Source organism: Streptomyces sp. NPDC102270, from assembly GCF_044766405.1.
Taxonomy (GTDB): Bacteria; Actinomycetota; Actinomycetes; order Streptomycetales; family Streptomycetaceae; genus Streptomyces.
On the sequence record NZ_JBIWLX010000012.1, the window covers coordinates 238,084 to 353,426 of the forward strand.

The 115,343-nt window shown below is 70.5% G+C and carries 100 protein-coding genes, 2 pseudogenes and 1 riboswitch (2 of these 103 only partly in view); of the genes and pseudogenes, 76 read left to right on the plus strand and 26 right to left on the minus strand.

The window, feature by feature from the left end:
* The 10 genes from lepB (ACIRP7_RS26110) to ACIRP7_RS26155 all read left to right on the plus strand — a co-directional run.
* Positions 1 to 555: the 3' portion of a signal peptidase I gene (gene lepB, locus ACIRP7_RS26110; RefSeq protein WP_403664089.1), read on the plus strand. Its footprint begins 540 nt before the window's first position; only the last 555 of its 1,095 coding nucleotides appear in the window; the start codon falls outside the window, past its left edge; the stop codon is at positions 553 to 555.
* On the plus strand, positions 443 to 1,426 hold the full coding sequence (gene lepB / locus ACIRP7_RS26115) for a signal peptidase I (RefSeq protein ID WP_403664092.1): 984 nt from the start codon (positions 443 to 445) through the stop codon (positions 1,424 to 1,426). Before lepB (ACIRP7_RS26110) ends, lepB (ACIRP7_RS26115) begins: the two co-directional genes overlap by 113 nt.
* 114 nt (positions 1,427 to 1,540) lie before the next feature.
* On the plus strand, positions 1,541 to 2,314 hold the full coding sequence (gene lepB / locus ACIRP7_RS26120; protein ID WP_403664096.1) for a signal peptidase I: 774 nt from the start codon (positions 1,541 to 1,543) through the stop codon (positions 2,312 to 2,314).
* Positions 2,304 to 2,828: an NUDIX hydrolase gene (locus ACIRP7_RS26125; RefSeq protein ID WP_352389432.1), complete on the plus strand. Its 525-nt coding sequence runs from the start codon at positions 2,304 to 2,306 to the stop codon at positions 2,826 to 2,828. The genes lepB (ACIRP7_RS26120) and ACIRP7_RS26125 overlap by 11 nt, the downstream gene beginning before the upstream one ends.
* A 56-nt stretch (positions 2,829 to 2,884) precedes the next feature.
* Positions 2,885 to 3,193, plus strand: coding sequence for a DUF2469 domain-containing protein (locus tag ACIRP7_RS26130; protein WP_003965949.1), 309 nt, complete (start codon positions 2,885 to 2,887; stop codon positions 3,191 to 3,193).
* Between the two features lie 115 nt (positions 3,194 to 3,308).
* Entirely contained in the window at positions 3,309 to 3,671 is a 363-nt protein-coding gene (locus ACIRP7_RS26135) for a YraN family protein (protein ID WP_352389433.1), read from the plus strand.
* Between the two features lies 1 nt (position 3,672).
* On the plus strand, positions 3,673 to 5,298 hold the full coding sequence (locus ACIRP7_RS26140) for a YifB family Mg chelatase-like AAA ATPase (RefSeq protein ID WP_403664101.1): 1,626 nt from the start codon (positions 3,673 to 3,675) through the stop codon (positions 5,296 to 5,298).
* Positions 5,295 to 6,452: a DNA-processing protein DprA gene (dprA, locus tag ACIRP7_RS26145; RefSeq protein ID WP_403664104.1), complete on the plus strand. Its 1,158-nt coding sequence runs from the start codon at positions 5,295 to 5,297 to the stop codon at positions 6,450 to 6,452. Before ACIRP7_RS26140 ends, dprA begins: the two co-directional genes overlap by 4 nt.
* A 243-nt stretch (positions 6,453 to 6,695) precedes the next feature.
* The gene (whiG, locus tag ACIRP7_RS26150) at positions 6,696 to 7,538 is read left to right on the plus strand and encodes an RNA polymerase sigma factor WhiG (RefSeq protein ID WP_403664107.1); all 843 of its coding nucleotides are present in this window, start codon (positions 6,696 to 6,698) and stop codon (positions 7,536 to 7,538) included.
* Positions 7,539 to 7,643: 105 nt separating this feature from the next.
* Positions 7,644 to 8,201 carry a helix-turn-helix domain-containing protein gene (locus ACIRP7_RS26155; RefSeq protein WP_352389565.1) on the plus strand — a complete coding sequence of 186 codons (558 nt, stop codon included), beginning with the start codon at positions 7,644 to 7,646 and terminating at the stop codon, positions 8,199 to 8,201.
* Positions 8,202 to 8,234: 33 nt separating this feature from the next.
* On the opposite strand, the gene ACIRP7_RS26160 is transcribed toward ACIRP7_RS26155, so the two are convergent.
* Positions 8,235 to 8,822 (minus strand): M23 family metallopeptidase, encoded by a 588-nt coding sequence (locus ACIRP7_RS26160; protein ID WP_403664110.1) that lies wholly within the window; start codon positions 8,820 to 8,822, stop codon positions 8,235 to 8,237.
* A 272-nt stretch (positions 8,823 to 9,094) separates the two neighbouring features.
* On the opposite strand from ACIRP7_RS26160, the gene rpsB reads away from it, so the two are divergent.
* From rpsB to ACIRP7_RS26225, 13 genes are all read left to right on the plus strand, one after another.
* Positions 9,095 to 10,045, plus strand: a complete 951-nt coding sequence (gene rpsB / locus ACIRP7_RS26165) for a 30S ribosomal protein S2 (RefSeq protein WP_403664113.1) — start codon at positions 9,095 to 9,097, stop codon at positions 10,043 to 10,045.
* A 182-nt stretch (positions 10,046 to 10,227) separates the two neighbouring features.
* Positions 10,228 to 11,064 (plus strand): translation elongation factor Ts, encoded by an 837-nt coding sequence (tsf, locus tag ACIRP7_RS26170; RefSeq protein ID WP_352389439.1) that lies wholly within the window; start codon positions 10,228 to 10,230, stop codon positions 11,062 to 11,064.
* 187 nt (positions 11,065 to 11,251) lie between these two features.
* Entirely contained in the window at positions 11,252 to 12,010 is a 759-nt protein-coding gene (pyrH, locus tag ACIRP7_RS26175) for a UMP kinase (protein ID WP_403664116.1), read from the plus strand.
* A 147-nt stretch (positions 12,011 to 12,157) separates the two neighbouring features.
* On the plus strand, positions 12,158 to 12,715 hold the full coding sequence (gene frr / locus ACIRP7_RS26180; RefSeq protein ID WP_352389441.1) for a ribosome recycling factor: 558 nt from the start codon (positions 12,158 to 12,160) through the stop codon (positions 12,713 to 12,715).
* Entirely contained in the window at positions 12,715 to 13,899 is a 1,185-nt protein-coding gene (locus tag ACIRP7_RS26185; protein ID WP_403664119.1) for a phosphatidate cytidylyltransferase, read from the plus strand. The genes frr and ACIRP7_RS26185 overlap by 1 nt, the downstream gene beginning before the upstream one ends.
* A gap of 191 nt (positions 13,900 to 14,090) precedes the next feature.
* Positions 14,091 to 14,420 carry a WXG100 family type VII secretion target gene (locus tag ACIRP7_RS26190; RefSeq protein WP_403664122.1) on the plus strand — a complete coding sequence of 110 codons (330 nt, stop codon included), beginning with the start codon at positions 14,091 to 14,093 and terminating at the stop codon, positions 14,418 to 14,420.
* The gene (locus tag ACIRP7_RS26195; protein WP_403664124.1) at positions 14,417 to 15,553 is read left to right on the plus strand and encodes a WXG100 family type VII secretion target; all 1,137 of its coding nucleotides are present in this window, start codon (positions 14,417 to 14,419) and stop codon (positions 15,551 to 15,553) included. Before ACIRP7_RS26190 ends, ACIRP7_RS26195 begins: the two co-directional genes overlap by 4 nt.
* Positions 15,550 to 15,813: a hypothetical protein gene (locus ACIRP7_RS26200; RefSeq protein WP_403664127.1), complete on the plus strand. Its 264-nt coding sequence runs from the start codon at positions 15,550 to 15,552 to the stop codon at positions 15,811 to 15,813. The genes ACIRP7_RS26195 and ACIRP7_RS26200 overlap by 4 nt, the downstream gene beginning before the upstream one ends.
* Before the next feature lie 37 nt (positions 15,814 to 15,850).
* Positions 15,851 to 16,957, plus strand: coding sequence for a 23S rRNA (adenine(2503)-C(2))-methyltransferase RlmN (gene rlmN / locus ACIRP7_RS26205; RefSeq protein ID WP_403664130.1), 1,107 nt, complete (start codon positions 15,851 to 15,853; stop codon positions 16,955 to 16,957).
* Positions 16,958 to 16,984: 27 nt separating this feature from the next.
* Positions 16,985 to 17,092, plus strand: a riboswitch (TPP riboswitch).
* Positions 17,083 to 18,156 carry a thiamine ABC transporter substrate binding subunit gene (locus ACIRP7_RS26210; RefSeq protein WP_403664418.1) on the plus strand — a complete coding sequence of 358 codons (1,074 nt, stop codon included), beginning with the start codon at positions 17,083 to 17,085 and terminating at the stop codon, positions 18,154 to 18,156. It overlaps the preceding riboswitch by 10 nt.
* Positions 18,132 to 19,802: an ABC transporter permease gene (locus ACIRP7_RS26215; protein WP_403664133.1), complete on the plus strand. Its 1,671-nt coding sequence runs from the start codon at positions 18,132 to 18,134 to the stop codon at positions 19,800 to 19,802. Before ACIRP7_RS26210 ends, ACIRP7_RS26215 begins: the two co-directional genes overlap by 25 nt.
* The gene (locus ACIRP7_RS26220; protein ID WP_403664136.1) at positions 19,802 to 20,827 is read left to right on the plus strand and encodes an ABC transporter ATP-binding protein; all 1,026 of its coding nucleotides are present in this window, start codon (positions 19,802 to 19,804) and stop codon (positions 20,825 to 20,827) included. Before ACIRP7_RS26215 ends, ACIRP7_RS26220 begins: the two co-directional genes overlap by 1 nt.
* 25 nt (positions 20,828 to 20,852) lie before the next feature.
* Entirely contained in the window at positions 20,853 to 21,641 is a 789-nt protein-coding gene (locus tag ACIRP7_RS26225; RefSeq protein WP_403664139.1) for a maleylpyruvate isomerase family mycothiol-dependent enzyme, read from the plus strand.
* Between the two features lie 55 nt (positions 21,642 to 21,696).
* Here the strand turns inward: ACIRP7_RS26225 and ACIRP7_RS26230 are convergent, their stop codons facing one another.
* From ACIRP7_RS26230 to ACIRP7_RS26260, 7 genes are all read right to left on the minus strand, one after another.
* Complete coding sequence (locus ACIRP7_RS26230) at positions 21,697 to 22,389, minus strand: LAETG motif-containing sortase-dependent surface protein (protein WP_403664142.1); 693 nt, start codon at positions 22,387 to 22,389, stop codon at positions 21,697 to 21,699.
* A 147-nt stretch (positions 22,390 to 22,536) separates the two neighbouring features.
* Positions 22,537 to 23,658: an LOG family protein gene (locus tag ACIRP7_RS26235; protein WP_403664145.1), complete on the minus strand. Its 1,122-nt coding sequence runs from the start codon at positions 23,656 to 23,658 to the stop codon at positions 22,537 to 22,539.
* A gap of 36 nt (positions 23,659 to 23,694) precedes the next feature.
* Complete coding sequence (locus tag ACIRP7_RS26240) at positions 23,695 to 24,114, minus strand: VOC family protein (protein WP_403664148.1); 420 nt, start codon at positions 24,112 to 24,114, stop codon at positions 23,695 to 23,697.
* Positions 24,115 to 24,222: 108 nt separating this feature from the next.
* Complete coding sequence (locus tag ACIRP7_RS26245; RefSeq protein WP_403664151.1) at positions 24,223 to 25,560, minus strand: hypothetical protein; 1,338 nt, start codon at positions 25,558 to 25,560, stop codon at positions 24,223 to 24,225.
* On the minus strand, positions 25,542 to 26,282 hold the full coding sequence (locus tag ACIRP7_RS26250) for an ABC transporter ATP-binding protein (RefSeq protein WP_403664153.1): 741 nt from the start codon (positions 26,280 to 26,282) through the stop codon (positions 25,542 to 25,544). Before ACIRP7_RS26250 ends, ACIRP7_RS26245 begins: the two co-directional genes overlap by 19 nt.
* 203 nt (positions 26,283 to 26,485) lie before the next feature.
* On the minus strand, positions 26,486 to 27,850 hold the full coding sequence (locus ACIRP7_RS26255; RefSeq protein WP_403664156.1) for an aspartate aminotransferase family protein: 1,365 nt from the start codon (positions 27,848 to 27,850) through the stop codon (positions 26,486 to 26,488).
* 19 nt (positions 27,851 to 27,869) lie between these two features.
* Positions 27,870 to 28,412, minus strand: a complete 543-nt coding sequence (locus tag ACIRP7_RS26260) for an Lrp/AsnC family transcriptional regulator (protein ID WP_390001786.1) — start codon at positions 28,410 to 28,412, stop codon at positions 27,870 to 27,872.
* 170 nt (positions 28,413 to 28,582) lie between these two features.
* Between ACIRP7_RS26260 and ACIRP7_RS26265 the strand changes: the two genes are divergently transcribed.
* From ACIRP7_RS26265 to ACIRP7_RS26290, 6 genes and pseudogenes are all read left to right on the plus strand, one after another.
* Complete coding sequence (locus ACIRP7_RS26265) at positions 28,583 to 30,022, plus strand: gamma-aminobutyraldehyde dehydrogenase (protein ID WP_266390398.1); 1,440 nt, start codon at positions 28,583 to 28,585, stop codon at positions 30,020 to 30,022.
* A gap of 246 nt (positions 30,023 to 30,268) precedes the next feature.
* Positions 30,269 to 31,459 (plus strand): spermidine/putrescine ABC transporter substrate-binding protein, encoded by a 1,191-nt coding sequence (locus ACIRP7_RS26270; protein WP_403664160.1) that lies wholly within the window; start codon positions 30,269 to 30,271, stop codon positions 31,457 to 31,459.
* A gap of 94 nt (positions 31,460 to 31,553) precedes the next feature.
* Positions 31,554 to 31,943, plus strand: coding sequence for a hypothetical protein (locus tag ACIRP7_RS26275; protein ID WP_403664163.1), 390 nt, complete (start codon positions 31,554 to 31,556; stop codon positions 31,941 to 31,943).
* Positions 31,876 to 32,067: pseudogene (locus ACIRP7_RS26280) on the plus strand (RHS repeat domain-containing protein); the annotation flags it as partial. The gene ACIRP7_RS26275 and the pseudogene ACIRP7_RS26280, both read left to right, overlap by 68 nt.
* Positions 32,068 to 32,220: 153 nt before the next feature.
* The gene (locus ACIRP7_RS26285; protein ID WP_403664420.1) at positions 32,221 to 32,643 is read left to right on the plus strand and encodes an SRPBCC family protein; all 423 of its coding nucleotides are present in this window, start codon (positions 32,221 to 32,223) and stop codon (positions 32,641 to 32,643) included.
* A 43-nt stretch (positions 32,644 to 32,686) separates the two neighbouring features.
* On the plus strand, positions 32,687 to 33,214 hold the full coding sequence (locus tag ACIRP7_RS26290) for a hypothetical protein (RefSeq protein WP_403664166.1): 528 nt from the start codon (positions 32,687 to 32,689) through the stop codon (positions 33,212 to 33,214).
* Here ACIRP7_RS26290 and ACIRP7_RS26295 read toward each other — a convergent pair.
* Positions 33,207 to 34,339 (minus strand): annotated as a pseudogene (locus ACIRP7_RS26295) (serine hydrolase domain-containing protein). The gene ACIRP7_RS26290 and the pseudogene ACIRP7_RS26295 sit on opposite strands and share 8 nt — an antisense overlap.
* A gap of 222 nt (positions 34,340 to 34,561) precedes the next feature.
* On the opposite strand from ACIRP7_RS26295, the gene ACIRP7_RS26300 reads away from it, so the two are divergent.
* On the plus strand, positions 34,562 to 36,241 hold the full coding sequence (locus ACIRP7_RS26300) for an RNA polymerase sigma factor (RefSeq protein ID WP_403664169.1): 1,680 nt from the start codon (positions 34,562 to 34,564) through the stop codon (positions 36,239 to 36,241).
* On the opposite strand, the gene ACIRP7_RS26305 is transcribed toward ACIRP7_RS26300, so the two are convergent.
* Positions 36,186 to 36,602 (minus strand): winged helix-turn-helix transcriptional regulator, encoded by a 417-nt coding sequence (locus ACIRP7_RS26305; RefSeq protein WP_403664172.1) that lies wholly within the window; start codon positions 36,600 to 36,602, stop codon positions 36,186 to 36,188. The genes ACIRP7_RS26300 and ACIRP7_RS26305 overlap by 56 nt on opposite strands.
* 82 nt (positions 36,603 to 36,684) lie before the next feature.
* Between ACIRP7_RS26305 and ACIRP7_RS26310 the strand changes: the two genes are divergently transcribed.
* A complete protein-coding gene (locus ACIRP7_RS26310) occupies positions 36,685 to 37,278 on the plus strand; it encodes an NADPH-dependent F420 reductase (RefSeq protein ID WP_403664175.1) in 594 nt (197 codons plus the stop codon).
* Here ACIRP7_RS26310 and ACIRP7_RS26315 read toward each other — a convergent pair.
* Complete coding sequence (locus ACIRP7_RS26315; protein ID WP_403664178.1) at positions 37,275 to 37,988, minus strand: glycerophosphodiester phosphodiesterase; 714 nt, start codon at positions 37,986 to 37,988, stop codon at positions 37,275 to 37,277. The two genes, ACIRP7_RS26310 and ACIRP7_RS26315, sit on opposite strands and share 4 nt — an antisense overlap.
* The gene (locus ACIRP7_RS26320) at positions 37,985 to 39,031 is read right to left on the minus strand and encodes an adenosine deaminase (RefSeq protein ID WP_403664181.1); all 1,047 of its coding nucleotides are present in this window, start codon (positions 39,029 to 39,031) and stop codon (positions 37,985 to 37,987) included. Before ACIRP7_RS26320 ends, ACIRP7_RS26315 begins: the two co-directional genes overlap by 4 nt.
* Positions 39,032 to 39,458: 427 nt before the next feature.
* On the opposite strand from ACIRP7_RS26320, the gene ACIRP7_RS26325 reads away from it, so the two are divergent.
* Positions 39,459 to 40,112: a DUF4190 domain-containing protein gene (locus ACIRP7_RS26325; protein WP_403664184.1), complete on the plus strand. Its 654-nt coding sequence runs from the start codon at positions 39,459 to 39,461 to the stop codon at positions 40,110 to 40,112.
* 54 nt (positions 40,113 to 40,166) lie between these two features.
* Here ACIRP7_RS26325 and ACIRP7_RS26330 read toward each other — a convergent pair whose 3' ends face one another.
* Complete coding sequence (locus ACIRP7_RS26330) at positions 40,167 to 40,736, minus strand: NADAR family protein (protein ID WP_403664187.1); 570 nt, start codon at positions 40,734 to 40,736, stop codon at positions 40,167 to 40,169.
* 211 nt (positions 40,737 to 40,947) lie between these two features.
* Here ACIRP7_RS26330 and ACIRP7_RS26335 point away from each other — a divergent pair, with 211 nt between their 5' ends.
* From ACIRP7_RS26335 to ACIRP7_RS26365, 7 genes are all read left to right on the plus strand, one after another.
* Positions 40,948 to 42,483, plus strand: a complete 1,536-nt coding sequence (locus ACIRP7_RS26335) for a gamma-aminobutyraldehyde dehydrogenase (RefSeq protein ID WP_403664190.1) — start codon at positions 40,948 to 40,950, stop codon at positions 42,481 to 42,483.
* Between the two features lie 56 nt (positions 42,484 to 42,539).
* Positions 42,540 to 43,787, plus strand: coding sequence for a PotD/PotF family extracellular solute-binding protein (locus ACIRP7_RS26340; RefSeq protein WP_403664193.1), 1,248 nt, complete (start codon positions 42,540 to 42,542; stop codon positions 43,785 to 43,787).
* A 5-nt stretch (positions 43,788 to 43,792) separates the two neighbouring features.
* The gene (locus ACIRP7_RS26345; protein WP_403664196.1) at positions 43,793 to 44,950 is read left to right on the plus strand and encodes an ABC transporter ATP-binding protein; all 1,158 of its coding nucleotides are present in this window, start codon (positions 43,793 to 43,795) and stop codon (positions 44,948 to 44,950) included.
* On the plus strand, positions 44,950 to 45,879 hold the full coding sequence (locus ACIRP7_RS26350; RefSeq protein WP_403664199.1) for an ABC transporter permease: 930 nt from the start codon (positions 44,950 to 44,952) through the stop codon (positions 45,877 to 45,879). The genes ACIRP7_RS26345 and ACIRP7_RS26350 overlap by 1 nt, the downstream gene beginning before the upstream one ends.
* Entirely contained in the window at positions 45,880 to 46,680 is an 801-nt protein-coding gene (locus tag ACIRP7_RS26355; RefSeq protein ID WP_403664202.1) for an ABC transporter permease, read from the plus strand.
* 2 nt (positions 46,681 to 46,682) lie between these two features.
* The gene (locus ACIRP7_RS26360) at positions 46,683 to 48,086 is read left to right on the plus strand and encodes an NAD(P)/FAD-dependent oxidoreductase (protein WP_403664205.1); all 1,404 of its coding nucleotides are present in this window, start codon (positions 46,683 to 46,685) and stop codon (positions 48,084 to 48,086) included.
* A 120-nt stretch (positions 48,087 to 48,206) separates the two neighbouring features.
* Complete coding sequence (locus tag ACIRP7_RS26365) at positions 48,207 to 48,662, plus strand: hypothetical protein (protein WP_403664208.1); 456 nt, start codon at positions 48,207 to 48,209, stop codon at positions 48,660 to 48,662.
* Positions 48,663 to 48,795: 133 nt separating this feature from the next.
* On the opposite strand, the gene ACIRP7_RS26370 is transcribed toward ACIRP7_RS26365, so the two are convergent.
* The gene (locus tag ACIRP7_RS26370) at positions 48,796 to 49,617 is read right to left on the minus strand and encodes a phosphatase PAP2 family protein (protein WP_403664211.1); all 822 of its coding nucleotides are present in this window, start codon (positions 49,615 to 49,617) and stop codon (positions 48,796 to 48,798) included.
* A 124-nt stretch (positions 49,618 to 49,741) separates the two neighbouring features.
* The gene (gabT, locus tag ACIRP7_RS26375; RefSeq protein WP_403664214.1) at positions 49,742 to 51,076 is read right to left on the minus strand and encodes a 4-aminobutyrate--2-oxoglutarate transaminase; all 1,335 of its coding nucleotides are present in this window, start codon (positions 51,074 to 51,076) and stop codon (positions 49,742 to 49,744) included.
* 225 nt (positions 51,077 to 51,301) lie between these two features.
* On the opposite strand from gabT, the gene ACIRP7_RS26380 reads away from it, so the two are divergent.
* From ACIRP7_RS26380 to ACIRP7_RS26390, 3 genes are all read left to right on the plus strand, one after another.
* Positions 51,302 to 53,434, plus strand: a complete 2,133-nt coding sequence (locus ACIRP7_RS26380; RefSeq protein ID WP_403664218.1) for an ATP-binding protein — start codon at positions 51,302 to 51,304, stop codon at positions 53,432 to 53,434.
* Between the two features lie 128 nt (positions 53,435 to 53,562).
* Positions 53,563 to 55,221, plus strand: coding sequence for a PucR family transcriptional regulator (locus ACIRP7_RS26385; protein ID WP_352389489.1), 1,659 nt, complete (start codon positions 53,563 to 53,565; stop codon positions 55,219 to 55,221).
* 109 nt (positions 55,222 to 55,330) lie between these two features.
* Positions 55,331 to 56,776, plus strand: a complete 1,446-nt coding sequence (locus ACIRP7_RS26390) for an aldehyde dehydrogenase family protein (RefSeq protein WP_403664221.1) — start codon at positions 55,331 to 55,333, stop codon at positions 56,774 to 56,776.
* A 79-nt stretch (positions 56,777 to 56,855) separates the two neighbouring features.
* Here the strand turns inward: ACIRP7_RS26390 and ACIRP7_RS26395 are convergent, their stop codons facing one another.
* Entirely contained in the window at positions 56,856 to 59,711 is a 2,856-nt protein-coding gene (locus ACIRP7_RS26395; protein WP_403664224.1) for a glycoside hydrolase family 3 C-terminal domain-containing protein, read from the minus strand.
* A gap of 328 nt (positions 59,712 to 60,039) precedes the next feature.
* Here ACIRP7_RS26395 and ACIRP7_RS26400 point away from each other — a divergent pair, with 328 nt between their 5' ends.
* The 8 genes from ACIRP7_RS26400 to ACIRP7_RS26435 all read left to right on the plus strand — a co-directional run bounded on the left by ACIRP7_RS26400 (position 60,040) and on the right by ACIRP7_RS26435 (position 71,633).
* Positions 60,040 to 61,728 carry an extracellular solute-binding protein gene (locus ACIRP7_RS26400; RefSeq protein WP_403664227.1) on the plus strand — a complete coding sequence of 563 codons (1,689 nt, stop codon included), beginning with the start codon at positions 60,040 to 60,042 and terminating at the stop codon, positions 61,726 to 61,728.
* On the plus strand, positions 61,728 to 62,780 hold the full coding sequence (locus ACIRP7_RS26405; protein WP_403664230.1) for an ABC transporter permease: 1,053 nt from the start codon (positions 61,728 to 61,730) through the stop codon (positions 62,778 to 62,780). The genes ACIRP7_RS26400 and ACIRP7_RS26405 overlap by 1 nt, the downstream gene beginning before the upstream one ends.
* On the plus strand, positions 62,777 to 63,703 hold the full coding sequence (locus ACIRP7_RS26410; RefSeq protein ID WP_403664233.1) for a carbohydrate ABC transporter permease: 927 nt from the start codon (positions 62,777 to 62,779) through the stop codon (positions 63,701 to 63,703). Before ACIRP7_RS26405 ends, ACIRP7_RS26410 begins: the two co-directional genes overlap by 4 nt.
* Positions 63,704 to 63,830: 127 nt before the next feature.
* Positions 63,831 to 66,038 (plus strand): WD40/YVTN/BNR-like repeat-containing protein, encoded by a 2,208-nt coding sequence (locus ACIRP7_RS26415; RefSeq protein ID WP_403664236.1) that lies wholly within the window; start codon positions 63,831 to 63,833, stop codon positions 66,036 to 66,038.
* Positions 66,038 to 68,017, plus strand: coding sequence for a beta-galactosidase (locus ACIRP7_RS26420; protein ID WP_403664239.1), 1,980 nt, complete (start codon positions 66,038 to 66,040; stop codon positions 68,015 to 68,017). The genes ACIRP7_RS26415 and ACIRP7_RS26420 overlap by 1 nt, the downstream gene beginning before the upstream one ends.
* Entirely contained in the window at positions 68,014 to 70,227 is a 2,214-nt protein-coding gene (locus tag ACIRP7_RS26425) for a glycosyl hydrolase family 95 catalytic domain-containing protein (protein ID WP_403664242.1), read from the plus strand. The genes ACIRP7_RS26420 and ACIRP7_RS26425 overlap by 4 nt, the downstream gene beginning before the upstream one ends.
* Before the next feature lie 38 nt (positions 70,228 to 70,265).
* Positions 70,266 to 70,976: a hypothetical protein gene (locus ACIRP7_RS26430; RefSeq protein WP_403664245.1), complete on the plus strand. Its 711-nt coding sequence runs from the start codon at positions 70,266 to 70,268 to the stop codon at positions 70,974 to 70,976.
* A gap of 36 nt (positions 70,977 to 71,012) precedes the next feature.
* Positions 71,013 to 71,633 carry a chorismate mutase gene (locus ACIRP7_RS26435; RefSeq protein ID WP_403664248.1) on the plus strand — a complete coding sequence of 207 codons (621 nt, stop codon included), beginning with the start codon at positions 71,013 to 71,015 and terminating at the stop codon, positions 71,631 to 71,633.
* 73 nt (positions 71,634 to 71,706) lie between these two features.
* Here the strand turns inward: ACIRP7_RS26435 and ACIRP7_RS26440 are convergent, their stop codons facing one another.
* Both ACIRP7_RS26440 and ACIRP7_RS26445 read right to left on the minus strand, forming a co-directional pair.
* A complete protein-coding gene (locus ACIRP7_RS26440) occupies positions 71,707 to 73,746 on the minus strand; it encodes a TIM-barrel domain-containing protein (protein ID WP_403664251.1) in 2,040 nt (679 codons plus the stop codon).
* 84 nt (positions 73,747 to 73,830) lie between these two features.
* Positions 73,831 to 74,844: a LacI family DNA-binding transcriptional regulator gene (locus ACIRP7_RS26445; protein WP_393604396.1), complete on the minus strand. Its 1,014-nt coding sequence runs from the start codon at positions 74,842 to 74,844 to the stop codon at positions 73,831 to 73,833.
* Positions 74,845 to 75,531: 687 nt separating this feature from the next.
* Between ACIRP7_RS26445 and ACIRP7_RS26450 the strand changes: the two genes are divergently transcribed.
* The 7 genes from ACIRP7_RS26450 to ACIRP7_RS26480 all read left to right on the plus strand — a co-directional run bounded on the left by ACIRP7_RS26450 (position 75,532) and on the right by ACIRP7_RS26480 (position 85,180).
* The gene (locus ACIRP7_RS26450; protein WP_403664422.1) at positions 75,532 to 77,463 is read left to right on the plus strand and encodes an acyl-CoA dehydrogenase family protein; all 1,932 of its coding nucleotides are present in this window, start codon (positions 75,532 to 75,534) and stop codon (positions 77,461 to 77,463) included.
* Between the two features lie 75 nt (positions 77,464 to 77,538).
* Positions 77,539 to 78,996, plus strand: coding sequence for a 1-deoxy-D-xylulose-5-phosphate reductoisomerase (gene dxr / locus ACIRP7_RS26455; protein ID WP_403664255.1), 1,458 nt, complete (start codon positions 77,539 to 77,541; stop codon positions 78,994 to 78,996).
* An 8-nt stretch (positions 78,997 to 79,004) separates the two neighbouring features.
* Entirely contained in the window at positions 79,005 to 80,297 is a 1,293-nt protein-coding gene (locus tag ACIRP7_RS26460; protein WP_403664424.1) for a M50 family metallopeptidase, read from the plus strand.
* A 170-nt stretch (positions 80,298 to 80,467) separates the two neighbouring features.
* A complete protein-coding gene (ispG, locus tag ACIRP7_RS26465; RefSeq protein WP_403664258.1) occupies positions 80,468 to 81,625 on the plus strand; it encodes a flavodoxin-dependent (E)-4-hydroxy-3-methylbut-2-enyl-diphosphate synthase in 1,158 nt (385 codons plus the stop codon).
* 144 nt (positions 81,626 to 81,769) lie between these two features.
* On the plus strand, positions 81,770 to 82,618 hold the full coding sequence (locus ACIRP7_RS26470; RefSeq protein ID WP_403664261.1) for a GNAT family N-acetyltransferase: 849 nt from the start codon (positions 81,770 to 81,772) through the stop codon (positions 82,616 to 82,618).
* 77 nt (positions 82,619 to 82,695) lie between these two features.
* Positions 82,696 to 83,226 (plus strand): GNAT family N-acetyltransferase, encoded by a 531-nt coding sequence (locus ACIRP7_RS26475; RefSeq protein ID WP_352389506.1) that lies wholly within the window; start codon positions 82,696 to 82,698, stop codon positions 83,224 to 83,226.
* A 250-nt stretch (positions 83,227 to 83,476) separates the two neighbouring features.
* Entirely contained in the window at positions 83,477 to 85,180 is a 1,704-nt protein-coding gene (locus tag ACIRP7_RS26480; RefSeq protein WP_403664264.1) for a proline--tRNA ligase, read from the plus strand.
* Positions 85,181 to 85,228: 48 nt separating this feature from the next.
* On the opposite strand, the gene ACIRP7_RS26485 is transcribed toward ACIRP7_RS26480, so the two are convergent.
* From ACIRP7_RS26485 to ACIRP7_RS26495, 3 genes are read right to left on the minus strand one after another with little or no spacing between them, the layout of a single operon-like run.
* Positions 85,229 to 86,119 (minus strand): aminoglycoside phosphotransferase family protein, encoded by an 891-nt coding sequence (locus tag ACIRP7_RS26485; RefSeq protein ID WP_403664267.1) that lies wholly within the window; start codon positions 86,117 to 86,119, stop codon positions 85,229 to 85,231.
* Positions 86,120 to 86,137: 18 nt separating this feature from the next.
* Complete coding sequence (locus ACIRP7_RS26490; RefSeq protein ID WP_403664269.1) at positions 86,138 to 86,599, minus strand: ferritin-like domain-containing protein; 462 nt, start codon at positions 86,597 to 86,599, stop codon at positions 86,138 to 86,140.
* Entirely contained in the window at positions 86,596 to 87,132 is a 537-nt protein-coding gene (locus tag ACIRP7_RS26495) for a hypothetical protein (RefSeq protein ID WP_403664272.1), read from the minus strand. The genes ACIRP7_RS26490 and ACIRP7_RS26495 overlap by 4 nt, the downstream gene beginning before the upstream one ends.
* A 175-nt stretch (positions 87,133 to 87,307) precedes the next feature.
* Here ACIRP7_RS26495 and rimP point away from each other — a divergent pair, with 175 nt between their 5' ends.
* From rimP to ACIRP7_RS26540, 9 genes are all read left to right on the plus strand, one after another.
* Positions 87,308 to 87,823, plus strand: a complete 516-nt coding sequence (gene rimP / locus ACIRP7_RS26500; protein ID WP_403664275.1) for a ribosome maturation factor RimP — start codon at positions 87,308 to 87,310, stop codon at positions 87,821 to 87,823.
* Between the two features lie 2 nt (positions 87,824 to 87,825).
* A complete protein-coding gene (nusA, locus tag ACIRP7_RS26505; RefSeq protein WP_031053429.1) occupies positions 87,826 to 88,812 on the plus strand; it encodes a transcription termination factor NusA in 987 nt (328 codons plus the stop codon).
* 115 nt (positions 88,813 to 88,927) lie between these two features.
* A complete protein-coding gene (locus tag ACIRP7_RS26510) occupies positions 88,928 to 89,209 on the plus strand; it encodes a YlxR family protein (RefSeq protein ID WP_403664278.1) in 282 nt (93 codons plus the stop codon).
* A gap of 163 nt (positions 89,210 to 89,372) precedes the next feature.
* Complete coding sequence (infB, locus tag ACIRP7_RS26515) at positions 89,373 to 92,528, plus strand: translation initiation factor IF-2 (RefSeq protein WP_403664281.1); 3,156 nt, start codon at positions 89,373 to 89,375, stop codon at positions 92,526 to 92,528.
* Between the two features lie 136 nt (positions 92,529 to 92,664).
* Positions 92,665 to 92,958 carry a DUF503 domain-containing protein gene (locus ACIRP7_RS26520; RefSeq protein ID WP_352389515.1) on the plus strand — a complete coding sequence of 98 codons (294 nt, stop codon included), beginning with the start codon at positions 92,665 to 92,667 and terminating at the stop codon, positions 92,956 to 92,958.
* Positions 92,959 to 92,990: 32 nt separating this feature from the next.
* A complete protein-coding gene (rbfA, locus tag ACIRP7_RS26525) occupies positions 92,991 to 93,443 on the plus strand; it encodes a 30S ribosome-binding factor RbfA (protein WP_352389516.1) in 453 nt (150 codons plus the stop codon).
* Entirely contained in the window at positions 93,440 to 94,345 is a 906-nt protein-coding gene (gene truB, locus ACIRP7_RS26530) for a tRNA pseudouridine(55) synthase TruB (protein ID WP_403664286.1), read from the plus strand. Before rbfA ends, truB begins: the two co-directional genes overlap by 4 nt.
* A 257-nt stretch (positions 94,346 to 94,602) precedes the next feature.
* Positions 94,603 to 97,983, plus strand: coding sequence for a trypsin-like peptidase domain-containing protein (locus tag ACIRP7_RS26535; protein ID WP_403664289.1), 3,381 nt, complete (start codon positions 94,603 to 94,605; stop codon positions 97,981 to 97,983).
* A gap of 158 nt (positions 97,984 to 98,141) precedes the next feature.
* Positions 98,142 to 99,092, plus strand: a complete 951-nt coding sequence (locus ACIRP7_RS26540) for a bifunctional riboflavin kinase/FAD synthetase (protein ID WP_403664292.1) — start codon at positions 98,142 to 98,144, stop codon at positions 99,090 to 99,092.
* Between the two features lie 70 nt (positions 99,093 to 99,162).
* Here the strand turns inward: ACIRP7_RS26540 and ACIRP7_RS26545 are convergent, their stop codons facing one another.
* From ACIRP7_RS26545 to eccE, 4 genes are all read right to left on the minus strand, one after another.
* Complete coding sequence (locus ACIRP7_RS26545; protein ID WP_403664295.1) at positions 99,163 to 102,132, minus strand: SCO5717 family growth-regulating ATPase; 2,970 nt, start codon at positions 102,130 to 102,132, stop codon at positions 99,163 to 99,165.
* Between the two features lie 288 nt (positions 102,133 to 102,420).
* Positions 102,421 to 102,747: a DUF397 domain-containing protein gene (locus ACIRP7_RS26550; RefSeq protein ID WP_403664297.1), complete on the minus strand. Its 327-nt coding sequence runs from the start codon at positions 102,745 to 102,747 to the stop codon at positions 102,421 to 102,423.
* Positions 102,748 to 102,884: 137 nt separating this feature from the next.
* Entirely contained in the window at positions 102,885 to 103,715 is an 831-nt protein-coding gene (locus tag ACIRP7_RS26555; protein WP_403664300.1) for a hypothetical protein, read from the minus strand.
* Positions 103,715 to 105,046, minus strand: coding sequence for a type VII secretion protein EccE (gene eccE / locus ACIRP7_RS26560; protein WP_403664303.1), 1,332 nt, complete (start codon positions 105,044 to 105,046; stop codon positions 103,715 to 103,717). The genes ACIRP7_RS26555 and eccE overlap by 1 nt, the downstream gene beginning before the upstream one ends.
* Before the next feature lie 195 nt (positions 105,047 to 105,241).
* On the opposite strand from eccE, the gene eccB reads away from it, so the two are divergent.
* The 8 genes from eccB to ACIRP7_RS26600 all read left to right on the plus strand — a co-directional run bounded on the left by eccB (position 105,242) and on the right by ACIRP7_RS26600 (position 113,240).
* Positions 105,242 to 106,822, plus strand: coding sequence for a type VII secretion protein EccB (gene eccB, locus ACIRP7_RS26565; RefSeq protein ID WP_403664306.1), 1,581 nt, complete (start codon positions 105,242 to 105,244; stop codon positions 106,820 to 106,822).
* Positions 106,823 to 107,045: 223 nt separating this feature from the next.
* Positions 107,046 to 107,366: a WXG100 family type VII secretion target gene (locus tag ACIRP7_RS26570; protein WP_007385064.1), complete on the plus strand. Its 321-nt coding sequence runs from the start codon at positions 107,046 to 107,048 to the stop codon at positions 107,364 to 107,366.
* Between the two features lie 67 nt (positions 107,367 to 107,433).
* Positions 107,434 to 107,727 carry a WXG100 family type VII secretion target gene (locus ACIRP7_RS26575; protein WP_057616722.1) on the plus strand — a complete coding sequence of 98 codons (294 nt, stop codon included), beginning with the start codon at positions 107,434 to 107,436 and terminating at the stop codon, positions 107,725 to 107,727.
* A gap of 133 nt (positions 107,728 to 107,860) precedes the next feature.
* Positions 107,861 to 109,156, plus strand: coding sequence for a type VII secretion-associated serine protease mycosin (gene mycP / locus ACIRP7_RS26580; RefSeq protein WP_403664309.1), 1,296 nt, complete (start codon positions 107,861 to 107,863; stop codon positions 109,154 to 109,156).
* A gap of 5 nt (positions 109,157 to 109,161) precedes the next feature.
* Entirely contained in the window at positions 109,162 to 109,476 is a 315-nt protein-coding gene (locus ACIRP7_RS26585) for a WXG100 family type VII secretion target (RefSeq protein WP_141207224.1), read from the plus strand.
* Positions 109,477 to 109,515: 39 nt separating this feature from the next.
* Positions 109,516 to 110,973 carry a WXG100 family type VII secretion target gene (locus ACIRP7_RS26590; protein WP_403664312.1) on the plus strand — a complete coding sequence of 486 codons (1,458 nt, stop codon included), beginning with the start codon at positions 109,516 to 109,518 and terminating at the stop codon, positions 110,971 to 110,973.
* Positions 110,974 to 111,061: 88 nt separating this feature from the next.
* Positions 111,062 to 112,402 (plus strand): type VII secretion-associated serine protease mycosin, encoded by a 1,341-nt coding sequence (gene mycP, locus ACIRP7_RS26595; protein WP_403664315.1) that lies wholly within the window; start codon positions 111,062 to 111,064, stop codon positions 112,400 to 112,402.
* Between the two features lie 328 nt (positions 112,403 to 112,730).
* Positions 112,731 to 113,240 carry a hypothetical protein gene (locus ACIRP7_RS26600; protein WP_403664318.1) on the plus strand — a complete coding sequence of 170 codons (510 nt, stop codon included), beginning with the start codon at positions 112,731 to 112,733 and terminating at the stop codon, positions 113,238 to 113,240.
* Positions 113,241 to 113,341: 101 nt separating this feature from the next.
* Here ACIRP7_RS26600 and ACIRP7_RS26605 read toward each other — a convergent pair whose 3' ends face one another.
* Positions 113,342 to 113,854 (minus strand): hypothetical protein, encoded by a 513-nt coding sequence (locus ACIRP7_RS26605; RefSeq protein ID WP_403664321.1) that lies wholly within the window; start codon positions 113,852 to 113,854, stop codon positions 113,342 to 113,344.
* Between the two features lie 353 nt (positions 113,855 to 114,207).
* Between ACIRP7_RS26605 and ACIRP7_RS26610 the strand changes: the two genes are divergently transcribed.
* Together ACIRP7_RS26610 and ACIRP7_RS26615 are read left to right on the plus strand one after the other, a co-directional pair.
* Positions 114,208 to 114,972, plus strand: a complete 765-nt coding sequence (locus tag ACIRP7_RS26610; protein WP_403664324.1) for a hypothetical protein — start codon at positions 114,208 to 114,210, stop codon at positions 114,970 to 114,972.
* 333 nt (positions 114,973 to 115,305) lie between these two features.
* A protein-coding gene (locus ACIRP7_RS26615) for a hypothetical protein (RefSeq protein ID WP_403664327.1) crosses the window boundary here: on the plus strand, positions 115,306 to 115,343 show its beginning. The gene runs 337 nt beyond the window's last position; only the first 38 of its 375 coding nucleotides appear in the window; it begins with the start codon at positions 115,306 to 115,308; the stop codon falls past the right edge of the window.

A 115,343-nucleotide genomic window follows, 5' to 3' on the forward strand; every position in this document is an offset into this window, starting at 1 on the left:
GTGACCGTCAACGGCGTTCCTCTGAGCGAGACGGACTACCTGTATCCCGGCAACGCCCCGTCCACCCAGCAGTTCGACATCACCGTCCCCCAGGGGCGGCTGTGGGTGATGGGTGACCACCGCGCCAACTCCGCGGACTCCCGCTCGCACCAGGACACCGACTACGGCGGCACCGTGTCCCTGGACTCGGTGGTGGGACGTGCCAGGATCATCGCGTGGCCGTTCGGCCACTGGACCACGCTGGACGAACCGAAAACTTACTCTTCCATTGCCGACTCGGTGTCCGGGGCGACCGCAGCCTCCCAGCCGTCGCTTAGGGTTGCTCCCGACGATCCGAACGAAGCGATCCAACTCCCGAGCCCTGCGGAACTCCCGCTCGTTATGGGAGTGGTGGGCCTGCGCCGTACTTGGCGCCGGCGGCGGCACAGAGTAAGGAGTTGGCGTGGGGGATGTTGCGGTTGGCGCACGATCCGGGCACGACGGCGAGGAGCACCGCGGACGCCCCGTGGAAGCAGCCGACCCGGCCGCGGAGGGCGCCGTACCCTTCGGGAATGACCCGGCCGCGGGCGGCGAGGGGCCGCCGGTGGACGAGCCCCCCGGGACCGGCGGTGGTGGGACGGGCGGTTCCACGCCCGGGGCGAAGAAGCAGCGCTCCTTCTGGAAGGAACTGCCCATCCTGATCGGCATCGCGCTCGTGCTGGCGCTGCTGATCAAGACGTTCCTGGTGCAGGCCTTCTCGATCCCGTCCGACTCGATGCAGAACACCCTCCAGCAGGGCGACCGGGTGCTGGTCGACAAGCTCACCCCGTGGTTCGGCTCCGAGCCCGAGCGAGGCGAGGTCGTCGTCTTCCACGACCCCGACAACTGGCTGGCGGGCGAGCCCACGGCGAACCCGAACGCCGTACAGACGTTCCTGTCCTGGATCGGCCTGATGCCCTCCGCGACGGAGAAGGACCTCATCAAGCGCGTCATCGGCGTGGGCGGTGACACGGTCTCCTGCCAGGGCACCGGCCCGCTCAAGGTCAACGGCAAGGCGCTGAACGAGGCGTCGTACGTCTACGCCGGCAACACGCCGTGCAGCCAGGACGACCAGGGCGGCCAGTTCACCGTGAAGGTCCCCAAGGGCTACATCTGGGTGATGGGCGACCACCGGCAGAACTCCCGTGACTCGCGCTACAACCAGTCGGACAAGCATCACGGCATGGTCCCGGTCGACGACGTCGTGGGCCGCGCCATCGTGAAGGCCTGGCCGATCAACCGCTGGGGCACGCTGCCCAAGCCGGACACCTTCGACCAGGCGGGCATCAACGACCGGTCGTCCGCTTCGGCCGCCCTCAGTGTGGCTCCCCAGGGGATCGCTCTCGTCGGTGTGGTGCCGGTGGCGCTGTGGCGTCGCAGGAAGGCCGCCGTCGAGCGGACCCACTGAGCGCTGCCCGGCCGACCGATGCCACGGGCCTGGTGAAAGCTTTGCGGAGCTTGTCGCTCCGTCCGGGCAGGAGGGGCTGACCCGCTCAGGTACCGCCGGGTAGGGTGCGGATCCATGGGTGGCGAGAGCACTACACGTACGGCCCCGCACAGCGGGGGCACCAGCACGGGCCCGGTGGGCAGCCGGACCGGACAGCGACTGTCCGGACTGGCCGTCGCGCTGGGCCTGGTGCTGTTCCTCGGGGGATTCGCCTGGGGAGCGGTGGTCTACCTGCCGTACACCGTGCCCACAAGTTCGATGACGCCCACGATCGACGCCGGCGACCGGGTGCTGGCGCAGCGCGTCGACGGCGACGAGATACGCCGGGGTGACGTCGTCGTCTTCACCGACGAGACCTGGGTGAGCAACGCGCCCGTGGTCAAGCGGGTCGTCGCGGTCGGCGGCGACACGGTCTCCTGCTGCACGGACGGGAAGCTGACCGTCAACGGCAAGCAGATCGACGAGACCTACCTCAAGGGCGGCCCGGTCGAGGACAAGACCATCCCGACCGTGAAGGTGCCCCAGGGCCGGCTGTTCCTTCTCGGCGACGAGCGCCAGGGCTCGCTGGACTCCTCCGCCCACCTCACCGACGCCGCCCAGGGCACCGTCGCCCGCTCGGCCGTCACCGCCCGCGTGGACGCCGTCGTCTGGCCCATGAAGGGCATGCTGGAGCGCCCCACCGGGTTCGAGCCCCTGGGCGCGCTCTCCTCGCCCGGCCCGCTGCGTACGATCTTCATCCTGATCGTCGCCGGCGGGGCGCTGGTGCTGGGCGGCGGGGCGTACGGGCCCGTGGCGAAGCTGTTCGGCAGGCGCTCCCGGGTCCGGACGGAGCCCGTCGGTGCCCGCTGAGGCGCCGGCCGCGTCCGGGGACTCGCCCGAAGGCGCGCTGCGCAAGGTGGCCCGGGTGGTGTTGCTCGATCCCGAGGACCGCATCCTGCTGCTGCACGGGCACGAGCCGGACGATCCGGCCGACGACTGGTGGTTCACGCCCGGCGGCGGACTGGAGGGCGACGAGACCCGTGAAGAGGCCGCTCTGCGGGAACTCGCCGAGGAGACCGGCATCACCGAGGTGGAACTCGGGCCGGTGCTCTGGCGGCGGATGTGCTCGTTCCCGTTCGCGGGCCGTCGCTGGGACCAGGACGAGTGGTACTACCTGGCCCGTACGACGGTGACGGCCACCCGGGCCACGGCCCTGACCGAGCTGGAGCGACGCAGTGTCGCCGGAGCGCGCTGGTGGACGTGTCAGGAACTGAGCCAGGCACATGAGACGGTGTATCCGACCAGACTCGCCGAGCTGCTGCGCAGGCTGCTCGACGAAGGTCCCCCGGCCGGGCCCGTGACCCTCGACACCGAAATCGTCTAGGTGCTGACGGGACTGGCGCACAATGGTGGGATCGCACGGCTGAAGGGGAACATGCCATGAGCGCCGAGGACCTCGAGAAGTACGAGACCGAGATGGAGCTCAAGCTCTACCGGGAGTACCGCGATGTCGTCGGTCTGTTCAAATACGTGATCGAGACCGAGCGGCGCTTCTACCTGACCAACGACTACGAGATGCAGGTGCACTCGGTCCAGGGTGAGGTGTTTTTCGAGGTGTCCATGGCGGATGCGTGGGTGTGGGACATGTATCGGCCGGCTCGCTTCGTGAAACAGGTCCGGGTGCTGACGTTCAAGGACGTGAACATCGAGGAGCTGAACAAGAGCGATCTGGAGCTGCCGGGCGGGTGACGGGTGCTTTTTCACCCGTGCGGGTGACGGGGTTTTCCACAACCGCCGAGTAGTCCACCAAGATCAACTCGGTGGGCGCGGTTGCGTGATCGTTGGCGCCGGAGGTGGTGCCGACATGAACGCACGCAGTGCACTCGGCAAGTACGGCGAGAGTCTGGCCGCGCGGCGGCTGACCGAGGCCGGGATGACCGTCCTGGAGCGCAACTGGCGCTGTGGCAGGACGGGCGAGATCGACATCGTGGCGCGGGACGGCGAGGTCCTGGTCGTCTGCGAGGTCAAGACACGGCGGGTGGGTGCCTTCGAGCACCCCATGGCCGCGGTGACTCCCGAGAAGGCGGAGCGCCTGCGGGGCCTCGCCGCCTGCTGGATCCATGCCCACGGAGGGGCGCCACCGGGAGGCGTCCGCATCGACCTGGTGGGCGTCGTCCTGCCCCGCCGCGGCGCGCCCGTGGTCGAGCATGCGCGGGGGGTGGCCTGAGATGGGTTTCGCTCGTACGTGCTCGGTGGCGCTGGTGGGCGTCGAGGGGGTCGTGGTCGAGGTCCAGGCCGATCTGGAGCCCGGGGTCGCGGCCTTCACGCTGGTGGGGCTGCCGGACAAGAGCCTGACGGAGAGCCGGGACCGGGTGCGGGCGGCCGTCGTGAACTCGGGGGGTGAGTGGCCCCAGAAGAAGCTCACGGTGGGACTCAGCCCGGCCTCGGTGCCGAAGGCGGGCTCGGGGTTCGACCTCGCCGTCGCGTGCGCGGTGCTCGGGGCCTCCGAGCGGATCGACCCGCGCGTGCTCGCCGACATCGTGATGATCGGAGAGCTGGGCCTGGACGGCCGGGTGCGTCCGGTCCGGGGCATCCTGCCCGCGGTGCTGGCCGCCGCGGACGCCGGCTACGTACAGGTCGTCGTGCCGGAGTGCGCCGCGGCCGAGGCTTCGCTGGTGCCCGGGGTCTCCGTGCTGGGCGTCCGCAGTCTGCGGCAGCTCATCGCGGTCCTCGCGGACGAACCGGTGCCCGACGAGGAGCCGCACGAGCCGGGGCGCCCCGATCCGCTGCTGGCGGGCCTGCGGGTGCCGGGCACCGGGGCCGCCACCGGCATGCACAGCGCCGGGGCGGCTCAGCAGGACCACGGACACGACCTGGCCGACGTGGTGGGGCAGACCTCGGCGCGGACGGCCGTGGAGGTCGCGGCGGCCGGGGGCCACCATCTGTTCCTGGAGGGTCCGCCCGGCGCGGGCAAGACGATGCTCGCCGAGCGGCTGCCCGCGGTCCTGCCCCCGCTGGCCCGGGAGGAGTCGCTGGAGGTGACGGCGGTGCACTCGGTGGCCGGACTGCTGCCACCGGGCAAGCCCCTGATCGACGTCGCCCCCTACTGCGCCCCCCACCACTCGGCCACCATGCAGGCGCTGGTGGGCGGCGGCAACGGCATCGCCCGTCCCGGCGCGGTCTCGCTCTCACACCGAGGGGTGCTCTTTCTCGACGAGACTCCCGAGTTCAACACCCAGGCCCTCGACGCGCTGAGGCAGCCGCTGGAGGCTGGGCACGTGGTGATCGCGCGCAGCGCGGGTGTCGTACGGTTCCCGGCGAAGTTCCTGATGGTGCTCGCGGCCAACCCGTGTCCCTGCGGTCGCTTCTCGCAGACCGACGACTTCTGCGAGTGCCCGCCCTCGGCGATCCGGCGCTACCAGGCCCGGCTCTCCGGTCCGCTGCTCGACCGGGTCGACCTGCGGGTGCAGGTGGACCGTGTCACGCGTGACCAGCTTGCCGGACGCGGTGCCCGGGGCGAGTCGACCGCCGTGGTCGCGGGCCGCGTGAGGGCCGCCAGGGAACGCGCGGCGACGCGCTTCGCCGGCACCCCGTGGCGGACCAACAGCGAGGTGCCCGGACGCGAACTGCGCAACCGCTGGCACGCCGTGTCCGGGGCGATGGACGAGGCCGAGCGCAATCTGGAGCGCGGCGTCCTGACCGCCCGGGGACTCGACCGCGTCCTGCGCGTCGCCTGGACCGTCGCGGACCTCGTCGGGCACGACCGCCCGGACGCGACGGACGTCGCCCTGGCGCTGCAACTGCGCACCGGAGTGCCCCGGGGCGTGCCCATGGCCATCGGGGCGCTGAGATGACCCGCGACGAACCCGACGACGAGCTGCTCGACCGCGTCTTTCTCGCTCGGGTCGTCGAGCCCGGTGACGAGGCCGCGGGGCGGTGGGTCCGGGAATGGGGCGTGGAGGAGGTGGCCTCGCGGTTGCGCGGGTGCGGGGAGCCGTTGCCCGGGGTGAGCGAGAAGAGATGGAGCGGCATGCGGGCCCGGGCTCGAGTGGCCGAACCGCTCCGGGATCTCGCCGTCGCGTTCCAGGCCGGTGCGCGGTTCGTCGTTCCCGGGGCAGCCGAGTGGCCGGGACAGCTCGACGACCTCGGGGACGCGCGGCCGCTCGGACTGTGGGTACGGGGGCGGCCCAGCCTGCGGATGTGGGCGCTCAGGTCCGTCGCCCTCGTCGGGGCCCGTGCCTGTACCGAGTACGGGGCCCACATGGCGGCCACCCTCGCCACCGGGCTCGCCGAACTCGGGTGGGTCGTCGTGTCCGGCGGGGCCTACGGGGTCGACGGTGCCGCCCACCGCGGTGCCCTCGGCGCAGGCGGTGCCACCGTCGCCGTCCTGGCCTGCGGGGTCGACCGGCCCTATCCGCGCGGACACACCCAGTTGATCACCAGGATCGTGGAACAGGGCCTGGTGATCGGGGAGTTGCCGCCCGGCGATCACCCGACGCCCAGCAGATTCGTGCTGCGCAACAGGGTGATCGCCGCCCTCACCCGGGGCACCGTGGTCGTCGAGGCCGCCCACCGCAGCGGCTCACTGGTCACCGCCCGCGCGGCACAGCGACTGGGCCGTCACACGATGGGGATCCCCGGGCCGGCCACCAGCAGTCTGTCCGCCGGGGTGCACGAGCTGCTGCGCGGCGACGCCACGCTGGTCACGGACGCCGCCGAAGTGGTGGAACTGGTCGGCGACATGGGGGAGCTGGCCCCCGACCGGCGCGGACCCGTGCTGCCGCGCGACCTGCTGGACCCGGAGGTGCGCAGGGTCCTGTCCGCGCTGCCCGGGCGACGGGAGGCCGGCGTGGACGAGATCGCGCGCGGGGCACAGACGACCCGGGACGACGCCATCGCGAGACTGTACGAACTCCGTGCACTTGGTTACGTCGAACGACACGGCGACGGCTGGAAGTTGACACGCCAGGCGATGATCTCCGTGCGGGGTGACCGCGGCCCGTGTTGACCGAGCGTGTTCGGCCGTCCGGGGGAACCCCGAAGTCCTTGGGAATTCCGGCAGTTGAGGCGTTCCGTTGATCACACAGTGCGACGGCCGTGCCCCGCGGGTGCGGCCCGCGGCACGCGTCCGTGCAGGAACCCGGGCGCACTGTTTGCACACTGCGACTCCTCAGTCACGCTACGCTCACGGGGATTCCGACGCACTTCACGTACATCGCGTACTTCACGGCAGAACGGCACAAGGCGACGAATGCCCCAGCACACTTCCGGGTCCGACCGGGCGGCGATCCCCCCAGCCGCCCGTGACGGTGGCAGCGTGCGGCCGCCCGCTCCCTCGACCCTCGACGAGCTGTGGCGGTCGTACAAGGCGACGGGAGACGAGCGGCTGCGAGAGCAGCTGATCCTGCACTACTCACCGCTCGTGAAGTACGTCGCCGGACGGGTGAGCGTCGGGCTGCCGCCCAACGTCGAGCAGGCCGACTTCGTCTCCTCGGGGGTCTTCGGGCTCATCGACGCGATCGAGAAGTTCGACATCGACCGGGAGATCAAGTTCGAGACGTACGCGATCACCCGGATCCGGGGCGCGATGATCGACGAACTGCGGGCGCTGGACTGGATCCCGCGCTCCGTGCGGCAGAAGGCGCGCAACGTCGAGCGGGCGTACGCGACGCTGGAGGCGCGGCTCAGACGGACGCCCACGGAGGGGGAGGTCGCCGGCGAGCTGGGGATCGCCGTGGACGATCTGCACGCGGTCTTCAGCCAGTTGTCGCTGGCCAACGTGGTGGCCTTGGAGGAGCTGCTGCATGTCGGCGGCGAGGGCGGCGACGGGCTGAGCTTCATGGACACGCTGGAGGACCCAGCCGCGGACAACCCCGTGGAGGTCGCCGAGGACCGGGAGCTCCGGCGGTTCCTGGCGCGGGCCATCAACACCCTGCCCGAGCGGGAGAAGACCGTGGTGACCCTCTACTACTACGAGGGGCTCACGCTCGCCGAGATCGGGAACGTGCTCGGAGTGACCGAGAGCCGGGTCAGCCAGATCCACACCAAATCCGTGCTGCAACTGCGGGCGAAGCTGGCCAGTTTCGGCCGCTGACCTGGCAGGACGGCCTTTTGGCCATGGCCGGTCGGACGGAGTGACTCCCGTCGGCGGTGGTGCGTCCGTACAGTGGTTGACGTGCCAAGGATTCGAGCGGCCTCCGTGGCCGAGCACCGGTCGATGCAGCGAGCCGCCCTGCTGGACGCGGCTCGCTCTTTGCTGTCCGAGGGTGGGACGGAGGCGCTGACCTTCCCGGCTCTCGCCGAGCGGACGGGGCTCGCGCGCTCGTCCGTGTACGAGTACTTCCGGTCGAGGGCCGCCGTGGTCGAGGAGCTGTGCGAGGTCGACTTCCCGGTGTGGGCCGCGGAGGTCTCGGCGGCGATGGCCGCGGCGCAGGGGGCGGAGGCCAAGGTCGAGGCGTATGTCCGGCGGCAGCTGACGCTGGTGGGGGACCGGCGGCATCGGGCCGTCGTCGCCATCTCCGCGAGCGAGCTGGACGCGGGAGCCCGGGAGAAGATCCGGGCGGCGCACGGCGGACTGGTCGCGATGATCGTCGAGGTGCTCGGCGATCTGGGGCATGAGCAGCCTCGGCTGGCGGCGATGCTGGTGCAGGGCGTGGTGGACGCGGCGGTGCGGCGGATCGAGCTGGGGGCCGCGGAGGAGCCTTCGGTGATTACCGAGGCCGCGGTTTCCATGGCGCTGCGGGGCGTGCGGGGCTGAGGCTCGTCCGGGCTGCTGGGCGGTCAGGGGCGGTCAGGGCAAGGGGGCGTCGAGTACGGGGAGCAGTCTCGACGGGCCCCTGCGCAGGAGCCACGGCGGGAGCAGGGACAGGGGATCGAGGTAGGTCTCGCCTCTGCGCAGGCCCCAGTGCACGCAGGTCGTCGTGCAGTGGGAGCCCGTTGGTTCCACCGTGCCCACCACCTCGCCCGCCTCCACCTCGTCGCCCTTCTCCACCGACGCCGTCACCGGCTCGTAGGTCGTTCGAAGATCCGTGCCCGTCAGCTCCACCGAGACGACCCCCTTGCCCGCCACCCGGCCCGCGAAGGACACCCGCCCCGGTGCCACCGCCCGTACCGGGGTGCCGGCGGGTGCTGCCAGATCGACACCCCGGTGGCCGCGGCCGTACACCGTCGCCGGTGGTTCCCAGCCGCGCAGGACCGTCGGGCGGGTGCCCAGGGGCCAGGTGCGCCCGATCGCCGGTACCGAGACGTCCGTGGTCGTGGCCGTCGGGGTGAGGGGGGCCTGCTCCGGCGTGGGTGCCGGTGCCGTCAGGAACAGCAGAAACCCCAGCACCAGCCACGTACCGCACCGCCCGAATCGACCGCATCGCTTCGCTCGCATGCGGAAACCGTCCCGCATCCGCCCCGGTCGAGGCCGGGACCTGTGGACTACTCCCGGGTTGTGGACAGCGGCGTCACCCGGTACCTCGCCGGTCCCGTACACTTCTTCTGGCGATCCGGGTCACCGGGTCGACTTCGCACGCCCCGACATCTCGCCGTCACACGGTCGGTGTCAGCGCCTCTCGGTCCTTTGCGGCAAGGCGCGTCGCGGGCGTCAGGCGCGGGTGCCCTCCGGTACCCGCGGTACAACCGAGAACACCAAGGAGAACGGCCATGGCCGTCGTCACGATGCGGGAGCTGCTGGAAAGCGGCGTCCACTTCGGTCACCAGACCCGTCGTTGGAACCCGAAGATGAAGCGCTTCATCTTCACGGAGCGCAACGGCATCTACATCATCGACCTGCTCCAGTCGCTGTCGTACATCGACCGCGCCTACGAGTTCGTCAAGGAGACCGTCGCCCACGGCGGCACGGTCATGTTCGTCGGCACGAAGAAGCAGGCGCAGGAGGCCATCGCCGAGCAGGCCACCCGCGTCGGCATGCCCTACGTCAACCAGCGCTGGCTGGGCGGCATGCTCACCAACTTCTCGACCGTCTACAAGCGTCTGCAGCGCCTCAAGGAGCTCGAGCAGATCGACTTCGAGGACGTCGCCGCTTCCGGTCTGACCAAGAAGGAGCTTCTCGTGCTCTCGCGCGAGAAGGCCAAGCTGGAGAAGACCCTCGGTGGTATCCGCGAGATGTCCAAGGTGCCCAGCGCCGTCTGGATCGTGGACACCAAGAAGGAGCACATCGCGGTCGGTGAGGCCCGGAAGCTCAACATCCCGGTCGTCGCGATCCTCGACACCAACTGCGACCCCGACGAGGTCGACTACAAGATCCCGGGCAACGACGACGCGATCCGCTCCGTCACCCTGCTCACCCGCGTGATCGCCGACGCCGTCGCCGAGGGGCTCATCTCCCGCTCGCGCGTCGCCACCGGTGACAAGGGCGAGAAGGCCGCGGGCGAGCCGCTCGCCGAGTGGGAGCGCGACCTGCTCGAGGGTGGCGAGAAGAAGGCCGAGGAGGCTCCCGCCGAGGCCGCTCCGGCCGCGGAGGCCACCGAGGCTCCTGCCGCCGAGGCCCCCGCTGCCGAGGCCGAGGCCGAGGCCCCGGCTGAGGCTCCCGCTGCCGAGGCTCCTGCCGCCGAGGCCGAGGCCGCTCCGGCCGCGGACGCCGAGCAGGCCTGATCCGTCAGCGTCAGGGGTGACGGCGGGAGTGGTACTGCATTCATCAGCGCCTCCGGCGCGGTGAACTCCGCTCCCGCCGTTCACCCGTAGGTCATCGGAGAGTCGGCGGCCCCCGGCCACATGGGGGCCGCAGACCCCGTAGATCTTCGATCTTCCAGACTTCGAGAAAGATTCACAGACTCATGGCGAACTACACCGCCGCCGACGTCAAGAAGCTCCGTGAGCTCACGGGCGCCGGCATGATGGACTGCAAGAAGGCGCTGGACGAGGCCGAGGGCGACGTCGAGAAGGCCGTCGAGGCGCTCCGGATCAAGGGCCAGAAGGGCGTCGCCAAGCGCGAGGGCCGCTCCGCCGAGAACGGCGCGGTGGTCTCCATCATCGCCGACGACAACTCCTCCGGCGTCCTCGTCGAGCTGAAGTGCGAGACGGACTTCGTCGCCAAGGGCGAGAAGTTCCAGGCCGTCGCCAACGCGATCGCCGAGCACGTCGCCAAGACCTCCCCGGCCGACCTGGAGGCCCTGCTCGCCTCCGAGATCGAGGCCGGCAAGACCGTCCAGGCGTACGTGGACGAGGCCAACGCCAACCTCGGCGAGAAGATCGTCCTGGACCGCTTCGCGCAGTTCACCGACGGCTTCGTGACCGCGTACATGCACCGCACGATGCCCGACCTGCCCCCGCAGATCGGTGTCCTCATCGAGCTGGACAAGCCGAACGCCGAGATCGCCAAGGGCGTCGCCCAGCACATCGCCGCCTTCGCGCCGAAGTACCTCTCCAAGGAGGACGTGCCGGCCGAGGTCGTCGAGTCCGAGCGTCGTATCGCCGAGGAGACCACCCGCGCCGAGGGCAAGCCCGAGGCCGCGATCGCCAAGATCGTCGAGGGTCGCCTGAACGGCTTCTTCAAGGACGCCACGCTGCTCGGTCAGCCGTACGCGCTCGACAACAAGAAGTCGGTCCAGAAGGTTCTGGACGAGGCCGGTGTCACCCTGAAGCGCTTCACGCGTATCAAGGTCGGCATCTGAGTCCGTACCGCGAGCGACGCGCGGGCCCTATAGGGTCGTCAGCAGTCGTCCGGTACGCCGCCACGCACGCGCGTGGCGGACGACAGCAGATCTGACGAGGAGGCCATTGCCGCGCATGGGATGCGAACCAGTTCCCACCGGCAGTGGCCTTCTTCGTATGTGCAACAGGTGAAAGAGGCGGGATCCCATGACCACCAAGGCCCAGAAGAGCGACGACGGCAATGTGCGCGGCCGGTTTCTGCTGAAGCTGTCCGGAGAGGCGTTCGCCGGTGGCGGGGGCCTGGGTGTGGACCCCGACGTGGTGCACAAGATCGCCCGTGAGATCGCCGCCGTCGTCCGGGACGGTGCCGAGATCGCCGTCGTCATCGGTGGCGGCAACTTCTTCCGCGGTGCCGAACTCCAGCAGCGCGGCATGGACCGCGCCCGCTCGGACTACATGGGCATGCTCGGCACCGTGATGAACTGCCTCGCCCTCCAGGACTTCCTGGAGAAGGAGGGCATCGACAGCCGGGTGCAGACCGCCATCACCATGGGCCAGGTGGCCGAGCCGTACATCCCGCTGCGTGCCGTGCGCCACCTGGAGAAGGGCCGCGTGGTCATCTTCGGCGCCGGCATGGGCATGCCGTACTTCTCCACCGACACCACCGCCGCCCAGCGCGCCCTGGAGATCGACGCCGAGGCGCTGCTCATGGGCAAGAACGGCGTGGACGGGGTCTACGACTCCGACCCGAAGACCAACCCCGACGCGGTCAAGTTCGACTCCCTCGGATACGGCGAGGTCATCACCCGTGACCTGAAGGTCGCCGACGCCACGGCCGTCACGCTGTGCCGCGACAACAAGCTCCCGATCCTGGTCTTCGAGCTCCTGGCCGAGGGCAATATCGCCCGAGCCGTCAAGGGTGAGAAGATCGGCACGCTTGTGGGTGAGCAGGACAGCCGGGACTGACCCGGGATACACCCGGTCCCTGACCGGGGGATGGACAATGTCCTGCCGGTCGGGAACCGTGCAGGAAGAAGACGCGACGCAGCCGGCCGCCGCCCCACGCATACGGAACAGCAGCCGGGCCTACTTCAAGACACGCAGGAGCAAGTGGTGATCGAAGAGACCCTCCTCGAGGCCGAGGAGAAGATGGAGAAGGCCGTCGTGGTCGCCAAGGAGGACTTCGCCGCGATCCGCACCGGGCGTGCGCACCCGGCGATGTTCAACAAGATCGTGGCCGACTACTACGGCGCGCCGACGCCGATCAACCAGCTGGCTTCGTTCTCCGTGCCGGAGCCGCGCATGGCCGTGGTGACCCCGTTCGACAAGAGCGCGCTGCGCAACATCGAGCAGGCGATCCGCGACTCCGACCTGGGCGTCAACCCGAGCAACGACGGCAACATCATCCGAGTGGTGTTCCCCGAGCTCACCGAGGAGCGCCGCCGCGACTACATCAAGGTGGCCAGGAGCAAGGCCGAGGACTCGCGCGTGTCCATCCGCTCGGTCCGCCGCAAGGCCAAGGACGCGATCGACAAGCTCGTCAAGGACGGCGAGGTCGGCGAGGACGAGGGCCGCCGTGCGGAGAAGGAGCTCGACGACGCGACGCACAAGTACGTCGCCCAGGTGGATGAGCTCCTCAAGCACAAGGAAGCGGAGCTTCTCGAGGTCTGATGAACGACTCTTCCTGGGCGACGCCGCCACACGCCGGGTACTGGGGGCCGTCCGACCAGGGGCCTGCCCAGGGGGCCGCCCCGGCGGGTCCCGCGTACGATGCGCATGACGCGCAGCACACTCGCCCCATGCCCATCGTGCCCGACGGACCGGCCGTACCCCGATCCGGCGACGACCAGGATGACGACCGGGGGACCGCTCGGCTGAGCGGTCCCTTGTTCCGGGACGGTACGTCCCGGGGCGGGACGTACCGCGACGACACGTTCCGTGCAGAGACCGCATCGGCGCAGCCCTACGCGGCGGCACCGCAGAAGCAGAATCCGGAGCCCATGCCCGACGCCTCGCAGCCGGCGCCCGCGCCGCAGAAGAAGAGCGCGGGGCGGGACCTGGGTGCGGCCATAGGGGTCGGGGTCGGGCTCGGCGTGGTGATCATCGCGTCGCTGTTCTTCGTCAAGGCCGCGTTCGTCGGCGTGATAGCGGTCGCCGTCGTGGTCGGGCTGTGGGAGCTGACGAAGCGGCTGGAGGAGCGCAAGGACATCAAGGCGCCGCTCGTTCCGTTGGCGCTCGGCGGGGCCGCGATGGTCGTCTCCGGGTACGTCCGGGGCGCGGAGGGTGCCTGGGTCGCCATGGCGCTCACGGCACTAGCGGTCCTCGTCTGGCGGATGACGGAACCGCCGGAGGGATACCTCAGGGACGTCACGGCGGGTGTCTTCGCGGCGTTCTACGTCCCGTTCCTGGCCACGTTCGTCGCCATGATGCTGGCGGCCGAGGACGGGGCGGCACGCGTGCTGACCTTCCTACTGCTGACCGTCGTCAGCGACACCGGCGCCTACGCGGTCGGCTGGCGCTTCGGCACCCACAAGCTCGCGCCGCGCATCAGCCCCGGCAAGACCCGGGAGGGCCTGGTCGGAGCGGTCACCTTCGCGATGGCGGCGGGTGCGCTGTGCATGGAGTTCCTGATCGACGACGGCGCGTGGTGGCAGGGCCTGCTGCTCGGGTTCGCGGTCGCGGCCAGCGCGACGCTGGGTGACCTCGGCGAGTCGATGATCAAGCGGGACCTCGGCATCAAGGACATGGGCACGCTCCTGCCGGGCCACGGCGGCATCATGGACCGCCTGGACTCCCTGCTGCCGACGGCGCCGGTGGTGTGGCTGTTGCTGGTGCTGTTCGTGGGCAGCGGCTGACGCACGAGGATGGGCGAGGGGCGGCAGCGACGGCTGCCGCCCCTTTGCGTTGCGCCGAGGTCGGCATAGCTCAGACCAGGTCGGCGCAAATTGTGGGTCAGACCTTGCTTCGCCTACGTAAAAGGAGCCGTTTCCGCGGGATCTCGTCCGGGATGCTGACCGTCGCGTCGGTTTTCGAACGGGGGAGCGGGATGAGTGAGCAGTTCGGGGTTGACCCCGAGACGTTGACGGATCTGGCGGGAAGGTTCGACCGGGAGGCGACGGGCCTCGCCGGGCCGATCGGGGCGTTCTCAGGAAGCGCGGCGGAGATCGGGCAGGCGTTCGGGCTGCTGGGCATCTGCGACGGGGCGTCGGAGAAGTACCGGCAGCTGTTGGAGAACACCGTCAAGGCGCTCGGACATCTTCCGGACGTGCTCAGGAGCGACGGCGACCGGCTGCGGCTGAACGCCACCCACTACGCGGACTCGGACCGGACGGCCCTCGGTTATCTGCACTCCGCGGCCTTGGGCGGCCGCCCGTGAGCGTCAACGACTGGATCGACGGCAAGGTCCTGGAGATCCTCCAGGCCGCCGGTGTGGAACTCCCCGGCGGCGACGGCGACACCCTCCGGGCCGTCGCCCGTTCCTGGGACGCCACGGGCACCGAACTGACGGATGTCGTACGGGCCGTGGACGCGGCGATCGCCGGGGTCGACAAGCAGGGCTGGCACGGTGCCGCCCGGGACGCCTTCGAGAAGCACTGGGAGGAGCAGAAGAAGGTCGTCCAGGACGTCGCCGCCAACTTCCACCATGTCGCCGGCGGCCTGCGGTCCTACGCGGACGAGATCGACGGGATCAACAAGGAGATCATCGACATCTGCGTCGAGATCGCCGAGATGGAGATCGCCGGGGTCGCGCTGTCGTTCTTCACCGGTTTCGTCTCCGACCTCGTCGCGAACACGGCGGTGGCGGCGCGGGTGGCCAGGATCGTGGACCTGGTCCGGCTGTTCACGGCGGCGGCGGAGCGGGTTGCGGGCCTCCTGGAACGGTTCTCCGGCCTGAGCGCGGAGACCGTCGCCACGCTCGAGCGGATGCTGACGGCCGTGGCCCGGGTCACCGCGACCTTCGCCAAGACAGGGCTGGAGAGCTTCGCGACGAACTTCGTGGCGGACTCGGGAAGCCTCATGGTGACCCAGGCCGTCAACGGGCAGCCGGTGACCGTGGGCGCCGACCTCAGGAACGGCGCGCTGCTCGCGGGCGGTACAGCGGGGTTCACGGCGGGAGCCGGCGCGGTCGGGGCCCGTCTCACCGGGGTGACCGGAGACCTCCTGCGGGGGGAGGGACTGCTCGGCACCGCGGTCAACGGCGCGTTCGGCAACGTCACGGGCGGTCTGACAGCCGACTACGCGAACGGCCAGGACGCGTCGACCATGGGCCAGGACGCGCTGACCAACGCGGTCGCCGGTGCCGCCGGAAATGCCCAGAACCACGGCGTCAACCACGCGCTGGAGGAGCACGGCAGCCTCGGTGGGGAACATCTCAGCGAGCAGGGCAGGCTCGCGGACGGAGCGTTCAGGAACACCGTGGGCACCACCCTCAACACCGGCGTCTACGCCGCCGCGTCCGGTATCGAGGCCGACATCCAGAACCTGACGAAGGACGAGAACGACAAGTGAGCCCCCACGGCGGAACGGCCCTCGCGGCCGTGTTCACCCCCAACCCGGACCACCACTCCACCTGGTCCGGCTTCTTCGCCCTCGTCGCCTTCGTCATCGGCTGTGCGATCGCTCTCATCGGGGTGTACGCGGCGGTCAGCACCTGGCGCGGCCTGGAGCCGTCGCGGCGCCCTGGACAGGCGCTGCCGGTGGCCCTGACCGGGGGTTTCTTCGTGGTCGTGGGCCTGGCGGTCACGGCCTTCGGGGTGTGGCTCTTCTGAACGCGGCCCCTCAAGGATCTGCGACACTGGTACAGCCATGCCTAAGCCCGGAGAACTCACTTTCATCGCCCCCCGCGGAGCCAAGAAGCCGCCGCGGCATCTCGCCGACCTCACGCCCGCCGAGCGCAAGGAGGTCGTGGCCGGGATCGGGGAGAAGCCGTTTCGTGCGAAGCAGCTCTCGCAGCACTACTTCGCCCGGTACGCGCACGACCCGGCGCAGTGGACGGACATCCCGGCAGGCTCGCGCGGCAAGCTCCAGGAGGCGTTGCTTCCCGAGCTCATGACTGTCGTACGGCACCTGTCGACCGACCAGGGGACCACGCGCAAGACGCTGTGGCGGCTGTTCGACGGGACGCTCGTGGAGTCGGTGCTGATGCGGTACCCGGACCGGGTGACCATGTGCATCAGCTCGCAGGCGGGCTGTGGCATGAACTGCCCCTTCTGTGCCACCGGGCAGGCGGGACTGGACCGCAATCTGTCCACCGCCGAGATCGTGCATCAGATCGTGGACGGGATGCGGGCACTGCGGGACGGGGAGGTTCCGGGCGGGCCCGCTCGGCTGTCCAACATCGTCTTCATGGGCATGGGTGAGCCGCTCGCCAACTACAAGCGGGTCGTCGGCTCCATTCGCGCGCTCACCGATCCCGCCCCCGACGGGCTCGGGCTCTCGCAGCGCGGTATCACCGTGTCGACCGTCGGGCTGGTGCCCGCGATCCAGCGGTTCTCCGACGAGGGCTTCAAGTGCCGGCTCGCGATCTCCCTGCACGCCCCCGACGACGAACTGCGCGACACCCTCGTCCCCGTGAACACGCGGTGGAAGGTACGCGAGGTCCTCGACGCCGGGTTCGAGTACGTCGAGAAGAGCGGGCGTCGGCTGTCCATCGAGTACGCGCTGATCCGGGACATCAACGACCAGGCATGGCGCGGTGACCGGCTGGGACGGCTGCTCAAGGGCAAGCCGGTGCACGTCAACCTCATCCCGCTGAACCCGACTCCGGGGTCCAAGTGGACCGCCTCCCGGCCCGAGGACGAGAAGGCGTTCGTGGAGGCCATCGCCGCCCATGGGGTGCCGGTGACGGTCCGGGACACCCGTGGGCAGGAGATCGACGGGGCCTGTGGCCAGCTCGCGGCCACCGAGCGGTAGTCTGACGACCGTACGCACGTACATCTTCATATCCGACAGGGGAGCGCCACAGCGCTGAGAGTGCGGCAATCGGGCCGCAGACCCTCTGAACCTCGCCCAGGTCATTCTGGGTAGGAAGTTCGGTCATCACCGTGAACAAGAAGTTCTGTGCTGTCGTCGTCGGCCTGGGCCTGGTCACGCTGTCCGCGTGCGGCTCGTCGTCCGACGGCTCCGGAAGCTCCGGCTCCAAGACCGTCACGCTCGTCAGCCACGACTCGTGGGCCGTCTCCAAGAGCGTCCTCGCCGACTTCGAGAAGAAGTCCGGCTACCGGGTCAAGGTCCTGGAGGACGGCGACGCCGGGCAGGCCGTCAACAAGGCGATCCTCACCAAGGACAACCCGCAGGGCGACGTCTTCTTCGGTGTCGACAACACGCTGCTGTCCCGCGCGCTCGACAACGGCCTCTTCCAGCCCTACCAGGCCAAGGGCGCCGATCGGATCAAGGCCGGGTACCGGGTCGACGGGGACAAGGTCACGCCCATCGACACCGGCGACATCTGCGTCAACTACGACAAGGCCTACTTCACCGCGCACAAGCTCCAGCCGCCGACGTCGTACGACGACCTGATCAAGCCCGCCTACAAGAACCTCCTCGTCACCGAGAACGCCTCCACCTCCTCGCCGGGCCTCGGCTTCCTCCTCGGGAGCGCCGCGAAGTACGGCGACGACAGCTGGCAGGGCTACTGGAAGAAGCTCAAGGCCAACGGCGTCAAGGTCGTCGACGGCTGGGAGCAGGCCTACAACGAGGAGTTCTCCGGTTCCGCCGGGGGCAAGAAGGCGAAGGCCGACCGGCCGCTCGTCGTGTCGTACGCCTCCTCGCCGCCCGCCGAGGTGATCTACGCCGACCCCAAGCCGAAGACCGCCCCCACCGGGGTCGCGCAGGGCACCTGCTTCCGGCAGATCGAGTACGCCGGACTGCTGAGCAACGCGAAGAACACCAAGGGCGGCAAGGCGCTCCTGGACTTCCTGCTCACCAAGGAGTTCCAGCAGGACATGCCGCTCAACATGTTCGTCTACCCGGTCATGGACGGCGCCCAGGTGCCGGCCGAGTTCACCGCCTACGGTCCGCAGGCCAAGGATCCCGAGACCATGGACCCGGCGAAGATCGCCGACAACCGTGACGACTGGGTCAAGTCATGGACCTCGCTCGTACTGAAGTAAGGCCACGCAAGGGCGTCAAGAACGCGGCGGCCCGGCTCGGGCTCGTGGCCGTGCCCGTCGCGTTCTTCGCCGTCTTCTTCGCCTATCCCGTCGCTGCGATCGTCACGCGCGGACTCAAGGCGGGCGGGACCTGGCACTTCGGCCGAATCGCCGATGTCCTCGCCCAGCCGGACATCCGGCACGTCCTGTGGTTCACCACCTGGCAGGCGCTCGCCTCCACCACGCTCACGCTCCTGATCGCGCTCCCCGGCGCGTACGTCTTCGCGCGCTTCGACTTCCCCGGCAAGCAGATCCTGCGGGCTGTGGTCACCGTCCCCTTCGTGCTGCCGACGGTCGTCGTCGGTACGGCCTTCCTGGCGCTGGTGGGACGCGGCGGACTGCTGGACGACCTGTGGGGCGTTCGGCTGGACACCACCGTGTGGGCGATCCTGCTCGCGCACGTCTTCTTCAACTACGCGGTCGTGGTACGGACGGTCGGCGGCCTGTGGGCCCAGCTGGATCCGCGTCAGGAGGAGGCCGCGCGGATGCTCGGCGCGTCCCGGCTCCGGGCCTGGCGGACGGTCACGCTCCCCGCGCTCGGGCCCGCAGTGGCCGCCGCCGCGCTGATGGTCTTCCTGTTCACGTTCACCTCTTTCGGTGTCGTGCAGATCCTCGGCGGGCCGACCTTCTCGACCCTCGAAGTGGAGATCTACCGGCAGACCTCCGAGATCTTCGACCTGTCCACGGCCGCCGTGCTGACGCTGATCCAGTTCGTCGCGGTGGGCGCGGTCCTCGCCCTGCACGCGTGGACCGTACGGCGCCGGGAGACCGCGCTGCGGCTCGTGGACGCGTCCGTGACCGCCCGGCGGCCGCGCGGCGCGGGGCAGTGGGGGTTGCTGGCCGGGGTCGTGGGCTGTGTCGCCGTACTCCTCGTGCTGCCGCTCGCCGTGCTCGTCCAGCGGTCGCTGGACGCCCCCGGCTTCGGCTACTACCGGGCGCTGACCCGCAGCGACGGCGGGATCTTCCTCGTCGCGCCGATCGAGGCGGTCGGGAACTCGCTGGAGTACGCCCTGGCCGCGACCGCCATCGCGGTGGCGGTCGGGGGTCTGGCGGCGGCCGCGCTGACGCGGCGGGACGCGGGGCGGTTCGTACGGGGCTTCGACGCGCTGCTGATGCTGCCGCTCGGGGTGTCCGCGGTGACGGTGGGCTTCGGGTTCCTGATCTCCCTCGACGAGCCGCCGCTGGACCTCAGGCAGTCCTGGATCCTGGTGCCGCTCGCCCAGGCGCTGGTCGGGGTGCCCTTCGTCGTGCGGACCATGCTGCCGGTGCTGCGGGCCGTGGACCACCGGCTGCGGGAGGCCGCGGCCGTGCTCGGGGCCTCCCCGTGGCGGGTGTGGCGGGAGGTCGATCTGCCCATGGTGCGGCGGGCGTTGCTGATCGCGGCGGGCTTCGCCTTCGCCGTGTCGCTGGGCGAGTTCGGGGCGACCGTGTTCATCGCACGGCCCGACAATCCGACCCTGCCGGTCGCCGTGGCCCGGCTGCTCGGGCGGGCCGGGGACCTCAACTACGGCCAGGCGATGGCCCTTTCGACGATCCTGATGGTGGTGTGCGCGGTGGCGCTGCTGGTGCTCGAACGGCTGCGGACCGACCGGACCGGGGAGTTCTGATGCTGCTGAGCCTTGAGGACGCGACGGTTCGGTTCGGAGGGCGGGCCGTCCTCGACGGAGTCGGTCTCGATGTCGCCGAGCACGAGCTCGTGTGCGTGCTCGGGCCCAGTGGCAGCGGGAAGTCGACACTGCTGCGGGCGGTCGCCGGGCTGCAACCGCTCGACGAGGGACGGGTCCTGCTCGACGGGCGTGACCAGGGCGGGGTGCCCGCGCACAAGCGCGGGGTCGGGCTGATGTTCCAGGACCATCAGCTGTTCCCGCAGCGGGACGCGGGCGCCAACGTGGCCTTCGGGCTGCGGATGCAGGGGGTTTCCAGGGCTCGACAAGACGAGCGGGTGCGGGAGTTGCTCGACCTCGTCGGGCTGCCGGGGGCCGGTCGGCGGGCCGTCGCGGGACTCTCCGGGGGTGAGCAGCAGCGGGTCGCGCTGGCCCGGGCGCTCGCTCCCCGGCCCCGGCTGCTGATGCTGGACGAGCCGCTCGGGCAGCTGGACCGTTCCCTGCGGGAGCGGCTGGTCGTCGAACTGCGGCAGCTGTTCGGGCGGTTGGGCACCACCGTGCTCGCGGTGACCCACGATCAGGGGGAGGCCTTCGCGCTCGCCGACCGGGTCGTGGTGATGCGGGAGGGGCGGATCGCCCAGTCCGGTACGCCGCTTGAGGTGTGGCAGCGGCCGGCGGACGAGTTCGTGGCCCGCTTCCTCGGCTTCGAGAACGTGGTCGAGGGGACGGTGACGGGCGAGGCCGCGGACACGGTGTGGGGCAAGGTGCCGGTGCCCTCGGGAGCCGCCCAGGGGGCTCGGAGCGTGCTGGTGCGGCCCGCGGGGGTGCGGCTCGTGGCGGCCGACGAGGGGCTGCGCTGCACGGTCGGCGCGCGGACCTTCAAGGGCACGCATGTCGCCGTACACCTGCATCCCTCGGAAGGCGACGGGCCGCGGCTGGAGGCCGCGTGTGCGCTGCGCGAGGCGCCGGAGATGGGGGACGTGGTCGGGGTCGAGTTCGACGCCGCCGAAATTGTGGTGCTGGGCTGACGGGGGCGGACCTACAGTGCGGGGCATGAGCCCGCTGTCACACGATCGCTACTGCGACGAGATCACCCATCAAGTCGGCCTGCTGAGGGCCGTGGTGACCTCCGGGGCCGATCTGTCCGGGACGGTGCCGACCTGCCCGGACTGGTCGTTGCAGCGGCTGGTGCGGCACACCGGGGGCGCCCTGCGCTGGGCGGAGTCGATGGTGCGGACCCGGGCGCGGGAGGCAGTTGCCGACGACAAGGTGCCGCTGGGGGAGGGGCCCGAGAACGCCGCTGACCTGGACGCGTGGCTCGCCGAGACCGGCGAGACGCTTGTCGCCACGCTCCGGGAGGCCGGGCCGGACGCCGCCGTGTGGTCCTGGGCCAAGATCCCCACCTCGGGGTTCTGGGCCCGGCGGATGGCCCACGAACTCACGATCCACCGTGCCGACGCCGCGCTCGCCGCCGGGCTGCCCTACGAGGTCGCCGCGGACATCGCCGCCGACGCGATCGACGAGTGGCTCCAGATCGTGGAGTTCGTGCAGCGGACCGTGGCGCACGACGGGGCGAGGGAACTGCGCGGCCCCGGGCGCAGTATCCATCTGCACGCCACCGACGCGGTCGCCGAGCTGCACGCCGAGTGGCTGGTCGAGCTCACCGAGGACGGCATCGTCTGGCGGCGCGGGCACGAGAAGGCGACCGTCGAGCTGCGGGGGCCGCTGACCGCAGTCATGCTCGCCTTCTACCGGCGACTGCCGCTGGACCAATCGGAGTTGGAAGTCCTCGGGGAGCGGGAGCTGCTGGAGTTCTGGCTGGAGCGAACGACCTTCGGGTGAACAGGGCGGTGGCCCGCCCCCGTTGAGGGGACGGGCCACCGAACTGCTGTGGGTGTCAGCGGCTGCCGGCGCCACGGCGGCGCAGGCCGAAGAACACGGCGCCGCCACCGAGGGCGACCAGGGCGATCGCGATCCCGGCGATCAGGCCGGTGTTGGAGTTCGCACCGGTCTCGGCGAGGTTGGAGTCGCCGGCCGCGGGCGACGGGGCGTTGCTCTCGACGGTCGCCGGGGCGGTGGTGCCCTCGGAGGCCGACGGGGTCGGGGTCGGGGACTCCTCGGCCGGGGTGCTGGCGGAGTCCGACGGGGTGGGCGTGGGCGTCGGGGTCGGCGTGTCCTCGGTCTTGCAGGCGGTCGCCGGGGTGGTCAGGTTGGGCTTGATGTCCTCGCCCTTGATGTAGGGCAGGGCTTCGACGTGGATGCGGTACTCCGCGTTGGGCGCCCAGTCCTCCTCGAAGGTGATGGTGGTGCCGGCCTTGGAGCCCTTCACCGTCTGCTCGCCGACCTTCTTCGCGTCGGCGCCGTTGTTCTGCAGGTACACCGAGACGGTGGCCTCGACGCCGGCCTTGTCCACGTCGGTGACGGTGATGACGCCCTTGCCGCCGTCGCACTTGGCTTCGGCGGAGAACTCACTGATGTTGCAGGCAAGGGCGTTGCCGGAGGCGCCGAGCACGATCGCGGTCGAGGCGGCGGCGACGCCGAGGAAGCGCGCGGCGCGGGAGGTGCGGCGGGATATGGGCGTGAATGCCACGTTCATCCTTCACGGGGTGCGCAAATGCGGGGGGTTGAAAGGTTGGTGATACGACATCACCAACCCCACGAGTCTCACAGGTCTATAAGCGCTGCATAAGAAGTGTCAACGTGCAGGGGCCTTACAATCGTTGACTTTGCTTTCTTATTACACAGTGAGGCGTTTCAGCGCCGCCGGAGCGTCCTCGATCCGGTCGACCAGGGCGATGCGGGACTCCATCGACCGCTCCCGCGCGAGCGCCTGCAGCAGCGGCCAGGTGGGCAGCTTCTTCGTCCAGTGGACGCGGTCGACGAGGACCATCGGTGTGGGTTCGCCGCGCGACTCGTAGTAGTTGGGCGTCGCGTTGTCGAAGATCTCCTGCACGGTGCCGGCGGCACCCGGCAGGAAGACCACACCGGCGTTCGAGCGGGCCAGCAGGCCGTCCTCGCGGGTGGCGTTGGCGAAGTACTTGGCGATGTGCGAGGCGAAGGCGTTCGGCGGCTCGTGCCCGTAGAACCAGGTCGGGATGCCGACGGAGTGGCCGCCCCGGGGCCAGCGGGCCCGGATCCGGAACGCGGCGCGCGCCCAGTCGGTGATCGACGGGGTGAAGGACGGCGCCGCGGCGAGGAGTTCGCACGCCTCGTCGAGCATGGCGTCCTCGAAGGGGGCCGCGTAGGCGCCGAGATTGGCCGCCTCCATCGCGCCCGGGCCGCCACCGGTGGCCACGGTGAACCCGGCGCGGGTCAGTTCGCGGCCGAGGCGGGCGGCGCCGGCGTATTCGCGTGTGCCGCGGGCCATCGCGTGACCGCCCATCACGCCCACGACCTGGGTGCCGCGCAGGAGTTCGTCGAGGGCGTCGGAGACGGCGTCGTCGTGCAGGGAGCGGAGCATCGACGCGTATATGTCGCCGTCGGCCCTGGTGCGCTGGAACCAGGCGTAGGCGAGGGCGTCGGGAGTCTGCTCGTACCCCTTCTCCAGTCCGTCGAACAACTCGTCGGAGGAGTAGAGCAGTCCGCGGTACGGGTCGAAGGGCAGGTGCGGGACGGGCGGGAAGACCAGGGCGCCGTCCGCGCGGAGCTTGGCCGCGGCGTTCTCCCGCATCGGGCAGCCCAGGAAGACGGCTCCCGAGGTGTCGGTGGCGAGCAACTCCCGTGTGCGGTCGGTCAGATCGACGGACTGGACCCGGAAACCGGTGAGGGTGCCGCGGGCCGGTACGACCGCGTCGAACTCCTCCAGCGTCTCGATCTCACGGTCGTCGTGGTGTGCCGCATGGGCGGGGCTCGTCTGCACCCGCCCATGCTCGCACGCCGGGTTGCGGCCCGTGGGTCAGCCCTGGATCGCCGCCGGGTCCATCCAGATGACCTCCCAGGTGTGGCCGTCGAGGTCGTCGAAGGAGCGGCCGTACATGAAGCCGTGGTCCTGGGTCTCGCCGGCCGGGGTGCCGCCCGCCGCGAGCGCCTTGTCGACCAGCTCGTCGACCTCCGCGCGGCTCTGAGCGCTCAGCGCGATCAGGACCTCGCTGGTCGTCGTCGCGTCCGCGATCTCCTTCTTGGTGAAGGTCGAGTAGAACGGCTTCTTCAGCAGCATCGCGACGATGGTGTCGCTGATCACGACGGACGCGGCGTTGTCGTCGCTGAACTGCGGGTTGATCGAGTAACCGAGCTCCGTGAAGAACTTCTTCGAGGCGTCGAGGTCGTTCACGGCCAGGTTCACGAAGATCATCTGCTGGTACGTCGGCGAAGTCATCTGAGTCTCTCCCATCGGGGTGCGTGCTGTTCGGTGGGTTAGACAGGTGGGACCGGCGGAAGTCATCGGCGACCCGAGATTTTTTTCGTACGAGTTTCCGTGCCCGGTTCAGGAGGACAGGGGCAGGGCCGCCAGCTCGGCCACGATCAGGGTCAGCGGGCCGAAGAGTGCCAGCAGGGCACCGGCACGGAGGGCTGCCGCGCTGCGGAGCATCGTCGCGGGGGCACCGAGGCGGACGAGCGCGGCCGTGGTGTCCGACCGCGCGTGCTTCGCCTCCACGGCGGCGGTCAGAAGCGTGGCGAGCGTGCAGCTCGTCACGAGGAGCAGACCGAGGGTGGTGAGGGGCCCCACTTCGGGTCCTGCCGTGTCGTACAGGCTGGCCATGGCGTAGGCACCGGAGGCCACCGCGCAGACGATGCCCAAGGGGCGGCCGATACGGGTGGCTTCCGCCATGAGGACTCGTCCGGCGAGGAGGCGGAGGGCGCCGGGCCGGGTGGACTGGAGGAGACGGCCGCAGAGGTGGGTCAGGCCGGGCCCGGCGACGGCCAGGCCCACGGCGGTGAGCAGCCAGCCGATGAGGACGGAGGGGGCGCCCGCGAGGCCGCCGGGGAGAGGTGCCGCCGGGGTGGTGCCCTGACGGTTGGCGTAGGCCTCCACGGCCAGGCCCGCGGCGAGGACCGCGACGCCCCAGGGGAGGCCTGTGGGGGCTTCCCGGGGGAGTGGGGGCAGAGCGCTGTCCTGGCCGGGGCCCGGGGCCGGGTTCTCGTCGGTGGGGGTGGCTGCGGGGGTGTCGCCGCCCGGGACGCCGGGCTCACCGGCGGTCCGGCGCGCGCGGAATCGGCCGTACGCCCCGAAGGGCTCCCTGGCCGTCGTCCTGCCGTACGCCCCGAAGCGGCTGTACGACCGGGCCTCCCTCTTCGCCGCCGCCGGCCTGTCGTCCCGTGGCCGCAGGACGAGTGCCACCGTCACCGACGCGATCGCCGGGACCAGGCCCAGCAGGGTCAGGGCCGCCGGCAACGGGAGGGGGGCGCCCGCTGCCAGGAAGTCCGCCGCCGCTCCGTCGAAGGGCATACCCGTCAGGTCGCCGCGCAGATGCAGGAAGAACAGCAGCGCCAGCATCGAGCCAAGGGTGCAGGACAGGGCCGTCGTCGTGGCCGTGACGGCCATCAAGCGGGCCGGGCCGAGGCCGACCGCGGCGAGACCGGGGCGGGGGCGGGTGCCCGGGTCGGTGCGGGCGACCGCCAGCGCGAAGTGGACCGTCGCCGCCACGGGCGTCAGGCACCACGCCAGGCGCAGGGCGGCGCCGGACGGGTCCTCGGGATGGCTGATCGCGTGGCCGAGGGTGCACAGGAGGAGGAAGCCCGTGCCCGCCGAGGCGAGCGCCACCAGGAGGCGGCGCAGCTGTACGGCGGGACGGGCGCCCCAGGTCAGACGGAGAGCGAGCACGCGGTACGGCCTTCCGAGTCGGCCATCGGGGGCAGGTGCACGGTGTTCACCCGGCGTCCGTCCAGGAGGGTGACCGTGCGGTCCGCCAGGGCTGCGGTGTCGGCGTCGTGCGTCGCCAGGACCACGGTGATGCCGTGGGAGCGTGCGGCTGTCGTGAGCGTGCGCAGGACGTGCGCGCGCTCCGCCCGGTGCAGCGGAGCCGTCGGTTCGTCCGCGAACAGGACCGACGGGGCGGGGGCGAGGGCGCGGGCGACGCAGACGCGCTGGCGTTCCGACTGGGTCAGCTCGTGCGGGCGGCAGCGGGTCCGATCGCCGACGTCGAGGCGCTCCAGCCACTCCACGGCGGCCGTCCTGGCGCGCCGGCGGCCGGTGCCGCGCAGCATGAGGGGGAGGGCGGCGTTCTCCCAGGCGTTGAGCTCGGGAACGAGCACCGGGGACGGGTCGATCCAGCCGAAGCGGTCGCGGCGCAGGCGCTCACGGGTCATCGGGCCCATGGTGTGCACGGGCACGCTGTTGAACCAGACCTCGCCGCGCTGGGCCGGGGTGAGTCCCGACAGGCATCTGAGCAGTGCGGTCTTGCCGCTGCCGCGCGGCCCGCTGACGGCGAGGATCTCGCCCTCGCGCACTCCCAGGGAGACACCCTGCAGCGCCGGCGAGCCGTCGCGGTGGGTGAAGTGCAGGGAGCGTGCCCAGAGCACGTCGTTGTCCGGCGGGGCCTCCATGGGCGTACACCTCGTTCTGGTCCGTTGTGCCTTGCAATCCCCCGAGCGGGGGAACGAAAGCAGGGCCGATCGGTTACCAGGCACGCTAAGGAGGCGGGGGCAGGACGCCGTACAGCACACGGCCCGGGGTGCGTGCCTGTCACTCGGACGGGTGCACTCCGGGCCGTACAAGCCGCTCGGTCGCCGGGGGCTGGAGCCGGGGGCTAGAGCTTCGTCCAGGCCTCGGTGAGGGTCGCGCGCAGGATCTGCTCGATCTCGTCGAAGGTCCCCTGGTCGGAGATCAGCGGCGGGGCGAGCTGGACGACCGGGTCGCCGCGGTCGTCGGCACGGCAGTACAGGCCGTTGTCGTACAGGGCCTTGGAGAGGAAGCCGTACAGGACGCGCTCGGTCTCCTCGTCGTTGAAGGACTCCTTCGTCGTCTTGTCCTTGACCAGCTCGATGCCGTAGAAGAAGCCGTTGCCGCGGACGTCGCCGACGATCGGCAGGTCGTGCAGCTTCTCCAGGGTGGCGCGGAAGGCGCCCTCGTTGTCGAGGACGTGCTGGTTGAGGTTCTCGCGCTCGAACAGGTCGAGGTTGGCGAGGCCCACCGCGGCCGACACCGGGTGGCCGCCGAAGGTGTAGCCGTGCAGGAAGACGTTGTCCTCCTTGTAGAACGGCTCGGCCAGGCGGTCGGAGATGAGGCAGGCGCCGATCGGGGAGTAGCCCGAGGTCATGCCCTTGGCGCAGGTGATCATGTCCGGGACGTAGTCGAACTTGTCGCAGGCGAACATGGTGCCCAGGCGGCCGAAGGCGCAGATGACCTCGTCGGAGACGAGGAGCACGTCGTACTGGTCGCAGATCTCGCGGACCCGCTGGAAGTAACCCGGCGGGGGCGGGAAGCAGCCGCCCGCGTTCTGCACGGGCTCCAGGAAGACCGCGGCGACCGTCTCCGGGCCCTCGAAGAGGATCTGCTGCTCGATCTGGTCGGCGGCCCAGCGGCCGTACGCCTCGGGGTCGTCGCCGTGGATCGGGGCGCGGTAGATGTTGGTGTTCGGGACCTTGTGGGCGCCCGGGACCAGCGGCTCGAAGGGGGCCTTCAGGGCCGGCAGACCGGTGATGGACAGGGCGCCCTGCGGGGTGCCGTGGTAGGCGACCGCGCGGGAGATGACCTTGTACTTCGTGGGCTTGCCGGTGAGCTTGAAGTACTGCTTGGCGAGCTTCCAGGCGGTCTCGACCGCCTCGCCGCCACCGGTGGTGAAGAAGACCTTGTTGAGGTCGCCGGGAGCGTGCTGCGCGAGGCGCTCCGCGAGTTCGACGGCCTTCGGGTGGGCGTAGGACCACACCGGGAAGAACGCCAGTTCCTGCGCCTGCTTGAACGCCGCCTCGGCGAGCTCGACGCGCCCGTGGCCGGCCTGGACCACGAACAGGCCCGCGAGACCGTCCAGGTAGCGCTTGCCCTTGTCGTCGTAGATGTAGGTGCCCTCGCCCCGGACGATGGTCGGGACCGGGGAGTTCTCGTACGAGGACATGCGGGTGAAGTGCATCCACAGGTGGTCGTACGCGGTGCGGCTGAGGTCCTTGGAGCTCACGGTTATCGGGTCCTCACGGTTATCGGGTTCCCCACATGTAGGTCTGCTTCTTGAGCTTCAGATAGACGAAGCTCTCGGTGGAGCGCACTCCGGGGATGGCCCGGATGCGGCGGTTGATGACCTCCAGCAGGTGGTCGTCGTCCTCGCAGACGATCTCCACCATCAGGTCGAAGGAGCCGGCCGTCATCACCACGTACTCGCATTCGGACATGGCGGTCAGCGCGTCGGCCACGGACTCGACATCACCCTCGACATGAATGCCGACCATCGCCTGGCGCCGGAAGCCCACGGTGAGCGGGTCCGTGACGGCGACGATCTGCATCACGCCCTGGTCGAGCAGCTTCTGGACGCGCTGGCGCACGGCCGCCTCGGACAGGCCCACGGCCTTGCCGATCGCGGCGTACGGACGGCGGCCGTCCTCCTGGAGCTGCTCGATGATGGCGAGGGAGACGGCGTCCAGATTCGGGCTGCTGCCGTTCCTGGACTCGTGCCGGGCCTCGCTCCTGGACTCGCGGGAGTCCCTGGGGTCTGCGCTTCGACTGGCCACGAGCTCACTGTGCACGACGTCTCGTCGGTTTCGCAAGGTTGGGGCGATGAAATTCGTTGTTCACGTGACTGATACCTGCGGATTTCGCAGCCTTGACGCGATCGGGGGTGTTGAAAACGTGGGCCTGGCGATTAGGGTGGGTGTCTCAGTCAGTGGACAGTTTCAACCCCTCCAGGAGGCCGGCAGTGAGCACCGAGCTGCGTCGTCTGCGCAACTACATCGACGGTGAGTTCCGGGACGCCGCCGACGGGCGGACCACCGAGGTGGTCAACCCCGTCACCGGTGAGGCGTACGCGACCGCGCCGCTGTCCGGACAGGCGGACGTCGACGCGGCGATGGCCGCCGCTGCCGCCGCCTTCCCGGGCTGGCGCGACGTCACCCCCGCCGAGCGGCAGAAGGCCCTCCTGAAGATCGCGGACGCGTTCGAGGAGCGGGCCGAGGAGCTCATCGCGGCCGAGGTGGAGAACACCGGCAAGCCGATCGGGCTCACGCGGTCCGAGGAGATCCCGCCGATGGTCGACCAGATCCGCTTCTTCGCCGGCGCGGCGCGGATGCTGGAGGGGCGGTCGGCCGGTGAGTACATGGAGGGTCTGACCTCCATCGTGCGGCGCGAGCCGGTCGGGGTCTGCGCGCAGGTGGCGCCGTGGAACTACCCGATGATGATGGCCGTGTGGAAGTTCGCGCCGGCGATCGCGGCGGGCAACACCGTGGTGCTGAAGCCGTCGGACACGACGCCCGCGTCGACCGTGCTGATCGCGGAGATCATCGGGTCGATCCTGCCCAAGGGCGTCTTCAACGTCATCACCGGTGACCGGGACACCGGGCGCCTGATGGTCGAGCACCCGACGCCGGCGATGGCGTCCATCACGGGATCGGTGCGGGCGGGCATGTCCGTCGCCGAGTCCGCGTCCAGGGACCTGAAGCGGGTGCACCTGGAGCTGGGCGGCAAGGCCCCGGTCGTTGTCTTCGAGGACACCGACATCCCGAAGGCCGTCGAGGACATCTCCGTGGCGGGCTTCTTCAACGCCGGGCAGGACTGTACGGCGGCCACACGCGTGCTGGTGCAGTCCTCGATCCACGACGAGTTCGTGGCGGCGCTGGCGAAGGCCGCCGCCGACACCAAGACCGGGCAGCCGGACGACGAGGACGTGCTGTACGGCCCGCTCAACAACCCGAACCAGCTCAAGCAGGTCTCCGGGTTCATCGAGCGGCTGCCCGCGCACGCCAAGGTCGAGGCCGGCGGTCACCAGGTCGGTGAGAAGGGGTACTTCTACGCGCCGACCGTCGTGTCCGGTCTGAAGCAGGACGACGAGATCATCCAGAAGGAGGTCTTCGGTCCGGTCATCACCGTCCAGTCCTTCACGGACGAGGAACAGGCCGTGTCGTGGGCCAACGGTGTCGAGTACGCGCTCGCGTCCTCGGTGTGGACCAAGGACCACGGCCGCGCGATGCGGATGTCCAAGAAGCTGGACTTCGGGTGCGTGTGGATCAACACGCACATTCCGCTGGTCGCGGAGATGCCGCACGGCGGCTTCAAGAAGTCGGGGTACGGCAAGGATCTGTCGGGCTACGGCTTCGACGACTACACGCGGATCAAGCACGTGATGACGTCGTTGGACGCGTAGGTTCTCCGCCGCGGAGGCGTGGTTCTGCGGGTGGGTTTTCCGCTGCGGGTGCGTAGGGCCGGTCGCGTCCGCCCGGCGGTAGCCCGCATCGATACAGCCCCGCGCCTCTGCGGCGCTTTTGGGGCGCCGACCAGGTGACGGCTACGGGTCGCCGTGGCACCTGCTCGACAGGGTGTCCGCCGCAGCCCGTTCCGCTCGACGCCGCGTCGATTGTCGGCCCCTTGGCCGGGGCGGCATGCTGCGGCCATGCCACTCACACCGAGGACATCCCCGCTCTCCCGCAGGGCCCTGCTGCGCGCGTTCGGAGGGGCGGCGGTGCTGGGCCCTCTCGCCGGGTGCGGGGTGCCCGCCGCATACGTGGCCGCGAGCGACCGGGCCGTCACCGACCGCTCCGCCACCGACAAGCGGCTGAGCTGGGCGAACTGGCCGCTCTACATCGACACGGACGACGACGACTCGACGAGGCGGCCGACGCTGGACGCCTTCCGGAAGCGGACCGGCGTCGCCGTCGACTACGTCGAGGAGATCAACGACAACGACGAGTTCTTCGGCAAGATCAGCCCGGCGCTGATGAACCACCAGCAGACCGGCCGGGACCTGGTCGTCATCAGCGACTGGATGTGCGCACGGTTCGTACGGCTCGGCTGGGTCCAGGAGATGGACCGGGCCAACCAGCCGAACGTGACGAAGTACCTGGACCCGCTGCTGCGTTCACCGGCCTTCGACCCGGGCCGCGTGTACACCGTGCCGTGGCAGTCGGGGATCACCGGTATCGCGTACAACCGCAGGAAGCTGGGCCGCGAGATCCGGCAGGTGAAGGACCTCTGGGCGAGCGACCTCAAGGGCCGGGTCACCCTGCTCTCCGGTCTCGACGAGGCCTTCGCGCTGCTGATGCAGGGCAACGGCGTCGACATCACCCGGTGGACGGCGGACGACTTCGACGCGGTCTGCGACCAGGTCGAGACGTATGCCAGGAACGGCCAGATCCGCCGCTTCACCGGCAACGACTACACCAAGGACCTGGTCACCGGTGATGTCCTGGCCTGCCAGGCGTACTCCGGAGACGTGATCCAGCTCCAGGCCGACAACCCCGACATCCGTTTCGTCGTCCCCGAGGAGGGTGCGGAGCTCTGGTCGGACTCCCTGATGATCCCCGACCGCGCCCTGCACAAGGCCAACGCGGAGCGCCTCATCGACTACTACTACGCCCCCGAGGTCGCCGCGGAACTCGCCGCCTGGGTCAACTACGTCTGCCCCGTCCCCGCCGCCCGGGACGTCCTGGCCGCGTCGAAGGACGAGGACACCGCCGCCCTCGCCGAGAACCCCCTGATCTTTCCGGACGCGCGGACGCGTGAGCGGCTGGTGATCGCGCGGGACATCACGTCGAAGGAGCGGGAGGAGTACGCGAAGCGGTGGAACGTGATCGTGGGGTTGTGAGCGCGGTCAGGTGCAGGCGGTCAGGTGTAGTACGTGTCGAACGACCCGATCCACCAAGCGGCCAGTGGCAGGACGCACACCTGTTACTCCTGCCGTGATCCAGCAGCGGGCGAGGGCCGCCGCGCCGAAGGTCCACCACGCTGAAGTGGACCTACACCTACAACCCGAAGAGCGGTGCCATGGACTGCGGCGGTCTGCCCGGTCAGCGCTGCACCGCCACCGACCCCCGCGGCAAGAAGACCACGACCTGGGGCAGAAGACCGTCACCGACGGCCGCTCCACCACGACCGCCTTCGGCTACGACGACCGGGATCGCCTCAAGAGCCGGACGGCGCGTGGTTCCACGGCCACGTTCACCTATGACGACGACAACCTGGGGATCCGCACCACAGACGCGGGCACCTCGACCTTCACCTATGACGAGCAGAACCCGCGAACGAGTCCGCAATCTGCCCGGCACCGGCACCACGTCGATCACCTATGACGCGGCGGGCGACGTCGCCACCGCCACCGACTCCGCGGGCACCGTGACCTACGGGTACGACGACGCCGACCAGCTGACCTCGGTCACCGAACCGAGCGGCGCGAAGACGCAGTTCGAACTCAACGGCGACGGACAGGGCACGAAGACGCGGCCGGGACCCGTGTGGTGCGGCGTCCCGGCCGCCGGCCGAATCGTGTGTGCCGGCCCGACGGGGGTATCCGCTTCGCACCGCACCCGTCGGGCCCGGCCCCCGACCCAGCAGAAGGAGAGGTACCACATGTCCGCGTCCCTCGTGGAAACGGTCGATATCGAGGCTCCCGTCGCTGTCGCGTGGGCCCTGTGGAGCGATGTGACCCGGTGGCCGGCCTTTCTGAGCCACGTACGCATGGTGGAGCCGCTGGACGAGCGGCGGTTCGCCTGGCAGCTTCAACTGCCCGGCGCCGACAAGAACTTCGTCGCCGAGCTGACCGAGGTGATCCCCGAGGAGCGCATCGCCTGGCACACCGTGGAGGGGGTGCACCACGCCGGCGTGGTCACCTTCCACCGGCTCGGTGACACCGCGAGCCGGGTGACGCTGCAGATCGAGTACGACCCCAAGGGGTTCATCGAGCACCTCGGCGCGCTCACGAACCTCGACTCCGCACTCGCCAACTACGACCTCGGCGAGTTCCAGAAGCTGGCGGAGACCGCCGCCTCCTGACCAGCCTTTTGAACATGTTCAATTCCAGGCGTACGCTGCTGCCATGAGCGACAGAGCCGCCCAACTCAGGGGCATCCGCGTATGGCTGGCCTTCTTCATCGTCTGCCTGGTGCTCAGTGGGGCCACGGCCTTCCCCCTGGTCCACGAACTGCGCTGGACCGAGGACGTGTTGCGGCACCTTCCCGCGCCGGACGCGCTGACGGAGTGGATCGCGCGTGTCCGGCGCGGGCTCGACACCGCCGACTCCGACTACCCCTTCCTCCTCTACGGCACGGACTGGCTGGCCTTCGCCCACCTGGTCATCGCGGTCGCCTTCTACGGCCCCTACCGCGACCCGGTCCGCAACATCTGGGTCGTCGAGTTCGGCATGATCGCCTGCGCCGGGATCATCCCGCTCGCCCTGATCTGCGGACCGATCCGGGGCATCCCGTTGTGGTGGAGCGTGATCGACATGGCGTTCGGTGTGTTCGGAGTGCTTCCGCTGTACGTCGTACGGCGGAAGATCAAGCGGCTGGAGGCGCTCACCGCGCACACCGTCCCGCACCCCGCCCCCGCCGTGCCCGCTACCTGAGCGCGGCCGTGATGATCCGGCCGACGACCGGGTTCGCGCCCTCGCTCTTCGCGTCGGTGGAGTTGACCGAGTACACGAGGGTGCGGCCCAGGTCACAGGTGGTGGCGATCGCCGAGTTGTAGCCGTACCGGCCGCCGGACTTGACCCAGTAGACCGTCCCGCCGGACTCGAAGCGCTGGAGGCCGCCCGCGCTGTAGCTCGCGCCGATGATGCCCGACGGGACAGCGAACACCTCCTTCAGCTGCGGCCGCTCGACGATCCGGCCCCGGAAGAGGCCGGTGAGCAGCCGCTCCAGGTCCGCGGTCGTGGAGATCATGTCCCCGGCCGCGAACCGGTCCGCCTGGTTCCACTCCGTGACGTCCAGGAACTCCGTCGTCCCGTCGGCCTTCTTCACCGCCTGGTACCCCCGGTTGTGCGGGCCGAGGATGCGCGGGTCGGTGCCGGGGAAGTACGTGTCCCGCGTCCCGGCCGGAGCCGGCACCAGCCGGCCGGCCTCGGAGGCGTACGGCCGCCCGGTCACCCGCTCGATCAGCAGGCCGAGGAACGTGTAGTTGATGTTGAGGTAGTGCTGCTGCTTCCCCGGGCAGAACTCCGGTTCTTCGCACCCGCGGACGCGGCGACCCGCTCGGGGCTGAGCGTCTCGAAGCGGTGGGCGTAGACCTCCTCGAAGGTGTCGCCGAGACCGTCGGCGGCCGGGATGCCGCTGGTGTGGTCGAGCAGCTGCCGCACGGTGACCGGCCGGAACTTCGGGCCCAGGAGGCCGGGCAGGTGGTGCTGGACGGGCGTGGCCAGGTCGATCCGGCCCTCGGCCACCAGGCGCAGTACGGCCGCCGCCGTGACCACCTTCGTCGTCGAACCGGCCCGGAACCGCGCGTGCGGATCGGCGGGCCGCCCGCTCTCCAGATCGTGCACGCCCGAGCTGCCGTGCCGGTCGCCGTCCCTGCCGCCGACCCGGACCAGGGTTGCGGTGGCGTTCGCGTCGGGCAGCCCCGCGATCGCGGCGCGTTACGCCCTCGCGTCGGGGGCGGAGGCGGTGCGTGCGGTCGCCGGCGAGACCGGCAGGCCGGCGGTCAGGGGGACGGCGAGGGCGCCGGCGAGAAGGCTTCTGCGACGGAGGTCACGCATGGGTCGGCTCCAGGGGGTGTGGGATGTGTGTGATCATCCTGCGAGGCCGACGAGACGGCGGGATCGTCGGCGAGTAGGGCCCAGACCCTGATGGAGTCCCGAGCAACTTCCGCTGTGCGTAGGGGAGTTGCCGAGGGAAGCCCCCTAAGGGCGGAAAAGTGTTATCGCGGAGCCCTTCACTCCGTCTCCACGCGGGAAGGGGAACCGGCCGGAAAGGACGACGTGGACACGCGGCAGTGGCGCGACACCATCGCGGCGGCGCAGGACGGCGACCGGCGGGCGCTGGACGAGCTCGTCGAGGGCTGGCTGCCGCTGGTGTACAACATCGTGGGCCGCGCCCTGAACGGCCACGCCGACGTCGACGACGTCGTCCAGGAGACCATGCTGCGGGCCGTCGGCAACCTCGGCAGTCTCCGCGACCCGGACAGCTTCCGGTCATGGCTGGTCGCCATCGCCATGCGCCAGATCCGCGACCGGGCCCGCCGCAGGACCTCCGCCCCGCTGGACGAGTCGGCCGCGCGCGAAGCCGCCGACTTCGCCGAACTCACCGTGCTGCGACTCCAGTTGGAGGGACAGCGGCGCGAGGTCGCGGAGGCCGTGCGCTGGCTCGACGACGAGGACCGGCAACTGCTGTCGCTGTGGTGGCTGGAGGTCGCGGGCGAACTCACCCGGCGCGAACTGGCCGCCGCCGTCGGCATCAGCCGGCAGCACGCCGCCGTGCGCGTCCAGCGGATGAAGGAGCGCCTGGAGACCTCCCGCGGCATCGTCCGCGCCCTCGACGGCGCCTGCCCCGACCTGCGCGAACTCACCGCACGCTGGAACGGCCGCCCCGACTCGGTCTGGCGCAAGCGGCTGGCCCGGCACATCCGCGGCTGCGGCTACTGCGGGGACACCCACGAGGCCGTCGTACCCGCGGAGCGGCTGCTGGTCGGGATCGCGCTGGTGCCCGTCCCGGTCGGGTTCGCCCTCTCGCTGGCCCTCGGCGGCAAGACGGCCGCGGCCGCCACCGCCACGGTCGCCTCCGTGAGCTGGTCCGCCAAGGTGCTGGGCGCGCTCACCCAGCCCCTTGTCGCGGTCACCGCGGGGGCGACGATCGTCGCGGGCGGCACGTACGTCGTCACACGGACCCCGGACGTGCCGGCGCCGCGGGTGGCGGTCTCCCCCACTGCGGCGAGCACGTACCGGCCGCCCCCGGTGCCGGACACACCGTCGGCCTCGCCGCCCCCCTCTCCCTCCCCCTCCCCTTCCCCTTCGGCGACACCGGCGAAGACCGTCCGCTACGGCAGTGTCGTCGACGCCGTCGACCGGGCCCCGGACCCCGACACCCCGCCCGCCGCCCTGCCGCACCGGCCCGAGACCGGCATCACCAGCACCGGCGGCGCGCACGCCGTCATGAACCACCGCGGGGACAGCGTCACGCTCACCGGCCGGGGCTATGTCCTCGTCCGCTGGCAGATCTCGCCCCAGTACCGGGCCGGCGGCCTGGTCATGCCGTCCTGGACCGGCCTCAAGGGCGAGCTCTTCCACGTCGCCTCGGGCGGCGGCCGCCGGATGGACGATCCCGTCAGCGCCACGGACGCGAGCGCCACCGGAATGGGCAACTCCACCGTCGGCTACGCCGTCCCGCCCGCCGGCACCCAGCAGATGTGGCAGAACGAGTACTTCTACGTCGACGGCAGCGTCACCCTCACGGTCAACGAACGCGGCGCCGACTACGGCCTCAGCGTCTTCCCGTCCAGCTGGGACGCGGTGGACAAGGACATCACCACCGGCCCCGACCAGGGCGTCAAGCGCTACGGCCTGGTCCGCGACACGGGCCGGGACGACACCCCCGTGCCGCAGTACGTCACCCGGTCGACTCCCGCCGACCCGGCGACCGTCCCTCAGCGGTCCCGGGTGTAGGCGCGATATCGGCGCCGTAACGCTCCTGGGCGTCCATCACCTCGTCCCCGTGGTCGTGCGCCCAGACACCGAAAGCCTCGATCGGCGCGAGCAACGTCCGCCCCAGGGCGGTCAGTTCGTACTCCACGCGGGGCGGGGAGCCGCCGTACGCCCGGCGTGCGACGAGTCCGTTGAACTCCAGTCGGCGCAGGGTCTCCGTCAGCACCTTCTGGCTGATGCCGCCGATGCGTGCCCGCAGTTCGCCGGGGCGGCCGGGGCCGTCCTTGAGGGCCCAGATCACCACCGGGTTCCAGGTGTGGGAGACCAGGTCGAAGGCGAGGCGGGTGCGGCAGTCGGCGAGGAAGGCCAGGTCGGTGGTCACGTACCGAATGGTGCCCGAGCGGCTTCCTACTGTCGTGCCGGATCCGGAGAAACGGCAGTTCCGGCGAACAGCAGGAGGCGTCATGCGGGTGGGAATCATCGGCCGGGGCGGTATGGCGGACGCGTTGGGCACGCAGTGGCGGCGGGCCGGGCACGAGGTGGTCACCGGGAGCCGCTCGGGCGGGCTGCGCGAGGCGGCGGAGTCCGGGACGGACGCGGTGCTGCTCGCGGTGCCGTACGAGGCGGTGGTCGAGGTCGTCGAGCGGCTCGGGGAGGCGCTCCGGGGGAAGGTGCTGATCGACTGCACCAACCCGGTGGGCCGTGATTTCGGCCTGCTCACGGCGGGCGGGCCGTCGGCCGCCGAGCGCATCGCCGCCGCCGCACCTTCGGCGCACGTCGTGAAGGCATTCAACTTGTGCCACGAGGACGTCTGGCGGCTGACCCCGCCCGTCTTCGACGGCCGCCCCCTCGCGGTGCCGCTGTGCGGGGACGACGAGGGGGCCCTGACCGTCGTACGGCGACTCGTCCGCGATCTGGGCTGCGAGCCGCTGAACGCCGGGGGACTGGACCGGGCGGGCCTGGTCGAGGCGACCGCGGCGCTGCTGATCCGGCTGTGGGTGGGGGAGGGGGCGGACGCGCAGGCGATCTCGCCGCCGCGGGCGTACTCGGGGGCCTAACTCCTGTTCGCCTGTGCTCTCAGCGCGCAGAGCACGTCCACCCGGTTCGTCGTGATCGAGTCGACTCCCGCGGCGGCCAGGCGGCGCATCGAGCGGCGGGTGTCGGGGGTCCAGACGGAGACCAGGTAGCCGTCGGCGTGGATACGGTCCGCGAGGTCCCGGTCGATCAGGCCGAAACGGTAGTTGAGCCAGCGGGGCCTGACCGCGTCCAGGAGGACCGGGCGCGGGGGCGCGAGGGTCGTCCAGGTGAGCGCGATCTCGGCGGACGGGTCGGCCTCGCGGACGGCGAGCATGGCGGTGGCGCCGGCGCAGTAGTAGACGCGGTCCTGGGCTTGGTGCTCGCGGACCACGTCGACCACGCTGCGGGCGACCCGTACCTCTCTGGTGCCGGGCAGGTCGAGCATCAGGCGGCTGCCGCTTCCGTCGCCGCTGCCGGCGGTGGCTTCGAGGGCCTCCGCGAGTGTCGGCACCCGGCCGTCCGTCAGGCCTCGCACCTCGTCCGCCGACAGGGACAGCAGGGGGCGGTCGTGCTCCCACAGCCGCTTCAGCGTGTCGTCGTGGAGCAGCACCGGTACGCCGTCCCTGGTGAGACGTACGTCGATCTCCACCGCGTCCGCGCCCCGGTCGAGCGCGGAACGCAGGGAGCCGATCGTGTTCTCACGGACGCGGTAGGGGTCGCCGCGGTGTGCCACGGCCGTCAGTCGGGTCACTGTGTGAGCCAGTTTGCCGTGTACGTGTCGATCTCGTCCTTGATCCTCGTCTTGCCGGGCTCGTCGAGGAACGACGCGTCGACCGCGTTCTTCGCGAGTGCGGCGAGACCCTGCTCGTCGAGGTCAAGAAGCCGCGCCGCCACCGCGTACTCGCTGTTCAGGTCGGTGCCGAACATCGGGGGGTCGTCGGAGTTGATCGTGACGATGATCCCCGCCTTCACGAACTCCTTGATCGGGTGCTCGTCGAGGGTGCGGACGGCCCGGGTGGCGATGTTGGAGGTGGGGCACACCTCCAGCGGGACACGGTGTTCGGCGAGGTGGGCGAGGAGTGCCGGGTCCTGGGCGGAGCTCGTGCCGTGGCCGATGCGTTCGGCGCGCAGGTGGGTGAGGGCGTCCCACACCGTCTCCGGGCCCGTCGTCTCGCCGGCGTGCGGGACCGAGTGCAGGCCGGCGGCGATCGCCCGGTCGAAGTACGGCTTGAACTGGGGGCGGGGGACGCCGATCTCGGGACCGCCGAGGCCGAAACTCACCAGGCCCTCCGGGCGCAGGCGGTCGTCGGTGGCGAAACGGGTCGTCTCCTCGGCGGCCTCCAGACCGGCCTCGCCGGGGATGTCGAAGCACCAGCGCAGTACGGTTCCGAACTCCGACTCCGCCGCCTTGCGGGCGTCCTCGATGGCCTCCATGAACGCGCGCTCGTCGATACCGCGGCGGGTCGAGGAGAACGGGGTGATGGTGAGTTCGGCGTAACGGACCTGCTGGCGGGCGAGGTCCCTTGCGACCTCGTAGGTGAGGAGCCGTACGTCCTCGGGGGTGCGGATCAGGTCCACGACGCTCAGGTAGACGTCGATGAAGTGGGCGAAGTCGGTGAACGTGAAGTAGTCGACGAGTGCCTCGGGGTCCGTGGGGACCTGGGAGTCGGGGTGGCGGGCGGCCAGTTCCGAGACGATGCGGGGGGAGGCGGAGCCGACGTGGTGGACGTGGAGTTCGGCCTTGGGCAGGTCGGCGATGAAGGCGTGCGGGTTGGTGGTCGTCGGCGGCGTCATGGGGCCTCCCCTTGGTGGGCGCGGGGTGCGGTGATCGGCTGATCGGTGCGGAACATGTTAGGCGGGGTCTGGTGCGGGTGCGGGTGCGGGTGCGGGTTCGGTGGGGGCGGGCGTTGTGCGCAGTTCCCCGCGCCCCTGGATGCCTGCGGCGGCCTGTTTCGGTTCGGTGGGCGATTCGTACGCGGGTGCACGAGTCCCACCCAGGGGCGCGGGGAACTGCGCGACCAGCCCCCACCGACCTGCACCCGCCCGACAACCTCACCCGGCACCCCAAGGCGCCCGGTTCAAGCCCAGCGCAGCGGGACCGCGGGGAACTGCGCGACCAGCCCCCACCGGCCCGCAGCCGCCCCACAACCCGACCCGACACCCCCTGGGCGCCCGGCCGAGCCGTAACATGGCCGCACGAACGACCTAGGGGGACGTGAGCATGACGGACGGAACGCAGCCGAGCGGGGACGGTCGGGATCCGTGGGCGCCGCCGGAGAGTGGGCCTTCGTTGGAGAAGAGCCCCCCGCCGTCGCCTGCTGTGCATGATCAGACCACCGTGAGCTCGGGGCCGAACGACAGCTACGGCTTTCCGCCTCCCGCTCCCGGTTACGGGTACCCCGCCCCCCAGCAAGGCGCGCCCATCGGTGGGCCCGCCTCCGTGCCGCCGCCGCCCATCGGGCCCGAGGGTCCCGGCGCTCCCGTCGGCTACGGCTACCCCAGCTATCCGCAAGGTCCGCAGGGGTACGGCGGCTGGGCCCCGCCGATGCCGCCGCAGAACGGCATGGGTGTCGCCGCGATGGTGCTGGGCATCCTGTCCTGCGCCCTGTTCTGCATGTACGGCATCCTGTCGCTGGTGCTCGGGGTCCTTGCCATCGTGTTCGGGATCAAGGGGCGCAAGCGGGCCGCGCTGGGTGAGGCCACCAACCACGGGCAGGCACAGGCCGGGTTCATCATGGGGATCATCGGGACGATCCTCGGCGTCGCCGTGCTCGTCCTGCTCGCCATCGGTATCACCGCCGCCATCAACTCGGATGACAAGCCCGACTACTACGACGGGTCCCTCGCTGTCGTGGCGGTCACCCCGGTGGTGTAGCGCCCGTCGAACGTCCGTCGAAGAAAGGGGACCGCCGGGATTCGGTGGTCCCCTTCAGGCGTTTCTGAGGCGGTCCCTTGCTTCCATGAGGGCGAAGCCCAGGAGGTTCGGGCCTCGCCAGCGCTCGGGGTTGTTCGCCGCCTCGTCGTCCGCCGCGAGCCCGATGCCCCACACCCGGTCCACCGGGCTGGCCTCCACCAGGACCCGGTCACCGGTGTTGAGGAGGAACTCCCGCAGGTCCTCGTGGGCCGTGAACTTGTGGACACTGCCCTCGACGACGATCCCGAAGCGCTCCCGCCGCCAGGTCTGCTCGTCGAAGCCGCGGACCAGGCGGCCCGCATTCTTGGCCTGGGACGGGTGACCGGCGGCCAGTACCCGGCGTTCCGCCTCCTGGTCTTCGAAAAGGCGCGCCTTCGCCGCCATCATCCAGTGCTCGGCGGTCGCATAGGTCACGCCGTCCACCACGAACGGTGACGGCCACCACTGGCTCAGACAGCTCGCGCCGACCCGGCCGTCCGGGCGCGGGCGGTGGCCCCAGAAGTGCAGATACTTGATCTTCGCTCCGGCCCGGACCTGCCTGACCAGGGCATCCTGTGAATCGATCGTCCCCGTGATCTTCCCCATGCACCCGAGTCTGGCAGGAACCACTGACACTCCGTCCTTTCTTTTCAGGACCGACTCGACACCTGGTCGACAGATTCCGTCGCGTAACCCAAAGGCAACAACGGAATCCCTTGTATGAGTGTCATTGCTCTGCCAGGATCGGCACTCAAATCGAGCTGGAGCTACGCCACCCGCCCGCGGTAACCGTGGGGTGACGGCGGAGGAGAGCGACATGCACAACCCGGGCAGTTCCATCCCGGACCGGTTCGCGGCACAGGAGCGGTTCGCCGACGGCGCGCAGTTCATCGGAGGGCGTCTCACCAAGGGGACCTCCGGTCGTACGCACGCGGTCGTCGATCCCGCGAGCGGGGAGGAGGTCTTCACCTATGAGCTGGCGGGCGTCGAGGACGTGGACGCCGCCGTCGCCGCGGCCCGCGCGGCCTTCCCGGGCTGGGCGGCCCTCACTCCCGGTGAGCGGTCCGACGCCCTGCACCGGTTCGCCGCCGTGCTCGCCGACCGTGCCGAGGACTTCGCCCGGGCGGAGTCGCTGCAGTGCGGGAAGCCGCTGAAACTGACCCGGGAGTTCGACGTCCCGGGGACCATTGACAACACCTCCTTTTTCGCCGGGGCCGCTCGGCATCTTCAGGGGCAGTCCGCCGGTGAGTACTCCGGGGATCACACGTCGTACGTGCGGCGTGAGCCGATCGGGGTCGTGGGGTCCATCGCGCCCTGGAACTATCCGCTCCAGATGGCCGCCTGGAAGATCCTTCCTGCGATTGCCGCCGGGAACACCATCGTCCTGAAGCCCGCCGAGATCACCCCGCTGACCTCGCTCCTGTTCGCCCAGGCCGCGACCGACGCCGGGATTCCCGACGGTGTCGTCAACATCGTCACCGGGACCGGCAAGGAGGCGGGGGAGCGGTTGGTCGGGCATCCCGACGTGGCCATGACCTCCTTCACCGGGTCGACGGCCGTCGGCAAGCGGGTGGCCGAGATCGCCACCGCCACGGTCAAACGGCTGCACCTGGAGCTCGGCGGCAAGGCTCCCTTCGTCGTCTTCGACGACGCCGACCTGGAGGCCGCCGTCAACGGGGCCGTCGCCGGCGCGCTCATCAACACCGGGCAGGACTGCACGGCCGCCACGCGCGCGTACGTACAGCGGCCCCTGTACGAGGCGTTCGTCGAGAGGACCGCCGCCCTCATGGAGAGCGTGCGGCTCGGGGACCCCTTCGCCGCCGGTACCGATCTCGGGCCGCTCATCTCGCATGTCCAGCGGGACCGGGTCGCCGGGTTCGTCGACCGCGCGCGCGGCTACGCGCGCGTGGTGGCGGGCGGAGAGGCGCCGGGCGGGGAACTCGACAAGGGGGCGTACTACAAGCCCACGCTCGTCGCCGACGCCGCCCAGGACAGCGAGATCGTCCAGTCCGAGATCTTCGGGCCGGTGCTGGTCGTGCTGCCCTTCGACACCGACGACGAGGGCATCCGGCTCGCCAACGACACCCCTTACGGGCTCGCCGCCTCCGCCTGGAGCCGGGACGTCTACCGGGCGAACCGGGCCACCCGGGAGATCAAGGCCGGGTGCGTGTGGGTCAACGACCACATCCCGATCATCAGCGAGATGCCGCACGGCGGATATAAGGCGTCCGGCTTCGGCAAGGACATGTCCTCGTACTCGTTCGAGGAGTACACCCAGATCAAGCACGTTATGTTCGACAATACGGCGGTTGTCAGAAAGGACTGGCACCGCACGATCTTCGGGGACCGATAGCCGTATACAGGCCGCCCGACCCGCGGCCGCCCACCTTCCCGAAAGGGCACCAGCGCATGGAGCAGTACGAGCCCGACCGCCTGTCACCGGCCCAAGTGGCCGCCGTGCGGCGCAGCTTCCGCAATGGCCGGGCCGCCATGACCCGGCGATCCCTGTTGCGTGCCTCCGCGGGCGGCGCGCTCGCGGTCGGCGGCCTCGGGACGCTGAGCGCCTGCGGCATCCCCGCGGCCGGCAACACCCAGGGCGGCGTCTCCGCGGAGGACCACTCGGCCAAGGAGAAGACCGTCAACTTCTCCAACTGGACCGAGTACATCGACGTGGACGACAGCGGGAAGCACCACCCCACGCTCGACCAGTTCAAGAAGCAGACCGGAATCTCGGTCAAGTACACCGAGGACATCAACGACAACGTCGAGTTCTTCGGGAAGATCAAGCCCCAGCTGGCGGCGGGGCAGGACACCGGGCGCGACATCATCGTGCTCACCGACTGGCTCGCCGCGCGGCTCATCCGGCTCGGGTGGGTCCAGAAACTGGACTCCTCCAACCTGCCGCACGCGTACGCCAACCTGTCCCAGCAGTTCCGTGACCCCGACTGGGACCCGGGGCGGGCGTACTCCTATGTGTGGCAGGGCATCTCGACCGTCATCGCCTACAACAAGAAGGCCCTCGACGGCCAGGAGGTGAAGTCGATCTCCGACCTGCTCGACAACGCCAAGCTCAAGGGGCGCGTCGGCTTCCTGTCGGAGATGCGCGACAGCATCGGCATGACCCTGCTCGACATGGGCAAGGACCCGGCGCACTTCACCGCCGACGACTACGACGCGGCCATCGCGCGCCTCCAGAAGGCCGTCGACAAGGGGCAGATCCGCCGCTTCACCGGCAACGACTACACCTCCGACCTGACCAGCGGCGACTTCGCGGCCTGTGTCGCCTGGGCCGGTGACGTCGTACAGCTGAAGGCCGACAGCCCGGACATCGACTTCATCATCCCGGACAGCGGATACATGACGTCGACCGACAACATGCTGATCCCCAACAAGGCGCGTCACAAGACGAACGCCGAGCGGCTCATCGACTTCTACTACCAGCCGAAGCCGGCCGCCGAGCTCGCCGCGTACATCAACTACGTGTCTCCCGTCGACGGTGTGAAGCCCGAGCTGGCGAAGCTCGACCCGGGCGCGGCGAACAACCCGCTGATCATCCCCGACAAGGCCATGGCCGCGAAGTCCCACCCCTTCCGCTCCCTGAGCGCGAAGGAAGAGACGGCCTTTGAAGAGAAGTTCGCGAAGCTGACTGGGGCGTGATCACCATGACGAACAAGAACACCGACAGCAGCGGCGACGTCCGTCTCTCCGGCATCAGCAAGACGTACGACAACGGCTTCACCGCCGTACAGCCGCTCGACCTGACCGTGCCCCAGGGCTCCTTCTTCGCCCTGCTCGGCGCCTCCGGCTGCGGCAAGACCACCACCCTGCGCATGATCGCCGGTCTCGAGGAGCCCACGACGGGCACCGTGCACCTCGGCGACCAGGAGGTGACCCGCCTGCCCCCGTACAAGCGGCCGGTGAACACCGTCTTCCAGTCGTACGCCCTCTTCCCGCACCTCGACATCTTCGAGAACGTCGCCTTCGGTCTGCGTCGGCGTGGCATCAAGTCGGTGAAGAAGCAGGTCGAGGACATGCTGGAGCTCGTGCAGCTCGGGGAGCAGGCGCGGAAGAAGCCGCACCAACTGTCCGGTGGCCAGCAGCAGCGGGTCGCCGTGGCGCGGGCGCTGATCAACACGCCCAAGGTGCTGCTCCTCGACGAACCGCTCGGCGCCCTCGACCTCAAGCTGCGCCGCCAGATGCAGCTGGAGCTCAAGCGCATCCAGACCGAGGTCGGCATCACCTTCGTGCACGTCACGCACGACCAGGAGGAGGCCATGACCATGGCCGACACGGTCGCCGTGATGAACGCGGGCCGCGTCGAGCAGCTCGGCTCGCCCACCGATCTCTACGAGAACCCGAACACCACCTTCGTCGCCAACTTCCTCGGCACCTCCAACCTCATCGAGGCCGAGGTGGACTCCACGAGCGGCGGCGAGATCGTGCTGAAGGCGGGCGGCGGAAAGCTGGTGCTGCCCGAGGCGCGGTACGCCGGACCGGCCACGACCGGCGGCAAGGTGCTGGTCGGCGTCCGGCCCGAGAAGATCTCCCTCACCCACGCCGATGAGGCCGGGGAGATTCCGGACGGGCGCAACCGGATCACCGGGAGGATCGCGGACTCCTCGTTCATCGGCGTCTCCACGCAGTACGTCATCGACAGCCCCGTCTGCCCCGAGTTCGAGGTCTACGCCCAGAACATCGACCGCGACGACCGGCTCGTACCGGGCGCCGAGGTCGTCCTGCACTGGAACCCGGCCCACACCTTCGGCCTGGACGCCGACCAGGACATCGACGCCGGTATCCAGGAAGAGGCGACGCTCTGATGGCGACGCTCACCGAGGCGCCACCGCCTCTGACTCCGACCGCGCCCGAGAAGAAGCCCCCGCGCAGGAGGGGCCGCTTCACGCCGTACTGGCTGCTGCTGCCCGGCATCCTGTGGCTGCTGGTCTTCTTCGCGCTGCCGATGATCTACCAGGCCTCCACGTCCGTGCAGACGGGCTCCCTGGAGACCGGTTACAAGGTCACCTGGCACTTCGCGACCTACTGGGACGCGCTGGCCACCTACTGGCCGCAGTTCCTGCGGTCGATCCTGTACGCCGGTGCCGCGACGATCCTCTGCCTGGTGCTCGGGTATCCGCTCGCCTATCTCATCGCCTTCCGCGCGGGGCGCTGGCGGAACCTGATCATGGTCCTGGTGATCGCGCCGTTCTTCACCAGCTTCCTGATCCGCACCCTCGCCTGGAAGACGATCCTCGCGGACGGCGGCCCGGTCGTCAGCGCCCTCAACAGCCTGCACGTCCTGGACGTCACCAACTGGCTCGGCTGGACCACCGGCGACCGCGTCCTGGCCACGCCGCTCGCGGTGGTGTGCGGTCTGACGTACAACTTCCTGCCGTTCATGATCCTGCCGCTGTACACCTCGCTGGAGCGCATCGACGGGCGGCTGCACGAGGCGGCGGGCGACCTGTACGCCAAGCCGGCCACCACCTTCCGCAAGGTGACCTTCCCGCTGTCGATGCCGGGCGTGGTCTCCGGGACGCTGCTGACCTTCATCCCGGCGGCCGGCGACTACGTCAACGCCGAACTCCTCGGCTCGACCGACACGCGCATGATCGGAAACGTCATCCAGACGCAGTTCCTGCGGATTCTGGACTATCCGACGGCGGCAGCCCTCTCCTTCATCCTCATGGCCGCGATTCTCCTCATGGTCACCTTCTACATCCGCAAGTCCGGGACGGAGGATCTGGTTTAAATGGCCCTCGTCAACTGGCTCAAGCGTTATTTCGTCGTCATCGCGGGACTGCTGACTCTCGGATATCTCCTGCTGCCGAACATCGTCGTCACGGTGTTCTCCTTCAACAGACCAAAGGGGCGCTTCAACTACCAGTGGCAGCAGTTCTCCACGGACGCCTGGAAGGACCCCTGCGGCGTCGCCGACATGTGCGGCTCGCTGTCGATCAGCCTCCAGATCGCCTTCTGGGCGACGGTCGGCGCGACCGTCCTCGGCAGCATGATCGCCTTCGCGCTGGTCCGTTACCGGTTCCGCGCGCGGGGCACCGTGAACTCGCTGATCTTCCTGCCGATGGCGATGCCCGAGGTCGTCATGGCGGCCTCGCTGCTCACCCTGTTCCTCAACCTGGGTGCTCAGCTGGGTTTCTGGACGATCCTGATCGCCCACATCATGTTCTGCCTCAGCTTTGTCGTCGTCGCCGTCAAGGCGCGCGTGATGTCGATGGACCCGCGCCTGGAGGAGGCGGCCCGCGATCTGTACGCGAGTCCCGTCCAGACCTTCCTCCGGGTGACCCTGCCCATCGCGGCCCCCGGAATCGCCGCGGGCGCGTTGCTGTCCTTCGCGCTCTCCTTCGACGATTTCATCATCACCAACTTCAACGCGGGCTCGACCGTCACCTTCCCCATGTTCGTCTGGGGTTCGGCACAGCGCGGCACGCCCGTGCAGATCAATGTCATCGGTACGACCATGTTCCTCGTCGCCGTGCTGCTCGTGCTGGTCTCGATGGTCATCGGAAATCGTCGGAACAGGCAAAAGGCGTAAGCATGAGCCGTTGGACAAAGGCCCTTTCCGAGGCCCAGCCGATCCCGTACTGGCTGGACGACCCCGGCCGGCCCCACCCGGAGCCCGCCCTCACCGGCGCCGAGACCTGCGACCTTCTGGTCGTCGGCGGTGGCTACAGCGGGCTGTGGACCGCGCTCAACGCGAAGGAGCGCGACCCCGGGCGGGACGTCGTCCTGCTGGAAGGCCGTGAGACGGGCTGGGCCGCCTCCGGTCGCAACGGCGGCTTCTGCGCCGCCTCCCTCACCCACGGTCTGCCCAACGGGCTCACCCGCTGGCCGGACGAGATCCACAAGCTCCAGGAGCTGGGTGCCCGCAACCTCGACGAGATCGAGAAGGCGGTCGCCCGGCACGACCTCGACTGCGAGTTCGAGCGCACCGGCGAGATCGATGTGGCGACCGAGACGTACCAGGCCTGGGAACTGCGCGACTGGTACGAGGAGCTCCAGGAGCAGGGCCTCGCCGACGGCGTCGAATTCCTGGACGCCGACGCGGTGCGCGCCCAGGTCGCCTCACCGACCTTCGAGGCGGGGCTGTGGGACCGCCGGGGCGTGGCCATGCTCAACCCCGCCAAGCTCGTCTGGGGCCTGAAGCGGGCGTGTCTGGGACTCGGTGTCCGGGTCTACGAGAACACCCCCGCACTGGATCTGAAGTCGTACGGCGCCGGCATGGCCGTACGCACGCCGTACGGTTCGGTCCGGGCCCGGAAGGTCGCGCTCGGCACGAACATCTTCCCGAGCCTGGTCAAGCGGGTGCGGGCGTACACCGTGCCGGTCTACGACTACGCGCTGATGACCGAGCCGCTGAGCGACGAGCAGATCGAGGCGATCGGCTGGAAGAACCGGCAGGGCCTGGGTGACAGCGCCAACCAGTTCCACTACTTCCGGCTCTCCGCCGACAACCGCGTCCTGTGGGGCGGTTACGACGCGGTCTACCCGTACGGCGGCCGGGTGCGCGCCGAGTACGACGACCGGCCGGAGACGTACGCCAAGCTCGCCGGGCACTTCTTCACCTGCTTCCCGCAGCTGGAGGGTGTCCACTTCACGCACGCGTGGGGCGGCGCGATCGACACCTGCTCGCGGTTCTCCGCGTTCTACGGCACCGCGCACCACGGCAAGGTGGCGTACGCGGCCGGCTACACGGGTCTCGGCGTCGGGGCGACCCGGTTCGGGGCGGACGTGATGCTGGACCTGCTGGCCGGGGAGAGCACCGAGCGGACCTCGCTGGAGATGGTCCGCAAGAAGCCGCTGCCCTTCCCGCCGGAACCCTTCGCCTGGACGGGCATCGCCCTCACCAAGTGGTCGCTGGCCCGTGCCGATTCGCACGGCGGACGGCGCAACCTGTGGCTGCGGACCATGGACAAGCTCGGTCTGGGATTCGACAGCTGAACGGTCGTAGGTGATCCGATTCACTCCGACGAGTGGTCATAACCCGCGTAATGCTCGCCGGGAAACCTCCCTCTCTCTCGTGACGCAACCAGTGTCGACGAGAGAAAGGGAGGTCTTTTCATGACAGGGGCGAAGACGGCGGTCGAGTGGCTGGCATCCGTCGCACCGGATCCCGAGGCCTGCCGCTGGGAGTGGGAGCGCAACCCCCTGGGGGTCGCACTGCTTCCGGCGGGCAAGGCCTGGGACGTACTGATCCTGCCGGGTGAGCTCGGCTATCCGACGCTCGATGTCCTCACCCGCATCCTCGACCGGCTCGGCCCGGTGCTCGTCGACTTCGGCGACGCCCGCATGGGGTTCTTCGTGGCGCCGGGCACCGCGGCCCGCTGGCTCGGCACCGGTGTCCGTACGGCCGGCGCCGGCACCTGGATCGTCGTGCCGTACCCGGGCCGGGTGGCCGGGGGAGGGGTGCGCTGGCTGGTTCCGCCCGACGGCTCCGGCATGCTCATCGATCCGGCGCTGCTCGAACTGGCGATGCACGAGGCGGCGGCGGGCCTGGCGACGGAGGGCGAGGGCTGACCCGACGGTCCCACCAGGCTCTCGTCGGCCGCCCGTGCGGCCGACGCGGACCCGACGACTCCTCGGCACAGTGGGAGTACGGCGCTGCGGGCGTCCCCCGCCGGCAGCGACGACGCCCAGTGTGCCCAGGAGGTCAGCGGCGGCCGAGTCGTGCCAGGAAGAGCCGGAAGTCGAGCAGCAGGACCGCGCACAGACACCAGCTGCCCACCACGTCCAGGGGCCAGTGCCAGCCGCGGCGGACCAGGCCGAAGGAGACGCCGAGGACGAGAAGGCCGCAGCCGATGACGAGCGCCCGGCGGGTGCGGGTGGACCGGAGCCAGGGCAGGACGAGGAGGGTGGCGGCGCCGTAGGCGATGGCGGCCGTGGCGGTGTGGCCCGAGGGGTAGTAGCCGGTCCCGGCTGAGACCGGGGTGCCCGGGCGGTCAGTGAGTTCCTTGAGGGGGACGACCAGGGCCGGGACCAGGGCCATCAGGACGGCCGCGGCGGCGGACGGCAGCCACCATCGGTCTGTACCAGTACTGCGAGCCCGCCGGGCGGCATAGAGGAGGGCCACGACGAGGGCCGGGACCGCGATCTCGACATTGCCCAGGTCGGCGAGGGCCGCCGAGACGCGGTCCGGGTGGACCAGCGCACGGCTGACCCGCTCGTCGACACGCAGAAGCGGCCCGTCCTCGACGACCTGCCAGGTGATCAGGGCGAAGAGGAGGGCCGGAATTCCGAGAAGGAGGATGAGGAAGGCCGGCCGCCCCGGAACAGGGGGGGTGGTTCCGGGGCGGCCGATCGGATCGGATGGTCGGCCGCCCCGGGGGGTTTGGGGCGGGCGACTGTCCGATCGGTGAGGAGATCCGGAGCCAGAGGCTCCAGTTGTGTGCGCGAGGGCACGACCAGGGCGAAGCTGGGGAGGCCCCGTCCTGATGTCGCCCACAGTCCCCTGTGGGCGGGGTGTATCTCTCATCTGGGTAGAACCTACGGCAGGGTGGCGGCGTACGACAGGCGGAATCCCACCCTCACCGTCACCTCGCACACCTTCTTCACACCCTCTGCCGCTGGCCACCGCAGCCCCTGAATTCCCTGTGCGGTCAGATGCGGGTGAAGGCCTGCTCGATGATGTCGAGACCCTCGTCGAGGAGGTCCTCGCCGATGACGAGCGGGGGCAGGAAACGCAGAACATTGCCGTAGGTGCCACAGGTCAGGACCAGCAGACCCTCCTGGTGGCAGGCCTTGGCGAGCGCGGCGGTCGCCTCCGGGTTCGGCTCCTTGGTCGTACGGTCCTTGACGAGCTCGATGGCGATCATGGCGCCGCGGCCGCGGATGTCTCCGATGACGTCGAACTTGTCCGCCATGGCGGTGAGGCGGGCCTTCATGACTGTCTCGATGTGCTTCGCCCTGGCGTTGAGGTCGAGCTCCTTCATCGTCTCGATGGCGCCGAGCGCGCCGGCGCAGGCGACGGGGTTGCCGCCGTAGGTGCCGCCGAGGCCGCCGGCGTGGGCGGCGTCCATGATCTCGGCGCGGCCGGTGACGGCGGCGAGCGGGAGACCGCCGGCGATGCCCTTGGCCGTGGTGATCAGGTCCGGGACGATGCCCTCGTCCTCGCAGGCGAACCACTGGCCGGTGCGGCAGAAGCCGGACTGGATCTCGTCGGCGACGAAGACGATGCCGTTGTCGTCGGCGAACTTCGCGATCTCCGGCAGGAAGCCCTTGGCCGGCTCGATGAAGCCGCCCTCGCCGAGGACGGGCTCGATGATGATCGCGGCGACGTTCTCCGCGCCGACCTGCTTGGTGATCTGGTCGATGGCCTGGGCGGCGGCCTCGGGGCCGGCGTTCTCCGGGCCGGTGGGCCAGCGGTAGCCGTAGGCGACGGGGACGCGGTAGACCTCGGGCGCGAAGGGGCCGAAGCCGTGCTTGTACGGCATGTTCTTCGCGGTCAGCGCCATGGTGAGGTTGGTGCGGCCGTGGTAGCCGTGGTCGAAGACGACGACGGCCTGACGCTTGGTGTACGCCCGCGCGATCTTCACGGCGTTCTCGACGGCTTCGGCGCCACTGTTGAACAGGGCCGACTTCTTGGCGTGGTCGCCGGGGGTCAGCTCGGCCAGCGCCTCGGCGACCTCCACGTAGCCCTCGTACGGGGTGACCATGAAACAGGTGTGGGTGAAGTCGGCGAGCTGCTGCGTGGCGCGGCGTACGACGGCCTCGGCGGAGGCGCCGACGGACGTCACGGCGATGCCCGAACCGAAGTCGATCAGCCGGTTCCCGTCGACGTCCTCGATGATCCCGCCGCCCGCGCGGGCCGTGAACACGGGCAGCACGGACCCCACACCCTGCGCGACCGCGGCGACCCGGCGGGCCTGCAGCTCCTGCGACTTGGGTCCGGGGATGGCGGTGACGACGCGGCGCTCCTGCGGAAGTGCGGTCATGAGGGGCTCCTGGGGTGGTGCGGGCGCTTACTTCTCTTCTCGCAGGCTAGGCCGGGGACCGGGGGGTGGGCATGCTCCATGTGGGCGTTGTCCGGAGAACGGGTTGTCCGCGGTGGACATGGCGCCGGCCGCGACGCCCGGCCACGTAAGCAGTGAACTCCCCTGGCGGGGGCGTTAGATTGGCCGCTGACGGTGGACGGAACGGCTGGTCAGGGAGCAGGGGCGATGGACAGCGACGGGACGCAGGACGCGCGGGGTACGCATGCGAATCCTGTGCCGCGGGCACGGTCGGGGATGCCGCCGATGCCCGCGCAAGCGCCCTCGGTGTCGCCCCCGGACAGCTCGGCGTTCCTGACGTGGCTGCGGACACCACGGCCCGAGACGCTGCCCGGGGTGTGGCGGTTCGGACACCGGCCCAGGCCGGAGGCGGAACCGGAGCTCATCCCCGGCCGCCAGCTCATCAGTGGCGCGCTGATCGCGTTCCTCGTCGGCTGGCTCGCGTGGTCGCTGCTGCAGAACGGCTATGTCGGCACCTGGTGGTGGCTTCCGCTTCTTCTGATCACCCCTGACTCCTGGCGCGGCGCCGACGGCGCCCTCGGCCAGACGGGCACCACCCTCCTCTACAAGGGTTATGAGGTGCTCATCGCGTTGATCATCATGGTCGTCGTGGGCAAGCTCGGCCGCTGGGGCGAGGTCTGGCGTCGCTTCGGCACCCCCGCCTGGCGTCAAGCCGCTCCCGACCATGAGCCGCCGCCCGCCGCCGAACAGGACCCCGCCGAATGGCCCCAGCTTCGTGCCGCCGGTGCCGTCGACGCTGCCGAGCGGCTGGCTGCCGAGGCCAGGGCCGGGTTGATGCGGGACGTGGACCAGGCCCGGATCGCGCGGGCCTGGCAAGGCGTGCGCAGTGGCCGGTTCAGCCTCGCCACGTTCACCCGTGCCGTGCTCCAGGAAGGCGCCGCCGCCTGTGTGCACCCCTCCGGGGAGCGGGATCTGCCCGCACGGCTCGCCCGGCATGACCTCCTCACGGGCCAGGTACGGCTGGGGACCACCGCCGACGACGCCCGCAACCCGTACGCCTATCGGGGAGCCGGACTGGGGCTGGGCCCCGAGCTGCTCGGGACCTCGCTGCTCGCGGTCGGGCCGGCCGGGTCCGGGAAGACCGGGACCGTCGTCAGGCCGATCGCCGAGTCGTTGTGTCTGCACGCGCTCGCCGGACGGGCCGCCGTCGTGGCGGTCGGTGCCGCGGGCGCCGGGCTCGGACCGGCCGACGCCTACGACGTCGTCGTACAGATCGGGAATCCCGAGTCGGTGTACGACCTCGACCTGTACGGGGGGACGACCGATCCGGACGAAGCCGCGGCCGTGCTCGCCGAGGCGCTCGTCGGAGACCTCGCCGAGCCTCATCAGGGAGGCGACACCCGGCGCTCCACCACCGTGCTCGCCCAGCTCCTCGGACCGTTCCGGGCCGTCCACGGCCGCTTCCCCTCCGTACCGGAGCTGCGGCAGCTGCTCGACGGCGCGCCCCGGCCGATGGCCGCGCTGCGCAAGGGCCTCGAGGACTCCGGGCAGGAGTCGCTGTTGCGCGAACTCGACGCGCGGGAGAGGCAGATGGGGAACCCGGGGGATGTGGGGGGCATTCTCGCGGACCGGGTCGCGCTGCTCGACCGGCCCGCCTTCGCCACGTTCTTCCAGAGCGCGGGCTCCGACTCGTCCGGGCAGTCGCGGCCGTTCTCGCTGAAGGCCCTCGACCACCCCGTCCGGGTGCGGATCGACCTGCCGCAGCGCGGGCACGCCGACGCCTCCCGGATCCTGGCGCGGCTGGTGCTCGCGCAGTTCACGGCGAGCGTCGCGGTGCGCGAGGACCGGTCGCTGTTCGCCTGCCTGGTCGTCGACGACGCCACCGGGGTCGTGACGCCGGAGGCCGTACGGGGCGTGCAGCGGCTGCGCTCCGGCAATGCCGGAGTGGTGCTGACGCTGCGGACCCTGGACGACGTGCCGCGGCCGCTGCGCGGGCCCCTGCTCGGCGCCATCGGGTGCCGGATGGCGCTGTCCGGGCTCACCCCGTGGGACGGGCAGGACTTCGCCGAGGTGTGGGGCAAGGAGTGGATCGAGGCACGGGACGTCACCGACCGGCAGATCATCGCCGAGACCCCGGCCGGCAAGGCGCTGCACGCGGTGCGGCGGGTCATCACCGGCAAGGCGCCGACCGCGCGGGCGGTGACCGTGCGGCAGGTCGAGCGGGAGCGGTGGTCCGCGTCCGAGCTGGCGCACGGGGTGCCGCCCGGGCACGCGGTGCTGTCGCTGACCACGGTGACGGGTGAGCACGCGCCGCCGCTGCTGGTGGATCTGCGGGGATGACGACGTGAGGGCGTGACCTGAGGACCGTACGGTGAGGCAGAATCGTCCCAGGCCGTTCATACACACCGGCCAAAAGATCATCCTCTCCGCAGGCTTCTTCGCACACCTCTTCGAAGGTCCCGGGCCCCATGCCACCCACCCTCGCCTCGCTCGTCCACCACTCCGCGCTCAAGCTGACCGTGCGCGCGGGGGAGGACCGGCTGGACGTGCCCGTGCGCTGGGCGCACGTCAGCGAGCTCGCCGACCCCGTCCCCTACATGGAGGGCGGGGAGCTGCTGCTGATCACCGCCCTCAAGCTGGACGCGGCGGATCCGGAGGCGATGCGGCGGTATGTGAAGCGGCTGGCCGGGGCGGGGGTGGTGGGGCTCGGGTTCGCCGTGGGGGTCACCTACGACGAGATTCCCCAGGCCCTTGTCGACGCCGCCCGCGACGAGGGGCTTCCGCTGCTCGAGGTGCCGCGCCGCACCCCCTTCCTCGCCATCAGCAAGGCCGTGTCCGCGGCGATCGCGGCCGACCAGTACCGCTCCGTCACCGCGGGCTTCGCCGCCCAGCGGGAACTGACCAGGCAGGCCCTGACCGACGGCCCGGAGGGGCTGCTGGCCGCGCTCGCCTCCCAGGTGGACGGCTGGGCGGCGCTCTACGACGCCTCGGGGGCCGTCGTCGCCGCCGCGCCCGAGTGGGCAGGGCGGCGGGCCGCGCGCATCACCGCCGACGTCGAACGGCTGCGGGAGCGGCCCGCGCCCGCCTCCGCCGTGGTCGGGGGAGCCGGCACGTCCGACAACGACGACCGCGTGGAGCTGCACTCCCTGGGTACCGGCCGGCGGCCGCGGGCGGCGCTGGCGGTGGGGACGGCTGCCGCGCTCGGTACGGCGGAGCGGTACGCGGTGCACTCGGCGATCGCGCTGCTGACGCTCACCACCGAGCGCTCCCGCTCCCTGCACGCCGCCGAGCAGCGGATCGGGGCGGCCGTGCTGCGGATGCTGCTCGCGGGGGAGCCGGAGCACGCGCGCACGGTCGCGGGCGACCTGTACGGCGGTCTCCTGGACGCGCCCTTCCGGCTGATCGTGGCGGAGACGGTCGCCGTGTCGTCCGTGCGGATCGCCGCCGACGCCCCCGCCCGGGTCCCCTCGGCCGCCGCCCTCGCCGCGGCCGCCGACACGCACGGCGATCCGCTCGGGGCGCTCACCGAGATCGTGGAGTCCGCGGCGGCCCGCTCCGGCGAGACCGTGCTCGTGGTGCCCGAGCGGGAGCGCCTGGTGGTGCTGGCCGCGGACGGCGGGGCCGCCCTCACCGCGTGCGGGGAGTACGCGGTGGCGCTGGAGGCGGCGCGGACCCGCGAGCAGGTGGGCGCCGGGGACGAGGCGGAACTGGTCGTCGGCGTCTCGGCCCCCGCCGGACCGATCGCCGCCGCGGCCGCCTACAAGCAGGCCGAACAGGCACTCTCGGTCGCCCGGCGGCGGGGCCGGGTCTGCGTCGAGCACGAACAGCTGGCCTCCGGATCGGTGCTGCCGCTGCTCGCCGACGACGCGGTGCGGGCCTTCGCGGACGGGCTGCTGCGGCCGCTGTACGAGCACGACGCGACCGGCCGGGGCGACCTGGTCGCCTCGTTGCGGGCCTGGCTCTCCCGGCACGGCCAGTGGGACGCGGCCGCCGCCGATCTGGGCGTCCACCGGCACACCCTGCGGTACCGGATGCGCAGGGTCGAGGAGATCCTCGGTCGGTCGCTGGACGATCCCGACGTACGGATGGAGCTGTGGCTGGCGCTGAAGACGGCCTCGGCGGAGTAGACAGCGCCGGGAGCCGGGAAGCCGGGAGTGCCGAACCGGAGTGTCCGCGGGCTCCGCTGCGCCACCCCGGACAAATTCGATCCCGTCCCCGCGGGCCTACCGTGGGGACATGACTTCCACCCACGCCTTCTGGCTCGCCGGCCGCCAGGTCACCGGCGAGGACACCTTCGACGTCACCTCCCCGTGGGACGGCCGGCTCGTCGGCAAGGTCGCCGTGCCGGACGACGAGCAGATCGAGGAGGCTGTGGCCGCCGCGTACGCCGTACGGGACGAGTTCGCCGCCACGCCCGCCCACGTCCGCGCCGCCGCCCTCGACCACGTCAGCCGCAGGCTCGTCGAGCGCACCGAGGAGATCGCCCAGCTGATCTCCGCGGAGAACGGCAAGCCGATCAAGTGGGCCCGCGGGGAGGTCGGCCGTGCCGTCTCCGTGTTCCGGTTCGCCGCGGAGGAGGCCCGGCGGTTCAACGGCGGTGAGGCCCAGCGCCTCGACACCGACCCCGGCGGCCAGGGCCGTCTCGCGCTGACCCGGCGCTTCCCGAAGGGGGTCGTGCTCGGGATCGCGCCCTTCAACTTCCCGCTCAACCTCTGCGCCCACAAGATCGCCCCGGCGATCGCGGCCGGCGCCCCGATCATCCTGAAGCCGGCCCCCGCGACCCCGTTGTCCGGGCTGATCATCGGCGACCTCCTCGCGGAAACCGAGCTGCCCGCCGGCGCGTGGAGCATCCTGCCCGTCCCGAACGACCGGATGCCCGCCCTCGTCCAGGACGAGCGCCTGCCCGTGATCTCCTTCACCGGTTCCGAGAAGGTCGGTTACGCGATCATGGACTCGGTGCCCCGCAAGCACTGCACGCTGGAGCTGGGCGGCAACGGCGCCGCGGTCGTCCTTGGCGACTACGCCTCCGACGCCGACCTCGACTGGGCCGCGACCCGCATCGCGACCTTCTCCAACTACCAGGGCGGCCAGTCCTGCATCTCCGTGCAGCGGGTGATCGCCGACGCGTCGGTGTACGACCGGCTGCTCCCGCGGATCGTCGCCGCCGTCGAGGCCCAGGTCACCGGCGACCCGGCCGACGACAAGACCGACGTCGGCCCGCTGGTCAGCGAGGACGCGGCGGTGCGCGTCGAGGCGTGGGTGAAGGAGGCCGTCGAGGCGGGCGCCACCCTGCTCACCGGCGGCGACCGCGACGGCGCCTCCTACGCGCCGACCGTCCTCGCCGACGTCCCGGCCGACACGACGATCTCCTGCGAAGAGGTCTTCGGACCCGTCCTGACCGTGCAGAAGGCGGACGGCGAGGCGGCGGCCTTCGCCACGGTCAACTCCTCCAAGTACGGCCTCCAGGCAGGTGTGTTCACCCATGACCTGCAGGCCGCCTTCCGCGCCCACCGCGCCCTCGAGGTCGGCGGCGTGGTCATCGGTGACGTGCCCTCCTACCGCGCCGACCAGATGCCGTACGGCGGCGTCAAGCAGTCCGGTGTGGGCCGCGAGGGCGTGAAGTTCGCGATGGACGACTACACCTACGAGCGGGTGCTGGTGCTGACCGGTCTCGCCCTCTGAGGTCGGACTCCGGTCAGGGGCCCGGCACCGATGCCTTCCGGTGCCGGGCCCCTTCCTGTGTGCCGGCCGGTCCGGTCCCTCAACCGGAGAAGCCGACCCGCGCGAGCCGCAGCGGGCCGCGCAGCCTGAGGTGGACGTCGTGCACGCCCTCGGCGACGAACCCGGCGCCGACGGTGGTGTAGTCGTACGGTCCGGAGCCGGACCCCTCCACCTCCCAGGCGGCGAGCACCGCGCCCCCGTCCAGCGACAGTTCGACCGAGCCCTCGCCGGACACCGTCACCGTCGCCTCGCTGACGCCGGAGCCGAAGTCGCAGTCCCGGTAGACCAGTTCACCGGTACGGCCATCGGCGGCCGTCACCGCGTCGCCCGCCGTCTTCGTCCGGTCGACGATCTCGACACCGCTCTGCTCGTCGAAGTCCGCGCCCTCAAGGCCCCGTTGGAGCACGGAGCGCGGTGCGCCGGGCTCGCCGTCGAGCACCACCGTCGCCCGCAGCCGGATGTCCTCGCTGGAGGCGCCGGCCAGGAGCTCGTAGGGCCCCGGCTCCAGCCGCCACCGGCCCTGCGCCACGTCCCAGAACTCGAAGGCGCGCAGCGGGACCTCGAAGGACAGCTCCTTCCTGGCGCCCGGGGTGAGCGTCACGCGCCGGTGGGCCACCAGTTCGCGGCGCGGGCGGGGCAGTGCCGGGTCGATCGCGCGGGTGTAGAGCTGGGCGACCTCGTCGGCGGTGACGTCACCGGTGTTCGTGATCGTGAACGAGACGTGCACCGTCCCCTCCTCCACCCGGGAGGTGAGGTCGCCGTACGAGAAGGGCGCGTACGACAGCCCGTGGCCGAACGGGAACAGGGGGGTGCCCTCGAAGTACAGATAGGTCTGGCGGCTGCCGATGACGTCGTAGTCGAGGAGGCCGGGCAGGTCCGCGTCGCTCTCGTACCAGGTCTGCGGGAGGCGGCCGGCGGGGGAGACGTCCCCGGCCAGGACGCGGGCCAGGGCGGTGCCGGCCGCCTGGCCGCCGTGGGCCGTCCACAGGGCCGCGGCCAGGCCGGACGTGTCGACCGCGTAGGGGTAGGCCGAGACCAGGGCCAGGACCGTGCGGGGGTTCGCGGCGCGCGCCGCCCGCAGCAGGCGCTCCTGGTGGGCGGGGAGCCGCAGGGAGGCGCGGTCCTCGGTCTCGCGGCCGTTGATGTGCGGGTCGTTGCCCGCGACCACCAGGACGACGTCGGCCTCGGACGTGACGCGGGTCACTGCGTCCTCGCCACGTTCGGCGATGATCAGCTCGAAGACCTCCGGCTGCGCCCCGGGCTCCGGGTTCTCGTCGGCAACCTTTACTCCGTCCGCGGCGACACAGACGTGGCGGCCCGTACCGATGTGCCTGAGGAGGTGACCGCTGCCGTGCTGCTCCAGGCGGAAGGTCTCCTGGACGACCCAGCCTCCGGGCTGGTCGGCGGAGGCGCGCAGGTAGCCGTCCTCGGCGACGGAGAGGTAGCGGCCGTCGGGCGCGCGGAGCGTGAGGACGCCCTCGTCCCAGTCGATCAGCGCGAACTCGGTGCCGGTCGCGTCGGTCGTCAGCGGCGGCAGGTCCGTGCGGCCCGCGAGCAGCGCCGGGTCCAGGGCGCCCTCGGCGCCGCGTGCCGCGTCCTCGCCCTCTTCGGCGGCCAGGACGTGCAGAAACGTACCGGCGGAGGTCTTCAGCCGGACCCGGTCCACACCCTCCGTGAACTCCACCCGCTCGGCGCCGAACCGCTCGTACAGCCCCTCCAGCGGGGTGGAGCGGTGGATGAGCGTGGCGCTGTACCAGTCCAGCTTGCACTCGTCGGCGAGCAGACCGACGACGGCGAGCCGGGTGTCGGGGGCGAGCGGCAGTACGCCGTCGTTCCTGAGCAGCACGATCGCCTGCTCGGCGGCCTCCTGGGCGAGCGCGCGGTGCGCCGGGGTGTCGAAGTCCCGGACGTCGGCGTGCGGGTCGTGCTGCGGGTCGAACTCGCCGAGCCGGAAGCGGACCGAGAGCTGGCGGCGGACCGCGGTGTCGATCTCGGCCTCGGTCAGCAGGCCCTGGTCGAGAGCCCCCTGGATGCGCGCGATCATCTGCGAGCTGTCCGTGCCGTGGTCGGTGAAGCTGTCGACCCCGGCCCTGAGCGAGGCGGCGGTGGCCTCCTCGTGGGTGTCGAAGTAGTGCTCGTGGTCGACCAGGTTGGAGGGGGCGCCCGCGTCCGAGCAGACCAGCAGCTCCTCCTCGGTCCAGGTGCGCAGCTGCTCGCGCAGATACGGCGAGACGTGGTTGGGGCGGCCGTTGACCAGGTTGTACGCCGGCATCACGCCGGCGACGGCGCCCGCCTCGACCGCCTCGCGGAAGGCGCGCAGGTCGTACTCGTGCAGCACCCGGGGACGCACCGAGCTCGACGAGGTGGCCCGGTCCGTCTCGTTGTTGTGGGCGAGCCAGTGCTTGAGCACCGGGGCGGTGCGCCAGTACGTGGGGTGGTCGCCGCGCAGCCCGTGGGTGTAGGCGGTGGCGATGGCCGAGGTGAGCTTCGGGTCCTCCGAGTAGCCCTCCTCGTTACGGCCCCACAGCGGATGGCGGAGCAGATTGACCGTCGGTGCCCAGATGTTGAGGCCGACCCTGTCGTCGCGGGCGCGCATCGCCCGGACCTCCTTGGACACCGCCTCGCCGATCCGCCGTACGAGATCGGTGTTCCAGGTCGCGCCGAGGCCCACCGCCTGCGGGAAGACCGTCGCCGGGCCCATCCACGCGACGCCGTGCAGCGCCTCCTGGCCGGTGCGGAACGCGGCGATGCCGAGCCGTTCGACGGCGGGTGCGAACTGGTGCAGGAATCCGGTCTTCTCGTCGAGGGTCAGCCGCGACAGCAGATCGTCGATGCGCTTCGCGAACGGCAGGTGCGGATCGCGAAATGGCGGTGTGTGCGGCGGGTGTGCGGTCACGTGGGGATCCCCTTGTGATGGATCGGTTCGATGCTTTCGAAGCGCTTCGATGCTCATTCGACTTCGGGGTGGGTGTCAAGAGATCCACACCGTCACTTCAAGCGGTGCATAAGAAAAGGTCACCTCTCCTACCGCGGAGGAATCTTGGGATCGACCCTTGTGCACCCCTGGGTGTTCACTTAACCTCACAGCAACATCGAAGCGCTTCGACTACGGGATTCCGTCGCAATGGTCGATGCATCGCTTCAGCTCAGCCAGTTCCACTCAAGACACCGCAGCCGACGGCTCCACCGCCGGGTGTCCTGGTGCGCCATGAAGGGTTGACGCAATGACGCCGAACGCCGCTTCCCCCTCCTCCGGTCCCTCCGGGCCCAGCCGGAGAAGCTTCCTCGCCTCGACGGCGGTCGCCACCGCCGCGGTGGCGGGCGGGATGCCGCTGCTTGCCGCCTGCGGGGATTCGGGCGGCGGCGAGCGCGAGGGGACCACGTCGGGCAAGGCCGCGGACAAGCTGCTCCCGGCGTTCGTCGCCAGCACGGTCGCGAACCCGGACCTGCCGTCCAAGAACGGCTCGGCCGCCGGCTACACCGGCAAGGTCGACCTCGCCGCCCTGAAGGCCTCGGTCCCGGACAAGCTCGGCACCGGCGCCCCCTTCAAGATCATGTCCCCCTTCTGGGGCTCCCCGCCGAAGGCCGGCTGCGCCTACTACAAGGCGCTCGACGCCGCCGCGGGCACCAAGATCACCTGGCAGAACCAGGACGGCACCACGTACGGCCAGAAACTCGGCGCCGTCCTCGCCTCCAGCTCCATACCCGACATGGTGGTCGTGCCCGGCTGGGAACTGGTCGGCAAGATCTCCAACGCGGTCACCGCGAAGTTCATGGACCTCAGCCCCTACCTGGCGGGCGACAAGGTCAAGAAGTACCCGAACCTGGCCGCGATCCCCTCCGACGCCTGGCGCATGGGCATCTTCGGCGGTGCGCTGCGCGGCATACCGATGCCCGCCGCCACCGCGAACTGGATCGCGCCCCTGTACCGCAAGGACGTCTTCGACAAGAAGGGGTACTCGGTACCCAAGTCGGCCGACGAGTTCATGAGCTGGGCCAAGGACGCCACCAGTTCCAAGGCCAAGGTGTGGGCCTGCGGTGACATGACCTGGTCGGCGTGGAGCTTCTTCGGCGTCCGCGGCTCCGGGTCGATCGGCTGGGACATCGGGTCCGACGGCAAGCTGACGTACCGCATCGAGCAGCCCGAGTACCTGGAAGCCCTGGAGTGGGTCCGCAAGCTGTTCGACGCGGGTGTGGTCCACCCCGACGACAAGGCGCGCTCGGGCGACGCCGGCCAGCGCTTCACCGCCGGGCAGATCCTGGTCTGGAACACCAACATCGCCGACTGGTACGGGAAGGTCTCCGAACAGGCCCAGTCCAACCCGGACCTCGTGATCGACGCCATGGACCTCTTCGGCGCGGACGGCGGCAACCCGAAGCTGTACGCCTCCCAGCCCGCCACCATCTGGTCGCTGATCCGCAAGGGCGCCTCGAAGACGACGATCGAGAACGCGCTGGCCGCCGCGAACTTCTCCGCCGCGCCCTACGGCACCAAGGAGCGGATGCTCGTCGACTACGGCGTCGAGGGCACCCACTACACGGTCAAGAACGGCGTCCCGGTCAAGAACGACCTCGGCAACTCCGAGGTGCTCAACGCCTGGGTGATGCTGGCCGCACCGGCCGCCTACTTCGCCCACCCCGACTTCCCCGAGGTCGCCCGCAAGCAGGTCGAGTGGCAGCAGCGGATGGGCGCCTTCATGAAGAAGACGTCCACGTTCGGCATGAACATCGTCGAGCCGACCCGCTACGCCAACCTCTCCAGCCAGTTCGAGCAGCTGGAGATCGACTACGTGCGCGGCAACCGCAAGCTGTCCGACGTCCAGGCCGCCATCTCCACCTGGAAGTCCTCCGGCGGCGACAAGCTGCGCGACTGGTACAAGCAGCTCATCGACAAGAACGGCAGCGGCAACTGATGTCTCTCACGGCCGGGAGCAGGCCCGACGGGACTCGTCCTCCCGCGGCCGTCGAGGAGCCGACGGCCGCGGTCACCGCCGCGCTGGTCAAGGAGCGGATACCGCGCAGGGCGAGCAGGGCCGGCAAGGTCCCGTTCCGGACCCGGCTGCGCCGCGACCGCACGCTCATCCTGATGACGCTGCCCGTCATGGTCCTGCTCCTGCTCTTCAACTACGTCCCGCTGCTCGGAAACATCGTCGCCTTCCAGGACTACGACCCCTACATCTCCAGCAACGGCGTCACCGCGATCTTCCACAGCCCCTGGGTCGGCGTGGAGCAGTTCTCGCGGATGATCGACGACCCGCTGTTCTGGGGTGCCGCGAAGAACACCATCGTGCTGTTCGTGCTCCAGCTGGTGCTGTTCTTCCCGATCCCGATCGCCCTCGCGCTGCTCATCAACAGCGTGATCCGGCCCCGGGTGCGGGCCGTGGCGCAGGCGATCATGTATCTGCCGCACTTCTTCTCGTGGGTCCTCGTCGTCACCGTGTTCCAGCAGATCTTCGGCGGTGCCGGCATCATCGCCCAGACCATGGAGGACCACGGCTGGACCGGCTTCGACCTGATGACCAACGCGAGTCTCTTCAAGTACCTGGTCACGGCCCAGGCCGTCTGGAAGGACGCCGGCTGGGGGATCATCGTCTTCCTCGCCGCGCTGGCCGCCGTCAGCACCGACCTGTACGAGGCCGCCGCCATGGACGGCGCCGGGCGCTGGCGTCGCATGTGGCACGTGACGCTGCCCGCGCTGCGCCCGGTGATCGCGCTGCTGCTGGTTCTGAGGGTGGGCGACGCGCTCAGCGTCGGCTTCGAGCAGTTCCTGCTCCAGCGGGACGCGGTCGGTGTGGGGGCCAGTGAGGTCCTCGACACCTACGTGTGGAACATGGGTATCCAGAACGGCGACTTCAGCTACGCGGCCGCGGTCGGCCTCGTCAAGGGAGTCATCGGAGTGTGTCTCGTCCTGGCCGCGAACAAGTTCGCGCACCTGCTGGGCGAGCAGGGGGTGTACCAGAAGTGAGCCTCAACACGCAGCTCGTGCGCAGTCTCAAGGCCCCCGCCCGGCCCGCGTGGGAGGAGGAGCCCAGCAAGGCCGGCGTCACCGCGAAGAGCGGCTTCCTGGCACTGTGCTGTCTGGGCGTGCTCGGTCCGCTGTGGATCGTCATCGTCACCAGCCTCTCCCCGAAGCCGGTGATCGACCGGGTCGGCGGACTCGTCGTGATCCCGCAGGGCGTCACCTTCGTCAACTACACGGAACTGCTCAGCGGCGGGCAGGTCAGCCGGGCGATCATGGTGTCGGTCGGGGTCACCCTCGTCGGCACGCTGTTCTCGATGGCGGTGTCGGTACTGGCGGCCTACGGGCTGTCCCGGCCGGGGAGTCTGGGGCACCGGTTCTTCCTGGTGACCATGATGGCGACGATGTTCTTCGGCGCCGGGCTCATTCCGACGTACCTGCTGGTGCAGTCGCTCGGGCTCACGGACACCTATCTGTCCCTGATCCTGCCGAGCGCGGTCAGCGTCTTCAACATCCTGGTACTGCGGGCCTTCTTCATGGGGATCTCACCCGAACTCACCGAGTCCGCGCGGATCGACGGGGCCGGGGACGTGCGGATCCTGCTGACCATCATCATGCCGCTGTCCCGGGCCGTGCTGGCCGTGATCTCGCTGTTCTACGCGGTCGGTTACTGGAGCGCGTGGTTCAACGCGTCGATCTATCTGAGCGACCAGGACATGATGCCGTTGCAGAACGTGCTCATTCAGCTGGTGCAGAAGAACACGGCGAATCCGACGGGGTTGCAGCAGGCGGTTCGTACGGGGCAGTTGTCGGCGCTGGGATTGCAGATGGCCGTGATGGTGCTGGCGTTGATTCCGGTGGCGATTGCTTCTCCGTTTGTGCAGCGGCATTTCAAGAAGGGCATGTTGACGGGCGCGGTGAAGGGGTGACCTGCGCCCAATAAACGGGGGGCTTCCGGAGGCAGGCGACTGCGAGTCCGTTGTGGCTGGTCGCGCAGTTCCCCGCGCCCCTAGGTAGTTCTCTCTTCCCCTTTTCTCATACAGCGAGGTATGTGTCATGCGCGCGTCCGGGCCTAGTCGTCGTGCCGTTCTTGGTGGAGCTGCGGCCGCTGCCGCGTTCACGGCCCTTCCATCCTTCGATGGGCGTGCCGAGGCCGCGGCCTCGCCCACCCCCACCTACCGATGGCGCCAAGTCGCCATCGGCGGTACCGGATTCGTCACCGGTGTTCTCTTCCACCCCTCCGTGCGCGGACTCGCCTACGCCCGTACCGACATCGGCGGGGCCTATCGCTGGGAGGAGCGGAGCGCGCGCTGGATCCCGCTCAACGACGATCTCGGCTGGGACGACTGGAACCTCCTCGGTGTCGAGGCCATGGCCGTCGATCCCGCCCACCCGAACCGGGTCTATCTCGCGCTCGGCACCTACGCCCAGTCCTGGGCCGGAGACGGGGCGGTCCTGCGGTCCGAGGACCGGGGTGCCACCTGGGCCCGTACCGACCTCACCGTGAAGCTCGGTGGGAACGAGGACGGGCGGGGGGCGGGCGAGCGGCTGCTCGTCGATCCGCGGGACAGTGACACGCTGTGGCTGGGGACCAGACACGACGGGCTGCTCAAGTCCACGGACCGGGGCGCGACCTGGAAGGCCGTGAGCTTCCCGGCCACCCCCAGCGCCACCGGCCAGGGCATCACCCTCCTCGTCGCCGCGGGCCGCAGCGTCTACGCCGGCTGGGGCGACTCCGACGGCACCGCCGCCAACCTGTACCGCACCTCCGACGGCACCACCTGGGAAGCCGTCCCCGCGCAGCCCTCCGGTACCTCCGCCAAGGTGCCGATCCGGGCCGCCTACGACTGCCACACCCGCGAGCTGTACGTCACCTACGCCAACGCGCCCGGCCCGGGCGGGCAGTCCGACGGCAGTGTGCACAAGCTGGCCACCGCGAGCGGCAAGTGGACCGACGTCACCCCGGTGAAGCCGGGCGGCACCACTGCCGACGGCTCCTCCGACACCTTCGCCTACGGCGGGGTCGCCGTCGACGCTCGCCGGCCCGGCACGGTGGTCGTCTCCACCAACAACCGCTGGGCGGCCGTCGACACCCTGTACCGGACCACGAACGGCGGCCGCACCTGGACGTCCCTGAAGGACTCCGCGGTCCTCGACGTCTCCGAGACCCCGTTCCTCACCTTCGGCGCCGACGCGCCCAAGTTCGGCTGGTGGATCCAGGCCGTCGCCGTCGACCCGTACGACTCGAAGCACATCGTCTACGGCACCGGCGCCACCCTCTACGGCACCCGGGACCTCAAGCACTGGGCCCCGCAGATCCGAGGTCTGGAGGAGACCTCCGTACGGCAGCTGATCTCACCCCCGACCGGGGAGGCGCACCTGCTCAGCGGGCTCGGGGACGTCGGGGTGATGTACCACGAGCGGCTCACGGCCTCACCGTCACGGGGCATGGCGAGCAACCCCGTGTTCGGGTCGGCGACGGGACTCGCCCAGGCCGCGGCCAAGCCCTCGTACGTCGTCCGCACGGGCTTCGGCGACCACGGCAACGGCGCCTTCTCGAACGACGGCGGCAGGACCTGGGCGCCCTTCGCGGCCCAGCCGGCTCAGGCCAAGGACTCGCCGGGGCCGATCGCCACCAACACCGACGGCAGCGTGCTGCTGTGGACCTTCGTGCACTGGGACGGCACCAAGTACCCCGCCCAGCGCTCCACCGACAACGGAGCGACCTGGTCCGAGGTCGCCGGCTACCCCAAGGGCGCCACCCCGCTCGCCGACCCGGCCGACCCCACGCGCTTCTACGCGTACGACACCGACACCGGCACCCTGTTCGCCAGCACGGACGGCGGCCTCACCTTCACCGGGCGGGCGAGCGGACTGCCCTGGGGCGACAGCCAGTTCCAGCTGACCGCGGCCCCGGGACGCTCCGGCGACCTGTGGCTGAGCACCAAGACGAACGGGCTGTACCGGTCCACCGACGGCGGAGCGACCTTCACCAAGCTCACCAGCTGCTGGGCCTCGCACACCCTCGCCTTCGGCAAGGCGGCCAAGGGCGCCGACCAGCCCGCGATCTACATGGTCGGCTCCACCGAGGCGATCACCGGCGTGTACCGCTCCGACGACGGCGCGAAGAGCTGGGTGCGCGTCAACGACGACCGGCACCAGTGGGGCTGGATCGGCGCGACCATCGCCGCCGACCCGCGGATCCACGGCCGCGTCTACATCGCCACCAACGGCCGGGGCATCCAGTACGGGGAGCCCGTCTGATGGCCGGGCTGAGCGCGGTGACCAACGGCCGCATCCTCTACGGCGGCGACTACAACCCCGAGCAGTGGCCCGAGGAGACCTGGCAGGAGGACGTCCGGCTGATGACGGCCGCCGGGGTCAACTCCGTCACGCTCGGCGTCTTCTCCTGGGCGAAGCTCGAACCGCGGCCGGGGGAGCGGGACTTCGGCTGGCTGGACCGGCTGATGGACCTCATGCACGACAACGGCATCGGGGTCGTCCTCGCCACCCCCACCTCCTCGCCGCCGCCGTGGCTGGGCCACCTGCACCCCGACACCCTGCCCGTCACCGAGGACGGCCGCGCCGAGTACTGGGGCGGACGCCAGCACTTCTCGCACTCCAGCGCCACCTACCGCCGTTACGCCGCCGCCATCACCGAGGACCTCGCCACCCGCTACGGCGGCCACCCGGCCCTCACCATGTGGCACATCAACAACGAGTACTGCACCTACGACTGGAGCGACCAGGCCGCCGCCCGCTTCCGCACCTGGCTGCAGAACCGCTACGGCTCCCTCGACGCCCTCAACTCCGCCTGGGGCACTGCCTTCTGGAGCCAGGGCTACGGCGACTGGGCCGAGATCCACACACCCCGCCAGGCCCACTACATGAAGAACCCCACCCAGGTGCTGGACTTCAAGCGGTTCACCTCCGACATGCTCCTGGAGTGCTACCTCGCCGAGCGGGACATCGTCCGCCGGGCCACCCCGCACACCCCGGTGACCACCAACTTCATGCCGATGTGGGTCGGCCAGGACGCCTGGCGCTGGGCCGAGGAGGAGGACGTCGTCTCCGTCGACCTCTATCCCGACCCGCGCGACCCCTTGGGCGCACAACAGGGCGCCCTCGTCCAGGACATGACCCGCTCGCAGGCACGCGGCCCCTGGATGCTGATGGAACAGGCCGCCGGACCGGTCAACTGGCGGGGCGTGAACCACCCCAAACCCCGTGGCCTGAACCGCCTCTGGTCCCTGCAGGCCGTCGCCCGCGGCGCCGACGCCGTCTGCTACTTCCAGTGGCGCCAGTCCCGGCAGGGCGCGGAGAAGTTCCACTCCGGGATGGTCAGCCACGCGGGAGAGGAGGGGCGCACCTACCAGGAGGTCAAGCAGCTCGGCGCCGAACTGGCCGCCATATCACAGCATGTGACGGACAGTCATACCGCCAACGAGATCGCCGTCCTGCACGACTGGCACGCCTGGTGGGCCGGCGCCCAGGACGGCCGGCTCTCCCACGAAGCCGACCACCCGGACGTGCTGCGGGCCTGGCACCGCGCCCTGTGGGAAGCCCACCTCACCACCGACTTCGCCCACCCCGAACACGACCTCGCCGCCTACAAGGTGGTCGTCGTCCCCCAGCTCTACGCCCTCACCGACGCGGCGATCGACAACCTCCTCGCCTACGTCCGCCAGGGCGGCACCCTCGTCTCCGGCTTCCTGACCGGCGTCGCCGACGAGGACGACCGGGTACGCCCCGGCGGCATGGACGCCCGGCTGCGCGAGCTGTTCGGCATCCGCGTCCTGCACGAGTGGTGGCCGCTGGACGTGGGGGAGCACGCGGAATGCGACGGCTCGGCGGGCGGATTCCGCGGCACCCTGTGGTCGGAGGAGATCGACAAGAGCGAGGACGCCACCGCGGAAGCCTCCTACAAGGGCGGTGAGCTCGACGGGCTGCCCGCCGTGCTGCGCAAGGGCCGCGCCTGGTACCTCTCGACGCTCCCCGAGCCGGGCGCCCTGCGCGAGCTGCTCACCGGGATCGCCACGGGAGCGGGCGTACGACCGGTCCTCGCCGGACTGCCCGACCAGGTCGAGGCCGTCCGCCGAGGTGACCTGCTCTTCCTGCTCAACCACGGCCGCGACCCGGTGACGGTCCACGTGACCGGCACCCACCAGGACCTGCTGACGGGGCACTCCGTCACGGACCGGGTCGCGCTGGGCCGCTACGGCGTGGCGGTGCTGCGGCCATGACCGACGGACCCGTCCACGGCACCTGGGAACCCGAACCGGCCGCGCGCTGGGAGGACGGCTTCCTCAGCGGCAACGGCCACCACGGCGCCCTCCTCTTCGGCGAGCCGAACGACGAGCGGGTCGTCGTCACCCATCACACCCTGGTCCGCCCCAACGGCGCCGAGCACGCCCGCCCGCCCCGCCTCGCCGCCGAACTCCCCGCGCTCCAGGACCGGTTGCTCGCAGGTGAACTCGACGCCGCCGAGCGCTTCACCGACGGACGCCCGCTGCAGTGGGTGCAGCCCTTCCACCCCGCCTTCCACATCAGGCTGCGCCGTCCACGCGCCGCCGTCGCCGGCTACCGCAGGTCCGTCGACTTCACCACCGGCGTCCTGCACACCGAGTGCGAGCAGTGGCGCGGGCAGGTCTTCGTCTCCCGCGCGGACGACGTCATCGTCCAGCACGTCGAGGCGGCGGACCTGGTCGTCTCACTGGACCACCGGCTCCCGGGCGCCCCCGGCACCCTGATGATCGGCCAGAGCATCGTCCGCGCCGCCGACGGGGCCCTCCTCACCCTCCGCGTCCGCTACCCCGACAGCGACCGCCGCTACACCGGCATCACCCTGGTCGTCCCCACAGGCGGCCGCACCGCCCTCATCCCGCCCGGCGCCCACGTCACCGGCGCCGAGTCCGTCCTGCTGCTGACCCGCGTCGTACGCCACACCGGCGAACTGGACACGGCACCCCACGTCGAGGCCCTGCGCGACCTGGCCCCCGAGCCCGAATCCGGGCCCGAGCCGGGGTCCGTCACCTACGCCCGGCTCCTCGACAGACACACCACCCTCCACCGCACCGCCTACGAACGCGTCACCCTCGACCTCGCCGCCGACCCCGACGAACGCGCACTGCCCGGCTCCGAGTTGCTGGCGCGGCCCGACAGCCCAGCCCTCCTGGAACGCCTCTTCGCCGCCGGCCGCTACCACCTGCTCTCCGCCGGTGGCCTCTTCCCGCCCCGCCTCACCGGCCTGTGGACCGGCGACTGGGACACGGCATGGTCGGGAGCCTTCACCAACGACGCCAACGTCAACCTCCAGACCGCGTCCGCCGTGTCCGCGGCCCTTCCCGAAGTGACGGAATCCCTGGCCTCCCTGATTCACCGTCAGTTGCCGGACTGGCAGGACAACGCCCGCGAGATCTTCGGCGCCCGGGGTGTCGTCGCCCCGCCGCACTCCGACGGCGAGTCCGGGCTGACGTACCACTTCAGCCGCGAGTACCCGCTGCACCTGTGGACCGCGGGCGCCGACTGGCTGCTCAAGCCCCTCGTCGACCACGACGAGACCCGCGGCGAACAGGACCCGCGCACCGCCCGCGCCCTCGCCGAACTCGCCCTGTTCTACGAGGACTTCCTCACCCGCACGGACGCCGACGGCCATCTCGTCGTCGTCCCTTCCTACTCTCCCGAGAACCGCCCGGCGAACGCCAGTTGGGGTGCGATCAACGCGGCCATGGACCTCTCGGCCGCCCGGCACGCCCTGCTCTCGGCCGCCGCCTACCACCCGGAGAAGGCGGACACCTGGCGGGCCCTCGCCGACCGGCTCCCACCGCACCGGATCAACGCCGACGGAGCCCTCGCCGAATGGGCGTGGCCCGGCCTCGACGACACCTACGACCACCGCCACCTCAGCCACCTCTACGGCGTCTGGCCGCTCGACGAGATCACCCCCTACGACACCCCCGACCTCGCCCGAGCGGCCCATCGCGCCCTCGAACTGCGCGGTTCCGAGAACGACTCGGCCCACGGCCACCTGCACCACGCCCTCGTCGCGGCCCGCCTGCGCGACGGTGAACGCGTCGCACACGCCCTCGGCCAGGTCCTCAAGGGTGACTTCTTCCACCCGTCGCTGATGAGCGCGCACTACCCGCACCGGAACGTCTACAACGCGGACGCCGCCCACACCCTGCCCGCAGTCCTCGTCGAGATGCTCGTGCAGTCGACACCGGACCGGCTGGTGCTGCTCCCGGCGGTTCCCGCCACCTGCCCCCGAGGTGAACTACGGGGCATCCGCACCAGGTTCGGGGCCGCACTCGACCTCACCTGGAGCCCCACCGAAGCGACCGCGGTGCTGCGCCCCACCCGCAGCCACCGCGTCGAACTGAGGACTTCCTCCGGGACGGAGCCGCTCGACCTCGTCGCCGGAGAAGACCACGTCCTGCGTCTGGAGGCGTGGTAACCACCCCCGCATTTCCCCCCACCCATGGAAGGGACACCATGGCAAGCACCCTGCGCAAGATCACCATGGCCGTACTGGCCCCGGCGATGGCCATCGGCGCCACCGTCGGACTCGCCTCGGCCCCCGCGTCCGCCGCCGTCTGGAGCTCCTGCGACCAGTGGGCCAACACGAGCCTGAACGGCTACACCCTCTACAACAACATCTGGGGCTCGGGCGCCGGCAGCCAGTGCATCTGGGCCAACTCCGGCACCAACTGGGGCGTCAACGCCAACCACCCCAACACCGGCGGCATCAAGTCCTACCCCAACTCCAAGAAGGTGATCAACAAGTCGATCACCTCGCTCGGTTCGCTCTCCAGCAGCTACAACGTCTCGGTCCCCTCGTCCGGCGCGTACAACACGTCGTACGACATCTGGGACACCGACTACGACTACGAGATCATGCTCTGGGTCAACAAGACCGGAGCCGTCGGCCCGCTCGGCACCTCGCAGGGCAACGTGACGCTCGGCGGCCACACCTGGACCGTCTACAAGGGCACCAACGGCGCGAACCAGGTCTTCTCCTTCGTCCGCACCTCCAACTCCAGCTCCGGCACGGTCAACATCCTCCCGATCCTGAAGTGGATCAAGGACACCAAGGGCTGGTTCGGCAACGAGACCATCGGCGACGTGCAGTTCGGCTTCGAGATCACCAGCTCGTCCGGTGGCCTCAACTTCACCGCCAACAACCTGACCGTAAGCAGCAGTTGACCTGATCGTGGGGCAACGTCGGGTTTCATGGGGGGCATGCGTACCACCACCCCCCTCCGACGTGCCCTGATCACCGTGACCGCGACCGCGGCCGTCGTTCTCACCGCGACGGGTTCCGCGGTCGCGGTCCCCGTCTCCGGGACGGCCGCGGCACCCCACGCCACCGCCCACTCCCTCTCCGCCCTGCATCCCGTCGTCGAACTCGCCGCCGAACGCCTGGCCACCGCCGACCTGGTCGCCGCCGCCAAGTGGGGCACCGACAGTCCCATCGACGACCCCGCCCGCGAACAGCAGGTCCTCGACAACGTCGCCGCCCAGGCCCAGCAGCTCGGCGCCGACCCGGACGAGATCCGCGTGATCTTCCGCGACCAGATCGAGGCCAACAAGCTCGTCCAGCGCGGCCTGTTCCAGCGCTGGACCGACCACCCCGACCAGGCGCCGACGACCAAGCCCGACCTGAGCGTCGTACGGCAGGAGATCAACCGCGTGACCAGCGCCCTGGTCGAGGCCCTCGCCACCACCGCCGACGACCGGGGCGCGGTCACCTGCCGCCCCGAACTCCTCCTCGCCGGCCTCCAGGTCCACCACGAGGACCACCTCGACGCCCTGCACACCCGGGCCCTGGCCCGCGCCCTGCGCTCGGTCTGCGGAAGCTGACCCCCACACCCCCGCACCCCCACACGACGAAGCGGCCGGTCCACCCCCGTGGGACCGGCCGCTGTCGGTGTCGCTACTCCGCCACCGGAAGCTGCGCCCCGTCCCGCAGGAACAGCGGAATCCGGTCCAGCGGGGCGTCCACCGTCACCGTCCCGCCGCCCTCGTACGTCTGCCCGGTCCACGCGTCCGTCCAGGTCACGCCCGCCGGGAGATAGGTCGTGCGGGCCGTCGCCCCCGCCGTGAGCACAGGGGCGACCAGGAGGTCCGCGCCGAAGAGATACGCGTCGTCGACCGTCCACGTCGCCTGGTCGTCCGGGAACTCCAGGAACAGCGGGCGCATCGGCGTCAGGCCCTCCTCGTGGGCCTCGCGCATGACCTTCAGGACGTACGGCTTGAGCCGCTCGCGCAGTCGCAGGTACTTCTCCAGGATCGCGCCGGCCTCCTCGCCGTACGACCACACCTCGTTCGGGCCGCCGGTCATGTCCGGGCCCAGCGGCATGCCCGGGTCGCGGAAGCCGTGCAGCCGCATCAGCGGGGACAGCGCGCCGAACTGGAACCAGCGGACCATGACCTCGCGGTACGCCGGGTCGTCCGGGTCGCCGCCGTGGAATCCGCCGATGTCGGTGTTCCACCACGGGATGCCGGACATCGCGGTGTTCAGGCCGGCCGCGATCTGCTCGCGCAGGGTGGGGAAGTCGGTGCCGATGTCACCGGACCACAGGGCGGCACCGTAGCGCTGACTGCCCGCCCAGGCGGAGCGGTTGAGGGTGATGACCTCCTCGCCGGCGGCCGTCAGGCCCTCGTGGAAGGTGCGGGAGTTCTCGGCGGGGTACATGTTGCCGACCTCCAGACCGGGGCCCGCCCAGTAGCGGAGGTTCTCCTGGAAACCGGGCTTGAGCTCCGGCTCGCAGGCGTCCAGCCAGAAGGCCGTGATGCCGTACGGGGCGAGGTAGTTGTCGCGGATCTTCGACCACATGAACTCCCGGGCCTCCGGGTTCGTGGCGTCGTAGAAGGCGACCTGGACGGTCGAGGCGACCCCCTTGTCGGGCCAGTCGGCGTGCGCCATCGGACCGTACTGGGTGCCGATGAAGTAGCCGCGCTGCTCCATCAGGGCGTGGTTCTCGCTGAGCGGCGACACCGACGGCCACACGCTCACCACCAACTTGACGCCCAGCTCCTCCAGTTCCCGGACCATCGCCGCCGGGTCGGGCCACTCGGCCGGGTCGAACTTCCACTCGCCGAGGTGCGTCCAGTGGAAGAAGTCGCAGACGATCGCGGAGAGCGGCAGCCCGCGCCGCTTGTACTCCCGCGCCACCGACAGGAGTTCGTTCTGGGTGCGGTAGCGCAGCTTGCACTGCCAGAAACCCGCCGCCCACTCCGGCAGCATCGGCGTCCGGCCGGTCACCGCGCTGTAGCGGCGCTGGCCGTCCGCCGGGGCGCCCGCGGTGATCCAGTAGTCGATCTGGCGGGCCGAGTCGGCCACCCAGCGCGTGCCGTTGTGGGCCAGCTCCACACGGCCGATCGCCGGGTTGTTCCACAGCAGGGTGTAGCCGCGGCTGGAGGCGAGGACCGGGATGCCGACCTCGGCGTTGCGCTGGATCAGATCGAGGACCAGGCCCTTCTGGTCCAGCTTGCCGTGCTGGTGCTGGCCGAGGCCGTACAGCTTCTCGTCGTCGTAGGCGGCGAAGCGCTGCTCCAGACGGTGGTGGCCGTTGCCGACCGCGGTGTACAGACGCGAGCCGGGCCACCAGAAGTGGGCGCGGGCCTCCGCGAGGAGCTCGGCCGAGTCCGCGGTGCGCAGAAAGCGGAGCTGTCCCTCGGCGTCGACATGGACGGTCAGCGCCCCCACCGTCAACCAGGCTTCCCCTTCGCCGGTCTTGACCGTGCTCTCGGTGGCCGGCGGCTCGTCGAGCAGGGCGCCCGGCAGCCCCTCCAGGATCGGCCCGCCGAGCCGGGCACGCACCCGCACGGCGTCCGGGCCCCAGGGCTCGATGCGCACGGTCTCCTGGCGCCCGCTCCACTCCAGCGCGCCGTCCCGCTCCCGGAACGTGCCGACGGTGGGGGACGACTGCGCGAGACTGACCTTGGGCTGGATTTCGGCAGGCTGATTCACGAGGAGTGCTCCTGAGGGAATGCAGACAGGGGCGTGCCGCACAGGCACGCGATGCGTGGTGTGTGAGGTCCGGTGGGTGAGGTGTCAGGACACCGAAGGTGCCGGGCCCGTGCTCGCCCGGACCGTCAACTCGGGCTCGATCAGGACGACTTCGTCCTCACCGCGGCCCTCCAGCTTGGCGACCAGCCGCTCCAGGGCGTGCCGGCCCATCTCCTGGGCGGGGATGGCGACCGACGTCAGCCGCACCGAGGCCTGCACGGCGACCTGTTCGGGGCAGATCGCGACCACCGAGACGTCCTCGGGGATGGCCCGGCCCTGCTGGCGCAGCAGCGCGAGCAGCGGCTCCACGGCCTGCTCGTTCTGCACGACGAAGCCCGTGGTGGACGGCCGCTCGTCGAGGATCCGGGCGAGGGTCACGGCCATCGCGTCGTACCCGCCCTCGCACGGCCGGTGCAGCAGCCGTACGCCCAACTCCTGGGCGCGCGACCGGAGTCCGTCCAAAGTGCGCTCGGCGAAACCGGTGTGCCGTTCGTAGACCGCGGGAGCCTCGCCGATGACAGCGATGTCGCGGTGACCGAGCTTCGCGAGATGCTCGACGCACAGGGCGCCGGTGGCCCGGAAGTCGAGGTCGACGCAGGTGAGCCCGGAGGTGTCGGCGGGGAGGCCGATGAGCACGGAGGGCTGGTCGGTACCCCGCAGGAACGGCAGCCGCTCGTCGTCGAGTTCGACGTCCATCAGGATCATCGCGTCGGCGAGCCCGCTGCCGGTGACGCGTCGTACCGCGTCGGGGCCCTCCTCGCCGGTCAGCAGCAGGACGTCGTAGCCGTGCGTCCGCGCGGTGGTGGCCACCGCGATGGCGATCTCCATCATCACCGGCACGTACATGTCGGTGCGGAGCGGGATCATCAGCGCGATGATGTTCGACCTGCTGCTGGCGAGCGCGCGGGCGCCGGCGTTCGGGTGGTAGCCGAGCTCGCGGATGCTCTCCTCGACCCGCTGCCGGGTGCTCGTCGAGATGGACCGCTTGCCACTGAGGACATAGCTCACCGTGCTCGCCGAGACTCCGGCGTGCTGGGCGACCTCGGCGAGGGTGACCATCCAGCTCTCCAAGCTTTGTGAAGCGCTTCGACAGTGCGCAGTGCGAACAGGTGCGGGTGGGGGTGGTTCGACAGTAGCTCCCCCGGGAGTGGGTGTCCATAGGTTGTCGAAGCGCTTCGACAAGGACTGCGGGGCGCGCACCGCACGCAGGAGGATCCGAAGGCAACAGACCCACGCCGGCCCGGCCGTTCCCGGCCTCCGCGGGCCACGGGCCTCCTGCCTACCACGACCGGCCGCCGGGGGCCATGGACCGGGCACGCGGAGCCCGGCCGTTGAACCGACCCGCACGGGCGCGCGGCGGGGACGCAGGTCGGGGATGCCGACGGCGGCCCGGACCGGTTCGACGCAGCGCTCGGGGGTGAAGTCGTCGGCGCTCTGGCCCTTGTCGGGGTTGTTGACGCAGGCCGCGATGATCTTGCGGCCGCGGAGGCATCGGTGAGGTCGGCGTCGAAGAAGAAGCTGACCAGGTCGGTGAGCCTGCCGCGGCCGTGGGCGTCCATGCCGAACATCCGGCCCGCGGGAACGGGTGGCGGGGCCCACTGGACACCCGGTCGTCTTCCGTCGACATCGGCCGAACGGCCGCGCGAGGGGTGGTGACCTCGCCCGGGATCGGGTACATACGATCGGGTAGCACCCGTCGGTAACCATACGGCCCCCATGATCCCGATTCACGACGAGGTGAGCCTGATGTCCGCACCGTCCACCAAGCCGATCGTCACCGAGCGCGAGGCCCGCGAGGTGGCGGAGGCCGCCCGGGAGCAGGACTGGCGCAAGCCCAGCTTCGCCAAGGAACTGTTCCTCGGGCGTTTCCGGCTCGACCTCATCCACCCCCACCCGATGCCCCCCGACGAGGACGCCCAGCGCGGCGAGGACTTCCTGGCCAAGCTCCGCGACTTCTGCGAGACCAAGGTGGATGGCGCCCTCATCGAACGCGAGGCCCGGATCCCCGACGACGTCGTGGCCGGACTCAAGGAGCTCGGCGCCCTCGGCATGAAGATCGACACCAAGTACGGCGGTCTCGGCCTCACCCAGGTGTACTACAACAAGGCACTGGCCCTCGCGGGTTCCGCGAGCCCCGCGATCGGCGTGCTGCTCTCGGCCCACCAGTCGATCGGCGTACCGCAGCCGCTGAAGCTGTTCGGCACCCAGGAACAGAAGGAGAAGTTCCTGCCCCGGTGCGCCCGCACCGACATCAGCGCCTTCCTCCTCACCGAACCGGACGTCGGCTCCGACCCGGCCCGCCTCGCGACCAGCGCGGTGCCCGACGGCGACGACTACGTCCTCGACGGAGTGAAGCTGTGGACGACCAACGGCGTGGTCGCCGACCTGCTCGTCGTCATGGCCCGCGTCCCGAAGTCCGAGGGCCACAAGGGCGGCATCACCGCCTTCGTCGTGGAGGCCGACTCGCCCGGCGTCACCGTCGAGAACCGCAACGCCTTCATGGGCCTGCGCGGCATCGAGAACGGCGTCACCCGCTTCCACCAGGTCCGGGTCCCGGCGGCGAACCGCATCGGCCCCGAGGGCGCGGGCCTGAAGATCGCCCTGACCACCCTCAACACCGGCCGCCTCTCCCTGCCCGCCTCCTGCGTGGCCGCCGGCAAGTGGTGCCTGAAGATCGCCCGCGAATGGTCCGCCGCCCGCGAACAGTGGGGCAAGCCGATCGCCCACCACGAGGCCGTCGGCTCCAAGATCTCCTTCATCGCGGCGACGACCTTCGCCCTGGAGGCCGTCCTGGACCTGTCCTCCCAGATGGCCGACGAGAACCGCAACGACATCCGCATCGAGGGAGCCCTCGCCAAGCTCTACGCCTCCGAGATGGCCTGGCTCGTCGCCGACGAACTGGTCCAGATCCGCGGCGGCCGCGGCTTCGAGACCGCCGACTCCCTCAGGGCCCGCGGCGAGAAGGCGGTCCCCGCCGAACAGGTCCTGCGCGACCTGCGCATCAACCGCATCTTCGAGGGCTCGACCGAGATCATGCACCTGCTGATCGCCCGCGAGGCCGTCGACGCCCACCTCTCCGTCGCCGGTGACCTCATCGACCCCGAGAAGTCCCTCGGCGACAAGGCGAAGGCAGGCGCGAACGCGGGCGTCTTCTACGCCAAGTGGCTCCCGAAACTGGTCGCCGGACCAGGACAACTCCCCACCTCGTACGCCGAGTTCAAGCGCGAGGTAGACCTCTCGCCGCACCTGCGTTACGTCGAACGAACGTCCCGCAAACTCGCCCGCTCCACCTTCTACGCCATGTCCCGCTGGCAGGGCCGCATGGAGACCAAGCAGGGCTTCCTCGGCCGGATCGTCGACATCGGCGCCGAACTCTTCGCGATGAGCGCGGCCTGCGTACGCGCCGAACTCCTCTACACCACCGAGTCCCACGGCCGCGAGGCCTACCAGCTCGCCGACGCCTTCTGCCACCAGTCCCGCCTGCGCGTCGAGGAACTCTTCGGCCGCCTGTGGAGCAACACCGACGACCAGGACCGCAAGGTCGTCAAGGGAGTCATGTCCGGCACCTACGCCTGGCTGGAGGACGGCATCGTCGACCCCTCCGGCGAGGGCGTCTGGATCGCGGACACGACCCCCGGCCCCTCCGAGAAGGAGAACGTCCACCGGCCCGTCCGCTGACCCCTCACGACAGCGCGCCCCCCGAGAGGGGGACGCGCTGTCCCCACACACCGTCCTTACGGCGACAATGGAGGGATGAGCGACAGTCCAGCCCCCCGAGGGCACGGGCCGGAAGCCCCGTCTGCCCCGCGACGCCATGCACGTGCTCTCGCCGCACCGGGCGCCGACCCAAGTACATCCAGTACGAGGGCCGACGCCCGGCACGGCGAGAGCACGCACCTACTGGCGACATCTGCCGCTCCGCGGCGGGCACAGGGCCCGCCCTCCGGACGGACGACGGGGCTTCCGGCCCGCGCCCTCGCCGACCCCCACCTGGTCTACGACCCCGTCGCGGGCGACGGACCCAAGGACGTGGTGATCCTCGGTTCCACCGGCTCGATCGGCACCCAGGCCATCGACCTCGTGCTGCGCAACCCCGACCGGTTCCGGGTGACCGGGCTCTCCGCCAACGGCGGCCGGGTCGCGCTCCTCGCCGAGCAGGCGCACCGGCTGAAGGCGCGGACCGTCGCGGTCGCCCGCGAGGACGTCGTACCGACGCTGCGCGAGGCGCTCAGCGGGCTCTACGGCACGGGCGAGCCGCTTCCCGAGATCCTCGCCGGCCCGGACGCGGCCACCCAGCTCGCCGCCTCCGACGCGCACACCGTCCTCAACGGCATCACCGGCTCCATCGGACTCGCCCCCACCCTCGCCGCCCTGGAGGCGGGCCGCACCCTCGCGCTCGCCAACAAGGAGTCGCTCATCGTGGGCGGCCCGCTGGTCAAGGCCCTCGCCAAGCCCGGGCAGATCATCCCCGTCGACTCCGAGCACGCAGCCCTCTTCCAGGCCCTGGCCTCCGGGACGAGGGCCGACGTACGCAAGCTGGTCGTCACCGCGTCCGGCGGCCCCTTCCGCGGCCGTACGAAAGCCGACCTCGCCCAGGTGACCGTCGAGGACGCCCTCGCCCACCCCACCTGGGCCATGGGCCCGGTCATCACGATCAACTCCGCGACCCTCGTCAACAAGGGTCTTGAGGTCATCGAGGCACACCTCCTCTACGACATTCCCTTCGACCGCATTGAGGTGGTCGTGCATCCCCAGTCGTATGTCCACTCGATGGTTGAGTTCACGGACGGATCCACGATCGCCCAGGCGACGCCCCCCGACATGCGGGGGCCGATCGCCATCGGTCTCGGCTGGCCCGAGCGCGTCCCCGACGCGGCGCCCGCCTTCGACTGGAGCAAGGCGTCGACCTGGGAGTTCTTCCCGCTCGACAACGACGCGTTTCCTTCGGTCAACCTCGCGAGACACGTGGGACAGCTCGCGGGCACGGCCCCGGCGGTGTTCAATGCCGCCAACGAGGAGTGCGTCGAGGCCTTCCGGGCCGGCGCACTGCCGTTCAACGGGATCATGGAGACCGTGACCCGGGTGGTGGACGAGCACGGCACCCCTCGCGGGGGAACCTCGCTCACCGTCGCGGACGTCCTCGAAGCGGAGACCTGGGCGCGGACCCGGGCCCGGGAACTGACGGCACAGACGGCGGAGGCCCGTGCATGACGACCCTGATGTTCATCCTCGGCATAGGGCTCTTCGCCTTCGGCCTGCTGGTGTCGATCGCGTGGCACGAGCTGGGGCACCTGTCCTTCGCCAAGCTCTTCGGCATCCGTGTGCCGCAGTACATGGTCGGCTTCGGCCCGACCGTCTTCTCGCGCAAGAAGGGCGAGACGGAGTACGGCGTCAAGGCCGTCCCCTTCGGTGGCTACATCCGCATGATCGGCATGTTCCCGCCCGGCGACGACGGCCGTATCAGCGCCCGCTCGACGTCCCCCTGGCGCGGCATGATCGAGGACGCCCGCTCGGCCGCCTTCGAGGAGCTCCAGCCCGGCGACGAGAAACGCCTCTTCTACACCCGTACGCCCTGGAAACGCGTCATCGTGATGTTCGCGGGCCCCTTCGCGAACCTGATCCTCGCGGTCGCCCTCTTCCTCACGGTCCTCATGGGCTTCGGCATCTCCCAGCAGACCAACACGGTCAGCTCGGTCTCCAAGTGCGTGATCGCCCAGAGCCAGAACCGCGAGAACTGCAAGGCCTCCGACCCCGCCTCCCCGGCCGCGGCCGCCGGCCTCAAGGCGGGCGACAAGATCATCGCGTTCAACGGCGTGAAGACCGATGACTGGAACAAGCTCTCCGACCTCATCCGGGCCAACCCCGACAAGACGGTCCCGATAGTCGTCGAGCGGGACGGCAAGGACGTCACCCTCACCGCGAAGATCGCCAGCAACCAGGTCGCCAAGAAGGACTCCAGCGGCCAGTACGTCCAGGGCGAGTACGTCACCGCCGGCTTCCTCGGCTTCAGCGCCGCCACCGGCATCGTCAAGCAGGACTTCGGCGACTCCGTGGTGTGGATGGGGGAACGCGTCGGCGACGCCGTCGACTCCCTCGCCGCCCTGCCCGGCAAGATCCCGGCCCTGTGGAACGCGGCCTTCGGCGACGCCCCGCGCGAGCCGGACTCCCCGATGGGCGTGGTCGGCGCCGCCCGCGTCGGCGGCGAGATCTTCACCCTCGACATCCCCCCGACCCAGCAACTGGCCATGGCGCTGATGCTGGTCGCGGGCTTCAACCTCTCCCTGTTCCTCTTCAACATGCTCCCGCTGCTGCCCCTGGACGGCGGCCACATCGCGGGCGCTCTGTGGGAGTCCCTGCGCCGCAACCTCGCCAAGGTCCTCAAGCGCCCGGACCCGGGCCCGTTCGACGTGGCGAAGCTGATGCCGGTGGCTTATGTGGTGGCGGGAATCTTCATCTGCTTCACAGTCCTCGTTTTGATCGCGGACGTCGTCAACCCAATCAAAATCTCCTAGTCGTCCGGCGTTGGCGGTGGCCCGGTGTGGTTCATGCCGGGCCACCATCCGTTGGGTGGGTTTGAGGGCCGGGATGTGCTCGTGCCCCGGTCGGTGCCGTAATCTCGAAGCCTGGAGCCCGCCGCTGACGGGACCTGGACCTTGATCCACGACTTGGGGTTGCACAGCAGATGACTGCGATTTCTCTCGGCATGCCGTCCGTTCCGACCAAGCTCGCCGAGCGCCGGAAGAGCCGGCAGATCCAGGTCGGCACGGTCGCGGTGGGCGGTGACGCCCCGGTCTCGGTCCAGTCGATGACGACGACCCGTACGTCCGACATCGGCGCCACGCTCCAGCAGATCGCCGAGCTCACGGCCTCCGGCTGCCAGATCGTCCGCGTGGCCTGCCCGACCCAGGACGACGCCGACGCCCTCGCCACCATCGCCCGCAAGTCGCAGCTCCCGGTGATCGCCGACATCCACTTCCAGCCCAAGTACGTCTTCGCCGCCATCGAGGCGGGCTGCGCGGCGGTCAGGGTGAACCCCGGCAACATCAAGCAGTTCGACGACAAGGTCAAGGAGATCGCGAAGGCCGCGCGCGACCACGGCACCCCGATCCGCATCGGCGTGAACGCGGGCTCCCTGGACCGCCGCCTGCTCCAGAAGTACGGCAAGGCGACCCCGGAGGCGCTCGTCGAGTCGGCCCTGTGGGAGGCGTCCCTCTTCGAGGAGCACGACTTCCGGGACATCAAGATCTCGGTGAAGCACAACGACCCGGTCATCATGATCGAGGCGTACAAGCAGCTGGCCGCGCAGTGCGACTACCCGCTCCACCTGGGCGTCACGGAGGCCGGCCCCGCCTTCCAGGGCACGATCAAGTCGGCGGTCGCCTTCGGCGCGCTGCTCTCCCAGGGCATCGGCGACACGATCCGCGTCTCCCTCTCGGCGCCCCCCGTCGAGGAGGTCAAGGTCGGCAACCAGATCCTGGAGTCCCTGAACCTCAAGCAGCGCGGCCTGGAGATCGTCTCCTGCCCGTCCTGCGGCCGTGCCCAGGTGGACGTCTACAAGCTGGCCGAGGAGGTCACCGCAGGCCTGACCGGCATGGATGTCCCGCTCCGCGTCGCCGTCATGGGGTGTGTCGTCAACGGCCCGGGCGAGGCCCGCGAGGCCGACCTCGGTGTCGCCTCCGGCAACGGCAAGGGCCAGATCTTCGTCAAGGGCGAGGTCATCAAGACCGTCCCCGAGTCCAAGATCGTGGAGACCCTCATCGAGGAGGCCATGAAGCTGGCGGAGCAGATGGAGGCGGCGGGGGTCTCCTCCGGGGAGCCCTCGGTGTCGGTCGCGGGCTGATCCGGGCGTCGGGGGCGGCAGCCCTCAACGGGCAGGGCACGCCTGGGCCACTGCTGAGCGAGCGGTAACCGAACGCAGGGCGGCACGGCTCGGCTTCCGCAGGTACAGTGCGGAGATCAGCAGACCCCAGTGTGAGGCCCGCCCGTGTTGACCCAGACGACCTCCCGGGTCCTCGAACCGAGCGACCTGGACGCCGCGCTCGCCGTCCTGGACCGCGATCCGGTCGCGAACGCCTTCGTGACGTCGAGGGTTCAGGTCGCCGGACTCGACCCCTGGCGACTCGGCGGCGAGATGTGGGGCTGGTACGAGGACGGCATGCTCACGTCCCTCTGTTACGCCGGCGCCAACCTCGTCCCGATCTGCGCGACTCCGCGAGCCGTCCGTGCCTTCGCCGACCGGGCGAGAAGGGCCGGGCGCCGGTGCTCCTCCATCGTCGGCCCCGCCGAACCCACCACCCAGCTCTGGCGCCTGCTGGAACCCAGTTGGGGCCCGGCCCGGGATGTCCGGGCCCACCAGCCCCTCATGGTCACCGACCGCATGCCCACCGACACAGCCCCGGATCCGTACGTCCGCCGCATCCGCAAGGACGAGGTGGAGACGATCATGCCGGCGTGCGTGGCGATGTTCACGGAAGAGGTCGGCGTCTCCCCGCTGGCCGGTGACGGCGGCCTCCTCTACCAGGCCCGCGTCGCCGAACTGGTCGGTTCCGGCCGCTCCTTCGCCCGCCTCGACGAACACGGCAAGGTCGTCTTCAAGGCGGAGATCGGCGCCGCGACGGACCGGGCCTGCCAGATCCAGGGCGTGTGGGTGGCCCCCGAGTACCGGGGCAGGGGAGTGGCCGCGCCGGGGATGGCGGCGGTACTGCGCTACGCCCTCGCGGACGTGGCCCCGGTGGTCAGTCTCTACGTCAACGACTTCAACACGGCGGCCAGAAGGACGTACAAGAGGGTGGGCTTCCGGGAAGTGGGCGCTTTCATGAGCGTCCTCTTCTGAACCGGCCCGCGGTCACCAGACGGCCCGCAGCCACCCGCACCCGGCACACGACCGGAACTCCCCTGTACGCTCCCCGCATGGACCTCGTCATCGGCCCCCTGGACCTGTCCGCCCACGTGGACGAGGCCCTCGCGGTACAGGCCATCGCCTTCGGCCTCGGCGCCGACGAGGTAGCGGTCCGCCGCCAGATCGTCCTCCGCCACATGACCTACCCCGGCGCCAGAGCCCTCGGTGCGACGGTCGGCGGCCATCTCGTGGGGTTCGTGTACGGCATGCCCAACGACCGCACCCACTGGTGGTCCACCGTCGTCGAGCCCTACCTGCGCGCCCAGCACAACGACATCTGGCTCGACGACTCCTTCGTGATCACCGAGCTGCACGTCCACCCGCACCACCAGAACCGGGGCATCGGCCGCACCCTGATCACCACCATCACCGACAGCGCCACCGAGCCCCGCTCGATCCTCTCCGCGATCGACACCGACAGCCCGGCCCGCGGCCTGTACCACTCCCTCGGCTACCAGGACCTCGCCCGCCAGGTCCTCTTCCCGAGCGCCCCGAAGCCGTACGCCGTGATGGGCGCCCCCCTCCCGCTGCGCCGCCACTGAACACCGGATTTCCACCCCTACAGCCCGCCCGGCTAACCTCCTGGGGGGTGCCCGACACATTGCCGCAGCCCGGCGACAGCCGGCACGCACGCTCGTGGCGTTGCCGAACCGCCCTCGTGGTCCGCCACGTGGGCGCTCCGGCGCCTTGCGATCGCACGCACCGGACGCCGCCGGGCCCGCCCTCCGGGCGGACGACGGGAATGTGTCGGCACCCCAGCCATCACCCTTTTCCGGCAGGAGTACGAGAACCATGGCCAACGCACCGGTCCAGCGCATGTCCCAGTTGATGGCGAAGACGCTGCGCGACGACCCGGCGGACGCCGAGGTCCTCAGCCACAAGCTGCTCGTGCGCGCCGGGTACGTCCGACGTACCGCCGCCGGCATCTGGAGCTGGCTGCCGCTCGGCAAGAAGGTGCTGGCCAACGTCGAGCGGATCGTCCGCGAGGAGATGGACGCGATCGGCGCCCAGGAGGTGCTGCTCCCCGCCATCCTGCCGCGGGAGCCGTACGAGGCCACCGGCCGCTGGGACGAGTACGGCCCCGAGCTGTTCCGGCTCCAGGACCGCAAGGGCGGCGACTACCTCCTCGGCCCGACCCACGAGGAGATCTTCACCCTGCTGGTGAAGGACCAGGCGTCCTCCTACAAGGACCTGCCGGTCATCCTCTACCAGATCCAGCACAAGTACCGTGACGAGGCCCGCCCCCGGGCCGGCATCCTGCGCGGCCGCGAGTTCCTGATGAAGGACTCGTACTCCTTCGACACCGAGGACGAGGGCCTGGCCCAGTCCTACGCCCTGCACCGCCAGGCCTACCAGAAGGTCTTCGAGCGTCTCGGCCTCGACTACCGCATCTGCGCCGCCACCGCCGGCGCGATGGGCGGCTCCAAGTCGGAGGAGTTCCTCGCCCCCGCCGAGGCCGGCGAGGACACCTTCGCCGACTGCCCCAACTGCGACTTCGCGGCCAACACCGAGGCGATCACGTACGAGTTGAAGCCCGTGGACGGTGCCTCCGTCCCCGCCCTCGAGGAGATCCCGACCCCGGACACTCCGACCATCGAGACCCTCGCCGCCCACCTCGGCGTCGAGGCCTCCGCCACCCTCAAGAACCTCCTCGTGAAGGTCGACGGCGAGATCGTCGCCGTCGGCGTCCCGGGTGACCGCGAGGTCGACCTGGACAAGGTCGAGGCGCACTTCGCACCCGCCGCCGTGGAGCTGGTGACGGCGGAGGACTTCGTCGGCCGCCCCGACCTCGTCCGCGGCTACGTCGGTCCGCAGGGCCTGGGCGAGAAGGTGAAGTACATCGCCGACCCGCGCGTGGCCCCCGGCACCGCCTGGATCACGGGCGCCAACAAGGAGCACACGCACGCGAAGAACGTCGTCGCGGGCCGTGACTTCGAGGTCGACCAGTACGTCGACGTCGTGGTCGTCCAGGAGGGCGACCCGTGCCCGAAGTGCGGCACCGGCCTCAAGCTCGACCGCGCCATCGAGATCGGCCACATCTTCCAGCTGGGCCGCAAGTACGCCGACGCTCTCAAGCTCGACGTCCTCGGCCAGAACGGCAAGCCGGTCCGCGTGACCATGGGCTCCTACGGCATCGGCGTCTCCCGCGCGGTCGCCGCCCTCGCCGAGCAGACCGCCGACGACAAGGGCCTGTGCTGGCCCGCCGAGGTCGCCCCGGCCGACGTGCACGTCGTCGCCGCCGGCAAGGCCCTGCAGATCGAACTGGCCCTCGACGTCTCCGAGAAACTGCGCGAGGCGGGCCTCAGGGTCCTCGTCGACGACCGCGCCGGCGTCTCCCCGGGCGTGAAGTTCACCGACTCCGAGCTGATCGGCGTACCGAAGATCCTGGTCGCGGGCCGCCGTTCCGCCGAGGGGGTCCTGGAGCTCAAGGACCGCCGCACCGGTGAGCGCGAGGAGCTGACGGTGGACGAGGCGATCGCCCGCCTGACCGCCTGAGAAACAGCGTGGGGCGGCGGTCGCACCGGCGGCCGCCGTCCTACGTCCTCAGAGCCACCCGGCGAACTCCAGCAGCAGTTCGGCATCCTTCGGCCGCCCCACCCGTAGCGCCCGGACCCCCGACTCCACGGCCCGGAACAGCGTCCACCCCCGCAACCGCTCCTGGTCCACCTCCAGCGACTCCGCGAGCCGCTTGATCCGCCGGCGGGTCGTCGCCGCCCCCGACGGCGTGGCGATCAGGTCCTCCACCCGGTCCCGCACGAGCCGGGCCAGGTCGAACGCGCACTCCCCGACGACCGGATCCGGTCCCACGGCCAGCCAGGGAGACCGTTCACCCGCGAGCACCTTGCTCTGCCGGAACGTCCCGTGCAGCAGCCGCAGTTCGGGCGGTGCGGCCAGCAGCTCCTCCCGGGCCGACAGAGCCGCGTCCACCAGCCCCGCCACCTGCGCGGGAGCACCGCGCATGGCGGCGGCCTGGCGCCCGGTCCGCTCGGCCACCGTCTCGAAGACCGGCCCCTCGGGCGGCGGGACCCACAGCCGCCGCAGCGCCCCCGCCGCCTCCAGCAACGCCTTCGCCTCCGGCAGCGACCGCACGGAGACATCGGGATGCAGCCGCTCCAGCACCAGCACACCCTCGGCGACGAACGGCTCCAGCAGCTGTACGGCCCCCCGCCCGTCCCAGTGCGCGAGAGCCGCCCGCTCGCTCTCCGGACGGGCCCGGGGCGGGGCCAGCTTGAGTACGGCCGGCGTCCCGTCGGGCAGCCGCACGAGCGCGACGAGGCTGCTGCGCCCGCCGGGCACCTGGACGCGCTCCACGGTCAACTCGCGCAGCGCGACGGCCTGTCCGGCGGTCTCGGGCAGCTTGTCCACCCAGTCGTCGGCGTCCGGCACGCTCTCGCCGAGCGCCCGCACCAACCGCCGCGGTGGTTCGAAAGCCATGCGCGAGTCGTTCCCTTCCTAAGAAACCGAGGCGGAGGACGAGGGCGAGCCCGTGGTCGCCCGCTCGGCGAGCCCAGGGAAGGCTACGCTCTCGCCGCGCCAGCGCACGGCCCGCACCGCGGCCTCCCGCAGCGCCTCGGCGGCCGTGCTGCGCCGCCCGCCCCCGGTTGCCCGCACCACGTCGGAGTACACCCCGGCCACCCGGTCCTCCAGGCCGGCGGCGAGCCGCACCGCCGCGGCCGAGTCCGGCACCGGGAAGGGCAGCGCGTACGCCGCCGCCGCGGCCACGGGCGTCCCGCCCAGTCCCCGCACCTCGCGCACCAGGGCGTCCCGGCGGGCCCGGTGGGCGTCATAGGCGGCCCTGGCCTCCACCCGCCGGTCCTCGCGGATCCGGCCGCCGACGACGCCGTAGCCGTAGACGGCGGCGTGCTCGGCGGCCAGCGCCTTCTGGAGGGCCTCCAGCTCCTGCTTCTCGCTCATCGGGCACCCTCCGTCAGCAGATAGGCGTGCGCCGCGCCGGCAGCCGCCACCGAGGCCAGCAGGCGGGCCAGCTCACCCGGCACGTCCAGCAGGGTCTTGGCCCGCCGGTCGGCGAGCGCCCGCTCGGCGGCGGCGAGCTCGGCGAGGGCGTCCTTCTCGGTCGTGGGAACAGCGATCGGCCGGGACGAGGCGGGAGGCGAGGACGGGGCCGCGGAAGCAGTGGCTGTGGGAGCGGCGCTGCTTGCCCCGAACGCCTTCGCGTGCCGCGCGGCCTCCACCCGCAACGGCCCCAGCAGTGGCGCCAGCGCCGGATGGGCGGCGAGGACGGCGTCGTACCGCCCGACGATCCCCTGGCTGTCCCGAGCCGCACGCTCGCGTGCCCGCTCGACGACGGACGGGCTGCCGGCGGTGCCCTCCTCGCCGCTTCCGGTCCCGTCGGAGCACCCGACGAGAAGGGCGCCCCCGGCGACGGAGGCGAGCAGGGATCTTCTGCGGGGCCCCGAGGGGACGCGCGGCGAAGGCGGGTACGGCACGACAGACGTCCTCAAAAGCTCGTACGAACACACGGGCGGGAGGTCGGGCCCGCCGGCGATCACGGTACCCGCGCATCCGGTGTCACCTGGACGGCAACACCCTCCGCGACCGGATACCCTTTGACCAGACACGCGACCTACCCACAACAGCACACGCGGCCGAGGAGTCACCCGGATGAGCACCACCCAGAGCGAGAGGCTGCGAGAGCTCCTGGAACCGCTCGTCACCTCCCAGGGTCTGGATCTCGAAGAGATCGCAGTGGACTCCGTAGGACGAAAGCGAGTGCTGCGCGTCGTCGTCGACTCGGACACCGGTGCCGACCTGGACCAGATCGCCGATGTGAGCCGCGCGCTCTCGGCGAAGCTCGACGAGACCGACGCGATGGGCGCGGGGGAGTACACCCTCGAGGTCGGCACCCCGGGCGCGGAGCGCCTCCTCAAGGAGCACCGGCACTATGTGCGGGCCGTGGACCGGCTGGTGAAGTTCCAGCTGAACGGGGGCGACGAGCTGGTCGCCAGGATCCTGAAGGTCGACGACGACGGGCTCGACCTCGAAGTGCCGGGTGTGAAGGGCCGCAAGGCCACCGCCCGCAGACTCGCCTTCTCCGACGTCGACAAGGCGCGCGTGCAGGTCGAGTTCAGCCGCAAGGACAGCAAAGAGCAGCAGGACGAGCAGGAAGAGGAGGCGTAGCCGTGGACATCGACATGAGTGCCCTGCGGGGCTTGGTTCGGGAGAAGGAGATCTCCTTCGACCTGTTGGTCGAGGCGATCGAGTCGGCCCTCCTCATCGCCTACCACCGCACCGAGGGAAGCCACCGCCACGCGCGCGTGAAACTCGACCGGGACTCCGGGCACGTGGTCGTGTGGGCGAAGGAGGACCCCGAGGACCTCGAAGAGGGCCAGGAGCCCCGGGAGTTCGACGACACCCCGTCCGACTTCGGCCGTATCGCCGCGACCACCGCCAAGCAGGTCATCCTGCAGCGGCTGCGCGACGCCGAGGACGACGCGACGCTCGGCGAGTACGCGGGGCGTGAGGGCGACATCGTCATGGGCGTGGTCCAGCAGGGCCGCGACCCGAAGAACGTGCTCGTGGACATCGGCAAGCTGGAGGCCATCCTGCCGGTGCAGGAGCAGGTGCCCGGTGAGACCTACCCGCACGGCATGCGGCTTCGGTCGTACGTCGTACGGGTGGCGAGGGGTGTCCGCGGTCCGTCCGTCACCCTGTCGCGCACGCATCCCAATCTGGTGAAGAAACTCTTCGCCCTGGAAGTGCCGGAGATCGCCGACGGGTCCGTCGAGATCGCCGCGATCGCCCGCGAGGCCGGTCACCGCACAAAGATCGCCGTACGGTCCACCCGTTCGGGCCTGAACGCCAAGGGCGCCTGCATCGGCCCCATGGGCGGCCGTGTGCGCAATGTCATGGGTGAGCTGAACGGTGAGAAGATCGACATCGTCGACTGGTCGGACGACCCGGCCGAGATGGTGGCGAACGCCCTCTCGCCGGCCCGCGTCTCCAAGGTCGAGGTCGTGGACATGGCCGCCCGCTCCGCGCGGGTGACCGTCCCCGACTACCAGCTCTCCCTCGCCATCGGCAAGGAGGGGCAGAACGCCCGGCTCGCGGCCCGGCTCACCGGCTGGCGGATCGACATCCGTCCGGACACCGAGCAGGCCGGCGAGTAGCGCCGGGACCAGCGCCGGGGAATAGATCCAAGCCGTACGTGGCTTAGATCACGACAACAACCGTTCGATCGCTGCCCCCAAGGGGTGAGGTCGCTACGGGGAGGTAGACTTAAGAGTGTCTGGCCGGACGCCCGCCCGAGCATGCCCTGAACGCACCTGTGTGGGTTGCAGGCAGCGAGCGGCCAAGACCGATCTGCTGCGCATCGTGGCGATCAAGGACGCATGCGTCCCCGATCATCGCGGTACGCTGCCCGGCCGGGGTGCGTACATCCACCCCGCCCTGGTCTGTCTCGACCAGGCGGTACGCCGCCGGGTGTTCACGAGGGCGTTGCGCGCCCCGGGAGCACTCGACACAAAGGCGTTGCGCCAGTGCGTCGAGCAGACAGACAGTTGCTGAGCAGGCAACACAGTAAGAAGCGTCGCGCGGAACCCCCGTGCGGCCCTGGTACCCCGCGAGTTGGAAGTAGGTCGAGATTGCGATGAGCACTCGATGAGCACGCGATGAGTACGCCCATGAAGTAGCGACGGTCCGGACGCAACCCGGACCTAAAAGGAGCGAAGTGGCTAAGGTCCGGGTATACGAACTCGCCAAGGAGTTCGGAGTGGAGAGCAAGGTCGTCATGGCCAAGCTCCAAGAACTCGGTGAATTTGTTCGTTCGGCGTCTTCGACCATCGAAGCGCCCGTTGTCCGTAAGTTGACGGACGCCCTCCAGCAGGGCAACGGAGGCGGTAAGCCCGCCTCCGCACGCAAGGCCGCCCCGGCTCGTCCGGCGGCCCCCTCTCCCGCGCAGGCCGCCCGTCCGGCCGCCCCGCGCCCGCCGGCCCCGAAGCCGGCCGCCGCAGAGACGCCCGCGGCTCCCGCCGCGCCGGCCTCTTCCGGCCCCCGTCCCACCCCGGGCCCGAAGCCCGCGCCGCGGCCCGCCCCGGCGTCCCCGGCTCCGACCACGCCCGAGTTCACGGCACCGCCGTCGGCTCCCGCCGCACCGGCCGCCCAGAGCCAGGGCCAGAGCCAGAGTCAGGGCTCCAGCCCGCGTCCTGGTGCTCCGCGTCCGGCCGGCCAGGCCCCGCGTCCGGGCGCCCCGCGTCCGGCCGCTGGTCCAGGCCAGGGTGGCGGCCAGGGCCGCACTGAGCGCGGCGACCGTCCCGGCGCTCCGCGTCAGGGCGGCCAGGGCGCACGTCCCGGTGCTCGTCCGGCCGGTCCCCGTCCGGGCAACAACCCCTTCACCTCTGGTGGCTCCACCGGCATGGCGCGCCCGCAGGCGCCCCGTCCGGGCGGTGCCCCGCGTCCCGGCGGCCCTGGTGGCCCCGGTGGTGCTCCCGGCGGCGCTCCGCGTCCGCAGGGTCAGGGCCAGGGCGGTCCCCGTCCCCAGGGTGCGGCGGGCGGTCCCCGTCCGCAGTCTCCGGGCGGCGCCCGTCCCACCCCGGGCGGCATGCCTCGTCCGCAGGGCGGTCCCCGTCCCGGCGGCGGTCCCGGCGGCGCACGTCCCAACCCCGGCATGATGCCGCAGCGTCCCGCTGCCGGCCCGCGTCCCGGCGGTGGCCCCGGTGGGGGTCGCGGTCCGGGCGGCGCAGGTCGTCCCGGTGGCGGTGGCGCAGGTCGTCCCGGCGGCGGCGGCTTCGCCGGTCGTCCGGCCGGTCCCGGCGGCGGCGGTGGCGGTTTCGCCGGTCGTCCCGGTGGTCCCGGTGGCGGTGGCGGCGGTTTCGCCGGTCGTCCCGGTGGTCCCGGCGGTGGCGGCGGCGGTCGTCCCGGCTTCGGCGGTCGTCCCGGTGGTCCCGGTGGCCGTGGTGGCACGCAGGGCGCCTTCGGTCGTCCCGGCGGCCCCGCGCGTCGCGGTCGCAAGTCGAAGCGGCAGAGGCGCCAGGAGTACGAGGCCATGCAGGCCCCGTCGGTCGGCGGCGTGATGCTGCCTCGCGGCAACGGACAGTCCGTCCGCCTGTCGCGCGGTGCCTCCCTCACCGATTTCGCGGAGAAGATCGGCGCCAACCCGGCGTCGCTCGTCGGCGTGATGATGAACCTCGGCGAGATGGTCACCGCCACGCAGTCCGTCTCCGACGAGACGCTGAGGCTCCTCGCGGACGAGATGAACTTCGTCCTCGAGATCGTCAGCCCCGAGGAGGAGGACCGCGAGCTGCTCGAGTCCTTCGACATCGAGTTCGGCGAGGACGAGGGTGGCGAGGAGTTCCTCGTCGCGCGTCCGCCGGTCGTGACCGTCATGGGTCACGTCGACCACGGCAAGACCCGCCTCCTCGACACCATCCGCAAGACGAACGTCGTCGCGGGCGAGGCCGGCGGTATCACGCAGCACATCGGTGCGTACCAGGTCACGACTCAGGTCAACGACGAAGAGCGCAAGATCACCTTCATCGACACCCCGGGTCACGAGGCGTTCACCGCCATGCGTGCCCGTGGTGCCAAGTCGACCGACATCGCGATCCTCGTGGTGGCGGCCAACGACGGTGTGATGCCCCAGACGATCGAGGCGCTGAACCACGCCAAGGCGGCCGACGTGCCGATCGTGGTCGCGGTCAACAAGATCGACGTCGAGGGTGCCGACCCGACCAAGGTGCGCGGTCAGCTGACCGAATACGGCCTCGTGGCCGAGGAGTACGGCGGCGACACCATGTTCGTCGACATCTCCGCCAAGCAGGGCCTCAACATCGAGGCTCTCCTGGAGGCCGTGGTCCTCACCGCGGACGCCTCGCTCGACCTGCGGGCCAACCCGGAGCAGGACGCGCAGGGTATTGCGATCGAGTCCCGTCTCGACCGTGGCCGCGGTGCCGTCGCGACCGTCCTGGTCCAGCGAGGCACCCTGCGGGTCGGCGACACCATGGTGGTCGGCGACGCGTACGGCCGTGTCCGCGCGATGCTCGACGACAAGGGCGACAACCTGGAAGAGGCGGGTCCGTCGACTCCGGTCCTCGTCCTGGGTCTCACCAACGTCCCGGGCGCCGGCGACAACTTCCTCGTCGTCGACGAGGACCGTACGGCCCGCCAGATCGCCGAGAAGCGCGCGGCGCGTGAGCGCAACGCCAACTTCGCCCGGCGCGGAGTCCGGTTCTCCCTGGAGAACCTGGACGAGGCCCTCAAGGCCGGTCTGGTGCAGGAACTCAACCTCATCATCAAGGGCGACGCGTCCGGTTCGGTGGAGGCTCTCGAGTCCTCGCTGCTCCAGCTCGACGTCGGCGAAGAGGTCGACATCCGCATCCTGCACCGCGGCGTCGGTGCGGTCACGGAGTCGGACGTGGACCTGGCGATGGGCTCGGACGCCATCGTGATCGGCTTCAACGTGCGCGCCGCAGGGCGTGCCGCGCAGATGGCCGAGCGCGAGGGTGTGGATGTCCGGTACTACTCGGTCATCTACCAGGCGATCGAGGAGATCGAGGCGGCCCTGAAGGGCATGCTCAAGCCGGAGTACGAAGAGGTCGAGCTCGGTACGGCGGAGATCCGCGAGGTCTTCAAGTCGTCCAAGCTGGGCAACATCGCCGGTGTCCTGGTCCGCTCCGGCGAGGTCAAGCGCAACACCAAGGCGCGCCTCATCCGCGACGGCAAGGTGGTCGCGGAGAGCCTCACCATCTCCGGTCTGCGTCGCTTCAAGGACGACGTCACCGAGATCCGCGAAGGGTTCGAGGGCGGTATCAACCTCGGCAACTTCAACGACATCAAGGTCGACGACGTCATCGCGACGTACGAGATGCGCGAGAAGCCGCGAGGCTGATCGTCACAGCACGCGATCGGGGCCGGTCGGCGGACGTAATATCCGTCGATCGGCCCCGGCCGTTGCGTGTACGGTTCCCGTATCGGCGTCGAAGCGTGACGCCCGTACCCCGAACCGGCGGGACATCCGGACACGTATGTATGTGGGGACTCTGTCCTTCGACCTGCTCCTCGGCGATGTGCACTCGCTGAAGGAGAAACGCTCTCTCGTCCGTCCGATCGTGGCCGAGCTCCAGCGCAAGTACGCGGTGAGCGCGGCGGAGACGGGCAACCAGAACCTCCACCGCAGGGCCGAGATCGGGCTCGCGGTGGTCTCGGGGGACACGGGACACCTCAGCGACGTACTGGACCGCTGCGAGCGGCTGGTCGCGGCGCGGCCCGAGGTGGAACTGCTCTCGGTTCGACGCAGGCTCCACAGCGACGAAGACTGAAGCAAGAAGTAAGTACTTAAGGAGACGGACCAGTGGCCGACAACGCGCGCGCCAAGAGGCTGGCGGACCTCATCCGAGAGGTGGTGGCCCAGAAGCTGCTGCGCGGGATCAAGGACCCGCGGCTCGGCTCACACGTCACCATCACGGACACCCGGGTCACGGGTGACCTTCGGGAGGCGACCGTCTTCTACACGGTGTACGGCGGCGACGAGGAGCGGGCGGCCGCGGCCGCCGGACTGGAGAGCGCCAAGGGCGTGCTCCGCAGCGCGGTCGGCGCGGCGGCGGGCGTGAAGTTCACCCCGACGCTGACCTTCGTGGCCGACGCCCTGCCCGACACCGCCAAGACCATCGACGACCTCCTCGACAAGGCGCGCCAGTCCGACGAGAAGGTGCGCGAGGTCTCGGCCGGCGCCAAGTACGCCGGCGACGCCGACCCGTACCGAAAGCCGGACGACGAGGACGAGACGGACGACGCCGCCGAATGACGCAGAAGAACCGGACGCCCGACGGCCTTGTCATCGTCGACAAGCCGTCGGGCTTCACCTCGCACGACGTGGTCGCCAAGATGCGCGGGATCGCCAGGACCCGCCGCGTCGGACACGCCGGCACCCTCGACCCCATGGCGACGGGTGTGCTGGTCCTCGGTGTCGAGAAGGCCACCAAGCTCCTCGGGCACCTCGCGCTGACCGAGAAGGAGTACCTGGGCACGATCCGGCTCGGCCAGACGACCCTGACCGACGACGCCGAGGGCGAGATCACGGGGTCGGTCGACGCCTCGAAGGTCACCCGCGACGCCGTCGACGCCGGGATCGCCCAGCTGACCGGCGCCATCATGCAGGTCCCGTCCAAGGTCAGCGCCATCAAGATCGACGGGGTGCGCTCGTACAAGCGGGCACGGGAGGGCGAGGACTTCGAGATCCCGGCCCGTCCCGTCACCGTCTCGTCCTTCGCGGTGCACGACGTCCGGGACGCGGTCGCCGAGGACGGCACGGCCGTCGTGGACCTGGTCGTGTCGGTGGTCTGCTCCTCCGGCACCTACATCCGGGCGCTGGCCCGGGACCTGGGCGCGGGCCTGGGCGTGGGTGGCCATCTGACGGCTCTGCGCCGCACCCGGGTGGGCCCGTACAAGCTGGACTCGGCCAAGACCCTCGACCAGCTCCAGCAGGAGCTGACGGTGATGCCGATCGCCGAGGCCGCGGCAGCCGCCTTCCGGCGCTGGGACGTCGACGACCGCCGGGCCAAGCTGCTCACCAACGGCGTCCGGCTCGACATGCCCGACGAGTACGCGGGCGCCGGCACGGTGGCCGTCTTCGACCCCGAGGGTCACTTCCTGGCGCTCGTCGAGGAACACAAGGGCAAGGCGAAGAGCCTGGCCGTCTTCGGCTGACGCCCGACCGTGGGGGCACCGAGGCCGTCTGCCCGTGGAGCGGCGATCACGGGGTTGTGCCGCCGCTCCACGGTCCCCCCTCGGTTCCCCCACCCCTAGGGTGTATCCGCCGTCCCCCTTCCATTCACCCGCGCGGGCAGGCGCTCGGAGTGAACCGGGGGTGTGGAAGGGGGCGCGTTCACGACGCGTTCTGTCCCGCTGATCACCGCACGCCTACCGTCGACAACAGGAACGTGCGTACGGCGGGGAGGTCGGCCATGGCGGCAGGGGGTGACTCCGTCCAGGGAGCCGTGGAACTCGTGCGGATCCACGATCCGGCGGGGCGGCTGCGCGGAACCGGCTTCGTCGCCGACCATCACGGCACCGTCGTCACCAGTCACGAGAGCGTCGACGGGCCGGCCCGGCTCGTTCTGCGGGCCGGTGACCGCAGTTGCGAGGTGGGCGCCGACGCGGTGACCCCGCTGCCCGGGCTGGACCTGGCACTCGTGCGGACCGAGGGCCTCGCCGTGGACCCGCTGCCCTTCTCCGTGCGCGACACCGTCGAGACCGGCGCCTATGTGAGGCTTCCCGCCGGCTGCTGGCGCGAGGCCCGGGTCCTCGGCGCGGCCGCCGTGACCTACACGGCCACCGACCGCAGCCATCTTCTCGAGGGCGCACTGGAGTTGGCGATCGGCACTGCGGGCCGGGACGCGCTGCGGCCGGGCGGCGGGGCTGCCGGAGGGCCCGTGCTCGACGCCGCCACCGGCGCGGTGGTCGCCGTCCTCGCCACCGCCCTGCACAGCGCCCACAGCGCCGGCGGCTACGCGGTCCCGACCGGCTCCCTGCGCACCGGCCCCCTCGCCGACCTGCTCGCGGAGAACGCCGCGACGGTCCCGGCGTACGGCGCCGACCTCAACCTCGCCGGTGTGCTGGAGCTGACGGCCACCTCGGTGGGCCAGGACGGCCCGGCCGGTCACGGATCCTCGGACGACCGGACAGCGCCGGTCGAACGAGCCGCGCTCACCGAGGAGTTCGCCGCCTTCACCGAGGGCCCGGCACTTGTCCTCGGCCTCGTCGGACCGCCCGGCAGCGGCCGTACGACACAGCTCGCGGCCCTCGCCGCCCACCGCCACTGCGGCCCCGCCCCTGCCCCCACGCTCTGGCTGCGCGGCGCCGACCTGGAGGACACCGACACCTCGGTGGCAGACGCGGCCCGCCGCGCGCTCACCAGGGCCGCCCGGATCGTGGCGGCCTCTGCCGACACCGTCCCCGCCGACCTCGGCGACCTCACCCCCGAGCGGCTGGCCCGGCTCTCCCGCACGGCAGGCCGCCCCCTGTTCCTCCTCCTCGACGGCCCCGAGGAGATGCCCCCGGTCCTGGCCCACCGCCTCGCCGAGTGGACCGAGGGCACGGCGAAGTGGCTGGGGGAGACGGGGGCGCGGCTGGTGGTGGCGTGCCGGGCGGAGTACTGGGAGGGGGCGGCCTTCCCGAAGGAGCTGCTGCACGGCGACCCGGAGGGCGACTTCCCGCCCTGCGTACGGCTCGGCGACCTCAACGACGACGAAGCCCGCCGCGCCCGGGCCCGCTACGCCCTCCCCGACGGCACGCTCGCCGCCTCCGACGCCCGCCATCCCCTCACCCTGCGCCTCCTCTCCGAGGTCCGCGCCGCTCTCCCGCACGCGCCCCACGCCCCCGTGGACCGCGACCAGGTCTTCGAGGTCTACCTCGACCTGATGTGCCTGCGCATCGCGGTACGGCTGGCCACCCCGGGCGGCCTGCGCGGCGCCGCCGTCCGCCGGCTCGCCGCGAAGGTCTCCGGACAGGTCCACGAGGCCGCCCGCCGCAGCCTCGGCCCCGGCCAGGGCGAACTCGACCGGGAGTCGTTCGAGGCGGTGTTCCCCTGGGGCCAGGCCCCGAAGCGGCTCGGCGGCACCGGCTGGGCCTCCGCCGTCCTCACCGAGGGCCTCCTCGTCCCCGCCGGCAGCGGCTACCGCTTCGCCCACGAGGAGCTCGCCGACTGGATCCAGGGCATGCACCTGGACCTGGACGAGGCCCTGCGCGCCCTGGTCCACCGCCGCCGCACCGGCCGACGACACCCCCTTCCCGTCCCGCACCACCGCATCGGACCCGTCGTCCAGGCCCTGCTCCTCGTCGCCCGCCAGCAGGGCGCACCGCAACTGGCGTACCGGCTTGAGGAGTTGCTGCACGCCCTCGACGCCGACCCGCACTCCTGGTGGGCGGCCCGTCTGCTCACCGAGACCCTGCTGCGCGTGCCCGACGCGACGCCGTACACCGATGTCCTACGGCAGCTCACCGACCGTCTGGTGGCCCGGCGCCGCCAGGAGGAACCGGTGCCGGCCGCGTTCGGCCCCGCTTTCTGGACCGCCCTGCGCCTTTCGCAGGGCACCCGCTTCGACCTGCTCCGGCGTCTCGTCCTCGCCGACGGGCCGCCGCACGAACCCGGCCCCCGGTTCCTGGACGCCGTCGCGGAGCTGCTCGCCGCCGACCCCACCGCCGTACAGCCGCAGCTCACCCGCTGGTTCGACGACGAGCGGCCGTTGCCCGCGACCCCGCACGCCACCGTGGCGAGGGCCGCCCAGGCGCTGCTGCACACGCACCGGACGCGGGCCCTGGACGACCTCGCGGAGGTGCTCGTCGGCTGTGCGCACCCGCGGGCCGACGAGCTGCTCGCCGTGCTGGCCGAGGAGGAGCCGTCGGCAGTGTGCCGGGCCGTGGACCGGTGGGCGCACGACGCGCGGCCGGCCCGGCGGGTCGCGGCGGTGGCGTACGGACTGCGTGCCGCCCCGCACGTGCGCACCGAGGCCGACCGCGAGCTTTTGCGCTACGCGGCCCTCACCCTGCTGGCCCGCCCCGAGGACTGCACCCTGCACGGGGGCGCGCTCGCCCTGCTGGTCCGCGATCCACACACGCGTGCCCGTCATCTCCCGCAGGCGCTCGGTCACTTCGCGGCCGGCGACCCGCACTTCCCGCCGAGCGCGCTGGTCCCCGCGCTCGCCACCGACCCCGAACCGGTCCTGGACGCCTTCCGGGCGCGGCTGCGCAGACCGGGCGCCGGGGAGGTGCTGCGCACACTCGCCGACGTCACCACGCCCGCCCTGGTCCGCCGGGTGGCCGTGCTGGTGCGGGAGGCGGTGCAGCGGCGCCCGGAGACGGCCGGGGACGTGGCCGCGTACGTCGACCGGCGCCTCGACCAGGGCCCCGCCGGCCGGGCCCTGCTCCTCCCGCTGGTCACCGGCCTGCTGGACGGCGGTCCGCAGGAGGTGCGGGCCGCGCTGGCGGCCGTACTCGCCGGGCCGGGCACCCCCGCCTCCCGCCCGCTGCGCCAGGAACTCCTCGACGTCCTCATGGACCACGAACGCGAGACCGCGGTCCTGGTCGCCCTGCTGCCCGCGGCCGCCGCCCGCGCGGACGCCGACATCCGCGACCTCGTCCACCGCATCGGCCTCCTCCTCGTCCGCACCCCGGACGGCGCGACCCGCTTCGACCGTGGCCTCGTCGACCTCGGCCGGCATGTCCCCGGGTTCGCCGGGCTGGTGGCCGGCTGGCTCGCCGAGCGCCCGCAGGAGTGGGCGGCGGTGGTCGGCCCCGGCACCCGGCGGATGATCGAGAACCTGGCGGGGGTACGGGTTCCCGCGTAGGTCCGCCGAGTTCGGCGGGCCCCGGAGCCCTCGGGGCCGCGTGCGTCGGGTCACAGCCGCCATGCCGATGCGAGCGACGGGCGCGCGGCATGGCACCCTTAGACCTGCGTAAGTCGCAAGAGTCAATACGGACACGGGTTCGACGAGGAGCGGTCACAGTGCAGCGCTGGCGTGGCTTGGAGGACATCCCCGAGGACTGGGGGCGCAGCGTCGTCACCATCGGTTCCTACGACGGGGTCCACCGCGGGCACCAGCTGATCATCCGGCATGCCGTGGACCGGGCGCGCGAGCTGGGCGTGCCCTCCGTCGTCGTCACCTTCGATCCGCACCCCAGCGAGGTCGTCCGCCCCGGCAGCCACCCGCCGCTGCTGGCCCCGCACCACCGCCGCGCCGAGCTCATGGCCGAGCTGGGCGTGGACGCGCTCCTGATCCTCCCCTTCACCACGGAGTTCTCGAAGCTCTCGCCCGCCGAGTTCGTCGTCAAGGTCCTCGTCGACAAGCTGCACGCCAAGGCGGTCGTCGAGGGCCCCAACTTCCGCTTCGGCCACAAGGCCGCGGGCAACGTCGAGTTCCTCGTCCAGCAGGGCAAGACGTACGACTTCGAGGTCGAGGTCGTCGACCTGTACGTGACCGGCGCGGCAGGCGGTGGCGAGCCCTTCTCCTCCACCCTGACCCGGCGTCTGGTCGCCGAGGGCGACGTGGAGGGCGCCGGGGAGATCCTGGGCCGTCCGCACCGGGTCGAGGGCGTGGTCGTCCGCGGCGCCCAGCGCGGCCGTGAACTCGGCTTCCCGACCGCCAACGTCGAGACCCTCCCGCACACCGCCATCCCCGCCGACGGCGTCTACGCCGGCTGGCTGCACACCCAGGGCGAGGCGATGCCGGCCGCGATCTCCGTCGGCACCAACCCGCAGTTCGACGGCACCGAGCGCACGGTGGAGGCGTACGCCATCGACCGCGTCGGGCTCGACCTGTACGGGCTGCACGTGGCGGTGGACTTCCTCGCCTATGTGCGCGGCCAGCAGAAGTTCGACTCGCTGGACGCGCTGCTCAAGGCGATGGCCGGCGACGTGCAGCGGTGCCGTGAGCTGATCGCGGGCGCGCAGGCCTGACCGACGGGACGACAGACGACACGACAAGAGGGCCGGCACCGTCACGGTGCCGGCCCTCTTGTCCGTTGCGCTACTGCTGCGGCGGCCGGCCCGCGTTCGGGTCGTACGGCGGCTGCGGGAACCCGGGCTGCGGCTGACCGGGCTGACCGGTCTGCCACGGCTGGCCGGGCTGGGCGCCCGGGAAGCCCTGGAACGGGGGCTGGGGCTGCTGCGGCTGTCCGGCTGGGGGCTGCTGCTGGCCCGGCATGGGAGGGGCCATGGTCGGCGGCTGGTGGCCGCCCTGCCCGGTCCACAGGCCCTGCTCCTGCTGGGCCCGTACGAAGTCCTCGGCCACCATCGCGGCGAGGTCGAAGTACGCCTCCCGGACCTTCGGCCGCATCATGTCGAGGTCGACCTCGGCACCGGCCGCCAGGTGCTCGTCGAACGGCACCACGATGACGCCACGGCAGCGCTGCTCGAAGTGGGTGACGATGTCCTCCACCTTGATCATCTTGCCGGTCTCGCGGACACCCGAGATCACAGTGATGGACCGCGAGACCAGGGACGCGTACCCGTGCGCCGACAGCCAGTCCAGTGTCGTGCTGGCGCTGCTCGCGCCGTCCACCGACGGCGTCGAGATGATGATCAGCTGGTCGGCGAGGTCCAGGACCCCGCGCATGGCGCTGTAGAGCAGACCCGTGCCCGAGTCCGTGAGGATGATCGGGTACTGGCGGCCCAGCACGTCGATCGCGCGCCGGTAGTCCTCGTCGTTGAACGTCGTGGACACGGCCGGGTCGACGTCGTTGGCGATGATCTCCAGGCCCGACGCCGCCTGGGAGGTGAACCGGCGGATGTCCATGTACGAGTTGAGGTACGGGATCGCCTGGACCAGGTCACGGATGGTCGCGCCGGTCTCGCGCCGCACCCGGCGGCCCAGCGTGCCGGCGTCCGGGTTGGCGTCGATGGCGAGGATCTTGTCCTGCCGCTCGGTGGCGAGGGTGGAGCCGAGGGCGGTGGTCGTGGTCGTCTTGCCCACGCCGCCCTTGAGGCTGATCACCGCGATCCGGTAGCAGGACAGCACCGGGGTGCGGATGAGGTCCAGCTTGCGCTGCCTCTCCTGCTCCTCCTTCTTGCCGCCGATCTTGAACTTCGACCCACCGGGAGTGGGGCGGCTGCTCTTGGCCTTCTGCTTCTTGCTGTTGACGAGCCGGTCGGAGGTCAGCTCGACCGCGGCGTTGTAGCCGAGCGGCGCACCCGCGCCGGCGACCTGCTGGCGCTGGTCGTGCTGGACGGCGGCGGGCCAGGCGGCACCGGTACGCGGATCCACGCCCGGCTGGCCGGGGGCGCCCGCGTAGGGGTTGGGCTGCGGTGCCTGCGGCGGCTGCTGTCCCGGCTGGGCCGGCGGCATGGGCTGACCGGGGTGGCCCGGGGCCTGCTGCTGGGGCTGGGCCGGGGCGGGCGGCTGAGGGTAGCCGTAACCACCCGGGGCGGGCTGGGGGGCCTGCGGGAAGCCGTAGCCGCTCTGGGGGTTCGGGGGCGCGGGAGGCTGCGGGAACCCCTGACCGGCCTGCGGGTTCGGCGGAGCGGGCGGCTGGGGGTAGCCGTAGCCACCCTGGCCGGGCTGCGGGGCCGGGGGCTGGGGGAAGCCGTAGCCGCTCTGCGGGTGCTGGGGAGCGGGGGGCTGCGGGTAGCCGTAACCGCCCTGCCCCGCCGGGCCGTCGGGCTGCGGCGGCTGGGCCGGCCAGCCGGAGGGTGCCGGCTGCGGTGCCTGCGGCGGGGCCGCGGGGGCCGCCGGCTGGGCGGGCGGGGGTGGGGGCGGGGTGCCGGGGTACGCGGCGGGCGGCTGCGGCTGTCCGCCGGTCGACCACTCCGGGGCCGACGGCGGGGCCGTGCCGGAGTCCGCCGACGCGAACTGCGGCGGGAGCGGCGGGACGGCACCCTGCGGAGCCGGCGGGGGCCGCCAGCCGTCCTGCTGGGCTTCGGGCTGTTCAGGGGCGGAGGGCTGCGCGGGCTGGGGCTGCTCCGGGGCAGCCGGGGGCTGCTCGGGTACGGCCGCCTGCGGGGGCGGGGCGTCCGGTGCGGCGGCCTGCGGCTCCGCACCGGTCTCGGCGTCACCGGCGGCGGTGTCGGCCGGGGGTTCTGGGGCCTCCGCGCTCGGCGGGGCCTGGGGGGTGTCCGCGTCCTGGCCGGCGGTGCCGGGTTCGCCGTCGTCGCCGGACGCGGCTGCGGCCTCGCTCGGCGCGAGGGCGGGGGCGGCCGGTGCGGTGTCACCCGACTCCGGGGAAACCTGCGGTGCCTCGCCGGAGGCCGACGGCTCGGGATCGGTGGGCGTGTCCGCCGACGGGGCGGCGGGGGGCTGCGGGGCGCTCGTCGTCGGAGCGGCGGCGGACGGGGTGTCGCCACGGCGTTCCGCGTCCCCGCCGGCCGAAGGTACGGCGGTGTCGGCGCCCTGGGCGGCGGGCGGCCCCGGGGGAGCGGGGGCCACGGGGGCGGCGGGCGGCGTGGGGGCGACCGGGGGAGCCGGCGCCGGCGACGCCATGACAGGCGCGGGAGGCGCCGGGGCCACGGGCGCCTGTGCGGCGGGCGGTTGCGGGTAGCCGTAGCCGCTCGGGGGGTTGGGCGCCGCGGGCGGCTGCGGATAGCCGTAGCCGCTCTGCGGGTTCGGGGGTGCCGGGGGCTGCGGATAGCCGTAGCCGCTCTGCGGGTGCGGAGGAGCCGGCGGCTGCGGGGCCGCGGGGTTTCCCGCCCACGGCGGCGGAGGCGGCGGCGCAGTCGCGCCGGCCGCACCCGCGGACGGGTCGAACTGCGGGCGGGGGACGGGCGCCGACGGTGCGGAACCGGACGTATCGGGGTAACCGGGGTGGGGTGCAGGCGTGGTGGGGGCAGGGGCGGGCGCGGGAGGCGCCGGCTCGGCCTCGGGCGCGGCGCTCTGCGTGTACCAGGCAGGGGCGGCGTAGTCGATGGTGAACTCGCCCGTCATCTCGGTGGCGGACTCCGCGTCGGACTGGTCGTCGCTGGGCGTGGTCCAGCCCGCGCGCAGCCCGTCCCGATCGCTCTGCACAATTCCTCCTGGTTGGTCGAGCACCCTCGTGCCGGGTGGGCACTCATGTGCCGGGCTGGGGGCGACCGTTCCTGTTGTCCGATCCGACTGAAGTCCCCTGGACGCGAACAACCCACCCGTGGATTCCTTCGTCGCACCCGCATCAAGCGTAAACGCCACAGGCGTCGGCGGGGCGGGCCCGTCCGCTGTGCGCTCGCGCCCAACGGGCCGGTGCCTGCCCTGATGTCGGCCTTGTGACGGTTGTCCGTGACCTGAGCCCGGGGCCGCGGTGACTGCTCGGCTGCCGCGCTACTCGGCCTGCTCCGCGGTGGGTCCGCCGTGGTGCGAGGTGGGCTCCAGGTCGAACTCGCCGTCGCGGGCGCCCAGTACGAAGGCCCGCCACTCCGCCTCCGTGTACCGCAGCACGGTGTCCGGGTCCAGGGAGGACCGCATGGCCACCGCGCCCTCGGGGAGGTAGGCGATCTCGACGCGCTCCTCGTGCTCCTCGGTGCCGGGCGCGCTGAGCCACTCGACGCCGGAGATGTCCAGGGCGTACAGCTCGTCCCGTTCCCTCGCCTTTCGTGCCTTGACGTCCTCGTCCGGCGTCTTTGCGGCGATGTCGTCCGTGTCAGACATGGTCGGCGGGCCCTTTCTCATGAGCGAACCTCGTGCAGGAGCACCCTACTTGGCCTGGGTCCCCTCACACAGCGCAATGGTTCGGTCACCAACTCGTGTGAGGGGCCGAGACCTTGGTCGCGCCACGGGGCCGCCCGTCAGTCCATACGGCGGGGCGCCCCGAGCAGACCGGTCTCCGCGTCGGTGGGCTGGGTCATCACGTACTGCCGGTGCTTCTGGGTGCACCACAGGGCGACGTTGTCGGCGAGGGACGGCAGGGACGCGGCGTCGCCCTGGGGCAACCGCATGGACTTGCCGACCACCTGGGACTCCTGCGGAGAGATCCGCTGGACGCCGACGACGTCCGCGTTGGCCAGCAGCCGCGGCGCGGTCGGGCCGAGGTAGGGGAGCAGGGTCAGCACCGACTGCCAGGGCGTCGTGGTGAGACGGCTGCGCGGCGGGCGGATGCCCAGGTCGCGGATGATGAGCACCGGGCTGGCCGGGGACGGGCCCTGCGGGGCGATCCGCCCCACCTGGTGCACCGTCACGCACTGCTGGCCGCCGCCGGCCGCCTGCGCCATCGGCGCCCACAGCTGCGGACGGGCCGTCTCCACGGCCACGCGCGCGCCGATCGCCGCCGCCCGCAGGGCGATGACCTGGGCCATCCAGGTACCGCCGACCAGCACCATGTCCAGGCGGGTGGGGCGGCACAGTCCGAGCACCGCGGGCTGGTTGTCCTGGTCGATGCCGAGGATCAGACCGTCGTCGCCGACGGGCAGCGTCAGCTGCGCCAGGACGTCGGCGTCGACGAGGTGACGCTCACGCCGGGGACCGAGCAGACCGAAGGCCTCGCGCAGCCGCCGCTCGGGACCGAGCCGGGCGGGCTCGGGGGAGCGGGGCAGATGGCCGGGACGCTGTCCGGGGAAGCCCGGGGTCGACGACGACCCGAAGCCGGAGCGCCCGGAGGGGCGGACGGTGGGAGCGGACATCAGCGGGTACCTCCCAGCGGCAGGGTGGCCAGAACTCCGGGCAGCTGCTCACGGTCGAGCCGTACGAGACCGACCTTGAACGCGGACGCCGCCCGCTCCAAGTGCTGGGCTGCCTCGCCCAGTTCGTTCTCACCGCGGCCGGTCAGGCGCACGTGTCCGGACAGGGCCAGGACCTTGCCCCGCTGCCTGCTGAGGGTGAGCGAGAAGGTGCTGGCGAGCGTGGGCGCGGAGGTCAGCGCGCCGACCAGCCGGGGGAACGCCGGTCCGGCGCCGCCGAACTGCGGCCACTTGGAGATCCAGTACGTGGTGTGCAGCCGGTCGTCGCAGCGCCAGGTACGGGTGGTCTCGGCCGTACGGCGGCCCGAGCGGCTGCCGTCCATCGCGGCACCGCCGGTGGTGGCCATCGGGTTGACACAGCTGGAGGTCGCGACGGCGCCGCAGATGTCCGACTCGCTCAGCACCTTGGCCTGCATGCCGGCCCCCATGAGCCGGCTGGCCAGCTGGTCGGCGACCCGCAGCAGCGCCCGCCGGGCACCCTGCATGCCGCCACCGCGGGCCGCCACGGCCTCCGGGCACAGCTCCGGGTCGAGCTTGAGCGCGACCCAGGTGATGCGCAGCCCCGGCGTCATGCTCTGGGCCTGCAGCGGCCCGTAGGAACGGACCGCCATGGCCTGCGGGGGCAGGTGCGGGGCGGGCGCGGGCTGCGTGTGCTGGACGACCTGGACCGAGGCGAGCCGGATGTCGTCCACCTCCAGCAGGCCCTGCAGCAGATCGAGGGGGATGTCGCCGGTGCCGTAGGACGGACGCAGGGGGGTGTCCGCGGCCTGCACCTGCACCAGCGCGGTGAGGAACGTGCCGTCGCCGAGCATGCCGATCTCGCGCTGCTCGCGGTCCTGGAAGCTGTAGGTGCGCAGCGCCGGGTCGCACTCGACGGCCGGCGCGAAGCCGGGGTCGGTGCCGGGGGGCACGGGCTCGGCGTTGCGCCTGCGGCGGTCGCGGAGGGCGCGGGCGGTGCTGAACCACTCGGGCAGCGGGCGGCCGCGCCGGCGCAGCAGTCCGGCGAGGACCAGCGGTACGGCGAGCACGATGCCGACGGTGAGACCGATGGGGCGCAGCAGCCAGCCGATGAGCAGGACGGCGGCGGCCAGTTCGAAGCCGATCAGCTGCTGGACCCGGATGGGGCCGATGCTGCCGGGGCGCCGGGCGAGCGACGGCGAGGCCGGACTCGGGGGAGCGGACCGCTGTGCCGGTTCCGGCACCTGCCCTGGCCCCTGGTTCTCCTGGGTACGACGGCTGCCGTTACGGCGCCGGGACCTGGTCGCAGTGCTCATCCCCCGGTACAACCCCTTTGCATTGTCTGGCCGCGACTCGAGCTGGCGGCGGATCACCGTACCCCGTACCGTACGGTGCGATCGTCACACGGCATAGTAGAGGCCCCTGCAGGAGCAAACGCCACGGAGTACCGGGCGGCCCTGGGGAGTTCCGCATTCGGAATCAAAGCGAAAAAACGGGGAGTTGACCCATCGATGGCGACACGTCGGGATGAGCTGAACGCTTACTCCTTCGCGCGCAGGCGCACGGTGGCGGCGTTTCTTCAGCCGTCTCCGCACGGTTCGGAAGAGGCGGCACCGCGCCCCCTGAAGACCGTCCTGCCGAGTCTCGGTGTGGCGGCGCTGGTGCTCATCGGATTCGGCGCCTGGGGCATGCTCAGCCCGACCGCGCCGAAGGGCTGGGACCAGCAGGGCAAGAACATCCTCGTCGGCAGCGAGTCGACGACGCGCTATGTACTGGTGAAGACCAAGGGCGAGAACAAGCTCAGCCTGCACCCGGTCCTCAACCTGGCGTCCGCCAAGCTGCTGCTGAACGGCGAGAACCCCCAGGTCCTGAAGGTCAAGGAGTCGGTGCTCGACAACAGCAAGTACCCGATGGGCGCCACCGTCGGCATCCCCTTCGCCCCGGACCGGCTGCCGTCCGCGGAGGACGCGAAGACGGCGAAGACCTGGGCGCTGTGCCAGGCACCGGGTGAGGACGGACAGCCCGTCAGCGCGACGTACGTGCTGGACAAGAGCGACGACACCAAGCTGTTCCAGAAGAGCGGCGGCCGGCTGAAGCAGGACCAGGTGCTGTACATCGAGGGTCCGACGGACCCGACGATCGGGCACGGCCAGCGGTTCATGGTCACCTCCGACGGCAGCGCCTACCTGATCGGCGGCAAGCTGTGGCGGCTGATGACCGACGACCAGATGCAGGACATCGAGCGTGCCGTGTTCGGTGACGGAAAGCAGCCGCAGAAGGTCAGCGCGGCCTTCGTCAAGACCCTGAACCCGGTGGGCACCCTCGACTTCCCCACGCTGCAGGACCTGGGGGCGCAGGCGGGCTCACAGGCGCACATCGAGGGCCTTCTGCCCCAGTACTCGAAGGTGGGCCTCGTCCTGGAGGCGCCTTCCGGCAGTTCGACGCAGAAGTTCATCGTGCTCAAGGACGGCGTCAAGGCCGTCTCCGACTTCACGGCGCAGATGTGGCTGCGCAACCCCTTCATCAGCGCCGTGTACGCGGCCACCGACCCGGAGCCGGTGAAGGTGAGCTTCAACGACATCCAGCCCGAGCCGGGCGAGTGGCTGAAGGAGAAGAACTGGCCCGCCGAGTCGGTGAAGCAGGCCAACACCGTCTGGGAGCTGGGCGGTGAGAAGACCTCGTGCAGCATCTGGCACGGCGGTGAGAAGAACCCGAGGACCGGCAGGCCGCTGATGTCGGTGTGGACCGGCCAGGACTTCCCGAAGGACGTCTCCCAGAGCGGTTCGAGGACCTACGTCTCCCCCGGCAGTGGCCTGCTCTTCAAGCGCATCACCGGCACCGACGCCGGCGGCGGCAGCACCTTCCTGGTGACCGACACCGGCCTGCGCTACTCGATCCCCGCCCGCAACGACAGCGCGGTGACGGGCGGCGAGAAGGCCGACAACCAGTCCCAGCAGCAGACCAACACCTCTCAGGTCCGGCTCGGTTACGGCAAGATCCGCGCGGCGTCGGTCCCGGCGACATGGGCGGACCTGCTGGCGGCGGGGCCGGAGCTGAGCAGCGGCAACGCGGAGCAGGCGCAAGGGTCGTAGCCCGCGCGTCGGGTCGCGTGTCACTCGCACTTCACGAACGCACTTGTGAACGTGGTGAGTTGACTTCATCGCGATCTTGATACAAGTCCCAACTGATGTTCGCTCCGTCAGCGGATGCGACTAGAGTGGAACCAGACCGGACGGGATACGCCTGCCACCATTCGGTGTCGGCGTTCCGAGTGAGGGTCTACTCAGAACTCCTACGTCTCATGGGGGACACAACATGGCTGGACAGCAGTTCACCATGACCGAGGAGGAGATGGTCGCTTTCAGCGGCAAGATCTCCTCGGTCAACTCCTCGATCCAGGGCGAAATCTCCCGCCTGCAGACCGTGATCGACACGATCACGGGCGGCTGGAAGGGCTCGGCGGCCACCGCGTACAACAACCTGCAGTCGCAGGTGAACCAGGATGCCAACAAGATCAACCAGATCTTGAACGACATCAAGGAAGCGATCGACCAGAGCACCAAGGCCTACGCGGCTTCGGAAGAGGAGCAGCGCGCGTCCATCCAGAACATCGCGGCCTCGTCCCCCTTCGGATGATCGGACCCGTGCGCCGCGGCGCACGTCCGTGACCGACCATCCACACATCCGAGGAGACATAGAAGAGATGTCCGGGCAGATTCTTGTAAATTTCGCCACTATCTCCCAGGCCGCGCAGGACGTCCGCAGCACCGCGGGCAAGATCCGCACGCAGCTTGACGAGCTGGAGAGCGGCGTCAAGCGCATCTCCGCCAGCTGGGAAGGCACGGCCCAGGAGTCCTACCGCGCCAAGCAGGCCGAGTGGGACCAGCGCGCCGCCTCCATGCAGCAGACGCTGGAGGCCATCGCCAAGGCCCTCGACAGCGCCGCCCAGAACTACCAGGCGACCGAGTCGAAGAACGCCCAGATCTGGGGCGGCTGACGTGACCGCTTGATGGGGGCGGGTGCGCTGTCGCGCATCCGCCCCCATCGGCGATTCACGGGGCGTACGGACCTTTCCGCTCAAAGCCGGTTCATGCGTCCCGTACAGAAACAAAACGGGAGGACGTAAGACAGTGGGATCCGGGGCATCGCGCGTCGCGCGTCGGAGCGCCGCAGGCACCGCCGCCGTGGCGGTGCTGGCCTGTGGGCTGCCCTTGGCGGGGGCCACGCCGAGCACCGCCGCCGAGCGCGTGCGGACCACCTTGGCCGACGACGACGTGCGCTTCCAGGTCGACGACACCAGCTGCTCGTTCCCGTCCGACGTCATCAAGGGAACGCCCTGGTCGCTGCAGCGCGTGGTCCTGGACCAGCTGTGGCAGACCACCAAGGGCAAGGGCGTCAAGGTCGCCGTCATCGACACCGGTGTCGACACCGTCAACGCGCAGCTCAAGAGCGGCGCGGTCGCCAACGGCAAGGACTTCCTGCACCCCGGCGGCAACGGCAAGTCCGACAAGGTGGGCCACGGCACCAAGGTGGCGGGCATCATCGCGGCCAGGAAGCTCGACGGCACCGGTTTCGTCGGCCTCGCCCCGGAAGCCACGATCATCCCGATCCGCCAGAACGACGACCAGGGCAGCGGCAACGTCGGCACGATGATGCAGGCCATCAGGTGGGCGGCCGAGCAGGGCGCCCAGGTCATCAACATCTCGCAGGACACCGCCTCGAAGATGGACCCGTCGGTCGACGACGCCTTCCGTTCGGCCATCAAGTTCGCCCAGTCGAAGGACGCGCTGATCGTGGCCGCGGCCGGCAACGACGGTGCGGACGGCAAGATCAAGGAGACGTACCCGGCGGCGTACCCGGGTGTCCTCGCGGTCGCCGCCTCCGACCGCAACAACGCCCGCGCCCCCTTCTCCCAGTCGGGGCCGTTCGTGGGCGTCGCGGCACCGGGCATCGACATGGTCTCGACCGTCCCGGTGGGCGGCAACTGCGTCGACCAGGGCACGAGTTTCGCGGCGCCGTACGTCTCGGGCGTCGCCGCGCTGATCCGCGCGAAGCACCCGGACTGGGGCTACAAGCAGGTCATCACCCAGATCGAGCAGACGGCGGACCGGACCAAAGCGGGCCGCGACGACTTCGTGGGCTGGGGCGTCATCGACCCGGCGGCAGCGGTCAACGACGACACGACGGAACCCTCCGCCGCCGGCCCGAAGCCGGACTCGGCCGGCGGCCCCGCGGGCGGCGCCGACGTCCAGGCCGCGACACTGGTCCTCGGCGAGACCGAGCAGCAACGAACGGAACGCTACGCGCTGTATGTCCTGGCGACGGGATTCGCGTTGGTGCTGCTGCTGTTCGGGGGCGGGCGGGTCCTCAGCGACTGGCGGCGCAAGCAGGGTGTGGGTAACAACGTGGAGTCAACGGGGAGCTGAGCATTATGGCTGAGCAGTACAAGGTCGATCTGAGTGAGATCGAAGGCACGATCACCAAGCTCAACGGCGTCATCAGGGACATGTCGACGTCCAAGTCGAGCTGCATGGGCAACACGTACCTGCCGCAGGGCGCGCTGGGTACGGGCTTCGGTGAGGCGAAGGCGCTGTACGACGCCCACGAAGCGATGAAGGAGCGTCTCTACGAGATCGTCGCGCACCTGGAAGAGGTGCTGGACGACTTCGGCAAGAAGACGAAGAGGACGCATGACGCGTTCAGCGACGCTGAGGCGGAGAACTATGCGGCGTTCAACCGGAAGTAACGGGATGTCCTGCTACGTGGATATGAGGGGGCGGTAGACATGGGCGACAAGGGCATCGACGACTTCGAGTACGTCGAGACGAATCAGTGCATTTCGGCGAAGCACACCACGCCGTTCGGGCTCAACTACGACATGGACCAGATGAAGGACATGGTCCGTGACGCCGACCCGGGGACCGTGACCAGGGTTGCGACGGCCTGGGAGTCTCTCAGCAAGGACCTGGTCGGACCCGGCGGGATCAAGGAAACCCTCGACGCCGCCGTCGAGCACGTCCTCGCCCACTGGGAAGGACAGAGCGCGGATCTGTTCAGGGAGCGGGCCCAGGTGATCGGCAAGAAGATCACCGACAGCTCCAAGTACGCCACGCACACCTCGGTCTCCCTCAAGGGCGCCGCCGCGACGCTCTCGCAGATCAAGCCCGAGGTCCTGGCGATGGAGAAGCCGGGCAAGGTCTCCAGCGCGCTCGACTACATCGGCAACATGGGCGACCGCGACGACTCGGGCGCGAACAACGCCCTCAAGAGCGGCGCCGGCTCCCAGGAGGCCCTCGACGGCAACTCGGGCAGCCTGTCGGAGGGACGCGAGGCGCAGCTGCGGATGGCTGTGAAGATGGAGGCGTTGGGGGCGGCTTATAACAGTCGGGCTGCGGAGATGGGCCAGTGGCAAAAGTCGAGGCAGGTCAGTCAAGACGAGGATTACCCAGGCGACCCGGGTGGCGTTGCACCGGCGCCCGTAGTTGTACCGACTGGGACCGAGACTCGAAGCCCCCAGAAGGTTGCTACGGGGACGGCTCGTACCGGCCAGGTTGATTCGATCAGCTCGTCCAAGCCTGTGGCTCCGCCCTCGGGTATCACGGGTGGTGAGCACAAGCCCACCGCGACAGTGCCTCAGGTCGGTACCGCAATCGACGGCATTTCCGGTGGCCGTACCGGAGGTCCCACAATTGGTGGCGTGGCGACGCCTGGTGGTGGATCGGCTGGTGCGGGTGTCGGTGGCGGCATCGGTGGTGGCGCTGGCTTCGTCGGGGGCGCTGTTGGCGGGGCGGCCGGAGCCGGTGCCGCTCGCGGCGGCCTGGTTGGTCGTGCCGGTGCTGGTGGCGTGGCAGGTCGTGCCGGTGCCGGTGCCGGTGCCGGTGCCGGTGCCGGTGGCGTGGCAGGTCGCGCTGGTGCCGGCGGCGTAGGTGGCGCAGGTGCTGCCAAGGGCGCAGCCGGGCGTGTCGGAGGCTCAGCTCGTGGTGGTGTAGTCGGTGGCACGCCCAAGTCTGGTACGGGTGCAGGCAGGGGAACCGCCGGTGGTTCGGGCCTGCACAGCAGCCGCGGTGCCGCAGGGAAGGGAGCCAGCGCTGTCCGCAAGGGCGGTATCGCAGGTGCCCCCGGTTCACGCACTGGTCGCCGCAAGGAAGATGAGCAGCACGAAGGCGAGCGTCCCGATTACCTGGTCGAGGACGAGGAGACTTGGACGCCGCAGACCAACGCGGCGCCCCGTGTCATTGAGTAGCCGTTCAGTGCTAACCGGCACGTGACAGGATGCGTGGGCGTGGCCTCCAGGTCACGCCCCACGTGTGTATCGGGAGAGGAATGACGGGATGGCCTTCACGCGAACAGCGCGTGCTCTGGGTGCTGTAGCTGTAACTGGTGCGTTGATCTTTGTAGCGGCTCCGTCTGCCTCTGCGGACCAGGCCAGACGCGACCAGTGGGCATTGGGTGCGCTTCAGGCCGAATCCGTTTGGAAAATCTCGAAGGGCAAAGGTGTAACGGTCGCGGTTATCGACACTGGGGTCAATGCTGAGCATCAGGACCTGCAAGGTAACGTGCTCGAAGGCAAAGACTTTGTTGATGGCGATAATGATGCTTCGCCGGATGGTGAAGACCATGGTACCGAGATGGCATCCATTATCGCTGGGCATGGCCACGGTGCAGGAGGGGTTGATGGCGTAATGGGGCTTGCGCCAGAGGCTAAAATCCTTCCGATTCGCGTGAACGTTGATGACGGATCTGGCTTTGCCGATGAGATCCGTTATGCGGTTGATCACGAAGCGACGATTATCAACATCTCCATGACGCTCGAGACCACGCAGTATGAGAATAGCGCGTCGCCTGCGGACCTTGCGGCGATCAATTACGCACTCAATAAAAACGTGTTGATTGTGGCGGGGGCAGGGAATGATGGAATTGGGCCTGACCTTCCGTTTCCCGCAAATGCTTCTGGTGTCGTGGCCGTCGGTGGCGTGGACAAGTCTGGTGAGTCCTGGACGAAGTCAAACTATGGCCCCGAGGTTATGTTGACAGCGCCTGCTACACGTATCGTGGCCGCTGGCTCGCCAGGGAACCGGCTGCGTATCGGGGACGGAACCTCGAACTCGACCGCATTGGTTTCTGCCGCAGCGGCGCTATTGCGGTCGAAGTACCCTGATCTGACGGCAGGTCAGATCGCGAATCGTCTCGTCAAAACGGCAGTTCTCCCCTCCTCGGCTAAGGGTATCTCCCTACCCGACGAAAAGTACGGATACGGAACCATTCGTCCGCTCGCCGCGCTTACGGATGACATCCCCGCAGGTTCTAAATACGGACCGCTCAAGGCCCCAGAAGCAGGGTCTGAAAGCCCGTCCGCTGCTGCAACTGCCGGGATTTCTGGTAACGAGAACTCTGCCGAAAAAGAAAAAGCAGACCAGAAGCAAATGGTCTTCTTCGTCGTCCTCGGTGTCGTCGCCCTCGTAGTGATCGGCCTCATCGTCCTTCTGATCGTGAAGATGTCTCGGCGGAACAAGAACAAGAATGGTGGGCCCGGCGGTCCGGCTGCTTACCCGCAGTACGGTCAGCAACCCCTCCCTCCGCAGCAGAATCCGTACCAGCAGCCTGTCTCGCCGCCGCAGAACCCCTACCAGCAGCAGTCGCCCCCGCCTCAAGGCCAGTGGCCGCCGCAGTAGGCGCGAGCACCACTGGTATGGGGGCGCGCTGACGGTCAACTGCGTCGCAACCACCGCCAGGTCAGCAGAGTTTGAAACAGCCCCCGGGAGTGGTGTGACCTTCGGTCGACGGCTGTAATCTGACCATCGATTCTTCGGCCTGGGGGCCGAGACTCAACATCACGGGGAAGACGACGGTGGCTGGCCATCACAAGGTTGGCCTTGAGGCGCTTACTCAGGTGAGTACGCAACTCGGTGAAGGCGGGGACGCCCAGTGTTCGGCCATGAAGCGGCTGAAGAACATCGGCCCACAGGGTTCAGGCTGCGCCGAGTTGGAAGAGGCATGCGAATGACCGGTGGTTACGGCCGGGAGTGGGAGCCTAGACCGCCCAAACCGGCGCTGCGTATCTGGACGCGTTACTTCCTGCAGTGGATCTGGGGCCCCCTGGTCTGGGTGCTGGCACGAATTCCGCTTCTGCTGCTGGCTGTTCTCGAGGTCGATGTACAGAGTTCGGGAACCGGACGAGCCAGGAAACCACGTTGGCGGCGTCGAATCTGGGTGGACCGGGAACGCCTGCGGCTCGACCGGATCCGTGACCCGCAGGAACAGGAGCGTGAGTTGCGACAGTTCCTCGCAGACCACCGCCTGAACTGTGTCCCACCGCGACCTGGGGCCCCGGTGCCGCTTCCCTGCTCCGGGGTAAAACATCGACTGGGTGTCGATGACTGCTACTACCGTCTCCTCGGCGCGAGGCGTGCTCTGGACATCGCCCACAATGAATTCGGTTGGGTGCCGACCGACGGTTTTGAGAAGAAGCTGCCCGATCGGCTGCAGTTGCGGTACCCGGGAGCGAGCTGAGCTGTGTCTGCGGCCGGCTAGGGCGAGACGGTACCGCTACCCCGAGTACGCGCCCCCTGGTGAAGGCGAACAACCTCGCTCCCCGCAAAGGCCGTTCGACCTCACAACTTGCCGAAGACCACTCCACGCCAGGTCCAACCCGCCTTGACGACGGTGTCGCGCAGGGGATTGACGAGGTCCGAGCTGTCGAAGTGGAAGGTCTTCGCTGCTTCGAGACTGCCTGCGTCGCCTCGGCGGACACCCCACTGCGTGGAGACGGTCCTGCCCGGTCCGCGTGTGTACTGCGACGACATCCTGAGCCTCGGAGGGTTCCCGACGCGGTTGACCTCCCACGCTTCCTCAAGGGCGCGTACCTCATGGTCCTCGTCGGCCAGGCGCATGCGGATACGGATGGCGCGCGACAGTTGGGACTGGACAAAGAAGGTCTGCCAGGTCGGCTCGGCCAGTCGCCATTCCGCGACCAGGTCGGCGTCCTCCGGAGCGCCGTCGCGGATGACGTACGGGAGGTCAGGCCGGGTGAGTCCGAACAGGGCTGCCTGCACTTCCCTGGGGGAGGCCGGCGTGACACCGTCGGCGGGGCGCTGCGTGCCGGTCAACTTGTCGAAGAGTCCCACGAGGTCAATCTACGGGCTCCGCGGCCACTGGTCGTAAGGACATCCGGAAGAGCCCATCATAGGGCGGAGATCCTCGATGGGTTGCGTGAAGTGCTGGTGGTCATTGTGTGGAAATACGGCTGTGCTTTCGCTGCTCGTTCGGGCGCTGGACTCCAACGCCGCTGGTGTACCACGGCGATGAGTCCCTCGTGAGTACGGCTAAGATGGGAGGCCGTACAAGCGTTGGGTGCGGTAATCCCTGAGAATTTCGGGTGGCAACTCGGTCCAAGGTAAGCAGAGTTGGATTTGTCGGGCGATCGTTGTTTAGATGATCACGCAAGTTCGCCCGCAATCGAATGCTCACGGGGGTCTTTATGAAGACGCACATTCTGTCTGCCCGGCATGCAGCCGTCGCGCTCACCTGTGCCGTTGCACTCGGGTCGCTCACGGCCTGCAATGGCGACAGTGATGCCGCGAAGTCCGCATCCGGATCCACGCCGTCCAAGGGTGCGGAAGCCAGTCCCGCCGCCAAGCCGAACGGGATCGACAAGCTCTCCGCGAAGGAGATCTACAACACGGGCATGAAGACTAATGCCGCAGCGGGATCCTTTCGCGAGAAGATGGAGCGCGACGGCAACAAGAGCGATCTGAGGCTCTCCGCCACGGAATGTGTGGGTACCGTCGAGATTTCGGAGAAGGGTTCCTTCGAGATCATCCGCAAGGGCAACGACATCTGGGCCAAGGCCGACTCGACGTTCGCCAAGGGAATGAACTCGGCGCTCGGCAAGACCGCTTTCTCCACCGGCAAGTGGACCCATGGGACACCGAGCAACGCGTTGATGGCGAAGCTCGCCAGCTGGTGCCACCAGGAGCAGTTCACTGCCCCCGACACGCTCGATGCCGGCAGCAAGGCGACCAAGGGCAAGGTGACCACAGTGGACGGTCAGGAGGCTGTGGCGGTTGCACTGGCGGAGAAGGGTGAGTCCGTCACGTGGTACGTGGCGACCACTGGCAAGTCGTACTTCATCAAGCAGGACAGCACCCGAGACGACATGCAGGACCTCACGGACTCCGAGTTCGGAAAGCCTGTAGGTGCGAAGGCGCCGGCCGGACCGGTCGTGGAGGCGCCGACCGTCTGATCTCCGGTGAGCGGCTGACGGCCCGGCGGCAGGTGCCCGCCGGGCCGTTCGCGTTCGCGTTCACGCTCCCGTCCCACAGTGCGGCCAACAGTGGGCCGCCGAAAGGAAGATCCGGTATCTTTCGGCCTGCTGATTGGCATGTCCTTGCCTAGGTCGCCGAGCGCGAGCTTCGGCCGGAGTGGGCACCTCACATCGTACGGATGGGACGAAATCCGTGGTCGAGTGAGCGATCCGGGCATGTCCACCACTTTCACAACGGGGATGGGACAAGGGATGAGTACTCCCTTCGATACGCCGCAGCACAGCGGATCCACTCGGACGCGGCTGAACTCTGTGCCCGCAGAGGGCGGTAGCGGAAGCGGCGGTGGCGG

Coding starts and splice junctions, on each gene's coding strand:
- dxr (WP_403664255.1), top strand. CDS start 77,539: ATGAGCGACAGTCCAGCCCCCCGAGGGCACGGGCCGGAAGCCCCGTCT.
- ACIRP7_RS26590 (WP_403664312.1), top strand. CDS start 109,516: ATGGGCGACAAGGGCATCGACGACTTCGAGTACGTCGAGACGAATCAG.
- ACIRP7_RS26550 (WP_403664297.1), bottom strand. CDS start 102,747: ATGTCTGACACGGACGACATCGCCGCAAAGACGCCGGACGAGGACGTC.
- ACIRP7_RS26475 (WP_352389506.1), top strand. CDS start 82,696: ATGGACCTCGTCATCGGCCCCCTGGACCTGTCCGCCCACGTGGACGAG.
- ACIRP7_RS26400 (WP_403664227.1), top strand. CDS start 60,040: ATGACGCCGAACGCCGCTTCCCCCTCCTCCGGTCCCTCCGGGCCCAGC.
- ACIRP7_RS26250 (WP_403664153.1), bottom strand. CDS start 26,282: ATGGAGGCCCCGCCGGACAACGACGTGCTCTGGGCACGCTCCCTGCAC.
- ACIRP7_RS26575 (WP_057616722.1), top strand. CDS start 107,434: ATGTCCGGGCAGATTCTTGTAAATTTCGCCACTATCTCCCAGGCCGCG.
- mycP (WP_403664315.1), top strand. CDS start 111,062: ATGGCCTTCACGCGAACAGCGCGTGCTCTGGGTGCTGTAGCTGTAACT.
- ACIRP7_RS26380 (WP_403664218.1), top strand. CDS start 51,302: ATGGACAGCGACGGGACGCAGGACGCGCGGGGTACGCATGCGAATCCT.
- rpsB (WP_403664113.1), top strand. CDS start 9,095: ATGGCCGTCGTCACGATGCGGGAGCTGCTGGAAAGCGGCGTCCACTTC.
- ACIRP7_RS26600 (WP_403664318.1), top strand. CDS start 112,731: ATGACCGGTGGTTACGGCCGGGAGTGGGAGCCTAGACCGCCCAAACCG.
- ACIRP7_RS26405 (WP_403664230.1), top strand. CDS start 61,728: ATGTCTCTCACGGCCGGGAGCAGGCCCGACGGGACTCGTCCTCCCGCG.
- rimP (WP_403664275.1), top strand. CDS start 87,308: ATGAGCACCACCCAGAGCGAGAGGCTGCGAGAGCTCCTGGAACCGCTC.
- ACIRP7_RS26190 (WP_403664122.1), top strand. CDS start 14,091: ATGAGTGAGCAGTTCGGGGTTGACCCCGAGACGTTGACGGATCTGGCG.
- ACIRP7_RS26460 (WP_403664424.1), top strand. CDS start 79,005: ATGTTCATCCTCGGCATAGGGCTCTTCGCCTTCGGCCTGCTGGTGTCG.
- ACIRP7_RS26370 (WP_403664211.1), bottom strand. CDS start 49,617: ATGAGAGATACACCCCGCCCACAGGGGACTGTGGGCGACATCAGGACG.
- ACIRP7_RS26310 (WP_403664175.1), top strand. CDS start 36,685: ATGCGGGTGGGAATCATCGGCCGGGGCGGTATGGCGGACGCGTTGGGC.
- ACIRP7_RS26450 (WP_403664422.1), top strand. CDS start 75,532: ATGTCCGCACCGTCCACCAAGCCGATCGTCACCGAGCGCGAGGCCCGC.
- ACIRP7_RS26340 (WP_403664193.1), top strand. CDS start 42,540: ATGGAGCAGTACGAGCCCGACCGCCTGTCACCGGCCCAAGTGGCCGCC.
- ACIRP7_RS26445 (WP_393604396.1), bottom strand. CDS start 74,844: ATGGTCACCCTCGCCGAGGTCGCCCAGCACGCCGGAGTCTCGGCGAGC.
- ACIRP7_RS26435 (WP_403664248.1), top strand. CDS start 71,013: ATGCGTACCACCACCCCCCTCCGACGTGCCCTGATCACCGTGACCGCG.
- ACIRP7_RS26270 (WP_403664160.1), top strand. CDS start 30,269: ATGCCACTCACACCGAGGACATCCCCGCTCTCCCGCAGGGCCCTGCTG.
- ACIRP7_RS26485 (WP_403664267.1), bottom strand. CDS start 86,119: ATGGCTTTCGAACCACCGCGGCGGTTGGTGCGGGCGCTCGGCGAGAGC.
- ACIRP7_RS26390 (WP_403664221.1), top strand. CDS start 55,331: ATGACTTCCACCCACGCCTTCTGGCTCGCCGGCCGCCAGGTCACCGGC.
- ispG (WP_403664258.1), top strand. CDS start 80,468: ATGACTGCGATTTCTCTCGGCATGCCGTCCGTTCCGACCAAGCTCGCC.
- lepB (WP_403664096.1), top strand. CDS start 1,541: ATGGGTGGCGAGAGCACTACACGTACGGCCCCGCACAGCGGGGGCACC.
- ACIRP7_RS26185 (WP_403664119.1), top strand. CDS start 12,715: ATGAACGACTCTTCCTGGGCGACGCCGCCACACGCCGGGTACTGGGGG.
- ACIRP7_RS26240 (WP_403664148.1), bottom strand. CDS start 24,114: ATGACTTCGCCGACGTACCAGCAGATGATCTTCGTGAACCTGGCCGTG.
- ACIRP7_RS26535 (WP_403664289.1), top strand. CDS start 94,603: ATGGCGGCAGGGGGTGACTCCGTCCAGGGAGCCGTGGAACTCGTGCGG.
- ACIRP7_RS26325 (WP_403664184.1), top strand. CDS start 39,459: ATGACGGACGGAACGCAGCCGAGCGGGGACGGTCGGGATCCGTGGGCG.
- ACIRP7_RS26490 (WP_403664269.1), bottom strand. CDS start 86,599: ATGAGCGAGAAGCAGGAGCTGGAGGCCCTCCAGAAGGCGCTGGCCGCC.
- ACIRP7_RS26430 (WP_403664245.1), top strand. CDS start 70,266: ATGGCAAGCACCCTGCGCAAGATCACCATGGCCGTACTGGCCCCGGCG.
- ACIRP7_RS26365 (WP_403664208.1), top strand. CDS start 48,207: ATGACAGGGGCGAAGACGGCGGTCGAGTGGCTGGCATCCGTCGCACCG.
- ACIRP7_RS26335 (WP_403664190.1), top strand. CDS start 40,948: ATGCACAACCCGGGCAGTTCCATCCCGGACCGGTTCGCGGCACAGGAG.
- ACIRP7_RS26220 (WP_403664136.1), top strand. CDS start 19,802: ATGCTGCTGAGCCTTGAGGACGCGACGGTTCGGTTCGGAGGGCGGGCC.
- ACIRP7_RS26570 (WP_007385064.1), top strand. CDS start 107,046: ATGGCTGGACAGCAGTTCACCATGACCGAGGAGGAGATGGTCGCTTTC.
- tsf (WP_352389439.1), top strand. CDS start 10,228: ATGGCGAACTACACCGCCGCCGACGTCAAGAAGCTCCGTGAGCTCACG.
- ACIRP7_RS26130 (WP_003965949.1), top strand. CDS start 2,885: ATGAGCGCCGAGGACCTCGAGAAGTACGAGACCGAGATGGAGCTCAAG.
- ACIRP7_RS26285 (WP_403664420.1), top strand. CDS start 32,221: ATGTCCGCGTCCCTCGTGGAAACGGTCGATATCGAGGCTCCCGTCGCT.
- ACIRP7_RS26290 (WP_403664166.1), top strand. CDS start 32,687: ATGAGCGACAGAGCCGCCCAACTCAGGGGCATCCGCGTATGGCTGGCC.
- ACIRP7_RS26160 (WP_403664110.1), bottom strand. CDS start 8,822: ATGCGAGCGAAGCGATGCGGTCGATTCGGGCGGTGCGGTACGTGGCTG.
- ACIRP7_RS26355 (WP_403664202.1), top strand. CDS start 45,880: ATGGCCCTCGTCAACTGGCTCAAGCGTTATTTCGTCGTCATCGCGGGA.
- ACIRP7_RS26360 (WP_403664205.1), top strand. CDS start 46,683: ATGAGCCGTTGGACAAAGGCCCTTTCCGAGGCCCAGCCGATCCCGTAC.
- ACIRP7_RS26415 (WP_403664236.1), top strand. CDS start 63,831: ATGCGCGCGTCCGGGCCTAGTCGTCGTGCCGTTCTTGGTGGAGCTGCG.
- ACIRP7_RS26385 (WP_352389489.1), top strand. CDS start 53,563: ATGCCACCCACCCTCGCCTCGCTCGTCCACCACTCCGCGCTCAAGCTG.
- ACIRP7_RS26480 (WP_403664264.1), top strand. CDS start 83,477: ATGGCCAACGCACCGGTCCAGCGCATGTCCCAGTTGATGGCGAAGACG.
- rlmN (WP_403664130.1), top strand. CDS start 15,851: ATGCCTAAGCCCGGAGAACTCACTTTCATCGCCCCCCGCGGAGCCAAG.
- ACIRP7_RS26345 (WP_403664196.1), top strand. CDS start 43,793: ATGACGAACAAGAACACCGACAGCAGCGGCGACGTCCGTCTCTCCGGC.
- pyrH (WP_403664116.1), top strand. CDS start 11,252: ATGACCACCAAGGCCCAGAAGAGCGACGACGGCAATGTGCGCGGCCGG.
- ACIRP7_RS26320 (WP_403664181.1), bottom strand. CDS start 39,031: ATGACGCCGCCGACGACCACCAACCCGCACGCCTTCATCGCCGACCTG.
- ACIRP7_RS26330 (WP_403664187.1), bottom strand. CDS start 40,736: ATGGGGAAGATCACGGGGACGATCGATTCACAGGATGCCCTGGTCAGG.
- ACIRP7_RS26135 (WP_352389433.1), top strand. CDS start 3,309: ATGAACGCACGCAGTGCACTCGGCAAGTACGGCGAGAGTCTGGCCGCG.
- eccE (WP_403664303.1), bottom strand. CDS start 105,046: ATGAGCACTGCGACCAGGTCCCGGCGCCGTAACGGCAGCCGTCGTACC.
- ACIRP7_RS26140 (WP_403664101.1), top strand. CDS start 3,673: ATGGGTTTCGCTCGTACGTGCTCGGTGGCGCTGGTGGGCGTCGAGGGG.
- ACIRP7_RS26350 (WP_403664199.1), top strand. CDS start 44,950: ATGGCGACGCTCACCGAGGCGCCACCGCCTCTGACTCCGACCGCGCCC.
- ACIRP7_RS26425 (WP_403664242.1), top strand. CDS start 68,014: ATGACCGACGGACCCGTCCACGGCACCTGGGAACCCGAACCGGCCGCG.
- whiG (WP_403664107.1), top strand. CDS start 6,696: ATGCCCCAGCACACTTCCGGGTCCGACCGGGCGGCGATCCCCCCAGCC.
- dprA (WP_403664104.1), top strand. CDS start 5,295: ATGACCCGCGACGAACCCGACGACGAGCTGCTCGACCGCGTCTTTCTC.
- ACIRP7_RS26585 (WP_141207224.1), top strand. CDS start 109,162: ATGGCTGAGCAGTACAAGGTCGATCTGAGTGAGATCGAAGGCACGATC.
- ACIRP7_RS26225 (WP_403664139.1), top strand. CDS start 20,853: ATGAGCCCGCTGTCACACGATCGCTACTGCGACGAGATCACCCATCAA.
- ACIRP7_RS26555 (WP_403664300.1), bottom strand. CDS start 103,715: ATGTCCGCTCCCACCGTCCGCCCCTCCGGGCGCTCCGGCTTCGGGTCG.
- gabT (WP_403664214.1), bottom strand. CDS start 51,076: ATGACCGCACTTCCGCAGGAGCGCCGCGTCGTCACCGCCATCCCCGGA.
- ACIRP7_RS26610 (WP_403664324.1), top strand. CDS start 114,208: ATGAAGACGCACATTCTGTCTGCCCGGCATGCAGCCGTCGCGCTCACC.
- ACIRP7_RS26520 (WP_352389515.1), top strand. CDS start 92,665: ATGTATGTGGGGACTCTGTCCTTCGACCTGCTCCTCGGCGATGTGCAC.
- truB (WP_403664286.1), top strand. CDS start 93,440: ATGACGCAGAAGAACCGGACGCCCGACGGCCTTGTCATCGTCGACAAG.
- ACIRP7_RS26215 (WP_403664133.1), top strand. CDS start 18,132: ATGGACCTCGCTCGTACTGAAGTAAGGCCACGCAAGGGCGTCAAGAAC.
- eccB (WP_403664306.1), top strand. CDS start 105,242: ATGGCGACACGTCGGGATGAGCTGAACGCTTACTCCTTCGCGCGCAGG.
- ACIRP7_RS26420 (WP_403664239.1), top strand. CDS start 66,038: ATGGCCGGGCTGAGCGCGGTGACCAACGGCCGCATCCTCTACGGCGGC.